A 115,343-nucleotide genomic window follows, 5' to 3' on the forward strand; every position below is an offset into this window, starting at 1 on the left:
AAAATGTCTTAATTTCTTTATCTGATGGAAAGACAGTTGTGGTCGCTCCAAGTTCTGCACCCATATTTGCGATAACGTGACGATCCATGGCAGTAAGATTTTCTAGACCGGGACCGTAAAACTCAAGAATTTTTCCTACACCACCTTTTACATCATAACGACGCAGAAGTTCAAGGATAACATCTTTGGCACTGACCCAATCAGGCAGTTCGCCTGTTAATTTGATGCCGAATATTTGTGGCATTGTCAGATAGATTGGCTCACCGGCTATTGCCATGGCAACATCAATACCGCCAGCACCCATTGCCAGCATTCCCATACAGCCATTGGCGGGCGTATGGCTATCTGCCCCTAGAAGCGTTTTTCCCGGTACTGCCAGTCTTTGCATGTGCACCGGGTGACTTACACCATTTCCAGGTCTGCTGAAATACAGACCAAAACGCTTCGCGGCGCTTTCTAAGAAGAGATGGTCATCCGGATTTTTACTGTCCACCTGTATTAAATTATGATCGACATATTGGGCGGAAGCTTCTGTCTTGGCATAATCCAGCCCCATTGCTTCCAACTCCAGCATGACCATCGTTCCGGTAGCATCCTGTGTTAATGTTTGGTCAATCTTTAAACTGATTTCATTACCGGGAGTCATCTGTCCTGATACAAGATGATCCTTTATTAATTTTTGTGCAACATTTAAACCCATCGTTAATTGCCTCCTTTCTTATTAGTTTACCTCAGAAGTACTTGGTTAAAACGGCTTTTGTTACAAATTATTTATTTCTCTATCAGGAAACTTTTATGAGTTTTATACACTGAATATGCTTCTTCGCTACAGTATGGCAGCTTACTAGGCCTTGAAAACTTGGCTAAACGCCCAAGCTTTTATGGCGGCCTAGCCTGTACTTATGCAGTTAGAAAGTTTTATGCTTTCTTAACTGTGAAAAAAGCGGGCAATCTTCTTGGAGAAAAGATTGCCCGCTTTTTATTATTGGTAGAAAATTACTCTGCTTTGTGTGCTTCAATTTCAACATGGATTTTAATATCATCACCAACAAGTACGCCGCCTGTTTCTACTGGGGCATTCCAAGTCAGACCGAATTCTTTACGGCTGATTGTAGTATCACCACTAAAGCCGGCAACCGTATTACCGCTCATTGGGTCTTTGCTTTGCCCTTCAAATACGACGTCAACTGTAACTGGTTTTGTGGTGCCACGCATTGTCAGATCCCCTGTAACGTCATAATTGTTACCTGATTTTTTCTTGATATCAGTCGCAACAAAAGTAATCTTCGGATGATTTTCGACATCAAAGAAGTCTTCACCGCGCAGGTGTTCATCACGGCCTTCTTGGCGAGTATCAATACTGCTTGTATCAATTGTCACTTCAACTTTTGAATCCGTTAAATCTTCTACATCTGCTTCAACAACTGCTTCAAAATCATTGAACGTACCTTTTACTTTTGAAATCATCATATGCTTTACTGTAAAACCAATTTCACTGTGTGCTGTGTCTACATTCCAAGTTGTTTTTGCCATTTAAAAATCCCTCCATAAGATAGTATGTAACACGTTGGTTACTTTCTGTTACCTAGTATAGAATCATAAATACATAATGTCAAGAGAAATAGTGGGAAATCTCCTAATCTAAGTTTACCCTCTATTATTCACGTTAAACATATAAAAACAAAGTAGTTAATAAAACGATGGAAATATTCTTATTTTTCGTTATAATTATACAGGATAGGATGAAATATGTGTTGCTATATATTCAGGGGGTCGGTTTGATGCAGGAAATGTATAACCCAAGATGGGATTTGGATGGAATCTTCGATGGTGGAAGTGAATCTGCAGAATTTCATCAGTATGTAAGGAATATAGAAGCTGAAATGAAACATCTCTCGGTAAGGGTTACCAATTATTTGCCTAAAGAGGAAGAAGTAAATCCACAGGAATTGATTAAAATTATAAAACAGCTTGAAAGTACATTGAAAAAGCTGCGTGAAGCGTCTGCATTTGTCAGCTGTTTACATGCAGAAAGTGTGAAAGATGAGAAGGCAAATATACTGATAGTTCAGCGCAGTGCATTAAAAGCTGAAATGGATACAATCCGCACAACTCTAAATCAAAAACTCGTTTCGATTGATGATACAGCGTGGGAGGCATTACTAAGCCAACCAGGTCTGAAGGAAATTGCTTTTGTTTTAAATGAAAATAGGGAAAAAGCTAAAGGATTGTTGCCAGTGGAAGAAGAAGTACTGCTCAATGATTTGGCAGTGGATGGCTATCATGCCTGGAATCAGATGTATGGTACCATTGTAGGGAATATGACAGTGGAACTGGAAGAGGATGGTGAGATTAATTCCTATTCTGTCGGCCAGGCATCTAATAAATTAAGTCATCCGGATCGTTCTGTACGCAAATATGTATTTGAACAGTTGGATAAGGCATGGAATGGAAAAGCCGATTTATTTGGAAAAACGCTTAATCACTTGGCGGGTTTTCGACTTCAAATATACAAGCACCGCAATTGGGAGAGTGTTTTAAAGGAGCCACTTGCTATAAATCGAATGAAGCGGGAAACATTGGATGCGATGTGGAATGCAATTACGAACAATAAAAAGAACTTTGTGAAATATCTGGATAAGAAAGCGGAACTGTTAGGATTGGATAAATTGAGCATGTATGACATTGGGGCACCAATATCATCTTCTGTAAAGACGTCGAGTTACTCGAAGGGTGCAGCTTTTATTATTGAACAATTTCGTGCATTCAGTCCCAAAATGGCTGCGTTTGCTCAAATGGCTTTTGATAACCGCTGGATTGAAGCAGAAGACAGAACAGGGAAACGGCCGGGAGGATTTTGCACAAGTTTTCCTGACAGTGAACAAACACGTATTTTTATGACTTATTCAGGGACCTCCTCAAATATTGCAACACTTGCTCATGAATTGGGACATGCTTATCACCAGCATGTCATGAATGATGTCCATGAATTAAATCAAGGTTATGCTATGAACGTGGCGGAAACAGCCTCTACATTTGCTGAAATGATTGTTGCCGACGCGTCTGTAAAGCGTGCAAGAAACAAAGAGGAAAAAAAGGTACTGCTAGAAGACAAAATCAAACGCAGTGTGGCATTTTTTATGAATATTCATTCACGGTTTATTTTTGAAAATAATTTTTATGAAGAACGAAAAACGGGGCATGGTTTCGGTTAAGCGTCTGAATGCGTTAATGGTTGAAGCACAGAAAGAAGCGTATCATGGAGCATTGGAAGAGTATGACCCCAATTTTTGGTCATCCAAACTGCATTTCCATATAACAGGTGTCCCATTCTATAATTTCCCTTATACATTCGGTTACCTGTTCAGTTTGGGAATCTATGCATATGCGAAAAAACAGGATGGTAGTTTTGAAGATGATTATATTGCCTTATTGCTTGATACAGGACGTATGACAGTGGAAGATTTGGCTCACAAACATCTGAATGTTGATTTAACCAAACCATACTTCTGGGAAAATGCAATTGGTTTATGTGTGGAAGATGTTGAGGAATTCCTGGCATTATAGAGTTTTTGTACAGGCGGTACACTGTTTCTTCTTTCTATATTTGTTAAACAAGCTTGTTGTCATCATCTGATAAATGAGATACAATACATGTAATAAAAAAAGTGAAATAAAGCCTACAGGGGGAGCCATTTGGCTGAGAGTGAACTTATTGTTCTTACCCTTCGAACCTGTTAGTTAATACTAGCGTAGGGATGGTGGTTTTTTGATGGAATAAAAAGTAATGTGAGCGGATTCCCCATCAGGAAGTCTTCCCCTTGGCATTGCTTTTTTTGTTTGTTTAGATAGCATAAAATTTTTAAGACTTGGTGGAATGTCAAGTTTATTTATGTGCTTTAAAAAGGGGAGGTAGTTGACTTGAGTTCAAGAAAAATATTGTTTTTAATCGAGGTGGCCATATTTTCAGCATTGGCATTACTTTTGGATATTATCCCAGGTTTATCGTTTAAGATTTGGGCAATGGGGGGTTCGGTTTCTTTCGCAATGATTCCAATCTTTATCGTGGCATTCCGCTGGGGACTAAAAGGTGGTTTGCTTTCCGGTTTTTTATGGGGGATACTCCAGGTTGCAGTTGGTACAGGGTATATTTTGCATCCTGTTCAAGGGTTGATTGATTATGGACTTGCGTTTACTGTACTTGGACTTTCCGGTATTTTTGCGAATCAAATTCAAGAGGCAGTGAAGGGTGGCAGAACAAAAGCTTATCTTTCGTATATTACAGGTGGTGTTTTGCTTGGGACCACGTTGCGCTTCACTGCACATTATATTGCCGGAATCGTATTTTTTGGATCAGCAGTTGAGGGGCAGCCAGCTTGGTTATACTCCTTATTATACAATACCTCCTACATGTTTCCGTCATTTATTTTGTGTACTTTAATCGTGTTCTTCCTATTCCATAAACAGCCAAGAACATTGTTAAATGCAGCGTAGGTAATTGCCTATCCGCTCACGATAAGGTAACCTCTTAATTAAAGGGGTTACCTTTTTAAAAAAATTCTCTAAGTGGGAAAAAATATAGGATTCTACACGTAAATAATTTCTGGTAACTGGTACCCAGAATTTAGGGGAGGGAGTCATATGCGAGAACTGATTGGAACATGCGATTCTTGCGGAAAAAATATTTATTGTGAGGATGGTTTTTTCGATGGAGAACAAATAAGTGGAAAACTTCTATGTAATGAGTGCTTTGCTGAAGAGCAAAAAAATTAGAAGGACAACCTCTGCGCATCAAGGTTGTCCAAAATTTATACTACAGTAAATAGCTATTTACATTTTCATTACTGGTTACAATTAAAAATATTTTACCTTCATCCATGTCTTCTTCGTAGTCATTAGCTTCAGCCTCAGTAAATCCTATTTCTTCAAGCTTTGTACGTAACTCATCACCTTTGCTGCTGAATATATTACCAACTGCTTCCATGAAATCCATTTCTTTAAATCCTACTGTATTTGCATCTGAACCGTCAGCTACACGTTCTGTTCTGTCATTATCATGTGACATTATATAAATATCCTCTTTATTTATGCCTTTATCTTTCAGTATGCTTACGTCTGTTTTTAATTTTTCATCATTGGAATATTCTTGGATGAATGGTTTCAAATTATCTCCTCCTTTGTAATGCTTAAATCTGATACCCATTTTTCACAAGAAACTAAACATCTTTATGTAAAATTTGTTCACACTCAAGTATAGAAGTAGCGTTTTTCTCTCAAAAGCATAGGCTATATAACCATTCTTATGGAGAGGAAGGTTTAATATGGAATTGGGTGTTTCCCATTGGTTATATGGTTTGTTTACGCTCATTATTATAGTTACAATGATTTTTAGAAAGGGTGTCGTACTACCGACACTTTTTGGAACATTTGTGATCGCCTGGGTATATAAAGGAAGTTTAATTGATGGATTCACCGCCATTTTTAATGCAAACCTTGTTGCTGCCCAAGAGCTTTTTAATATCTTTTTAATCATTACGTTCATGTTGGCACTTCTACATTCTTTACGTGATTTGGGTGCAGATCAGAAAATGATTCAGCCGATTCAGAAAATGATGGTGAATGGGCATGTTTCTTATTTTGTGCTGGTCGGTGTAACCTATGTAATTTCCCTTTTCTTTTGGCCGACACCCGCTGTTCCATTAATCTGTGCATTACTTGTCCCAGCAGCAGTAAGAGCAGGATTGCCAGTAATGACAGCAGCTGTTGCAATCGCGTTAGCCGGCCAGGGGATGGCGCTTTCCTCCGACTATATCGTGCAGGTGGCTCCTAATTTATCAGCTGCCTCGGCTGGTCTTGACACAGGAGCTGTTGCTGATCAAGCATTGATACTGTCTGTAGTAGCCGGTGTTATAGCGATTGGCTCAGCTTATCTGATTTATCGAAAATCGATTCGTTCGAAAGATGATGTATTAAATGAAACCGAATTACAAACATTACAAACAGAGGAAAACTCGACAAATAAAGCACAAACAAAGAATCTCTCCACCTGGAGTAAGGTTTTCGCTATACTCGTACCACTATCACTGCTTGCTGTAGTTATTTTCATGTTACACAGTAAACTCTTTTCAGGCAGCAGCGGTCTTGTTGGTGGCGATGGAGCGGCATTTGTCGGAGGGGTAGCAGTAATATTACTATTGCTGTCTACTGTGGCTTTTGGTAAACACCATGCCCTGGACTACATTAGTAACCATATTACAGATGGGTTTGTCTTCGCTTTCAAAGCGATGGGACCGGTCATACCAATTGCGGGATTCTTCTTTCTGGGAAGCCCTGATTTTTCCGGCAGTATTTTAGGGGTAGAAGAAAGTGCACCAGCCTTATTATTTGACCTCGTGCATTCTGCCCAAGGATATTTGCCACAAAGTGCGATTTTGGCAGGGTTTAGTATATTAATTATAGGTATCATAACAGGCCTGGATGGATCCGGATTTTCAGGATTACCGCTTACCGGCGCCCTCGCAGCCTCCTTGGAAAATGGTACAATTGATGCAGCAACATTGGCGGCAATCGGTCAGATGGGTTCAATCTGGACTGGTGGAGGGACTATTGTAGCATGGTCTTCTTTGATTGCGATAGCTGGATTTTGTGGAGTTTCAGTAATGGAGCTGGTGCGGAAAAATTTCATTCCTGTCATGCTTGGATTGTTCATTTCCACGACCGTTGCGGTGCTTCTATTATAATCCTGTAAACCGCTTTTATTGGTTATTGATCCACCCTTTTGTTAAACTTTAGACTAATTATCGTTGTAAACAATCTAGGAGGGAAATCATGTCAAACAGTACGAAAGATATTGTCCATCATTCCTTACAAGCATTGCTGGATGATGAAACTTTCTTACCAGATTTAAAGGATGAAACAAGAGAAAAGGCTTTTGCTTCACTGGTTTCCATTCTTTCGACCCCTAATCATGTCCATAAATCATTTTTACGGGTTACGCTGGAAAATGAGAGGGTTGTTAGAGTACCTGCTTTTCGGGTGCAGCATAATAATATATTAGGTCCATATAAAGGCGGGATTCGATTTCACGAAACTGTAGAAGAATCCGAAGTCAGTAATCTTGCTTCCTTAATGACATTAAAAAATGCGCTGCATGAAGTTCCTTTTGGCGGAGGAAAAGGTGGAGTTGTAATTAATCCAAGGGAATACGAAACGAAGGAACTTTATCTAATCTGTAAAAAGTATGTACAGTATTTCAGTGAGATTCTTGGTCCGGAAAAGGATATCCCCGCACCGGATGTAGGAACCAGTGCCCGTGAGATGGACTGGATGATGGGTGAATATAAGAGTATTCATCCAGGGATGAAATACCGCAGCAGTTTTACCGGGAAAAGTGTAGTAAATGGAGGTTCGCTTGGAAGGAGAAAAGCAACTGGAAAAGGTGTTTATTTTACCTTTCGTTATTTAATGCATAACTTTATAAAAGAAAATAAGCACTGGCTGGAGGAACGCGAAAATATTTTCGCGAAGACAGCATTGGCAAATAAGGAAAATACCTTTACCGTTGCCATTCAAGGGTTTGGTAATGTTGGTTCTGTCGCAGCAATGGAAGCATATAAATGTGATTATCTAAATAATAAAGTTCTCTCTGTAAGTGATAAGAATGTAACACTTTATAATTCAGATGGAATTGATATACCTGATTTGCTTAAATTTACAGCTGAGAACAACAATGACTTACCGGTTAATGAAGAAGAGCTTGAAGCTGCCAATATTAAGGCAACTATTATGGATCGCGATGAGGTTTTAAGCCTCGATGTTGATGTTTTGGTTTTAGCTGCATTAGGTGGGCAGGTTCATAAAGACAATATGACAGATATAAAGGCAAATATTATCGTAGAAGCTGCGAATGCTCCCTTAACAAAAGCTGCCGATGACTATCTAAGTAATAAAGGAGTCATCATAATACCTGATATTTTAGCGAATGCCGGCGGGGTAATCGTATCTTATCTGGAATGGCTCCAGGGCAGAGAAACGCAATTTTTGGATGAAGAGCAAGTTTATCAAAAACTTCACGATAAAATGCAAAAAACCTTTGACACGGTTTTTCCCCAGTTCTTTGGTGATAATTTCCCTCTTCGGCAAAACTGTTATATTCATGCGGTAATGAAATTATCAACCATACTTTTCCGTCAAGGTAAACTATATTAATGATGTAAAAGAGCTGTTTCAATCGACAGCTCTTTTCTTATGGTTTATAGAGATTCCAAATAGTTTACAATTATTAAATTATTGATAAAATATAGTTAGTTGTACTAAAAAATAGCGCTTTCACATAGCGTTAATTAGGATGGATGGGAGGAGGAAAAGCGCGATTTCATCACAAAACCAACCGATATAAAATGGGGGAGGGTGAAAAATGTCAGGTATTTTAGTTGCACTTATTGGATTGATTATTTTTGCATTAGGTTATCATTATTATTCTAAGTTTGTAGCAGAGAAGATTTTTCGACTGGATCCCAACTATGTAACGCCTGCGCATAAATACAAGGATGGAGTGGATTTTGTACCGACGAATAAATTTGTACTCTGGGGTCATCACTTTACATCAGTTGCTGGTGCAGCTCCGATTCTTGGTCCGGCTATAGCTGTATATTGGGGCTGGTTGCCTGCATTCCTGTGGGTCGTATTAGGAACAGTTTTTGCAGCGGGTGTACATGATTTTGGTACGCTGGCCTTGTCTGTCCGGAATAAAGGACAATCAATCGGTACAATTGCTGACAAATTGATTGGACAACGAGGGAAAATCTTGTTTTTATTCATTATACTTATTCTTGTTTTAATGGTAAACGCAGTATTTGCCTGGGTCATCGCAAACTTATTTATTACGTATCCAGCAAGTGTAGTTCCAGTATTTATCCAAATACCACTTGCCATTTGGATAGGATACGCTGTTTACAAACGACATATAAAAATGCTTGTACCGTCGTTGATTGCGCTTGCCATTATGTATTTCGTTGCAGTTTTAGCGAGCCGAATGGAATTTTTGCAAATTGATCTGGTTCAATATATGGGAGGAGAAGGCGGTACAGGGTTATTTGGTCTCGGTGCTGTTTCTACTGCATTTCTGATTTGGATTGTTATTTTAATGGTTTATGTTTATATTGCTTCAACACTACCGGTATGGAAGCTGTTGCAACCGAGAGACTTTATTAATTCGCATCAGCTAGTGGTCGGGCTTGGAATTTTATATTTGGGTTTATTGTTTACAAATCCTGAAATAACAGCACCGGTAACTAATCCGGATGCTGAGACTTCCTGGTTACCACTGTTATTTATAACGGTAGCTTGTGGTGCCATCTCGGGTTTTCATGGACTTGTTTCTTCAGGAACGTCTTCCAAGCAGCTAAATAATGAAACAGATGCACGTTTCGTAGGTTACTTCGGTGCCGTTGGGGAAGGGATACTTGCACTTTTCTATTCTGGCTGTTGCTACATTATTTGCAAATACTAGTGACTTTACAGCAGCTTACTCCAGCTTTACAGAGGCAAATGCAATTGGTCTTGGTAACTTTGTAGAAGGGGCAGCAGTACTTGCCGAGGGACTGGCGATACCTGTAGATATAGCGACGACCATCGTTTCAATCATTGTTGTCAGCTTTGCGGCAACGACATTGGATACTGCTGTACGTTTAATGCGCTATATCATTGCTGAGTTGGGAACGGAATATAATGTACCGGCTTTAACAAAGACTCACGTTGCTACAACCGTTGCAGTTGTATCAAGTGCTGCATTGGTATTAATACCTGAAGGTCCGACCGGCTTTGGCTCGGGTGGATATCTGATCTGGCCGTTGTTCGGGACTTCGAATCAGTTACTTGCCGGAATCAGTTTATTATTAATTTCGCTTTGGCTGAAGCGGTTGGGAAGAAATTACGTGATAACATTGATTCCAATGATTTTTTTAATGTTTATGACATTATACGCCTTAGGGCAACAGGTTATATTAGAGTGGTCATGGTGGGGCAATGATTCAAACACATTACTGTTTGTTCTAGGTGCAATTAACTTTGTTTTTGCCCTTTGGATTGCTTTAACTGCAATCTCAGCAATGAGAGGAAAATTCGATCAACCGATGGATAGGGATTAATTTAATATAATAGGGAAGAGGTCAATACATGATGATCTCTTCTTTATTTAAAGAGCAGATAGGGAAGTGTGAAACTTTCCTATTACATAAGCGCAATAAAGTGTTTCGCTATAAAAGGCTTTGACAAAAGCTAAGCAAGTTTTCTAGTAATACTGGAGGTGTAATTCGTGCTCGAAAATGTGAAAAAGTTAATTAAATACTATGAAGAAGTATTAAGTATGCCTCACCGCCAGGAAATTGCCAGAGAACTCAGGGATGAAGATGATTTATTTCTGCTACTCTTATATTCCGAGATGATTGGAATACCAAATCCGGTTTACTACTATACACTTGAACTGTATCCGTATATGATTGAACAATTCCATGATTGGCATCTACGGATGGGGATGGAAAAGTCACCATTGACTGGAATTCGCTGCTGCTAGCAAGGGAAGGGATATGAAACGATGGAAGTATTAGAGAAAAAAATTGTCTTTGTCGGTGGAAAGGGTGGCGTGGGAAAGTCGACTTCCGCAGCTGCAATTGCTTGGAATTCAGCCAGGGAAGGTCATAAAACACTGCTTATATCCACAGATCCTGCACATAACTTGGGAGACATCTTCAGTCAATCGATTGGAGGCACCACTACAAATGTTTCAGAAAAACTTTATGCACTGGAAATAGATCCAGATATAGAGACAGATAAATATATAAGAAGTGTAAAAGAAAATATTAAGGGTACAGTACATGCAAGTATGATGGAAGAGGTTCACCGGCAGCTGGATACAGCAAAAGCCTCACCTGGAGCTGATGAAGCTGCATTATTTGATAAATTGATTTCCATTATATTAGAGGAAAGAGAGAATTTTGATAAGCTTGTATTTGACACAGCACCGACAGGCCATACGATTCGGTTACTGTCATTGCCGGAATTAATGGGTGTATGGATCGAAGGTTTATTACAAAAAAGAAAAAAAACGAATGAAAATTACACCGCACTCTTAAATGATGGGGAGCCGGTTGAGGACCCGATTTATGATGTGCTTAGGGAGAGGCAGGAGCGTTTTTCAAAAGCGAGAGAAGTTTTACTGGACGGGAATGAGACTGGTTTTATATTCGTTTTGAATCCGGAACGGCTTCCCATCCTGGAAACGAAAAAAGCGGTTGAATTACTTGATAAATACCACTTACATGTGAAAACATTGATTGTAAATAAGGTTTTACCAGATCATGCAGATGGCTTATTTTTAAAACAGCGACGGGAACATGAGAAAGAATATTTATCACTGATTGAAGATACATTTACACAACAGGAACTAATCTACGTACCCTTATTCTCACATGATATAACAAACAAACAGCAATTGGAAAAATTCAGTACGTATTACAGGAAAGGATGACTGGAATGGAAGCATTTGTATATGAACATGGTGCATTAAAATTAAAAAATATGGAGGAACCAGAGACTGGTAAGGGGGAAGTAGTTGTTTCGCTAAAAACAGCTGGTTTAAACCGGAGAGATCTCAGTCTGTCAAAGCGAATAGATGATACAGCTGATGCTTTAATCCTTGGTTCTGATGGTGCCGGAGTAGTTGAATCAGTTGGTGAAGGTGTGACTGACTTTAAGAAAGGCGATGAAGTGATCATCAATCCTTCTCTTCGCTGGAATAACAATACCGATGCACCACCAAAGGGATTTGACATACTCGGAATGCCGGATCACGGCACGTTTGCTAAAAAAATTGTTCTATCTTCTGAACAGGTAGAGAAAAAGCCTGAACATCTCTCGTGGGAGGAGGCAGGTGTTCTGGCTTTAGCTGGATTAACTGGGTTTCGAGCACTGTTTACAAAAGGTCAGGTAAAAGAAGGTGACACTGTATTTATTCCGGGAGCTGGGAGTGGTGTTGCAACTTATTTGATTCAATTCGCAAAAAATGTGGGAGCAAAAGTCATTGTATCATCCAGGAGTGAAGAGAAATTGAATCAGGCAAGGAATTTAGGTGCAGACATTCTTTTGCACAACGATAGGGATTGGGTGAAAGAACTGGAAAATGAGACGGTTGATTTAGTAATCGACAGTGTAGGAAGAGCCACATTTAACCGCTCGTTGGATGTATTGAAAAAAGGTGGAAAAATTGTGGTTTTTGGAGCAACTACAGAGGATAACGTTGATTTTAATCTGCGCAGATTTTTCTATGGGCAGTATCAGCTGATTGGAACAACAATGGGGAGCAGGCAGGAACTGAAGGCGATGCTGGACCATGTTGATAATTATAAGATGCATCCTGTCGTTGATCGTACCTACTCATTGGGCGAGGCTCAAGAAGCTTTCAATTATTTAGCAGGGGGAAAGCAGTTTGGAAAAGTTGCCTTAAAAATAGGTGACTAGGGATAGCCCATAAGAGTCTGACATCCTCGTTTAACTGCAATATACAGTGCAAAAAATTATTCGCCATTAGATATAGTAGTTGAGGGGAGCTGACCCTTTATTTTGGGTCAGGTCCTTTTTATTTCCCTAAGTTAAATAGGGATATATCATATCAATTGCTTTTTGTAGTTTAGCACTATTTTTTTCATACATTTGTTTTGCTTCTTTATTTTCAGTCTCCAGTGCAAACATCTCCAGATCCGCTTGCGATTTTTTCATGGTAGCAAGGAGAAGTGGTATTTCTGATGGATTTGGAACAGCAATTTTATCGTCGTATAAATCAACGTACAATTGTCCGTTTGAATCTGCCTGACCTAAAAATACATTTTCTATACTTATATTCATTTTGTCCAGTTCGGTTTCCAGCCACTTTGTATTTAAATTCAAATTTGCCAATGGTTCCAGTAAAACATTACCGTCCATGACTACGGTTTGGGGTTCTTTTTGTGGTGCAAGTTTTAATCCAAGGTCTTTCGCTGTTAAGGGGCGATTTTCCCTTTTCGGTAAAACACTTAATGTTCCTGACGGTTCCAATAAGGCAAATTCAACGTCCGAAGCCAGAAATACATTATTATCCCGAAGTTTTTCAAGCAGATCATCGGTAGAATAGCCCTCTTTTTTTAAATTATCCTCCATTATTTTTCCGTCCTGTATAAATACAGTACTTTTCCCTTGTGTGAAATTACGAAAGGATTTACTTTTTAAGGAAATGTATTCAACTCCAAAAGGTATGAGAAACCAAATGGACATTGCAATTAATGCATGAAGTATATTGCTGTTGGGATCCATTGTATGTATTGCAACAACACCCCCCAGAACGATACCGGAAATATATTCAAAAATGTTCAATTTAGACAGTTGTTTTGAACCAAGCCATTTTGTTAATAAAAATAATATTACTAACAATGTAATTGATTTTATAATAACAATAACCCATTCCGGCATTCGGATCATTCCCTTTCAAACAAATTAATATTGTGGTTCTTCTTTCGAAAGTTCAATTACTTTTTTTTGCATATCATTTTTTATATCAGCGATAAGCTGGCCTGCGTTGTCAAATGCATTTTTTGTCTCTTTTTCCTGTGTTTTATTAGCCAATATTCCTAATGTTGCTTCCATACTTTTTATGGAAGCGTAACAGCTTTTAACTTGTGAACCTACTGTCATATGCTTTTAAACACTCCTAACCTTTTGGTTTGAAAAAGATGGCTCCAATTACTCCGAAAATAATAGCAGCAGAAATACCTGCACTGGTTACCTCAAACATACCGGTTACTACACCGATGATTCCATGCTTTTCTGCTTCTGCCATTGCTCCATGGACCAGGGAGTTACCAAAGCTTGTAATCGGCACAGTTGCCCCGGCTCCGGCAAAATCAATGAGGGGTTCATATAGACCAAACCCGTCCAATATTGCTCCGGAGACAACAAGAGCACTTAATGTATGTGCAGGGCTTAATTTAAAGACATCGAACATAATCTGGCCGATGACACAAATAAGACCACCTATAACAAATGCCCAAAAGAATATCATAATTCATCACTTCCTGATTCTATAGAAACTGCATGTGCGATACATGGAATCGGATCTTTTTGCTGGATACTCAGTGGAGAATGCAGCGATCCAGTGGCTACAACCAGTATTCGCTTTAAATCCCCTTTTTTCATGAGATTTAAAAAATGTCCGTATGTTACAATAGCTGAACATGCTGATCCACTTGCGCCAGCGAGCACAGGCTGTCCTTCCCGGTAAATTGTAAGACCACAATCGACATATTTATCAGCAGGTAATTCCATACCTCTTTCCACAAGTAGATCTAAGGAAACTTCTCTGCCTATATGGCCAAGATCACCAGTGATAATCAGGTCATAAAACGAAGGATCGACATTCCTTTCTTTGAAATGTGTTTCAATTGTATCAACTGCAGCTGCAGCCATTGCACCACCCATATTAAAAGGATCCGTAATTCCCATGTCCACAACCTTACCGATTGTAGCAGAGGTAATCACTGGTCCAACTCCCTCTTTGGCAACCAATGCACAGCCGGCCCCGGTGACTGTCCATTGCGCCGTGGGCGGCTTTTGACCACCATATTCTGTCGGGTAACGGAATTGTTTCTCGGCCGCAGCATTATGACTGGAAGTTCCACTTAATATATAATTGGCACCATTCCCGTTAATGATAAATGAAGATAATGCCAGACTCTCCATAGAAGTTGCACAGGCACTGAACAACCCAAAATAGGGGAGATTCATTGTTTTTGCAGCTGAATTGGACGGAGTAATTTGATTAATTAAATCACCGCTTATAAAGAACTCCACCTGTTCCTTTTCTATCATGCTTTTTTTAACTGCAATCTGACAAGCTTCCTCCATCATTAGTTGTTGCGATTTTTCAAAGGAATCTTGTTTAAGCCACATGTCATCATGGAGTAAATCAAAATCATTTGGTATATTACCATTCGCTTCAAAGGGACCTCCCACTGTGCCTGTCGATACGATGACCGGCTTATTCTCAAATGTCCATGTACGGTGTCCTACAAGCATTATAAACCACCCCATTGAATTAATATCGTTTTTATAAGTGCAATGACAAAAGCGGAGAATACTCCATATACAATAACCGGGCCTGCTAATTTCAGCATATTACTGCCTACACCTAAAATAAATCCTTCTGTACGATATTCGATAGCCGAAGAAATAACAGCATTACCAAATCCGGTAACAGGTACAGCTGAGCCAGCCCCCGAGAATTGACCAATCCGGTCATAAACACCAAAACCGGTTAACAGCATGGTAATAAAAATCAATGTTGCAACAGTGGGATTGGCTACAGTCTGCTCTGTAAAATGGAAAAAATAAATATAAAATGTAGAAATAATCTGGCCGATAAAACAGATAAATCCACCTACGAGAAAAGCTTTTATGCAGTTTTTGAATAGGGGACGTTTCACTTCACGCTGTTGCTGAAATGCTTGATATTCCTGTGCCTCTGGTGGTAAATTTTTCTTTTTTTGATCTGCCATTGCGTTTCACTCTTTTCTTTAGGTCTGTTCTTTCGATAATGTTATAACTTTTTTTAATTCTTTCTCCAGCTCTTTTTTGGAAAGCTTGCCGGACTCAATTTCTTTTTCGATACGATCGAGTTCAAGTATTATTTTTTTATCTGTTGAAAATTCAACCTTCATATCTGGAAATGATTCTTTCATTTCCTTCGTTCGCTGTTCTCTAAGTTGCGCTAACCTAAATCGTTTATTATGTTCAATTTCCATAGCAATCACAAGATGCTTGTCTGTGTTGACTGCTTTGACAGATGTAATGTCCTCATGTTTACTTAGAATTTCCTTTGCTTGATTGGAAGGATTTTGATTAGTTGTATTGGTTGAGGAAATTTTTATTAGATCAATGTCAGTATCTTTCTGTGTGTTCTGCGTTGAATCTGTCGTACATCCAACCAACAAAAATACAATATTTATAAGTAGAATTGCTTTTATCGTTTTCATCATGCTCACCCGTTTCTCTACTATGAGATAGAAGAGAGGCTGGCAGGCGCCAACCTCTTATTCCCTGTACAGTTAAGAAAGTAAAAACTTTATTACTGCATAAGTTCAGGCTAAGGCTTTTGCCATAAAGGCCTGTGAAGGACCAAGTTTTTTAAAACCCCTTATATTGAGGTTCTTCCTGTTCCATTTGCTGAATTCTTGGTTCCACACTTTGTAAAATTGCCATTGTTTGTTGCGCGGCATTTTCATACATTTGTTTTGCCTGTTTATTTTCTGTCTGCAATGCAAATTGTTCAAAACTTGCCTGTGCACTTTTAAGTCCTGCGACAGTTTGTTTTACCTGACTTCCTACAGTCATATTGTTACCTCCTCCTGAAAGACTTCACTACATATAATTTGAAGATGGTCGTGTAAATATACATGTGACTTTTCTTTTTGCAGGAGGATTTAGGTGAAATTCTTAGTAACACGTATGTAACAGAAAAGAACTATTTGTTTACTACAATAAAAAAACAGTACCATTTGTATGTACTGTTCAACATAAACATTTTATTTTGTTATAATTCGCAAGGTGTTATTAGTTATATTTCTTTCACCTTCTTCCTGCCATTTGTAAATAAGTTCTTCCGTCGGTTCTGTTACGGCAGGGATGTCTATAGAAATACTTTCATTGTCTATCCATTCGAAGGTAAGTATAGGCCATGTATAATGCAAAATATTATCATCATTCATTTCATTATTTAAGGATAACGTAGTCCAACTTTTTATATCTATAACGACGATGTTTGTTAAGGGAAGGGGAGACGCCTTTTGTCGGTCAAATCGAAAGCTCAGTTTATTGTTATCTGGTGACGCCCGCATATCGGTATATTTTGCCATATCTGCTAATAAATAAGATTGCTTATCACTGGATGGATTGAGTAACAAATAGGAGCATAACTCACTTACACAAGAAAACTCCAGCAGATAAATACTTTCCCCTTGTGTATGAACACGTTCTAATTTCATTTGATCAATTGCTTCATCAGCGTCATATATGACAGCAAGGTACTCTTTTAATATTGGAACCATCTCCAAATTTATCCTCACAAGTTCATCCGCTACAGGAAAATCAATGTATCCTTTTGTTTCCTCTTCGGTGGTCTCTTCGATTAATTCCGGTTTACCACTATGATGATTAGAGGAAGTTTCCTGTTTTATAATAGCTGGTTCATTTTTGGAACACGCTGATAATAAAAGAATAAAAATAGCAATAAAAATAAAATTTCGCATAAAACCACACATCCCCTATTCTAATTTGAATGAGTTAATATTTAGGAATATATCTAATTACACTAGCGTTGCATAAATATAGTTGTAATTTTCAGTTATATGTTTTTTTCTAACAGAGCCAAAAAACTAAATACCCAACTAAAGGTGGCCCATCCATTTTTTAAAAATTTACAATTAGGCTAAAGTGACAGCGATGTTTTCTTTATTAAGAAGCACCCTTCCCTTCAATTTTCAAAACCCAGATATAAGCTGGTTTCCATAAGGATGCTTTTAGAAAACGGCTGATTTGTAAAATCGTTCGTTTACTTTTCGTATTGGTTTGAGCAAGTACATTTAAACAATAAACAATAAGTGCGATAAACACTTGATTGTGAATCGCGGCTTCACTTTGACCGTAGAACTTTTTGATATTTAGGTGCTGTTTAATCCATTTGAAAAACAGTTCGATTGTCCAGCGTGATTTGTACATTTCCGAGATTTCCTCTGCGCTCAAATCAAAACGGTTTGTAAATAATTGGAGTACATTTCCTTTTGAATCTTCAACATTTAGAAGGCGAAAGTAATTCTCAGTACGATTTTGTGTCGTACCAATTAACACCATTTGATCCGATAAAACAGCTGAACCATCCGGTAGTTTAAAGTCGTCAACTACCCGTATCACAGCATTTTTTCGAAGCCTAGTAAGGAAAAAGTAACCATCATATGTCATCTGATCGAAGCGCTCATAATCCAAATAGCCTCGGTCAAAAACATACATGCATTCTTTATCATCGACCAGAACTTCAAGCTGATTACGATCATGTTCTTTTGCGTTCGTTAAAACAACTTTTTCCGGATACGATATCCCATTTTCCATAAATACAAGGCGAAGATGTAGCTTTACACCAGCTTTTGTTTTCCGGAATTCAGCCCACCTATGGTTCGTTAAATTAAGTGGAAGCGTGCTTGAATCAATGATTTTCAGTGGCATTGCAAGCTTGGAATAATGCGTTTTCTCATGAATTTGCGTCACTAAATCAAGAAAAATTCGTTGAAATAGATCTGGATTGATACCATTTAACCGACGCGAAAGCTGAGAAACACTGATAGAATCAAGGTCGATTTCCTTCTGAAGCTGATCGTCGAAAAGAGAATCGGTTAATGCGTGTAAACTTTCGACCTCTTGTAGCTGAGAAAAAAGTAGTAATTTTAGAAATGACTCTGTCGTTAATTTTTTTGTATAGTAATCTAATTTCATCGTTTTCACATTTTCTTCAACTAATTGAATATTAATTGGTGAAAACCATTGCCCAAACGAGGTTTTTCGTGTAATCTTATCCATGAGTTTTGTCCTTTATTAGTGGATTTGGACGGGTTACCACCTGACTATATCCATTATAAAGGACTTTTTCTTTGCACAACAGTAAATTAGTGAATATTATGAGTCTTTTTAATTTTTGTTTTAAATTAATGCAACGCTAGTGATCTAATTATACAATAATATTCGTCGGTTAACAGGTGTATATTTAGAAAACTTGGTTTATCACCAAGTTTAACTGTAAGCCTTCATTCACAGAAGGAGTCGCATAGTCTATAACCTTTTTCAATCTAACAAAAAAGCATCACCGAGCTGGTGATGTCTGTATCATCTGTATCCTTTTAGTATGTTTATCGAGGCTAAACCAAATTCTTTCTAAAACTTTATGTTTGAAGCTACTGACTAATTTATATTGTGATTGCTTTATCGCTGGTAACTTTATGATTCACCCGAAGTTCAGCATGCATTGCCTGATTGTGAAGTAATGAAGCAATATTATTGTAGCCTTCTTGCACATTTTCTCCATCAATAATCATAACGATTGGATTTCGCTTGGCTGTAATAAAGAAAAAAGATAATAGCTTTGGTAAATTACCGGCATCCGCAATTACATTTTCACAATAAAAATACACATTTAAATTACTTTTAAAAGTATACTGATATAATGCAATAATTTCCTCAATAGTGATATCGTTCAAATCAATTTTATAGGATGATATCTCCTGCAATGTATCAAACATAACTGAACGTAATAACTTTATTAATAAAATACCAAAAAGCGGTAAATTTTGTTACAATCTAGTTATTCTAAGAGGATAATGAAAATTATATAGGAGGAGCGATTGATTTTATGAAAACATTTAAACTAAAAGCTCTGGAAATTATGGAACATAGAGAAGACGATATTATCCAAAATAATATCCCTTTACTGGATGGTCTGATTATAAATCGGGAAGATGAACAGAATCAATGGCTCATCGAAGCATACGTGGAGCATTCATACAAAGATTTCTTTTCACAGTTGAAAGAAGAAAACGATGAAATTATGGTTCAGGTCAAAATAACCAAAAAAAGTAATGAACCAGCTACTTTCATAACTACAGTATTAGGGGTTAATGAAATAGGGGATAACTTGAATGTGTTATTGATAGGAACAATTGTTGACAGACACAAAAGCAAAATAGAACAAATGTTATCATCTCTAATTGAAAAGGGTTATCAGGGAGAAGAGTTATTAAAAAAATTTAAGGAAGCAAATTAGAAATGCTGATTTTCTTGTCTAACTTGTTTAGCAGTTCAGATTTAGATAAGGTAAGTTTTCTAATCAGATTCCATTGAACTAATAGTAGGTAGAAGAGGAGTTACATGTATGTATTATGGGCAGCAACATCCATTATTAAGATGGATAAATAAACTATCTCCATTTAAAGTATTGTTGATTTTTTATTTTTTAGCCGTACTTTTGTCAACGCTGCTTATGACATTACCTGTTGTTTATCAGGATGGAGTGGATATAGCGTTTATCGATATATTATTTACTGCGGTAAGTGCGCTCAGTGTGACCGGATTAAGCACGATAACCATTGCTGATACACTTAGTACTACAGGTATTATTATCTTAGCGCTTATTATGCAGTTGGGAGCAGTTGGTGTAATGGCCATTGGCACATTTATATGGCTGCTGTTGGGAAAGAAAATCGGTTTGAAAGAACGCCGACTAATCATGACAGATCAAAACCAGTCGTCTTTTGAAGGAATGGTACGTTTAATCAAACAAATTATTTATGTGCTATTAACGATTGAAGTCACTGGTTTTCTCGTTTTAGGGACTTATTTCTTGCAGTATTTCCCTACCGCTGGAGAAGCTTATTTACATGGTTTTTTTGGCGCCATTAGTGCTGTTAGTAATGGTGGCTTTGATATCACTGGTCAATCACTTGTCCCGTTCAGTGGTGACTATTTTGTGCAATTTGTTAACATGATTCTTATTATTTTTGGGGCTATTGGTTTTCCTGTTTTAATTGAAGTCAAAGAGTATATTTTCACGAGTCCTGCACGTAAACATAAAAACACGAAACGTTTTAGTCTCTTCACAAAAGTAACTACGAGCACTTTTCTAATTTTAATTATTGGTGGTGCTGTGTTCATCTACCTGTTGGATATAGGGAATTTTTTCAGTGGGAAATCCTGGCATGAATCTTTGTTTTATTCCTTGTTTCAATCGGTTACAACAAGAAGCGGTGGACTGTCAACAATGGATGTAAGTCAACTAACAGAGGAAAACCATCTATTTATGTCTTTATTAATGTTTATCGGTGCATCACCCAGCAGCGCAGGAGGAGGTATCCGCACAACTACATTTGCCCTTGTTGTCATTTTTATAATTACTTATGCAAGAGGAAGAAATAGTATACGTGTATTTAACCGGGAAGTACACGAAGAAGACTTAATGAAGGCTGTCACAGTTATATTAATGGCAATGATTCTCGTGTTTATCTCCATATTGCTTATATCGATTGTTGAGCCATATTCATTAACAGAAATTCTGTTTGAAGTGACTTCAGCATTCGGAACAGTGGGGCTCTCACTAGGTGTAACAAGTGAATTGACTGTGTTCAGCAAAATTATTCTTATGTTTCTGATGTTTGTTGGAAGGGTAGGAATCATTACCTTATTGTTTGTATTTAAAACAAATAAGAAAAACGGAAAATACCATTACCCAAAAGAAAAAATGATTATTGGATAATTTCACACTAGAAAGTTTTATGATATCTAAAAAAATAATAGCTTGTGCTATTAGTGAAATAGCACAAGCTTACTATTAACAGTAAAAAGCTGCGCCAACAATGATTAAAAGAATAAAAAGCACCACAATCAGCGCAAATGAATTTCCGTTTCCATAACCGCCAACCTGATTGCCACAGCCGTAACCGCCATAACCACCAAATCCGCCGAAGCTATTGTTATAACCCATTTGAATCCACCTCCCAGATCGTACAGTTATACTATATGTCTTTTCATCAAATTTGTATGGACGTTTTGCCTATATAACTTAACTTTTGCCAAGTTTTACGGTGAAAGTTTTAGCCCGAACTGATGCAGTAGGATAGCTTTATGCTTTCTTAACTCCCAAAAATCCCAGCCACTATATTCTTTGTGGCTGGGATTTTTAATGCCGTTAACTTGTTTGCTTACGTTCATTCTTCCGTACTTATATTTAATATTTTCAATTGATCGTTTTCGTATCCGATTATAAATTCATTTTCATAGGATTGCTGAATGGTGTCATCTTCATTTTGTAAATTACTTTCAATCTCAACCTCTGAAGTGATTCGAATTTGATTGGAATCCGTGACACTGCTTTTGAGGTTTGAGTAACTTAAAGCAACAATCTGAATATATTTATCACGAAATTCGGAATAGGTCATTTCCGATTGCAGGGAGCTCCCTAAAAGTGTGTATGCATTTACGTAATCCCTTATCGAAATGCTTTCCAGGAAATAATCAACTAAGTATTCTGCGTCTTCCTTAAATTTTTCGGGACGATTTGTATTTATCATATCATCTGTCCCTGCAAAATCCAGTTCTTTATTTTGTGCCTCGTTTGACCATTGTTTAATCTGATCAATAACTTCTACAATCGGGATGCTAAATCCAATTGTTCCATCTTGTGTTCCTACTGAATTAATGCCAATAACCTTACCTGTTTGCCTGCTAATTAAAGGGCCGCCACTATTGCCATGTGTGATGGGAGCTGATATCTGATAAGTATTCGAATAGGAATAACCGTCCAGGGAAAAATTCCGAGCATTACCTGAAATAATACCAAGTGTTACTGTGTTTTGAAATCCATGCGGGCTTCCGAGTGCAATCACTTCATCACCTATTTCAGCCAATTCCTTTTCTTCAAGAGAGGAGAAGCTTTGCCCCGCAAGTTGTGGGACGCGTATAACAGCAATATCAGTAGATTCACTTGCCCCAACGACTGCAGCCGGATAAATCTGTGCATCGGATGTCCTTACATAAATAACATCCGCATCATTTATCACATGTGCATTTGTTACAATATCGCCATGTTCATTATAGAGAAAACCTGAGCCAGTCACTGTACTGTTTTCATTCTGTCCTTCTATTTGGATCACATTTTTTTCAGCTTCATATATAATTGATTTTAGGTCAGGCGCTCCAGTATCTGTATTTAACTGGTTTATTATCGGATTGTTTACAGAGACTTCTTTTGTTGTCCAATGATTGTATAAAACGATAAAGGCTATTATTCCAGTAATCAAAATTAAAATACTAATGATGATTGGAGGGTATCGTTTTTCCTGCATCGATATTCACCTCTTTTCTGCAATGAAGAAAACATCTTATTCATTTGTGTACCACGTTATCTTATTTACTTCGACATCTAAATTATTGCTTTGTTCACCAATGTCAAAATGTGTGAATTCAAATTTCCCGCTTTCGCCGGGGTAAAGTCTGTCAGGGAAGACAAATACTTTATTTGACAAAGTCTCTGTACCATTTTCATTCAAAATAGAATATTCAATTTGTATAGAATGAATGGGAACAGTCGCAACACTTTCAACTTCACCTTTTACGGCAAAATTCCCTTGTTCATCTTTATCAATGGTTGCTGAAACAATTTCTATCGCATCTGTTTCGTTTAATTGCTGTTCTTTGGCAGCGGTGTTGATTGCCTGTTCGATTCGTTGCTGCCGGGCTGTTTCAAAAGCTGTTTTTTCTTTTTCAATGGTGGTTTTTAAACTTTGAAGTTTTTCAGAGTCCGGTGCATATTTTAAACCATCTTCGACAAGTATTTGAGCATCATTAAACTGTTTGTTATTTAATTGCTCACTGGCTTCTGAAAAAGAAAATTCTATTATTTGATTCCGGATATTCGATGTAATGTTTTTAGCTTCTTTATTATTAATATCATCTGCTTCCCATAAAAGTATTTTTAATTCATCTATATCTGGTTCTTTTTCCAGTATATTATTTAATTGTGAAATTTGGATTGTTTCGCGTTTCTGTACGATGGAATCAATTAGTTGATTGACTGCCGTACCATTATAATTATTTAAGTTATTTTCAGCTTCATTAACCAATGACAGAGCTTGTTGAAAATCCTGTTTCTCCAGTAATTTATCTGTTTTATCCAAGGCTGTCTGAATCTGAAGCGCCTCATCCGCAAAGCCTAAAGAGGTTTCGGCCTGATCAAAATTATCCTTTTTGTTAAGTGCTTCGGCAAACAGATCTTTCGCTGCAACAAAGTCTTCCTTCATTAAAAGATGTTCACCCTGAGCATATAATTCCTTAGCCTGTGCGGTCTGGTTTTGTAAGATTAAATAATAGATTCCTGTTGAAATTATAGTTAAAACAAACACAGCCAATGGCAAAAGCCAAATTTTATTAAATTGTTTTTTCCCTTGGGAGCGTGTATTTATATCTTCTGGTAATTGCCTACCACATTTTACACAATAGTGTTCATCATTTTTTACACCTGTTCCACAATAAGGACAATGTAGCATTTCTTCACCTGCTTTATACGTTGGTGTTGTTCGTACATATTTTATCATATTTTACTTTATTTAGGATGGGGAAATTGTTATTATAGAGGGGAGATGTTTTACGTTTATCCGTTTGTTCGCAGTTAAGAAAGTATAAAACATTTATACTGCATAAGTGTGGGCTTTGACTTTTGCCATAAGGCTTGGCAAAAGCCAAGTTTTCTAAGATGCAACTGTCCAGATCATTTGAAAGGGGAGCATAGAAATGTGGGAGATTGCTTTTGGTGCAATTTGCTTTTTAATTTTAGCACTGAACATAGGGTATTGTCTTTTTGATAATGAAGCTTAATAACATGAGAAGAGAGCCGGAGATTCCCGGCCCTCTTTATTTTGTTCTTGCCCACTCACTGAATGGGTAAATGATTAATTCAGATTTACCTATGATTGTATCTTCTTCAATAAATCCAAGACCGTTTCTGCTGTCCTTACTTACAGAACGATTGTCGCCCATTACGTAATAGCTGTCTTGGGGTATTTCAATAGGGCCAAAGTTACCGGATTGTCGCAGATATCCTTCATCTAAAAACGTCTGTTCATACTTTTCTCCATTTATGTACAACTCACTTCCATTTACCGCAATGGTTTCCCCAGGCAGGCCGATGACGCGTTTTACATAGTTTTTTGAAGGACGCTCAATGATGACAACATCCCCGCGCTCAGGCTCATCCAATAAATAAACAATTTTATTAAATATTACTCGCTCACCGTTTTCAAGCGTTGGTTCCATACTTTCTCCTTCGACGATTGAAGTCGCAAATACAAATGATCTTAAAATAAATGCAATAAGTAATGCGATGAGAATAGCTTTTCCCCATTCAATCCACTCATTTTTCCTTTTTGATACTGTCAAATGAGACATCCTTTCCAAATATTCATTCCACTTTTATAGTAGCACAGCGTATATAAGTATACGAGTATAAACTTCTCTTATTTGGCACAATTGATTCAAAAAAAGCAGTTTAATAAAATTTGTTTGAATTGATTTAACTGTGCTACATTTAAATAGATTAGTAGAAGGAGGTAACCAGTAAATCCATGTATGCTATGAATGACTTGCTAAGGCAAATAGAATTTTTGCGTGATAAAATGACACAATCAGCGATGAAAAAAGGATTTACAAATTTTGAATCCATTGAAATAAGTCAGGAACTGGATCGGTTACTAAATCAGTATGAACTTATCCGTACAAAGGAAAGTCAAAAGTAATCAAATTTGATTAACGCTGATGAAAAAAATGTTTTTCCATTTTTTATTGCCAGGAATCAATAGCGAAGTTTTGTTTTCTGATATAACATTCAAATAATAAAAAAATAAAAAAGTAATAAAATGTTCAAACAATTTAAGTTTGCTGCAGTTAAAAAAGGGTATAATAAAGTTAGGACATAAAAGGAGTGTATCACATGAGACCAAAGTCACTAAACTTTGAACAACTTGTTCAACAAAATAAACAGGAGTTACTCGATGATGAAAAGAGAATCAATCAAATTGAATTGCGATTGAAAAAAAAGCAAGAAGCTTTAGCAAAAGAAAAACAGGATTGACACATATGTCATCCTGTTTTTTTGCGTTGTAATATTTTTTCAGGTGTTCCAAATATCTGGATTATAATAACAGCACCAATTATCAATGCCATTCCTATCATTTGGATAAATGTAAAGTCTTCTTGAAATATAAATATACCTACGAATGTTGCAACAACCGGTTCAACTGTGGTTAAAATGGAAGCTTTTGACGCTTCAGTTTGCTGTAATCCATAGGTATAGATAATATAGGCAAATGCAGTTGGTAAAAATCCTAATCCAAATACAAAGAAAAGAACGGCAGGATCAGTAAACAAATGAGCTTTCTCCACATATGGAAAAAATGGCAGCAATACAATGGCCGCCACAACAAATGTAAATGTTGTGATACTTAAACTTGTATACTTTTTTAACGCGAATTTACTAAAGATACTATACAATGCATAGCCGATCCCAGAACCTAATCCGAATAATATACTACTGAACTGAATGGTTTGCAGGTCTAACGGTATAAGTCCAATTACTAGAAATGTACCTACTAATGTAATGAATAAAGCAATAATTTTAATTCTGGTAAGTGGTTCTTTGAATAGAAAAAATGACATTATTGATACAAATGCCGGTGCTGTATATAGTAATGCGGTTGCAATAGGAATTGTGGATAATTCTATTGCTGTAAATAGGCAATAATTAAAAAAGATAATGCTTAAGATGCCGGTGCCCAAAAAGTATTTAATATCTATTGGTTTATGTAATTTAAGTTTCTTCCTTGAGAAAATAAGTAAATAGAATACTAAAAGAATTGCAGAAGACCATGCCCTTAGAGTAACAACTTCCATAGGTGTGAAGCCAAATGCATATAGATTCTTCACATACCAGCCAATCGTCCCCCAAAGGGCTGCTCCAATTATGATATAGATAAACGCTTTGTTCACCGTACCATTCCTCCCCCTGAAGATAGCATTTAGAATGATTATAACAAATCCATAATGATAATATCATAGTAATCATGTATATTTGGAGAAATAAAGGTTGAAACTGTATTCATGTACAAATGAATGAGTGGGGGGGAGGATTGTTTTATGTTTATATTAAACGGGATTTTTTTATCACGATTCCTACCTTCTGTGATAGAAGAAAAACATGTCTATATTGTTATGGCAGTTATTGGAATGCTAATCAGTTTTTCGATTATACGGCCAGTTATTCATTGGTTTGTAATAATGAAATTCACAAAATTACTAAGTTATTTGATAATCAGTTTGCTAATATTAACAGGATTTTTTGTTGTCATTTTAATGGCAGGGGATAGAGTTCAATCACATTTGCACCTTCTGAAAGGCATCTTACAAGCCCTGGCGTTTTTTGGCATTATACTTATAATTTCAATTAGCTACGGGCGATTAATGAAGAAGGTATATTAGAAAAGCCAGGATAGTCCAAGCAATTCAGTGGTAAGGAGTAGTGGGTCATCATATATAGCGGGTATGTCTAACTGCAATTAAAAAGCGTATAGCTTTAGCTATACGCTTTTGTTGCATTTCAATATTCAGTTTTTCCATCTAAGTTAGTACGCATATTCTCTAACCACTCATAAACAGGGTGAAAATATTCATCAGGTTGTTTTAAACTGGCAGGTGCAGCTTCCATTACCATTTCTTTTTCAGCCTCTGACAACATTTCAAATTTATCCTTTAAATTATGTGTTTGATCTGCATAGCGCTCCAGTTCATGCATGAAAGATTTGAGTTCAATCATTTTGCTTCCTCCTTTTAGTAATCTATTACCTTACTAAAGGCGTTTTGAAACATGGAACGTATGGAAATATATAAATTCATCAATAGTGCCGATGAGATTTGGTAGGAGGCCATTCCATTTTCCCCAATGAAGAAGGGGTGAAATAGGATGAAGCATATTTTCGTCTCGGTTTGTGTGGTTGCTTTTTCGGTTTCCAATCAATATAACGATAGACAATTTTTTTGGCTTGTGATAACGACATCTTTGTTTGGGGGTTACGGTAATTCTGATCAAGTGTACCCAAATGTTCAAGCTCCTTGAAGTCATCTTTTGATGGAGGGACATGAAAATAATAATTATCCACTTTCACAAGCAGAGTGGAGTGCTGGTTACTGAATTTGGGATGATCGGAGAAGTGGAGACCTACTTTTTCAGCTTTTTTTTCCTTGAGTAAACGGTTTATTGCTTCTTTTTTTATGAAATATAAATGCTTGGGCTCCGGTGCTGTTTTTGCATGACGATTAATTGTAAATAAAGCTCTGGCAAGGTCACTGATGAGAGTGTTTTTTTCCATTTTTTACCTCCTTTCCATGCTTACAGTATATCTTGTATATATCGTATCGTAAAGGTTGTCCCTGTGCAAGGGAAAAATAAAATGGTTATCTATGCAAAAAAGAACAGAAATATCAGTGTTTCTGTTCTTTCCGGTTATTGCCAATTATCCCATTTTTTATCCAGTATTCCCACATCTTTCAGAATACTTATAAATAACGAATCCCTCACACCTTTCATGGCTTCCTCGGTACAAGCGCCCTCAGGTGGGTAATCCAATTCTCCAGCATCTTCCAATGTAGCATCTTCCAGCCAGTTTGTCGGATTTGACTGTTCAAAACATGTTGGTGCTATGTATGTGCTTTTTGAATGTTCGAGAACAATCCTGGTATCTGCAGAAGGTTGTGTTTCTTTAGGAATTAAAAAACTGGCAACCAGTATCGCGGCGAATAATATAATTAATGTGAACCAAATTTTCTTCATCATAGAACCCCTTATTTTAATAACTTACTACTTACATCACAGTATTTAAGTCTTCAATCATTATGTCGATTGAATCTGAATCAACACCATCATATTGTTTAATCACTTTACCCTCAGGATTTACAAGGAAAAAGCTGGTGCCGTGTGTGACCTGATCTGATCCTGATTGTGCTTCAACAACAAGCTGCCGAAATGATGTAATCGATAATTCTTTGATGGTTTCAAAGTCATAACCCGTCAGGAAAGACCAGTTACTTAAATCAGCCTGATAGCTGTTGGCATATTCCTTTAGAACTTCCGGAGTGTCATAGGAAGGGTCTACACTGAAAGAAACCAGTTGCGCATTAATATTTTCTTCTTTCATTCTCGATTGCAACTCCGTCATATTTGATGTCATTGGTAGACAGACTGTCGTACAGTTTGTAAAAATAAAGTCTGCGACCCACCATTCTCCTTCAAGGTCATTAAGACTTAATGTTTCATTGTCTTGCGTTGTAAATTCAAAGTCTGCTACTTCCTCTGACATATTTGTTTCAATATCTTCACTGCAGCCAACAAGGAAAAAGGCCAGACCGAATAATAACAGATGCAATTGCTTCATTCTTTTAGACATCCTTTCTACAATTGAGCATGATTAAGCATATTATAACACTAGAATAAATTAATAAAATGAACTATCTATGACAATTTAATTGGCATCTCATAAAGAAAGAATAATTACTTACTTTTTAATGTAAAGACATGTATTTCAGGCCTGCACAAAAAGCGGTAGGGAAGACGGGTTGTACCAATCCCTCGTGTAACATAGAGCGAGAACTTATCATCATTGAACGTATACCTGCCATCTACATATTTTTCAGCATATGCTGGTGTGTAAAGATGTCCAATAAACGGGAAACGGACCTGACCACCATGACTGTGTCCTGATAATTGGATGTCGACAGGGAAATTAGCAACTGTATCCGCGATATCCGGTTCATGTGCCAGTAAAACGGTAAAAAGGTCGGGGTTTACATTTTTTAAAGTTTCATTTAAATCCGGCTTACCAAGCATAACATCGTCAATCCCTGCCAGGGCGATTCGATCATTGTCTTTTTCGATAATGGAATGGCTATTTTGCAATAGATTAAATCCGGCCTGGTTCATTACTTCCAAAACCTTTTCCGTCCCATAACCCCCATGATCATGGTTACCATAAATCCAATATTTCCCGTGTTTTGCATTTAAGGATTGTAAAGCCTGAACCAGTTCATTGTTCCAATTATAACGATGTGGTTTATCAACAAGATCTCCTGTAAATACAATTAAATCAGGGTTACGTTCGTTAATTGAGTTTACCAGTTTATTGAATTGTTCAAGGGAATAATGAAATCCGATATGTGTATCGGAGAATTGTATAATTTTAAAATCATTAAATACTGGTGTAATTGTATCAGATGTAATATTGTTTTCATTTATGTGAAGCATAAACGGCTCCAGTTCCCGTGCATAATAATAGGTGCCACCGCCTAAGCCCAAAAATGTCAGCAAGCCTCCAATTGTTTTTTTTAAGAATGAGCGTCTCGTAATTTTAGTCAAACCTTTCATCACCTTATAAAATCAGATAGAGAAATTATAGCATGAATGTGGAAGATGATATGAGTAATAAATAAAAATCATAATTGTCTGTCAAATTTTTGACGCGATGTGAAATAAACAATATAATATAATTATAAAAAACATAGGGTGGGAGTACCGTAAATGAGAAAAGAAGGGAACGAAAATGAAAGACGGCTCCCGTAATGTTCCTTGCTGTTTGCTTGCTGCATATGAAAGCCATCAATCATTAATAGAGGAATTACTGTTTTTTTCATGACAATCGTTTAAGCGGATCTGTAAGAATATAATCAATAATCCAGCCATTCTAATGGCAAGGGTTACAACCTTCATGCACAGGTGTGTTTAACCCTTCTATTTGGATAGTGCAATGGGAGATTTGAAAGTTTGCTTCAAGAAGCTGATTTGCTTTTTTTAACAATTGATCTCTATCTGTCGAATTGGTGACAACGATATGACAGCTTAGTGTTGGGAATTCAGAGGTTATTGACCATACGTGTAAGTCATGAATATCCTCCACTCCGTCTAAGGTTAAAAGGTCTTTCTTAACTTTATCAACACTGATCCCTTCAGGTTTACCTTCCATCAATATATTGATCGCGTCTTTTGTAATTCGTAATCCTGAGATTATAATAAGAAATGCAACAATGATACTTGCTATGGGGTCTGCAATATTCCAATTAAAGAGCAGTATCAGCACACCGGCAATAATTGCACCGACAGATCCCAATAAGTCTCCCATTACGTGCAGCAATGCGCTTTTGATATTTAAGTTTTCCTTTGAGTCACCGCGGATTAACATCATTGCTACTACAATATTAACGATGAGTCCAATAAGGGCAATAGCCATCATGCCGGAACTAACCTCGGGAGGATTCGCAAATCGATGAACAGCTTCATAGAAGATGTACAGGGATATAAAAATTAAAGTTAGCCCGTTTATAAAAGCAGCTATTATTTCAAAACGTCTGTAACCGAATGTTTTTTTATGCGTTGCTTGTTTTTCTCCAATTTTAAATGCAACTAGACTCAGCCCGAGAGCGGCAGCATCACTGAGCATATGACCTGCATCTGAAAGCAATGCCAGACTATTTGTCAGTAAACCACCAATTGCTTCCACAATCATAAATGAAAAGATAAGAATGAAACTCCAGAAAAGAACACGGGTGTTGCTGGTTGTATGATGATGTGAATGATCATGATGACCCATAAATTATCCTCCTAATCTGTATGTTTTGCATGTTCTATTGCTTGTTCAAGCAAATTCATCACATGATAATCATCAGGTGAATAAAAATACATTGTTTTTTCACGTCTATTTTTGACTAAACGCAGCTGTTTTAAATATTTCAGCTGATGTGAAATCGTCGACTGCTTCATCTCTAACTGGAATGCTATTTCACTTACAGAACATTCCTTGTGAAAAAGCAGATGCAGAATTTTTATCCGTGTAGGATCTGACAATGCTTTAAAAGCTTGTGAAACATTTTCGATTAAATTTTCATCAATTGGATGATATGTCAACATGTTCACTCCTATCTTATATGATCATATGTTCATATTATAATGTTAGTTCCTGATTATTTCAATCGAAGCGTTTCTATAGTGTTTCTTCATAATATGTATGGTAAAATAAAAGATGGTGTAAGGTCCAAATTAGAAATTACTGGAAGTCTATTATTATGACTGAGTAAAAAAGGGGTTTACTAAAATGAGTATCACGGAGAACAATCAAATAACGGATATAACCGTAGAAGATTTGATGATTTCCTCAGAAAAAGTTGCACATGTCCAAGTAAATAATCCTCTAGAGCATGCCTTGCTTGTGTTAATCAAATCAGGTTACGCAGCTGTCCCGGTTTTGGATAATGCCTACAAATTAGTGGGGACAATAGGGAAAACGGTCATTTTGAATCAAATTTTAGGACTGAAGCATATTGAATTTGAAAAACTCTCTGATATGCGTGTGGTTGAAGTAATGAATGATGACATACCTTGTTTGACCAAAGAAACCAGTTTCATGAATGGACTAAACGCTGTCATTAACCATGCGTTTGTCTGTGTTACGGATGAAGAAGGCTACTTTGAAGGAATCTTAACGAGAAGAGCAATTTTAAAAGAATTAAAAAAGGATATATATATATCTAAATACAATTGATTAACGATGCGACACTCGCCCTTGCAGATATATAATAGCAAGGGTATTGAAATGGACAATACGAGCTTAACCAGGGATATGATAGTTGCAGCAAGCAATTTTATAATTCAGCTGCAATTTTCTGCCTGCCATTGCTGGAAGGTGCAGTTGTAACTACCGGTAAGTAGTGTGTGTTATGGCTTGAAAGAGATTCAGCTTATGGGTTACGTTTCTGACAATTGACTACTCCCAGGGAAGATGCTAATGAAATCAATCTCTGTTTTTAATACCCTAGCAAAATAAGTGCCGTATTTCTGTATATCTTTTTACATCATTGCAGAAACTATATATGTAAATTTCCATGTATAGAGGAGGCAATAGTCATGGCTAGAATTGGAGTAGAAGAAACATTAACTGATGTAAAAGAAGCACTGATGGAGATGGGACATGAAGTAGTCGATCTGCGTTCAGCAGACGACACAGCATACTGTGACTGCTGTATTATATCCGGGCAGGATAAGGATGTTATGGGTATGTCTACTACGAGTATAGCAGGGCCGGTTGTTAATGCACAGGGTTTTTCAGCAGATGAGGTCTGTCAAATGGTAAATAATAAAATAACCTGAGAATAAAAGGTCAGGTCTCGCCTTGAGGGGCAGACGCTGGAGCTGGACGTGGCATATATTAACAGGGAATTGATATGCCGCCAAAATTATATATTTTCTTAACTGATAAAATGGGCTTTCGATATGGGAGCCTTTTTTATTTATTTTTATTTCATCATTTTTCAAGAAACCTTTCGCTGGAATTGAATATTATAAAGGAGCTGATTCAAATTAGTGATATAGGGGGGCTTTGATATGAGATTAAAAACTCAAATGCCTGAGCTAGACGGAGCAACAAATTGGCTTAACGGTAAAGGAATAATGCGAAATGATCTCATAGGCAACAAACCAACATTAATACATTTTTGGTCGATAAGCTGTGATTTATGTAAAAAAGCAATGCCCAAACTAAATAAACTGAGGGATGAAAATAGAGATAGACTGAATGTAATTGCGGTTCATATGCCTCGTTCTGAAAAAGATAAGGAACTTGATGAAATAAGTAGCCTTGCAACAAAAATCGGTATACTTGAACCGATTTTTGTGGATAATGAGAATCGGCTGTCCAGTGTATTCAAAAATCGGTATGTTCCTGCTTACTATTTGTTCGATAGAGATGGCGAATTGAGATATATGCAAGATGGAAGTGGCAGAACACAGCTGCTTCAAAAGCGTGTCGTACGCATGCTGGATAGGATAAATTAATGATTAAACTGTCGATATGCTCTTGCTATGCAGCAAGGGCATTTTTTATTCTCTTCCCAAAAGAAAATATTTTTAAAAAATTGCGGAAAATATATGGAAATTTATTTCGATACCCGTTATATTAGTAATTACGGAAATAAACATCCGGGGGAGGGAAATGGTATGGATACGTTTAAAAAATTAAAGAATTTTTATTGGCCTTTCAGGAAATATTTCTTCTGGTCATTGTTCTTTTTATTATTTGTGACAGGGATTACGGTCATATATCCAATTGTATTACAACAAACGATTGACAATGTAGTACTCTCAGATCAATATACATTGATTCCGTATATTGCAGTGATATTTTTCGTGTTAATGGCTATTAAAGGTATCAGTACTTTTTTTTATCAATATTTAGGTGATCTATTCGGAATTACTACGGTTTATAAGCTCCGTGATAAGCTGTATGAAAAGCTGCAAGTCTTATCATTTAAGTATTACGACAATGCGAAAACCGGCGATATTATGTCACGACTAACGGCAGACGTGGAAGGATTCCGTTTTTTTCTTTCTGTAGGTTTCGCGGAGATGATTCATATCACATTGTTAATTTTATTCAGCTTGGGTATCATGTTTTATTTTTCTATACCACTAGCGTTGGTAACGATGGCTGCCATGCCATTCTTAGCTATCGTTGTATTCCAATTTGATAGACGGGTACACCCGGCATTCCGGACGATTCGAAAGTCGTTTGGAAAATTAAACACCAGGGTTCAGGAAAATATCAGCGGAATGAACACGGTAAAGTCGTTATCCAGAGAAGCGTTTGAAATTGGCAGGTTTTCCCTGAGTAATGATAATTATCGTCAAAACTACCTGGCCACTTCTAAAATTTGGTCGAAGTATTTTCCGTTAATGGAATTTATAGGAAATACTTGTGTAGTCGCACTGCTAGCTTTTGGAGGATATTTAGTAATTGACGGAAATCTGTCTTTAGGGGAATTAGTAGCATTCTTTAGTTTAGTATGGTATATCCTGGGACCTCTGATGAATATAGGATTTGTCATCAATCAATTTTCACAGGCAAAAGCTTCCGGAGAACGATTACTTGAGATTTTAGAAGCAAAAGAAGATATTATTGAACAGGAAAATGCAATTGAAGAAGCAATTAAGGGGCATGTTACGTTTAACAATGTTACCTTGACATATATGAAGGATGATGATTCGGCCTTAAAGAACATCAGCTTCAACGCACCACCTGGAAAAACGATCGGGTTAATCGGCGCAACGGGGTCAGGAAAAACAAGTATTACTCAGTTGATTACACGTTTTTATGAGCCGGAACATGGTGAAGTACTCGTAGATGGAAGACCGGTGTCTGATTATAAATTAAAGATTCTACGTAAATATATTGGTTTTGTATTACAGGAACCTTTTTTATTTTCAACTTCCATCAGGGATAACATCGCATTTGGAAGTCCGGATATGTCCGATGAACAAATTATTGATGCAGCAAAACGGGCACAAGCCCATGATTTTATTATGAGTATGCCAAAAGGGTATGATACTTTGCTTGGAGAACGGGGGATGGGTCTCTCTGGTGGCCAAAAACAGCGAATTGCAATTGCTCGCTCTATTTGTATCAACCCAAGTATTTTGGTACTTGATGATGCTACATCAGCCGTGGATATGGAAACAGAATTTCGTATTCAAGAAGCACTAAAAGAAGTAATGAAGAACAGAACGACTTTCATTATAGCTCACCGCATCTCTTCACTAAAACACGCTGATGAAATATTGGTATTAGAAAAGGGGGAGGTTGCTGAACGTGGGACGCATGATGAGTTATTAAGAAAGAACGGTCCATATACACGTATATATAATATCCAATATCAGGATAGAGAAGCCATTATGAATACAGTAACGTAAAAGAAAGGAGGAAGCTTTCCTTATGGCCTATCAGAAAAAAGAAGATGAGAAAAAACGACATCTCGGGCGGTTTCACTACACCGTTGATCAGGCAATAGAAAAACCTTTTAATTGGAAGCAATTGACCCGATTGCTTATATACTTGAAGCCTTATTCAAAGACATATCTGCCGGCAGCGATTATTGCAATGCTAATTTCAACTGCAGTACGATTAATTGTACCAATTCTTGTTGGTAAAGTTGCAATAGACGTTGCAATCGCTAATGAAGATCCAACCTTACTAACATACCTTGTTTTAGGCATTGGTTTTTTATATTTATTAAGTTATCTGGGTAATGTCTACCGCATCAAATGGGTGAATATTCTCGGGCAAAATGTAATTTACGATATCCGTCAGCATTTGTTTTCCCATGTTCAGCGTCTGTCACATCGTTTTTTTGATACGCGTTCAGCTGGTTCTATTTTAGTACGGATAATGAATGATATAAACTCATTACAGGAACTATTTACAAATGGGATTATTAATCTGTTGATGGACACAGTCATGCTTATAGGTATTCTCGTAATCTTATTTGTATTAAGCCCTGAACTTGCTTTGGCGATCATGATTGTACTGCCTGTCATGTTCTTTATCTCGACAAATCTCAGAAGGAAAATCCGTCGCACATGGCAGAATGTGCGTATTCATCAATCACGTTTAAACTCACATCTAAATGAAGGTTTACAGGGTATTCGCATTACGCAATCATTCACGCAGGAAAAGGAAAACGCAGAGTTTTTTCATGAATTAAATAAAGGATTTTTTGAGGCATATCGGATGGCAACAAAGAAAAGCGCCATGTTTCGTCCACTTGTAGAAATGAGTAATGCTATAGGAACGATTATACTTATTGCCTACGGGGCGTTTCTAATATTAAATGGCAGTATACAAATCGGAACATTTGTCTCATTCGCCTTTTTCCTTGGGATGTTCTGGGAACCCATTTCTCGTCTTGGACAAATGTATAATCAACTACTGATGGCGATGGCTTCTTCAGAACGTATATTTGAATATCTGGATGAACAGCCAAATGTTCAAGAGAAAAAAGATGCGTATGTCTATACGGATATGAAAGGGAATATAGAATTCGATAACGTTCAATTTTCCTATAATGAAGACCGGGTTGCTTTACAAGAAATTTCGTTGGATATTAAAAAGGGTCAGACGGTTGCACTTGTTGGTCATACAGGCAGTGGAAAGTCAACAATTGCCAATTTAATCAGTCGTTTTTATGATCCGACAAAAGGATCTGTGAAAATTGATGGCTATGATTTGCGGGATGTACAGCTTAATACACTAAGACACCAAATTAGTGTTGTCTTACAGGACACGTTTATATTTTCCGGTACAATCATGGAAAATATCCGCTTTGGACAGCCGAATGCAACGGATAAAGAAGTCATCAATGCAGCGAAAGTTGTTGGTGCAGATGAATTTATCAGAAGATTGGCAGACAGTTACGAAACGGAAGTAGAAGAACGTGGCAATATATTATCAGCTGGGGAAAGGCAATTATTATCATTTGCCAGAGCACTCCTTGCGAACCCAAAAATAATTATTCTGGACGAAGCAACTGCGAGTATCGATACAGAATCAGAAGTGAGAATACAGCAAGCATTGCAAAAGCTGTTGAAGGGGAGGACCTCTATTATTATCGCGCACCGCCTATCAACAATTAGAGAGGCTGATAATATTTTCGTTTTAGAAAATGGAAGAATATTAGAAAATGGCAGTCATGATGAATTAATGAAACAGCAAGGGAAATATTTTGGGTTAGTGAAATCACAGTTTCAAATGCTTGATGCCATATAATAAGAATGTTTAGAGCAACTTATGATCAAGTAGGTTGCTCTTTTTTAAATTCTGATTTACTGAAGTATTAATGATTCAATGTGACCGTCCATTTTTATATGCTCACTATATAGATCTAGAGCAAAGGAATCAGGAGGATTAGCTTAGATTGTTACTACAGGCAAAAAAACCCATTGGGTCGTTTGCATTCGTTCGCTTATAATGTATGATAATCATAGTTAATAAAGCTGAGTGATGGAGGTAAGATTATGAAACAAGACTTTGCAGTGATTGGACTAGGCAGATTTGGCGGGAGTATATGTAAGGAGTTAAGTGAGGAAGGTATGCAGGTGTTGGCAATTGATAATGATGAGGACAAGGTAAATGAGTTTAAAAATATTGCTTCTCATGCAGTTATTGCCGATTCAACAGATGAACCATCCCTAAAAGAAATTGGCATTAAAAATATTGATCATGTCATTGTAGCCATTGGGGAAAATATCCAGGCAAGTATACTGACCACTGTGATTTTAACAGATTTGGGTATCAAAAAGATAACTGTAAAAGCTCAGAATGACTACCATGAGAAAATTTTGAATAAAATTGGGGTAGATCAGGTGGTCCACCCGGAAAGAGATATGGGCAGGAGGATTGCACACCATATCATCTCAAATAATATTTTGGATTATCTGGAACTATCTGATGATTATAGTATTGTAGAGGTGAAGGCTGGGAGAAAGATGGCCGGTAATTCACTGGTTGAGCTTGACATCCGGGCAAATTATGGATGTAATGTGGTTGCTATCAAAGAAGGAGAAAATATTAATGTTTCTCCTAGTGCCACTGATGTGTTGAGGGAGGATGATGTTTTAATCGTGATTGGTGCTGATAAGGATATATCCAGATTTGAAAGACATCTTGTTATAGAAGATTAAAAAGTGCTATGGCAGGGAGAGAACCCTGCCATAGCACTTTTTTTGCAGATATAAAAGTATATTTATACTTCCATAATAATCGGAAGTACCATCGGTCTGCGTTTTGTTTTTTCATAAAGGAATGGTGCAATTGTGTCGGTAATTTCATTTTTTATTTCAGACCATTGTGTTGTTCTTCGTTCCATGACTTTTTCCAGATGAGAAGATACAAGCTTCTGTGCTTCATTTATTAAATCCTCTGATTCCCTCATATATACAAAACCACGTGAGATAATATCAGGTCCAGAAGCAATTCTGAATTCTTTCATATCAATGCTTACCACAACAATAACTAAGCCTTCTTCAGATAAAATACGGCGATCACGTAGAACAATATTACCTATATCACCAATACCACTGCCGTCTACATAGACGGAGCCTGAAGGAATTTTACCTGTTATCCCTGCGCTATCTTTTCCTAACGCAAGAACATCTCCGTTATCCATAACAAATGAATCTACAGGGTCTACGTCACACATTTCTGAGAGCTTAATATGCTCTTTCAGCATACGGTATTCCCCGTGAATAGGCATGAAATACTTTGGTTTAATAAGGCGAAGCATTAATTTCTGTTCTTCCTGACTACCGTGACCGGATGTATGAATATTACTCAGTTTTCCATGAATAACATCTGCTCCGGCACGATATAATTTATTAATTGTTCTGCCGACACTTACTGTATTCCCAGGGATTGGGGAGGAAGAGAATACAACAGTGTCACCTGGTATGATTTGTATTTGTCTGTGTGTACCATTGGCTATACGGGATAGGGCAGCCATCGCTTCACCTTGAGATCCTGTACAAAGGATAGTTACCTCATGTGCAGGGAAACGATTTATCTGATTGGACTCAATAAATGTCTCTTTGGGTGCCTGAATATAGCCCAGTTCCTGGCCAAGTTTGATTGCTGATTCCATACTACGGCCAAAGACAGCAACTTTGCGATTATATTTCACAGCAGCTTCTATTACTTGCTGTAAACGGTAGATATTTGACGCAAAAGTAGCAAAGATTAGTCTTCCATCGACTCGGCTGAAAATATCATTGATGCTTTCGCCAACAACTTTTTCTGACATTGTAAAGCCAGGAACCTCACTGTTCGTACTGTCTGAAAGCAGGCAAAGCACGCCTTCTTTACCGATTTCAGCCATTTTTGTTAAATTAGCGGGTTCTCCAACTGGTGTGAAATCAAACTTATAATCACCGGTATGAACAATATTACCAGGAGGAGTTTTAACAACAATCCCAAATGAATCAGGTATACTGTGGGTGGTACGGAAAAAGCTTACGGAAGTTTTACGGAATTTAATAATATCATCTTCTTGAATTGTATTTAATTTGGCATTTCTTAATAAACCATGCTCATCTAATTTATTTTTTATTAATCCAATTGCGAGTTTTCCAGCATAAATCGGGATATTTATTTCACGAAGTAGAAAAGGAATACCTCCAATATGATCTTCGTGACCATGCGTTATAAATAATCCTTTGATTTTATCCTGGTTTTGCACAAGGTAGGTGTAATCAGGTATTACATAATCAATTCCGAGTAATTCATCTTCGGGAAATTTTATCCCGGCATCAATGAGAATAATTTCATCCTGGAATTGGATACCATACGTATTTTTTCCGATTTCTCCTAAACCGCCAAGTGCAAAGACGGCCGTCTGATCATTTTTTACAAATTTCATAGGCCTAGACGTTCTCCACTGTAAAATCTTCGGATTGTTTCTCGTAATTTAGATGTGCTTCATCTAATGCATGGATATATTCGATGTTATATTCTTTGTCATTCAATTTCTTGCGTACCTCGCGTTCGGATTCTGCTTCAACGAACATACTTTTCGTGCGTTCGCGAACAGGGATTTCGTTGGGTAATTCTTGAAATAATACTTTATAAATCATTTCATCTCTCCTTGTCTCTCTTTATATACAGTTTTTGTAATTGTTTAAATAAGCTATGCTCTCGGGAGCAAAACTGTTGTTTGATGTTATTTATATTCCGCTCTGAATACTTTTTTCCGTTTAAAGCTTTTCGTAATCATGTGTATACATGGCACCCTGATTGTTGTGATTGGTCCAATCAATGGTAGTCTTTTTTATACGTTGTAGGTACACGTCCTTGGCCTAAAAAGTCTTTCCAGCGTTTCCTTAGCTTTTCTTTTAGGCGTTTTAACATGTGGATACACATCTCCTTCCTGAAAGTTTAAGAAAAGCAACAAAAACGTTCTACCGATCCAATCCCTCTTATTTATAGTATAGTACGAGTCGAGGAATTTTGAAACAAAAATCCTTTATTTGTTAAAAAATATTATTTATTAACGTCGCTTTCTATATATTGTTTATATTTTTTACAAAGAAGGAAAACTTATACATGGAGTGTTCAACTAGAAAAAATTGGTTTGTTTGTTAAATGGGAAAGACATTTTTCTTTATATTAGAAAACATGGATTTTCGCCAAAGGTCAAAGCATTCACTTATGAAGTAAGTTTTATACGTTTGCAAATAAAAACAACAGCCTTTTAAAGTAGCTGTTGTTGGGATATTTATTCAATTGGTTTGGCGTTTTCAGGTGCTGAAAATGGGTTATCTTCATTAATATGATCATAAAACATTATGCCATTCAGATGATCTATTTCATGCTGGAAAACGACAGATGGATAACCTTTTAATCGTAATTTTATTGGATTTCCATCCAGATCAGTAGCTTTGATAGTAACCCGGGCGTGCCTGGGTACAAAACCTTCGACGTTCCGGTCCACCGAGAGGCACCCTTCACCGTTAGCTAAATAGGATTTTCCGACAGAATGACTGATGATTTTTGGATTTACTAATCCATGGCTATATAAATTACCGTCAGCATCTTCAAAGTGTATAGCTATCAATCGTTTATTTATCCCTAATTGTGGTGCTGCCAGTCCCACACCGGCTCTTAGTTTATACTTCTGTGCAATTTCCTCATCCTGGCTGTTTTTTAGAAACATAATCATATCTTCAAGCAATTGTTTTTCCTGATCGTTTATTGGAAGTTCTACTTCTTTTGCAACTTCCGTTAAAGATGGATGCCCTTCACGGACGATATCCTTCATTGTTATCATTTTCTATCACTCCTTCAAATCAGTGCATCTAATATATTACCATAACATATTCATATAAATCATAAATTTGCTATAGTAAGCCCCGAAAATTTTAGAGAATAGTTTATGCTTATTTTGTGTTATACTAAAAAATAAATAGTACAACTGAGATACAAAGGGGGACAAATTGAGTATGTTATGGAGAAAAGGACTCTTCTTTCTTATGATAGGATTTTTTTTAATTTTAGCCGCATGTAATAGCGAATCAGCTGAAATGCAAATACATAATCATTTAGAAGAAGCAGTTGAATTAGAGGAAGGTTTTGAACAGCAGCAAAGTGAAATAACTGAATTGGAAAGGCAGGAACAGGAATTATACAGTCAGATTGCTGATCTGGGAATGGATGAATTCGAGCAAATACAAGAAATTTCTCAGCAGGCGATTGAAGTGATTGATCAAAGAGCTGATAAGATTGAGTTGGAAAAGGAAAGTATTGAAGCTTCAAAGGAAGAATTTAATAAAACTGAGGGTCTGATTGAGGATCTGGAAGATGAAGAAATAAAAGCAAAAGCAGAGAACATGTATGAAATAATGAATAACCGATACGGTTCCTATAACGATTTGTATGCGGCATATACAAGTTCATTAGAATTGGAAAAAGAGCTTTATACTATGCTGCAGGAGGAAGGGCTTGAACAGGAGACCTTGACGGACCACATAAAGATTATTAATGACAGTTATCAGCAGATACTTGATGCTAATGAGCAATTTAATAATGAAACCGTTGAGTATAATGCATTAAAGCAAGAATTTTATGACGCAGCGGAAATAAATGTAGAATATGAAGAGAATTCAACCAGTGACACGGAATCGGAGGATGCATAATATTCACGTGAGTGAAGGTTGAAAAAAGAAGTGGGGCTATATCATTTTTGATATAGCTCTTTTATTATCTTTTTTTGTACGACAAGTAATAATACAGATTGAATATCTAAGTATAACAGATTGAAAGGGAGATAATAAAATGAAACTTTTAATGTAAATTAATTATATAAACAAAGGGATTGACTAAATATATAATTATACGCTATTATCAAATTAGATAAAAATTGTACTAGTTAATTCCGGGCAAATTATGTAACAGTTTTAAAAAGAATTTCGTTAAGTGATTAAGAAAAAACGAAACAGGGTAATGGAGCTAAAGGAAACAATGTACACATTTTTTTCTGATTTGGGCATGCTAGAAATGAAAATACTAAATTCTATATAAGGAAAGGAAGAGGTGAACTATTTTGAAACACGTACTTGAGAGTGTTGAAAGTCAGTTCGAAATGTTCCAGATTCTTAATGAGGATGGAAAGATTGTCAATAAAGATGATATGCCAGATTTATCGGATGAGGAATTGAAAGAGCTTATGCGCAGAATGGTTTACACCCGTATATTGGACCAGCGCTCGATAGCTCTAAATCGCCAGGGACGTTTAGGTTTTTATGCACCGACGGCCGGACAGGAAGCATCGCAATTGGGAAGTCAATTTGCGTTGGAAGAAGATGATTTTATTCTACCGGGATATCGTGACGTCCCTCAGCTTATTTGGCAAGGTCTTCCACTATATCAAGCATTTTTGTTCTCTAAAGGGCATTATCACGGAAACCAGATGCCTGAGGGATTAAAAGCATTAAGTCCTCAAATTATTATCGGTGCCCAATATGTACAGGCTGCTGGTGTAGCTTTAGGATTCAAAAAGCGCGATCAAAAAAATGTTGCAATAACATACACAGGTGACGGTGGTACATCACAAGGGGATTTCTATGAAGGAATGAACTTTGCAGGGGCATATGGAGCTCCGGCTATTTTCTTTGTTCAAAATAACTACTTCGCAATTTCTGTTCCTGTTGAAAAACAAACAGCTGCAAAAACACTAGCTCAGAAGTCAGTGGCAGCTGGTATTGAAGGAATTCAAGTAGACGGCATGGACGTACTTGCAGTATATGCTGTAACTAAAAATGCCCGTGACCGTGCGATTGACGGGAAAGGCCCAATGCTTATTGAAACATTAACATATCGCTATGGTCCACACACGATGTCCGGAGATGATCCAACGCGCTATCGTACAGACGAACTGGATTCAGAATGGGAAAAGAAAGATCCGATTGTTCGCTTCCGTAAATATCTGGAGGAAAATAATTTATGGTCTGAAGAAGAAGAGAACAAAGTGATTGAAGAAGCAAAAGATGATATTAAAAAAGCAATCAAAAAAGCTGACGAATATCCAAAGCAAAAGGTAACCGACCTTATCTCAAATATGCATGAAGAACTTCCAGTGAATCTTCAAGAACAAATGGAAGAATATAAAGAAAAGGAGTCGAAGTAGATCATGGCACAAATGACAATGATCCAAGCAATCACTGATGCATTACGCACAGAATTAAAAAATGATGAAAACGTGCTGGTATTTGGTGAAGACGTTGGTCAAAACGGTGGAGTATTCCGTGCAACGGAAGGGTTGCAGGATGAATTCGGGGAAGACCGTGTATTTGATACACCACTTGCGGAATCCGGAATTGGCGGTTTGGCTCTTGGTTTAGGTCTTCAAGGATTTCGTCCGGTACCGGAAATTCAGTTCTTCGGCTTCGTTTTTGAAACAATGGACGAAATTAGTGGACAAATGGCCCGTATGCGTTATCGTACAGGCGGAACTCATCATTCTCCGGTTACAATACGAGCACCTTTCGGCGGTGGTGTGCATACACCTGAGCTTCATGCTGATTCACTTGAAGGGTTAATTGCACAACAACCTGGAATCAGAGTGGTTATCCCTTCTACACCATATGATGCAAAAGGGTTATTGATTTCAGCTATTCGTGATAATGATCCAGTACTGTTCTTAGAGCATATGAAGCTTTATCGTTCATTCCGTGGTGAAGTTCCGGAAGATGAATATACAGTTGATCTAGGAAAAGCGGATGTAAAACGTGAAGGAAAAGATGTAACGCTAATTGCTTATGGAGCAATGGTTCATGCATCATTAAAAGCGGCAGAGGAGCTTGAAAAAGACGGCGTAGATGCAGAGGTAATTGACCTGCGTACAGTATCACCAATTGATATTGATACAATCATCGAATCTGTTAAGAAAACAAATCATGTAGTTGTAGTACAAGAGGCACAACGACAGGCGGGTATCGCAGCAAGTATCGTTGCAGAGATTCAGGAAAGAGCAATCTTACATCTTGAAGCTCCAGTTCTAAGAGTTACTGCTCCGGATACGGTTTATGCATTTTCTGAAGCTGAAGAAGTATGGCTACCAAATTATAACGACATTATAGAAAAAGTAAACACAGTAATGAATTACTAAAATGATAGGAGGTAGTGAATATGGCGTTTGATTTTAAATTACCAGACATTGGTGAAGGTATTCATGAAGGTGAGATAGTTAAGTGGTTCGTAAAAGAAGGAGATACAGTTGCAGAAGATGACGTTTTATGTGAAGTTCAAAACGACAAATCTGTTGTTGAAATACCTTCGCCGGTGGATGGTACGGTTAAAAAAATTTCCGTTGACGAAGGTTCCGTTGCGGTCGTTGGAGATACGCTCATAACATTTGATGCAGAAGGCTATGAATCAGATGACGAAGAGGAACCAGAAGAAGAAAAAGCTGAAGAAAATAAAGAAGACAGCAAGAAGGAAAGTAAAGACGAAAAAAGCAAGGAAGAAAAAACAGCCGATGATGTTGCTGAATCGAATAATAATCGTGTTATCGCAATGCCATCTGTACGAAAATATGCACGTGATAATGATGTTAAAATCGGTGAAGTAACTGGTTCTGGAAAAAATGGTCGTGTCTTAAAAGAAGATATTGACAGTTTCTTGAGTGGTGACCAAAAAGAAGCGGAAGTTTCCAAAGAAACGGAAGAAACTACAAAATCCACTGCTCCGGCAGCGGCGAAAGCAGAGTATCCTGAAACCCGCGAGAAAATGTCTGGCATCCGCAAGTCCATTGCAAATGCTATGGTTAATTCAAAAACAAAAGCTCCACATGTTACATTAATGGACGAAGTAGATGTAACAGAGCTTGTGGCACACCGTAAGAAATTTAAAGCAGTTGCAGCGGAACAGGAAATCAAATTAACCTATTTACCTTACGTTGCTAAAGCATTAGTCTCAGCATCGAAAAAATATCCAATTATCAATGCCATGGTTGATGACGATACAGATGAGATTGTGTATAAAGAGTACTATAATATTGGTATTGCTGCAGATACTGACAGGGGTCTGCTGGTACCAGTGGTTAAAGACGCAGATCGCAAGTCAATCTTTGGCGTTTCACAGGAAATCAATGAATTGGCAGAAAAAGCTAGAAGTGGTAAACTATCAGCAGACGAGATGAAAGGTGCTTCCAACACCATTACTAACATCGGATCAGCTGGTGGCCAGTGGTTTACACCGGTTCTTAATTATCCGGAAGCTGTAATCCTGGGAATCGGACGTATTGCTGAAAAACCAATTGTACGTGATGGGGAAGTAGTCATTGCACCTGTACTCGCAGTATCATTCAGCTTTGATCATCGTATCGTTGATGGAGCTACAGCACAATTAGCTTTAAATCAAATAAAACGATTATTAAGCGATCCACAATTAATTATGATGGAGGCGTAAATTATGGTAGTAGGAGATTTTCCAACAGAGGTAGACACACTAGTAGTAGGCGCTGGACCAGGCGGATATGTAGCTGCAATCAGGGCAGCGCAATTAGGACAGAAAGTTACAATTGTTGATAAAGGGGCACTTGGTGGTGTATGTCTGAATGTAGGATGTATTCCATCTAAAGCATTGATTGAAGCAGGACATAAGGCTGCAGATGCCCAAGGCCATGAAGAATTAGGAATTAAAACAGATAATGTAACGGTTGACTTTTCAAAAGTCCAGGAATGGAAGAGCGGTGTTGTTAATAAACTAACATCAGGGGTAGAAAGTTTATTAAAAGGAAATAAAGTAGATATTTTAAAAGGTGAAGTATACTTTGTAGATAAAAATACTGCAAAAGTGATGGATGAAAAAAATTCCCAAACATACAAGTTTAATAATTGTATTGTTGCAACTGGTTCTTCACCGATTGAAATCCCTAGCTTTAAATTCTCTGATCGTGTATTGGATTCCACTGGTGCACTGAATCTTAAAGAGATCCCTAAGAAACTGGTAGTTATCGGTGGCGGATACGTCGGTACGGAACTTGGTTCAGCATACGCCAATTTTGGAACCGAAGTTGTCATTCTGGAAGGTGCCAAAGATATTCTTGGTGGCTTTGAAAAACAAATGACACAGCTTGTTAAAAAGCGTTTGAAAAAGAAAAACGTTAGCATCGTAACTGAAGCAATGGCTAAAGGTGTAGAAGAATCTGAAGATGGCGTGAAGGTTTCCTATGAATCAAATGGTAAAGAGGAGACAGTAGAAGCTGATTATGTATTGGTAACTGTCGGCCGCCGTCCGAACACCGAAGAAATCGGTCTTGAACAAGCCGGCGTGGAGATGGATGATAAAGGCTTGATTAAAGTCGATAAGCAAGGTTGTACAAACGTTGATACAATTTATGCGATAGGAGACATTGTAGCAGGTCTCCCGCTTGCTCATAAAGCATCTTATGAAGGTAAAGTAGCTGCAGAAGCAATCAGTGGTGAAAAATCTGAAATAGATTACATTGGTATGCCAGCTGTTGCATTTACAGATCCTGAGCTTGCATCTGTCGGTTATACAGAAAGTGAAGCAAAAGAAGCTGGTTATGACGTAAAAGCTGCTAAATTCCCATTTGCGGCAAATGGACGTGCTTTATCATTGAATAACAGTGATGGCTTCCTTAAACTGATTACCCGTAAAGATGATGGCTTAGTCATTGGCGCACAAATTGCCGGACCAAATGCCAGTGATATGATTTCGGAGGTTGGATTAGCTATTGAAGCAGGCATGACCGCTGAGGATATTGCCTTAACTGTACATGCGCATCCAACATTAGGTGAAATTACAATGGAAGCTGCAGAGGTAGCTTTAGGAACCCCAATCCATAGTATGTAATAATTTTTAAAAAAACTCCCCAGTGGTAGGCACTACCTGGGGAGTTTTTTTACGTCTGCGAATAAGAAGTGTTTCCTTAACAATGAGTTTGCAGAGAGTCTTTGATCATTTAAGAAAAGCTAACTGGATCTCAATTGTGGTCAATCAAACCTAGAGACGTTTTTACTTTCCTGCGCTTTCTAGAGGTCAGATTAAGAAGGTAGGACTGGAAAGAATGACAAATTTTTCGGTTTCGCTTGGTTATTGAACCTAATCGAGTAGCAGAACGTTATCACACCCTAGCTTGAACAAAAGCTCAGGAAGCGTGATTACCCTAAGGCATGAGGAAGTTCGCAGTTTTTGACCTGAGGGGGGGAGACGCTGGAGCTGACGAGGCGTTTACTGATAAGGAATGGGTATGTTGTCAAATATTTATAAATTCTTATCTATTTAAAAAACTGTCCGGGATTAGAGTTAGCGGCTCTTTTACCGGACAGTTTTGTGTTTATGATTCTTTTTCGTTTTCTTCTGTTTCTTCCTTCTCTGCATCAGGAAGTGTTTTCTCAAATCCTTCTCGCATTCTCCTTAGTTCTTTCCGCTGAAGTTCGCGGAACTTCGGATCATGTTCGCGCTGTTTGTTTTCCATCATCAAAATGCCATGTTCGCTTTTCAGTGCTTTTATGAGAGAAATGCACATAAAGACCATTAAAATCGCAAACGGGAATGCTGCAATAAGCATGGCCATTTCAAGTGCCTTCAGCCCACCGGACCACAACAGAACCGCAGCAGTTCCGGCAAGGATGACCCCCCAGACAAGCTTTACGCCTGCGCCTGGATTTAACTTGCCTCCTGTTGTCAGCATGCCGAGCACAAATGTACCGGAATCGGCAGAGGTAACGAAGAAGGATGTAATCAAGAGCACTGCGACACCGATGACAACAGCTGCCATAGGTTGTGACTCAAGAAATGCAAATAACGCTACTTCATTTCCCACTTCATTCATTAACTGGTGGATAATGCCACCTTCAGCTGCATTCATTTCCAATCCGGCAATTCCAAAGACAGAAAACCAGAAGGCACTGAATATTACCGGTATAGCAGTTACGCCGAGGACAAATTCGCGAATTGTCCTTCCTCTGGAAACCCGTGCAATAAAGGTTCCAACAAATGGCGACCAGCCGATCCACCAAGCCCAGTAAAAGAGTGTCCATGCATTAAGGAAGTCTCTTTCACCGGTAAATGTATTCATGCCCAACGTCATGCTCGGAAGGTTTTGCAAATAATTACCCATGGTTGTTGTAAATGACTCCATCATTTGTACAGAAGATCCAAGAATAAATACAAAGGCCATCAATGCAATGGCAAGAACGATATTTGCCCAACTCAGGTACCGGATACCCCGGTTAATGCCTGTAGATGCAGAAAGCATAAATAATACTGTGATAACTAAAATGACAATTAGATTGGTTATCAATGTATTTTCAATACCTTCAAAGGTATAGCTTAAACCGGCTGTAATCTGTGTCGCGCCAAGCCCGAGAGATGTTGCAATACCAAATACAGTAGCAAAAACGGCCAGTGTATCAATGGCAATACCCAAACCGCCCTTAGATCGCTCGCCAATCAGTGGTGCAAATGCAGAACTGATCAAAGCAGGAGCACGGTGGCGGAATTTAAAATAAGCCAATGTCAATGCAAGCACCGCGTATGTAGCCCATGGATGGAATCCCCAATGGAATAAGGTGTATTGCATGGACTCTTCCGCAGCAGCTACCGTTTCAGGTTCAGCAGACGGAGGTGAATAATAATGTGTTAAAGGTTCCGTCACGCCGTAGAATACGAGACCGACCCCCATACCGGCGGTGAACAGAAACGCAAACCAGGTAAAATAACTATATTCCGGCTCGTCATCCGGCTTACCAAGTTTGATTTTTGCATATGGCCCGAAGATCAAAAACAATGCTAGCAAAACGAACCCTGTAGTAACCAACAAGTAAAACCAGCCAAATGTATTCGAAATAAAACCATCAATCAGGCCTAATACATAATCTACATTTGCAGGGAAAAAAGCTCCCCAAATGATAAATACGGATACTATAGCAATAGATAACCAAAAAACAGATGTAATCGATTTGGATTTAATAATAAGACCTCCCTACAATTTTATGTCAAACCCTTGCAGTATAACATAAGTAGACAACATGTCAATTTTTTTGACATTGACAAACATGAAATTTGTCTTTACGGCATTATAAAGGCTTCTCTCAGAATAGCTTTTAAAATAGTATCAAATTTGGACCACCCCTCAATTATTATAATTCTGCATCGTCAGCTATTACGTAACTCTACTCTTTTTCTTATACCATTATTCTTGGAGCGGGCAGACTGTACGTTGATTGGTAAGTGTGGTTATTTTTTACCCCCGGCACGATTTTATTCCTGTTTTCTTTCATTAAGGTTTCCTTACACTTAAATACGGCAGGGATGCAAAAATAATGGTGCCACAACAATACATACGATGGGCAACGTTTCAGCATTTTTCGATGCAAGGTACGTTAAGTTTGCCCTAGTGGGAAAATTATAACCACTATGTCTGAATTACCCGATACAAGAAGAACTAAACCCCCTCTGAGGGAGTGGGTTAAGATATGATTTACTTTAAATACTCTTAATTTATGGCCTAAATAGGTGTGTCGGCATAAATTGACTAATTATTTATTTGCCTTATAATGAGCGGAGGAATATATTTACAAGAAGGGGAAAACTTAAATGAAAAAAGGCCTATTTTATCTCACTATTGCACTATTATTTATTTTGGTTGCATGCAATAACACGGAGGAAACATCGACGAGTGAAACAGACTCTTCTTCCACTGGAGAAAATGAAGAAACAGAGGACAGTAATTCAAAAGGAAATAAGGAAGAAAAGGCTGGAACGGAAGAAAATAAGGAAGAAGTAGAGACAGATGAAGAAGAAATAGAAGAGCAGGAAGCTATATACAAGATTTCTACGGATACATGGTCTGTTGTACCAATTAATGAAGAAACAAATGAAGATGTAGTCCTTTTAACGGTAGATGATGCACCTGACACCCATGCAGTAGAAATGGCAGAAACTTTAAAAGACCTTGATGCAAATGCAATTTTCTTTGTGAATGGACATTTTTTGGACACACCTGAAGAAGAAGAGATGTTAAAGGAAATTCATGACATGGGCTTTGTAATTGGTAACCATACATATAGTCATGTGACATTGCCTGAGGTTTCAGAAAGCGAACAAAAGGAAGAAATTATAAGCCTTAACGATCGTGTGGAAGAAATCATTGGAGAACGACCATCCTTTTTCCGGGCTCCCCACGGCGCGAATACAGATTATGCTATACAGGTTGCAGAAGATGAAGGCATGACAGTGATGAACTGGACATATGGTTATGATTATTTTGAACCTTACATGGATGCTGAAAAACTGGCAACAGCTATGATTTCGGGTGAGGCTCCGGAAGTGGACGTACCCTATTCATTACTTAAACCAGGTGCAAACCTGTTAATGCATGACAGGGAGTGGACAGCCGAGGCTCTGGGGGATATTGTAACAGGGTTACGGGATAAGGGTTTTGAGATGGTTGATCCAAAATTAATTAAAACTCCATAAAAGAATTATTAATTATAAAATAGCTTCCCAATGATTGGGAAGCTATTTTATGTATATTTCAACAATGGAAATAACACATTTTTTAAAATATTATACTAAATAGGGTTGAAAAATTAAATGTGTCATACTATAATGACATTAAGATAACATAATTAATCAAAAAGGAGTTGGGCCACGTGGGAACAATCGTTTGCCAGGATTGTCAGGAAGTTATTGATACATTTGAAGAAGAAAAAGTAACTACACTTTATGGGTCATGTCCTACTTGTAACGGCAAATAAATATAACTTTGTATAGGAGTTGCATAATGATTGCAGCTCTTTTTATTTGCATGTAAAGCACAAAATATTACGATATCATTTATTATGAAATCATTCATGTTCAGAGTTGTTAAATTAAGACGTTAGCTGAATGAACATAATAGTGATAAGATAACAATATCATTACATAAATGGGGGAATAAATGGTGACTTGGAGAACGAAGGTAACAGAACTGTTAGATATTGAATATCCAATTATTCAGGGAGGACTTGCACACTTGGCTTATGCTGATTTAGCTGCAGCAGTTTCCAATGCCGGCGGATTAGGACAGATTACTGCAATGAGCTTGCCAGATACAGGGAGTCTGCGAGAAGAAATCAAACGAGTAAAGGAGCTTACATCGAAACCTTTTGGAATAAATTATGCAATTGGGCAGCATGGCCGCCCGTTTGAAGATATGGTACAGGTGGCGATTGAGGAAAATGTTCCAGTTATTTCCGTTACAGGAGGTAATCCAAAAGGTGTATTAGATATGGTTGAAGGACATAACATTAAAAAGCTTATACTGGTTGCTTCACGAAGACAAGCACAAAAAGCTGAAGAGTTGGGTGCAGATGCTGTGATGGTAGTTGGCCAGGAAGGAGGGGGACATCTCGGACGCAGTGACACGGGAACACTTGTCTTAACACCACAGGTAGTTGATCATGTGTCCATACCAGTTATCGCTTCCGGAGGAATTGTGGATGGACGGAGTATGATGGCTGGATTTGCCCTTGGTGCAGAAGGTATAGAAATGGGAACTAGATTTATCGCAACAACTGAATGTATGGATGCTCACAAAAAATATAAAGAGGCCATTTTGGATGCAGATGAAAATGCAACGGTAGTTATCAAGCGATCTATTGGTGCTCCTGCAAGAGCATTAAACAATCAATGGACAAAGCAAATTCTTGAAGTAGAAAAAATGGAGCAGGGCTATGAGTCATTAAAAGATTATATAAGCGGTCAGGCAAATAAAAACTACATCATTGAAGGAGATGAAACAAAAGGATTTGGCTGGGCAGGTCAGGGTGCTGCAAGAATTAATGATATACCGACTGTGGAAGAGTTAATCCAAACGATAATAGGAGAAGCAGAAACGATAAAGAAAAAATGGACGAAAGAGATGGGGTGAATGTATGGATTATCATTATCCAATTGATGAAACATGGACAAAAGAAGAGATCATTCATGTTGTTAATTTTTTCAATTTAATTGAACAAGCATATGAGAATCAGGCGAACCGTAAAGACTTATTAGCTCTATATCGCAAATTGAAGGAAATTGTTCCATCCAAAAGCGAAGAAAAAACACTATTTGCCGAATTTGAAACAGCTTCCGGGTATTCTAGTTACAAAGCGGTTAAGAAAGCAAGGGAAATAAAAGATAATACCATCTCCATGAAATAAGGCAGTGTCCGCTGACGGAACATTGCCTTATTCAATTTTATTTAGAACGTAATGCTTTTTGATAAAAGGGAATCAATCTGTCGTATGTTTCTTTAACTGTTTCAATAAACTTATTGCCGTCTTCAAGTAGGGGATCGCCTTCAGTTATATGTCTTCCAATTAAAAATTCACATTTCTTGACATCACGAAAACGTTCCACATCTTTTAATTGCAATTCCTCCAGTTTTATGGATCCTTTTTTCATATGATCCAGTGAGATAACAAAATTATCAGGAAGCTGCTTCATTTCATCAAAGCTGTTAATGAAAGTTTCAGCGATCTTTTTTTTATGATCCAGCTCATAAATGAGAGCAAGCCAAATAAATACGTGATCATCAAACAAACCAATTTGAAAATGTGGGTGTTTTTTGTATCCACGTTTGTTATCGGCTATTGCTAACCAGGTGTCATTAGGTGGATTTACCGTTCTTCTTGCGTGTTTGGCGATGTGTAAATAAACTTCATTACCTAACTGTGCAGATAAATAATCAACCAATTCCGTTCCTATCTCCTGGAATTTAGGCTGAATTCGAGTTTGAATTGCTTCCATTCTCCCTTCCAAACCAGTTATTGAAAATGTATCAAAATCTTTTTTTGTAAAACCTTTAAATGTCATTTTATTCATCCTTTCCATAAATGAGCATCCTTGTTTGTAATAATTATTATTAATTATTAATGAAATCAAGTCAAGGAATACTTCCAAATATGTTTAGAAACTAGAAAGTTTGGGGAATGTTAATAAATAAATAATTGATTTTCAGAAAATTATTGAACCAAATTGCAAAAATATCATAAACATATTAAAAAGTAATCTGAGAGGGTGTGGAAAGTTTGAAATATGTAATGGAGGCATTGAGACGAAAAGAAGCGGAAGAAAAGCTGCCAGTTATACGTATGGAAATTGATTATGAACTTGTAACACTATATGATGCCCTGAAAGCTAATGATAATGTAAAAATCATAAAAGCAAAAGAGCGATTGAACCAACTAAGATTACAACTGCTTGAGATTGAAAGTGAATAAAAAAATAAGTTGATCTTCCCGATGTGCAGAGAGAAAATAGCACATTGGGATTTTATTTTAGCAGTGATGTATAAAACTATCTTACTGCATAAGTTTGGGCTATGGCCTTACCGCCATAAAAGCTTGGCAAAAAAAGGTTTTTAATCGTAATTTCAATCCGTCTACAATGACGATATCCTTCCAATCTGGTAATATGATGGTGGAAAGAAAAATTGTGGAGGAAGATATATGAATACACAGTATCGTGAGGATGTATACAATCAGGCAAAAGAATGGGTTTTAAAAGCAGGTACAAACATTCGAAAAAAAATAAACAATCCACTTAAAATTAATACAAAATCAAATGCAAATGATCTTGTAACAGCAATGGATAAAGAAACGGAGTATTTTTTTACAACAAATATAAAAAATAAATATTCTGACCATTATATTTTGAGTGAAGAGGGGTATGGTGACGATTTAACTTCGTTGGATGGTACTGTCTGGATTATTGATCCGATAGATGGAACAATGAATTTCGTACATCAGAAAAGGAATTTCGCCATTTCTTTAGCTGTATACCATGATGGTATTGGTGAAATAGGGATTATTTATGATGTAATGGCTGATGTTTTATATGAAGCGAAAAGAAATGATGGTGCGTTTAAAAATGGGAAAAGGCTAGCTCCTTTAGAAAAAGATAAAAAATTTGAGGAAGCTATATTTGGGTTGAATCATTTCTGGCTTTGTGAAAACCGTTTAATAGAAGAACAGTGGATGCAGCAATTTGTTAAAAGAATCCGTGGTACAAGAACATATGGATCTGCCGCTCTGGAATTTGTATATGTTGCAGAAGGTATCATTGATGGTTATTTATCAATGAGTCTTGCCCCATGGGATGTAGCAGCTGGGATGGTCATTGTAAATGAGGTAGAGGGTGTAACCACTGATATCGATGGAAACCAGCTTGATATGCTTAACAAGAGCTCCATTCTAACTTGTAATGAAAGTATTCAAAAAGAGCTTCTTAATGAATATATTAAAAAAGGAAGAAAGTGACCCGCGGGAGTCACTTTCTTTTACGTTTTAAGGATATACCGTACCCCATTAGGGCAAAGCCTAATGCAATGAACAGAATGATAAAGCCGATATTGCGGAATGCTATTGCGACTCCAACTGCCATAAACATTGAGATGACAAGGATAGCCAGCATAAGCATAGGAAAATTAATATTTTTCATCTAAACACCTCTAATATGTATAATTAGTATACTGTATAGTAAGTTTATACAACCTTCCACTAATAGATAGTTTATCATTTTAAAAGTGCTTTAGTATAGGATTAAATTTAATATTAAGCTTAAGCTAGCATCATTTTAAAAGATTTAGTATGATGGTACATGGGTTTTTAATCTAAAATAGATAATGATGGATACAACATTTACAATGGGGGAGACAGATGGAAAACGAGGATTTCACTTTTCTTTTTGATATAATCTTAGAAAACTTTGGTACCGATAATATTTTCTGGGTTTTTTATGTACTTAATTTTATATTTGCTGCCATAGCCTATCAATTAGGATTTGCGAGGAAGTTATCTTCAATTAAAACAGTATTTGTTTATATTGTTCTAGCTATTGGTACATACATCATAACAATATTCAGTATCTTCAACTTACCGATTACCGAAAGTCTGATTGTTGTAGCAATTATCCTGGCTATTTATCGGTTCAGGATGTATAAGCAAAGGAAATCGAATTAAAAAACGCCTGAATAGGCGTTTTTTTAATTATATTAAATCCTTTTTCTTCTTCTTTTTCTCATATAATTTAAAGTTTCCCGTTGCGTGACGTTGGTTGGTTTTATATTCAATTCGTTCGTAACATGATTGACATAAGAACATATGGATTCTTCGGTTTCTTAATCGTTTAGCTTCCGGAGAATCGTCCTCCAATGTTTGTACATTATCACATATAGCGCATTTTACTTGCATATTTTCACCTCAAGATTATTGCTTCTTTAAACATGTTAATAGTATAACATAGGGGAGATTTGTATAAAAGAAGGGCCATTTTACGTTTTATATAAAAATACACGGGTATATTATATAATAAAGTTAAATGAAAGGGCGATTCGATGAAGAAACGTTATATTTTATCAACTGTTGGAGCGGCTGGTGTAACAGCGGCAGGTTATTTTCTAAAAGATAGGCAAAACCGAGACAGAGTTATTCAAAAGATTAATGATGTAAAAGAAAAGGTTATAAGTTACAATAATGAAACAAATTCCACATTTGAAAATGCTGGCGTTCCAGATCAATCAGAAAATAAGGAACTTTCCCAGTTGGAGAATGCCAAAATGGTTTCTGAAGGTTCCCAGTTTGGTGTTCAATATTACAATGAAGAGAAGAATGAAAATACAAGTGACAACCAGCAACAATAAAAAACTATCCTGTTTGCGGAACTTTTGATGCATGGGATATGAAAAAAGGTGAATTTCGGATAAACCGGCATTCACCTTTTGTTAGTAGCTAAGAAAGAAAATTTATTACTGTATAAGTGCTGACTAAGGGCTTTTCGCCACAAGCGTTTGGCGAAAAGCCACGTTTTCTAATATTAAGAGAAATATTCGTTTCTACTCCAGCGTATAAAATTTATCTAGACTGGCTTTTTTCTTACTCCTGCTTGTTTTTATGATAAGACTGTTCATCTTCCACGTCTTGCAATTTCTTTTCATCTTCTTCAGGTAAAACTTCTTTATTTTGATCAGGTTCTTGAGGCTGTTCATTGCTAATTGGAAAATCAGGCATATATCTGCCAACAATCGCAGCAAGTTCATCCACGATTCCTTGTACAGGATGCCCCTGACTAATTTTGTTACCCATGCCACGTATTCTTTCTGTCACATCAGCATCTGCTACCACGACTGCTGTTTTTCCATAGGGGTCATGATAAAGTGTTTCCAATACGGAATATTTGATTGTACCTACTCTTGAGCGATCAAGATCTTTGTCTACGTCAATACCAACAACTACATAAGGACCAGCAACTACAGCAGCAGCATCATCTACATCCGGAACATCACTTGCTATGTTAGCTAAATGATCGGCGATATCAGTGTTCTCCAATTCCTGCAGCTCCTGAGGGTCAGAATTTTCTACCTGCAGTATTTTATTGTTTTCTTCATTCTGTGCCAGAGGCTCCTCTGCGTCCTCTTGTTGGCAGCCTATTACAAATAATAAGATTGACAATGAAAATATACCTATTCGTATCTTCATTAAAACATTCCTCCTAACAGTTGTCCGTTAACGTTATTTTGGTTGGAATGGAATAAATTATACGAAGAAACATATGAATGACCACAAAGCTTTAGGGTCAGTACTGTATGTCGCATGAATCATTGTTTTGCTATGTATAAATCAAAAGCTGTAACAGAAGGCTGTTACAGCTTTTGAACATTAATTAATAATTATTTTAGTGACATACTTGATCGGATTGTCTTTATTAGAGCCATCTTTATAGTACAAATGTACCGGGCCATCTTCTTTTAATGGTTTCCCATCTATTGCAAATAGGAAATAGCAATTTTTTAGCTGATCCAGGGACAGCTTTTCCTCGCCATCATTTGTTACTACTGAAGCATATTTGGCATCTGAATTGATTTCAGCATTATCTACAAAGTCCTGTATTGGCATAACATAGGAATTTGTTAATATTTCCTTTCCTTCAAGTCGTGAAATACTTTTATTTACTGGGGGCTTAATATTTTGCTGATAAACTTCCCGGCTAAATCTTTCAGATGCTTTTTCCAGTTCATCCGTCGTACTTTCCTCGTGCTTTTTATCCTTGAACGCATCGTCGAGCAATATTTTTCTGTCATCAAAAATCCAGACAGTGGGGTCTAATGTAATGGAATAGGCAACATTTCCGGTTATTGGTACGATCATTTGACTTTCACTCCTTCATATATTTCTTTAATTAGAATAGCAGACTGGAAAAGATATTTCATTAGTAATGAATTAAATATTATGAAAAAAGTTTATTAATTCATTTGCAATTTCTTGTTTCTAACGATAATATAGTTATAGAAAGATGTCTTTTTATTGGAGGGGATATATATGATGCCTGAGGTGACTATAACTCATCGTGAAAAAGCCCATGCCCTTCTTAAGGCTGATGCTGATAAAATCCTGCGACTGATAGAAGTTCAAATTGAAAACTTAACAATGCCGCAATGCCCTGTATACGAAGATGTATTGGATACACAAATGTTTGGGCTCTCCAGAGAAATAGATTTTGCTGTTCGTTTGAACCTAATCAGTGAGGATGAAGGTAAAGCAATTATGGAAAATTTAGAGAAGAAGCTCAATATACTGCATGAAGCAGCACAAAAATCTGTGTAACATTTATTTGTTCATGATTTGGCGTAAATTATGAAGCGAAAACTTTGCCAACATGTTAATCGGCAAGGTTTTTTTGTTTACTACGATCATTACTTAGAGGGGTAGAGTCCCGTTAGCGGTGAAAGGTGAATTTTCATACATTTCATGAAATATAACACATTAATGAAACAATGTGTTATACTATTGAAAATAATAAAGTCATCTTTACACCCATTACATATAATTTTGGGGAGACGTAAGATGATACAGAAAATAAAAGATTATGACTTTACATTGATTATTACACCTCTCGTTCTGACAGCTTTTGGGTTAGTCATGATCTATAGCGCCAGTATGGTCATTGCTGTTGTAGAAGGGAGTGAAAGTACGCATTACCTAATCAGACAGTCGATATGGTTCAGCATTGGCATGGTGGTGTTTGTGTTCTGCAGCATTTTTCCATATAGATATTATCAAAAATTGATGAAAATTATAATTGTTGGTGTAATTTTATTATTGGTAGGTGTGCTGTTTTTTGGAACAACTATAAATAATGCAAAATCATGGTTCGTAATAGGCCCCCTTAGCCTGCAACCGGCTGAATTTGCTAAATTAGCGCTAATCATGTATTTAGCTTCTGTATATTCAAAAAAACAGAGCTATATTGATAAATTTAGTACAGGGGTCTTGCCGCCTTTAATTATGACGGGGATCATTTTGGCACTCGTCGTCATGCAGCCGGATATAGGGACCGCTGCGATTATATTACTGATTGCCAGTACTGTAATTTTTAGTTCAGGAGTTCGATTTAAACACTTATTTATTCTAATATTTATCGGGTTGGCTATTATGGCTATTGCCATACCGAATATGCTTACAGATACGCGGATTGAAAGGTTCACAGGTGCGTACGGTCCTTTTGAAGCTCCGGATTCAAGTGGTTACCAGTTAATCCAATCTTACTTGGCTATTGGAACGGGAGGACTTACTGGGGAAGGGCTTGGTCAAAGTGTACAAAAACTTGGCTATCTGATGGAAGCTCATACAGATTTTATTATGGCAATTATTGCGGAAGAATTGGGCTTTTTGGGTGTTGCTATTGTGATTGGTTTGCTTGCTGTAATTGTACTTAGAGGAATATTTATTTCCAGAAAATGTAAAGACAGTTTTGGTGCACTGCTCGCAATAGGTATCTCTTCCATGGTCGGGATACAGGCATTTATCAATTTAGGGGCAATAAGCGGGATTCTCCCTATTACTGGTGTTCCTCTTCCATTTGTCAGTTATGGAGGTTCATCTCTACTTGTTTTGATGGCTTCGATGGGGATATTAAATAATGTAGCAATGACAGTAAACAAAGAAGAAAAACCTGTTACTACAGAAAAATCTGAGATAAATCGTTCGATTAATAGAGGAGGAAAAACATGGATGAATTACAACAAATAAACAAAGTATTGGTTGCCAATCGCGGGGAAATTGCTATTAGGGTTTTCCGTGCATGTACAGAGATGAATATTCGTACAGTTGCTGTATATTCTAAGGAGGATAATAAATCCTATCACCGCTTCAAGGCGGACGAGGCATATTTAATTGGGGAAGGAAAAAAACCAATTGATGCCTACTTGGATATTGAAGGTATAATTGATCTGGCAAAAAGTGTGGGTGTCGATGCAATACATCCGGGATATGGATTTTTATCGGAAAATATTGAATTTGCCAGACGTTGTGAAGAAGAAGGTATTATTTTTATCGGCCCAACCAGTGACCATTTAAATATGTTTGGGGATAAGGTGAAAGCGAGAACCCAGGCTATCAATGCAGGGATTCCTGTTATACCGGGTAGTGATGGAGCTATCTCCTCCGTTGAAGAAGCGGATGCATTTGCTAAAGAGCATGGTTATCCTATTATTATAAAAGCATCACTCGGCGGCGGTGGAAGAGGGATGAGAATAGTCCGAAGTGAAGCGGAATTATCTGAATCTTATGACCGAGCTAAATCTGAAGCGAAAGCAGCATTCGGTGATGATGAAGTTTATTTGGAAAAACTAATAGAAAATCCAAAGCATATTGAAGTACAGATTATCGGTGATGAAAAAGGGAATGTAGTTCATCTTCACGAAAGAGATTGTTCTATACAGCGAAGACATCAAAAGCTGGTGGAAGTTGCTCCCAGCCTTTCTTTGACAAGTTCACTCCGCGAGGAAATATGTAAAGCCGCTGTAGATTTAATGAAAAACGTAGATTATAAAAATGCGGGAACAGTAGAATTTTTAGTGACAGATGATGAATTTTATTTCATTGAAGTAAACCCTAGAGTACAAGTTGAGCATACGATAACAGAAATGATAACCGGTATAGATATTGTCCAGACACAGATTAAAGTAGCTCAAGGGCTGGAATTGCACGGTGAATCAGTTAGTATTCCGAATCAGGATGAAATTAATGTCAGTGGTTATGCAATTCAATCAAGGGTGACTACAGAAGATCCTTTAAATAATTTTATGCCGGACACAGGAAAAATCATTGCTTATCGAACGGGTGGCGGTTTTGGAGTACGTCTGGATGCGGGTAATGGGTTTCAGGGTGCGGTAATTTCACCACATTATGATTCACTGCTTGTAAAAGTTTCTACATGGGCTTTGACATTTGAACAGGCTGCAAATAAAATGTCGCGTAACTTGAAAGAGTTTAGAATTCGGGGTATTAAAACCAATATACCTTTTTTAGAAAATGTTTTGCAGCATGAAATGTTTTTAAACGCACAATATAATACGAATTTCGTTGATGAAACCCCTGAGTTATTTGTTTTTCCAAAACGTAAAGACCGTGGAACAAAAATGCTTTCGTATATTGCGCATACAACAGTAAATGGTGGAGAAGGTATGCCTCCAAAAGAAAAGCCTGACTTTTCTGGATTAATTATTCCTAAAGTGGATCATTCAGCTGAAATGCCTAAAGGTACCAAACAAATACTGGAAGAACAAGGTCCTGAAGGTGTAGCAAAATGGTTGAAGGAACAAAAAGAAGTAAAACTGACCGATACAACTTTCCGGGATGCACACCAGTCATTGCTTGCTACTAGAATTAGATCAAAAGATCTTGAACAGATAGCTGAACCAACAGCTCGTTTGCTGCCAAACCTATTCTCTGTTGAGATGTGGGGTGGAGCGACATTTGATGTAGCTTACCGATTTTTAAAAGAGGATCCATGGGACAGACTCCTGCATTTACGCAAACAAATGCCTAATGTGCTCTTACAAATGTTATTACGGGCAAGTAATGCAGTGGGATACAAAAACTATCCGGATAATCTAATTAATCAGTTTGTAGAAAAAAGTGCAAATGCAGGGATTGACGTTTTCCGTATCTTTGACAGCTTAAATTGGTTGGAAGGCATGCAGCTTGCTATCGAGACGGTGAGAGAGAATAATAAAATTGCCGAAGCCTCTATGTGTTATACGGGAAATATATTGGATACAGGCCGTTCTAAGTATGACCTTTCTTATTATATAAATCTAGCAAAGGAACTGGAGAACTCAGGTGCTCACATTCTGGGAATTAAAGATATGGCAGGATTGTTAAAGCCTGAGGCAGCCTACCAGTTAATAGCTAGCTTGAAAGAAACAGTAGATTTGCCTGTTCACCTTCACACGCATGATACTAGCGGAAACGGGATTCATACGTACGCCCGTGCTATAGATGCAGGAGTTGACGCAGTAGATGTAGCTGCAGGGCCAATGGCTGGTTTAACATCACAGCCTAGTGCGCAGACACTCTTTCATGCTCTAGAAGGCACTGAGCGGCAACCAAGCATAGATGTAAAGTCATATGAGAAGCTCTCCTATTACTGGGAAGGTATTAGAGAGTACTATCAGGATTTTGAAAGCGGAATGAATGCACCACATTCAGAAATATATATGCATGAAATGCCTGGCGGACAATACAGTAATTTAAAACAGCAAGCAAAAGCAGTTGGTCTTGAGGACCGCTGGAATGAAGTGAAATCAATGTTCCGTCAAGTAAATGATATGTTCGGTGATGTTGTCAAAGTTACACCGTCGTCGAAAGTAGTTGGTGACATGGCGTTATTTATGGTTCAAAATAACCTGGCGGAAAAAGATATTTATGAGCGAGGAGAATCGATTGATTTCCCTGAATCTGTAATAGAGTTTGCTCAAGGGTATCTTGGGCAACCATATCAAGGTTTTCCACAAGAATTGCAACAGATTATTTTAAAGGGAAGAGAAGCTATAAATGTAAGGCCAGGTGAATTACTTGAACCAATTGATTTTGGCTCTTTAAGAGAATCACTATTTAATAATCTTGGACGCCAAGTTACCAGTTTTGATCTAATCACATATGCTCTTTATCCAAAAGTGTTTATGGATTATAATCAGTTTTATGAAACATATGGTAATATGGCTGTACTAGATACACCTACATTCTTCTATGGAATGAAGCTTGGCGAGGAAATCGAAGTTGAGATTGAACAAGGAAAAACACTTATTGTTAAATTAGTATCGATATCAGAGCCGATGGATGATGGTACACGTGTAGTCTATTTTGAGCTTAACGGGCAACGACGTGAAATTACCGTAAAAGATGAAAGTGTACAGTCTCTATTAGAAACAAAACCAAAAGTAGAAAAAGGTAATGAGAAACAAATTGGTGCAACAATGCCTGGTACTGTACTGGAAGTTAATTGTACAAAAGGGGACCAGGTCAGTAAAGGTGATTACTTATTAATTACTGAGGCGATGAAAATGGAAACAACCGTTCAGGCACCTTTTTCTGGGGTTATAAAAAACATCCATGTTAATACAGGAGAAACAATAGCAGTTGATGATTTATTGATCGAATTTGAATAAATAAGGAATGAATAAAAAAACAGGTAGTGGTGTAAAATCCACTACCTGTTTTTATTCATTTTTTCATATTTGGCACTTCTTGAAGAAAGCAAGATGAAATAACTTAACATACCAAAATAACAGGAGATGATGAATGCATGGAGTAAAGCAATCCCCAGGTTCAGCATAGTGAAAATGATTAGTGCACCTGATAACACCTGTAAAGATATTAGTGAAAACGTGATGATCCAACCCCAATACATTATTTTGCTATGATGATAGTTTTTCATGATTTTGATGAAAAGTACAAGGGTCCATATAAACAGAAGACCTGCTGCAAGGCGATGTCCCATTTGGATCCATTGCTCCAGACTGTAAGCAGAAAATGCGAATGGAGAAGCATTATTGCAGAATGGCCAATCCCTACAAACCAAATTGGCTTCCGTGTGACGGACTAATGCCCCTGTATAGACAACGATAAATGCATAGATTGTCAATGCGTAAATTTCGATTCTGTGTTTTTTTTGTATAATCAAGGATCTGGCATCGAACTTTTTGTCAATTTCAAATATAAGTAGCATCAGTAAAAAAATTGACGCAAACGAGACTAAAGAAATTCCGAAATGGGCAGCCAAAACAAAATCAGATTGACTCCACATTACTGCTGCAGCACCGATTAATGCCTGAGCCATTAAAAAGAATACAGATAAGAAAGCTAAAAACTTTACTTCACGGATATGCCCGATATTTTTCCATGCCAGAATAGCCAATAATAGAACAACAATGCCCATACCACCTGATACTAAACGATGGCTTAATTCTATGACCAGCTCCGGAGTTATCTCACTTGGCATAAATTGTCCATGGCATAATGGCCAACTGTCACCACAACCATCTCCGGAATCCGTTTTTGTTACGAGCGCTCCACCAATCAGGACAAATACCATTCCTAATGTAGCGGTGACGGAGAGCCACTTTAATGTTTTAATCATGTTATATCCTCACTTTTTATTTTTTGGCAGTTAGTAGAATGAAACTTTACTTTTGCATCACTATGAATAAGACCTTGAGTTAAGGCAGTTTTTCTAATAATTTAACCTTAGAAATTTCACACGATAGATTAATAATAATATTTTTCCCTTGTAGAAAGCAATGGAATAGCTACAAAAAATTACAAATGACACACAATTGTTATACTCTCATATTTAATTATCCTTTTTAGCGACAAATATAGAAAAACGCTTGCATTTTCCAACTTAGTCTGCTAGAAATAATATAGGCTATATGCTATACTTACTTGTATTCTGGGAAATACGATGTACTTGCAATGGGTTTTATTCTTTTCTGTTTTTAAGTCGTTTTTTACATATTTACTGATTTTATGGGACTTGAACAATGTGAAGAATGTTATATAATTAATTAGAATGTAAAACAATTCCATGGTACAATTAAATCGATGATCAGTATACAGGCAAGTATATTATTTTCAGTAGGATGTATACTCGATACTACTATGCTTGCTTAATTGGCGGGAGTTGAAGGGGGGATAATATAGATGAGCAACGTGGAGACATCTTCTTCACATATGATTGAAAAGGATGTTGTCTCTAAAGAAAACAAAACCGCACTAATCTCTGATTTAAAAGCCCTATTTAAAATAGGTATCGTAAATTCCAATTTAATAACTGCCTTCGCTGGATTTTGGCTGGCATTGTATTTTACGAATTCTTCCTTGTCTGCAGAGTGGGATGTTTTTTTGTTGACAATGACGGGAGTAGCGTTAGTTATAGCTGGAGGATGTGTGCTGAATAATTGGTATGATGTCGATATTGATCCGGTTATGTCGAGGACAAAAACCCGTCCAACTGTTACCGGTAAATTGACGCTTAATACAGTCCTATTAATGGGAATTGCAACAACCATATTAGGCTTAATTTTGCTGTTTTTTACTACGGTCCAAGCGGCAATGCTCGCTTTCTTTGGCTGGTTTACCTATGTTGTGCTGTATACGATGTGGACAAAGAGGAAATATACTCTTAACACCATAATTGGAAGTTTTTCTGGGGCGATGCCTCCATTAATTGGATGGACGGCAATTGATCCATCTTTTCATGTGGTGCCATTTGTTCTGTTTTTAATTATGTTTATATGGCAGACTCCGCATTTTCTTGCGTTAGCAATGAAAAAAGTAGACGATTACAAGAAAGCGAAAATACCAATGCTCCCAGTTGTACATGGCTTTGAATTTACAAAAAGGCAAATTGTTGTATATATTGCCTGTTTGCTGCCATTACCCTTCTTATTATCATCGCTGGGAATAACTTTTGTAATAATTGCTACATTACTTAATCTGGGTTGGTTGTTTATTGGTATGAGAGGATTTTTTATGAAAGATGATCTGAAATGGGCGAATATGGTTTTTATTTATTCATTGAATTACCTAACCATTCTATTTTTAATGATGGTCATTGTTACGTTACCTATTTTTAATTGAAAATTTGTCCTTAATTAATATCAAATATAAGGAATCCACAAAGAGAAAGAGAGGTATGAATACATGAAAGGTTGGATGGGAAAATTTAAAGCATTCTTTTCAGTGAGCATAATAGCCCTGCTGTTAGCTGGTTGTGGAAAAGAAAACTTAACATCTTTTATACCAAAGGGATATGGTGCTGAATCCTCTTTGAACTTAATAATTATTTCCACAGCAGTAATGGCTTTTGTGTTTCTAATTGTTATGATTGTTTATGTGATTGCTATTATGCGCTTTCGTAGGAAGAAAGGACAGGAAGATTACATACCGAAACAGGTGGAAGGAAATAAAACACTGGAGACTGTATGGACAATTATTCCAATTTTTTTAGTACTTATCATCGCTGTACCGACTGTTACGGCAACATTTGATTTAGCGGATGAATCTGCAGCAGAGGATGCTTTGAATATCGAAGTTACAGGCAGTCAGTACTGGTGGCATTTTAATTATGAAGGTCAGGAAATTCAAACCAGTCAGGATATGTATATTCCTGTCGGGGAAAAAGTTTATTTAAACATGATATCTTCTGACGTGATCCATTCATTTTGGGTACCGGCAATTTCCGGTAAAATGGATGTTAACCCTGAGAATGTAAACACAATGTATATTGAAGCAAATGAGGAAGGTGTATATTGGGGGAAATGTGCAGAGCTTTGTGGACCGGCACACTCACTGATGGATTTTAAAGTGATTGCAGTCAGTCAGGAAGAATTTGACCAATGGGTTTCTGATATGCAAAACGTAGATCCGGATGAGGAACCACAAGATGCTGTCGCCCAGGATGGTAAAGCACTGTTTGAGGAAAATAGTTGTGTAGCTTGTCATGCTATAGGTTCTTCTCCTGCACAAGTTGGGCCAAACCTGACCAGCTTTGGTGACCGTTCAACAGTGGCAGGTATCCTTGAACCAACGAAGGAAAACTTGGTTGACTGGCTTATGGACCCTGAATCAATTAAACCAGGCAACTTAATGACTGGTAATTATCCTGAACTTTCCGAAGAGGAAGCGAGTAGTATTGCGGAATATTTAATGCAATTACAGCCTTCTGAGGTAACACCTGAAAGTGCAGGTAATTAATATTTTAAGATAGAAAAATTGGAATGGAAGATGTAAAAGGGAGGTTTATGATTTGAGTATAGCAGCTACTCAAAAGAGGGGTTTTGCCGCTGTTTTATGGGATTACCTTACTACTGTTGACCATAAAAAAATTGGTATATTATATATAATCGGTGGTGGGCTCTTCTTCATACTCGGCGGTATAGAAGCCTTGATTATACGTATTCAGCTTATCGTACCTGAAAATGATTTTATCAGTGCTGGTCTTTATAATGAAATGATTACCATGCACGGAACTACAATGATATTCCTGGCTGCCATGCCGATATTATTAGGTTTAATGAACGTAATCATGCCCCTTCAAATCGGGGCTCGTGATGTGGCTTTTCCATTTCTGAACTCACTTGGTTTTTGGTTGTTCTTCCTTGGTGGAGTTCTTCTAAACTGTAGTTGGTTTTTAGGAGGAGCACCTGATGCAGGATGGACATCCTATGCTCCATTATCGATCCAGTCCCCCGGACATGGAGTTGATTTCTACGTAATGGGGTTACAATTATCTGGTGCAGGTACTTTAATAGGGGGGATTAACTTCCTCGTTACAATCGTAACAATGCGTGCACCTGGTATGACATATATGCGTATGCCATTATTCTCATGGACAACGTTTATATCAAGTGTATTAATTTTATTTGCTTTTCCAGCATTAACAGTAGGATTATTCCTACTAATGTTTGATCGTATGTTTGGTTCAGCATTTTTTGATGTTGCGCTTGGTGGTAATGCCATCATCTGGCAGCATTTATTCTGGATTTTTGGGCATCCAGAAGTGTATATTCTGATATTGCCTGCATTTGGTGTCTTCAGTGAAATTTTTCCAACATTCTCGAAGAAACGTTTGTTTGGTTATACGGCAATGGTGTTTGCAACGATACTAATTGCATTCCTAGGGTTTATGGTTTGGGCACACCATATGTTTACTGTTGGTCTGGGACCAGCTGCCAATGCGATCTTTGCGATAGCAACAATGGCAATTGCAGTACCTACAGGGATTAAAATATTTAACTGGCTTGCTACAATGTGGGGTGGAAGCATTACAATCAACTCTGCTATGCTTTGGACATTAGCGTTCATTCCTTCCTTTACAATCGGTGGAATGACTGGTGTTATGCTTGCTTCAACTGTAGCTGACTACCAATATCATGACACGTATTTTGTTATTGCGCATTTCCACTACGTAATTGTTGGTGGAACAGTATTTGGGATCTTAGCCGGGCTTCATTACTGGTGGCCTAAAATGTTTGGTAGAATTCTGAATGAAGCAATGGGTAAAATTGCTTTTTGGCTTTTCTTTATAGGGTTCCATCTGACTTTCTTTATACAGCACTTCTTGGGACTAATGGGAATGCCTCGTCGTTATTGGGTCTTCCTGGAAAACCAGGGATTAGATACTGGTAACCTAATTAGTACAATTGGCGCTTTCTTAATGGGGGTTGGTGGGTTAATATTCGTTATTAACATCATCTACACAACTGTTAAAGGAGAAAAGGCTCCAGCTGACCCATGGGATGGCCGTACACTAGAATGGGCTATTTCTTCACCGCCAAAGCATTATAACTTTAAACAATTGCCATTGGTCCGTGGATTGGATCCATTATGGATAGAAAAAATGGATGGTAATGGCAAGATGACACCTGCTGAACCGGTAGATGAAATTCATATGCCAAACGGATCCATTTTACCGTTTCTTATGACGGTCGGATTCTTTATTGCCAGCTTTGGATTTATCTATCAAACAGACAATAAGTTATGGTTAATTGCACTTTACGCAGGAATGGCAATTGCTCTTGGCTGCATGTTAACCCGTTCATTGAAAGACGATCATGGCCATCATATTACAAAAGAAGAACTAGAAAGGGAGGCTGAATGACATGAGTCACGATCACTCCTTAAACCCTGAAACAATGCCGCAGGAGCCAGAGAAAGCTACCCTGGAAGGGAAAAATAAATTTCTTGGCCTATGGTTTTTCCTCGGTGGTGAAACAGTTCTTTTTGCTTCACTTTTTGGAACATATATTGCTTTGAGAAATTCAACAGCTGAAGGTCCGAGTTCACAAGATTTATTTGGCCTTGAATTAGTTTTTCTTATGACAATGTTGTTGTTAACCAGTTCTTTGACTAGTGTTTATGCGATGTATCATATGAAAAACAATGATTTCAAAAAGATGCAGCTATGGCTGGGAATTACTGCTTTATTGGGTATTGGCTTCCTTGCATGTGAAATTTATGAGTTCGCGCACTATATTATAGATTACGGATTCACTTTCCGTTCATCAGCTTTTGGTTCAGCTTTTTATACATTAGTCGGTTTTCACGGCGGACACGTAGTGTTTGGCCTCAGCTGGCTGATTTCATTAATGGTTCGTAATGCTAAAAGAGGATTGAATTTATACAACGCACCTAAATATAATACATTTAGCTTGTACTGGCATTTTATTGATGTTGTTTGGGTGTTTATCTTCACAGTTGTATACTTAATGGGGATGGTGAGTTAATTTATGACAGAGAATATGAATACCGATAAAATTAATTCGTTCCATAAGCACAAAAAGAAAGAAGAAATGAAAAAACAAGTAATTTCATTTGCATTAATGATAGGCTTTACGATTATCGCATTTGCCCTCGTTGCAGCAGAAGTGATGGAAAGTATGTTTCTTATTCCCGTACTGCTTGTATTGGCAATTGTCCAAGTAGGGTTTCAGTTTTATTATTTTATGCACATGAAAGATAAAAATCATGAAATGCCAGCAGTGATGATTTATGGTGGTTTATGGGCAGCTTTATTGACATTGGCTGCACTTGGGATTATTACTTGGTGGTAATTTGAGAGAAAAAGGTCGGGAGAGAACCCGATCTTTTTTTCTGGTTTTCATTAATAAGTGGCTGTGCTAAAATCGTCATATTATTAGTATGTAACTGGTTTAAATATACGTTATAATATTAGTTACAAGTCTATTTGGAGTGAAAAGTTATGTGGTTAGAGTTACAGATATTTGGGTTCCGTGCATTATGGAGTCCGTACTTTTTTATTTATATCGTGTTGCTGGGTTTGCTTTATTTTTTAATTACGGTCAAGTATCGACATAAATTCGGCGGTACAGAAAAACCAAGTTTGAAACAGCAGATGTTTTTTTATACTGCATTATTATTAATTTATATTGTAAAGGGCTCTCCAATTGATTTATTGTCCCATATCATGTTAACGGCCCATATGATTCAGATGGCTGTTTATTTATTAATTTCTCCTATCTTAATTATAAAAGGAATCCCAGTATGGCTTTGGGAAAAAGTGCTTTATACACCAATTATTAGACCGGTAGTTATGTTTTTTACTAAACCAGTGATTTCCTTATTGCTGTTTAATGCTCTTTTTTCTATTTATCATATTCCTGTTGTCTTTGATTTTTCAAAGTCCTCACCGATGGCACATACATCGATTCATTTTATTTTATTGATTGCCGCATTTATTATGTGGCTTCCAGTATTAACTCCAATTAAAGAACTGGATAAGATGCCTTCATTGATTAAGATCTTGTACATTTTTGCGAATGGCGTATTAATAACCCCTGCTTGTGTACTAATTATTTTTTCAAGCGAACCAATGTATGCGGCATACAGTCAGAGTGGGGCCTGGCTGACTGCGTTAAGTTTATGTGTGCCTGGGGATGTACTACAGGGAATAAGTATTCCTTTATCAGGACCCGAGGTGTTTTCACCAATGAGCACTTTACTTGATCAGCAATTAGGTGGAATTATTATGAAAGTTATTCAGGAAATTGCGTATGGAATTATTTTAGTCAATGTGTTCTTAAAATGGTTTTCAAAGGACAGTATGAAAGTAGATCCATTACCTTCTGAATCGAATTAAGCAGAAAAAGAAGAGTGAATTCAATTATAAAAACAACTTAGGAAAAATTTCTAAACCACGTTTTATTTAGAAAGGAATCGTGAGCAATGCCTTTTTTACAGACAATCAGTACCTTTTTTATTGTACTTAGTGCCGTCTTGATTGCATTTGGGTGGCGTTTTATCAGCAAGGGGAATGCTAGAGCACATAAAAAAACAATGATAGCCGCAGCTATTAGTGCGCTTTTGTTTTTTATCATCTATATGTCACGTACTATTTTTATCGGGAATACAAGCTTTGGAGGACCGCAGGAACTTGAAATTTATTATACAATTTTCTTAGTTTTCCATATTATCTTAGCAACAACAGGTGCAGTATTTGGTGTTATTTCACTAACTCTGGCATTTAAACGCAACATCGTAAAACATAGAAAACTTGGCCCATATACAAGTATTATATGGTTCTTTACAGCAATAACAGGTGTGATGGTTTATTTGTTTCTGTATATTCTTTTCGACAATGGGGAGACAACAAGCTTGTTAAAAGCAATTTTTGGAGGATAAAAAAGGGTGAGTTTTTCTCACCCTTTTTTATATGAAGTTTGTATAAAATATTGCAATATAGATTTTTACAAAGTCAACCAAATCCAATTCCTGCGTTTAGGATAAGAAATACTTCCCAGAAAAAAACACTACACACAGAAAAAGTCATTTCATTTTATAGGGAACTGTGATGTTCAATGACGCTTAAGTGTTCCATTAGTTCTTGTTTATATCTTTATATTCCATTTTATAATCCCAGCTTCTCTGGCCGAATTAAATGCAATCACAATCAGTGGACCAAGAATAAAACCTAATATCCCCAGAAGTTGAAGTCCCAGGAACATTGCAATAAGTGTAGCGAGTGGTGAGAGGCCAATATGCTGTCCCATTACTTTAGGTTCAACAGTCCTTCTTATAGCAAGTAGGATTATTGCCAGTACCGCCAGCTGGACCCCCATTCCCATATCACCGGATAATAATAAAAACAATGCCCATGGCCCCAGTATGGCAATAGAACCAATAATTGGGATTAAGTCTATAATCCAGACTATTATCGACATGATTAACGCGACTTCAGGTACAATCAGGTATAGACTGATTAAGGTTACCGCAAGAATAATTAAGCTTACAAGAAATTGGGCTTTAAAGAAACCGACAAAAACACTTTTAAGTCTTGTATTCATAAAAGATACACGTTCAGCAGTTTCTCTTGTCAGCAGATCATACATTTTTGATTTTAGAATCGGTAATTCGAGCATGAATAAAAATAAGGCAATCAAATAGACGATAAGGCTAACCAAATACTGAGGGACCTTTGCGAAAATCTGGGCAATATTGTCGATTGTGATGATTTCTTTTGCAGTATTACTGAGTGATATTAAACTATCTTCTATCCCAGCTAAAACTTGATTGACAAATTCCGGGGGTAAATTATCCATATATTGCTGTAACTGATTATCCCATTCTGTATATGTATCGTTTAGCTGATTGATATATACCGGAACATCTTCTACTAAATTCACAACCTGTGTTACCGCTTTGGAAATTGTAAATGTACCAGCCACACCAATAAAGAGTATGAATAGAAGAAATACAATAATCACGGAAAATTTCCGGTTTAGTTTTCCTTTTTTCTGTATGAGTCTCACTAGTGGATTAAGTATAAGAGCTGTAAGAAACGCAACAATTAACGGAACAGATACGGGTAAGATGAAAATTATGATTAATAATAGAAGTACTGTCAGAAAAATGAATGTCCAATGCCGCTTTGATATAGATCGAAACAAGTTGATACATTGCCTCCTTGTAAATGAAAAGAATTAATTAGTATAGTTATAGCATTTATTACCAGATTTGAACAGTCAAACACTATGTATTATGTAATTTTTTATTTCAGAACAAAAAACCAACTGTCCTTTCTCAGTTAATGGAACAGTTGGTACGGTTTTATTTTTTGTATTGAGCAATTTCTTCCGCTAATTTTGTTACAAGATTTTTTGAGCGTTCTACAAGGTTTTCAGGGAAGTTCTCCCCCTCACCATATTCTACACCATGGGGATAATAATGTTTTCCTAGCAGTGGTGTCATAAGCTTGATGATAGCATTACCGCGGTCTACATCACCTTCTACTGCGTAACCCTGTACACGAATATAGTATGTAATATTTTTCTCATTTGAATTGATTTTATAATCGTACGTTACCCTTTCGTAATCCCATTGACCAGCGCGAATAAAAGCATGTTTTCCAGTAATGTGATCCAACGGTTTTATGTCTAGAATAACATCTTCTATTCCAGTGTTTTCTAATCTCATTTTATCCACCTCACATATTTGTCCTCACTAACTTATAATAGTACGAAATTGTCTAACTTGCAATCGAAATGGACAATATTCTATTACATGGTTGGTTTTAATATCATATTACTTTTGGAAAAAATAGGGTAAATAGTATGTATAATTATATAAAGCATATATTTGAATAAATAAATATAAAAAGGAGCTAATTACATGCGTTTCATTCGAAATTTATTGATTTTAACACTTCTTGCCTTTGGCAGTTTTTACGTATTGGAACAAAATAACATGTCACCTGAAGAAGCTATAGATAATATAAGTAATGTAGTAAAAAAGAAGAAAAGCGAATTGGAAACGAAGGTTGCACCGGAAAAAGAACAGATCAACATGCCATTAGAAGGCAGTTTATTTCAATGGATTGGCAAGTCACCAGAAGAGCTGATACAGACGATGGGGGAACCTCAAAGAAAAGATAGAAGTGCTTATGGATACACGTGGTGGGTTTATACAGACCAAACCAGCCAGTATATTCAGTTTGGTATGGAAGATAATGAGATTATTACAATTTATGCAACCGGGAATGAACTGAAAACCGAACCACTACAAATTGGACAATCCTATGATTCTGTTTCACAGCAGTTATCATTTACCGATGAAGTAGAATATAGCCAAAGCTTGTCATCCTATACATTTAATTTGAAAATGGAAGATATGGAAACTCGTCCGCTGGCAAAACTTACAGAAGATATTTTCCTTCAAGCTTATTTTGATACATTTACAAATAAATTATCATCTATTCGGATTTTGACAGGTGAAACACTACTTAAACACCGACCATATGATTTAGAATATCGGGGAAGCTTACCGAATGATCCGCATTTAACAGATAATGAATGGAGTGAGGTAGAGGATGGGGTGGAGCAACAAGTTTTTGACATTACGAATGTTATGAGGAACCAACATGGAAAAGCGATTTTGAACTGGCAGGAAACAGTAAGCGAAGTTGCCTACGGTCATAGTAAAGATATGGCGGAAAATAATTACTTCTCTCATTACGGCTTAAATGGAGAGGGGTTAAAGGAAAGATTATCCGTCGTGGATGTATTATATACTGCAGCTGGAGAAAATATAGCTGCACAATATGTTGACGCGCCTGCCGCAATGGAAGGCTGGTTGAATAGTGAAGGCCATCGTGAAGCATTGTTAGAAGATGAATATACTCATTTAGGAGTTGGGGTATATCGTCTCTATTACACTCAAAACTTTTTGGAGAAACCATAGAACTAAATACACTCACGCTCATTTCCTTCATGGCATAAATTATAAGTACAGGTGACTATGCTGAAGAGGTGAAAAAAATGAGTGAGGATAAATTGCATCCTACAGTTATAAATTTTAAGCAGTTTATAAATAAACACCCGGCATTACGTGAGGAAATCAGAAAAAGCGGAAGGTCCTGGCAGGAGTATTATGAAAAGTGGGTATTATTGGGAGAAGAAGATGCTTTTTGGGATGGATATAAAGAAAAAGATACAAAAGAACAAGACGACTCGCTGAAAGGGAATAATACCGAATTATTCGGACAACTGATTAAACTTACTGAAAAAATGGATATCAATAAAATACAAAATCAGGTCAGCCAATTAAACAACACAATTACAACAATACAAGAAGCTATTCAACAATTCCAGGAAAGTAAAAAAGTGCAGTCAACTTCTAAAGACCCATTTAACTGGTTCCGGGATTAAGGAGGAGGAAGCGTGGATTCATTTACTTATAACTTTTTATATAACAACCCTAAATTAGCTGATTTTGTTCGGTATAATCCTATGTGGTACCGCTATTTGTCCCGGGATCCTGGAAGAATAGAAGAATTGGAAAAAGAAGCAAAGAAATTTTATGGCAAAACATTTCCGCAACAAGTTGAAAATTTTAATAAACAAGCTCAGATGATCGGTATGTTAATTCAATTTGCAGGTGCAATGAAAGATTAGTTATCTTACTATTTTCATAATGATTCTAAAGTGATATGATATTGATGGGGGTGTAATAATGATAGCAACAATGGAATATGTAGATATACTGGATCGTTCCGAGGAATTGGGAAAAATGGTACTTGATTCAGACGTGATGGCAGCCTACAATAATTCCCAAACAGCACTGAACGAAGATGAAGAGGCCCAAAAGCTGATAAAAGCTTTTGCTGATATAAAGAGTCATTATGAAGATGTACAAAGGTTTGGTAGATACCATCCGGATTATAATAAAATTATGAAACAGGTTCGTTCGACCAAACGTGATATGGACATGAATGAAAAAGTGGCTGCTTTTAAAATTGCCGAACGAAATTTGCAAAAATTATTGGATGAAATTAGCCAATATGTTGCTTTAAGCACAAGTGAGCAAATTAAAGCACCTAAAGATGGCGCTGCTATGACTGACAGTGGTTGTGGCTGTGGTAGTGGTGGTGGATGCGGCTGTGCATCTTAACACATTATATATATTCGTATCTTGTAACAAAAATGTTAGCGGGGATAAGTAATGAAAACAAATCGACAGGGAATTATCGTTTGGTTTCAGCATTTAAAGAATATAAAGCAAATCAAACGATATGGACATTTAATTTATACATCCAAAAAGTTAAAATACGCAGTCATTTATGTTGATCAGTCAGAACGGGAGGAAATAGAGTTTAAACTAAAGAAATTTTCATTCGTTTCGAAAGTGGAAAGTTCCTATAAACCATTTATACAGACAGACTTTGAAAACAAAAAACCCGATAAGGCGAAACAATATGATTATAAAATGGGCATATAAAAGTTCCTGCAGATATTGAAACAAGTATCTGCAGTTTTTTTTGCTTCCAAGTCAAGGACATAGAAGGTATATGGTTTGCAGTTACTTGTAAACTTAAAAATATTATCGGGGGATCACGGGCATAATGCCTGGTTGAATGTATCGGCGGGGTGAGTAATCGCAGTCCCAAGTCTTTTTGATGGGATGAGTAATCGCAATCCCAATCTTTTAGAAAACAGCCTTCTGGTTAAATTAGCTATTTTCATTGAAGATGGTGACGGTATGCTACACGCCGCCATGTTGGTTTCTTAACTGAAAAAAAATAAACCTGCAGAAATAATCTGCAGGTCCCTTTTTAAAACACAAAAAGGCAAAGGGAGAGGAGAAACCGGAAGAAGAACTTATGGGGAAGTTTAAGTCTTCTCCGAGTTTTGAAACAACCAAGCTATCGATTAGCTGTTTCATTATGTTATTATGGACAATGATAAAATTTATATACGCTTACAAACTCACTTTTTCTTTTTACTATCATTTATTTCACTTTTTATGGTAGCATTATGTCGAATACTTGAATAAAAACTCTGAACTGGACAAGGTTACTCTTCAGTCAGTGCATCCGTTTTATAATTTCCAAGCTGGAGCAACGAGGTGAATTTATGCGTGTTATCGCGGGAGAGTATAAGGGAAGGCAATTAAAAGCTGTTCCAGGCAACTCTACAAGACCTACAACCGATAAAGTCAAAGAGGCTGTATTTCAACGTATGGGACCTTTCTTCCAAGGGGGTCTTGTGTTGGATTTGTTTGCCGGAAGTGGTTCATTAGGCTTCGAAGCAATGAGCAGAGGGATGGAACATGCGATTTTTGTTGATAAACACCCGAAAGCAATACATACTATTAATGAAAACATAAAAACCTTGAAATTGGAAGATAAGGCAGAAGTGTTCCGTGCGGATGCATTTCGTGCAATTCATGCCGCTGCTAAAAGAAACCTGAAATTTGAATTGATTTTAATCGATCCCCCGTATAAAAAAGTGATTTATGAAAAACTGATCGATGAGATTGTCCAGCTTCAATTAATGGAACAGGGTGGAATTATTTATTGTGAGCATGATGTTTCTGAAACACTTCCCATACAGCACATTGATTTTTCATTGATCAAACAGGAAAATTATGGTGATACAACCGGTATAACTATTTACAAAAAGAAATAGAAGGGAGCTCTTTTCAATGAGCAAAAAGGCAATTTGTCCGGGAAGTTTTGACCCGATTACAAACGGACACCTGGATATTATTCAACGAGGCATAAAAGTTTTTGGTGAAATAGTAGTGGTAGTGTTCAACAACCAATCGAAAACCCCCTTATTTACAGTCGAAGAAAGAATTGAGCTTATTAAAGAAGCTACAAAGGATTTACCTAATGTTTCTGTAGACTCATCTGATCATTTACTAATGGATTATGCAAAAGAAAATAATGCGGATGCTATAATACGTGGATTACGCGCCATTAGTGATTTTGAGTTTGAGATGCAAAACACCTCTATGAATAGGAAGCTGAATGAGGAAATTGAAACCTTTTTTATGATGACCGATAATCAATATTCATTCTTAAGTTCAAGCATTGTCAAAGAAGTAGCTAAGTATAATGCAGATGTTTCCGATCTGGTTCCGACTGTAATCGAAAAGGCCTTAAAGGAAAAATATAAATAAAGAAAGAGATGTTGCAATCAATCATGCAACATCTTTTTTAATTCTTTTAAACAATATAAGTACAGCAACCCCTAAAAAGAAGATTGTAACTAACGGACCTGTTTGATTCATGGTTTCAAATAATCTTAACCAATTATCTTGAGTCCCCATCTGTGCTACTGATAAAATTTCCATATCAAAAACCCGTTTATCGAGATATAGGGGCTTATACAAAAATAAAGTCAGTATACTTGCTATGAATCCATGCAGTAATCTTGCGAAAAAATAGGGGGAAAACCTGATGTCTGTCCCAGATAGAATACTGGCTACCTGAGCTTGTACCGAAAAACCATTGAAACCTAAGATAAAACTAACAAGGATAGCTTTTGGCAATAGCGACTCCGTGGTTAATTGAGATATCATCTGTGCACCTATTGTGATTTCAAACAGCCCCGATAATAAAGGTAAGGCCATTTCAGCCGGAAAGGCAAGGATACTTAGTATCAGTTTGAAAACTGCGGCAATGATAGAAGATACACCAACTAGAAAAAGTAACTTAGTGAGAACAGAAAAAAGAATGATGAAACCACCAACCATTACCAATGTTTGAATAGAATTCAGAACGGCATCACTGACTACTTCACCAAATGGGCGCTTATCATTCATTCGTGTCCGATGCATTTCCATGAATGCGTTGGTGAAGGATGGTTTATGATTTTTTACATGCTTGTCTTTTTTTACAGTATCTTCATTCTTTCTGTAAAACCTCATACAAATTCCAACAATTGCATTACTTGCATAATGGCAGATAGCCAATAAAATTCCTAATGCAGCATCATGGAAAAATCCGATTGACACAGCAACAAAAATAAATAACGGGCTCGAAGCGTTTGTAAAAGAAACAAGCCTTTCAGCTTCAATTTGTGAAAGTTGTTTATCTTCACGTAACCTTGCAGTAATTTTTGCACCGGTAGGATAGCCGCTTACCATTCCCATAATCCAGCCAAAGCTGCCTGCACCAGGAACGTTAAAGAGTGGTCGCATGATTGGTTCAAATAGTACGCCGATAAATTTAACAACACCAAATCCGATCAATAATTCTGCTGCGATAAAAAATGGCAGTAATGATGGAAAAACAACTTCCCACCAAATGTTCAGCCCTCGAATACTTGCTTCAAATGTATCGTTCGGAAAGCTTATCAATGCAATTGTAATGAAACTTGCAACACTGGATAAAAGTATCGTTTTAAGTATTTGCTTCAATATATAGCCCCCTATGATAGAGCCTTTGTTCTGTACAACTTTTAATGATAGTAGTAGAATAAATGGAGCTTATTTGTATTTTTAGCAGAGAAGAAAGTACAAGACTTTCTTCTGTATACTTGCAACTAAGTTTCACTGCTAAGGTTTATTGATAAGCTGATTTTTCTAATACATTTCTTTATCAATATACGCATCGATAACAGCAATTTATGCCTTATATTAATATAATTAAGTGTATTATTTTTAAACGTTTCATGTATAGATATACTAAGGACTTCATTTTTTAGTTGAAAAATATAAAAGTTTTCTTAATGCATAAGTGAAAACTATGGTTTGACGAAAGCTAAGTTTTTTTAGGCATACTGCCATGTATTTTTCTTTTATTTTTTGTTTTTATATTTGGAAGGGGATTTAGGATGAAATTTACTAAAAAGCATATTATAACTTTGATAGTAGTAGTCATTGTTGCTTATTTTCTCTCAGTGTACAGACTTGATTACTATATTCAAAGACCAGGGGGCGCTGATCCATTAAATCCCATTGTCGAAGTGGTGGATAGTTTTGATAGTGAGGGTGATATGCATCTTGTAACGGTCAGCGGAAGTCAAGCTACGCCAATCCAATACATTTTTGCAACAATTTTACCACACCATCAAATTTTGCCCCTTCATCAGGTTCGTCCTGAAGGTGTCTCGGAAGATGAGTATATGAAAGCACAGCTACAAATGATGGAAAGCTCCCAAGAGGCATCAACGGTCGTTGCCTATAAAGCGGCTAACGAAGGTATCACAATTGAATATAACGGAGTATATGTTGTATCAGTCGTGGAAGGAATGCCGGCAGAAGACAAACTTGAAATCGGTGATCGTATTATTGGGGTAGATGGAAATGATATCGATGAAGGGGACGACTTAATCAGCTATGTAGAAAATAAAGAGGAAGGGGACACCATTTCACTTGAAGTTGTACGGCAAGATGAAAATATAACGAAAGAAATAAGTTTGGAAAGTTTTAGTGAACTGGAAAATAAAATAGGAATAGGAATTAGCCTGGTAACTGACCGTAATGTTAACGTTGATCCTGAAATAAAATTTACCAGTGGAAGGATTGGCGGGCCTAGTGCGGGGTTGATGTTTTCACTGGAAATATATGATCAACTAACGGAAACAGATCTTACAAAAGGCTATCAAATTGCCGGAACAGGAGAAGTTGACTATGCGGGAAATGTTTATCGTATAGGCGGGATTGATAAAAAGGTTGTAGCTTCGGACCAGGAAGGGATTGATATATTCTTTGCCCCGAATGAAAATGGAGCAGCGAATTCGAATTATGAGATAGCTGTAGAAACCGCTGAAGAAATTGATTCAGATATGAAGATTGTACCTGTGGATACTTTTAGTGATGCTTTAAACTATCTACAGCAAATAGAGCCAAATAGTTAAATAAAAAAGACCTTCGAATTGTACGAGGGTCTTTCATTCTATTCGAATAGGCGGCTGTATCTCTTGTTTACGAAGTTTGTTCTTCTGTTTAGGTGGAAGGATACTATAGTATGCGTTACTCGCCTTCTCTTCCAGTGCCAGCATGGGATGAATGTTTTTACTGAGTTTCGTAATCATTGGAATGTTCAACTGTTTTCTGAATTTGTTTATATAGGTTTGTCCCATTTTCGACATGCCCAATATTCTTATATATGGAACAGAATTGATTTCCCGCAAGTTTTGCATATCGAATTTGGTTGTGTTTGTTAATATATGGGCGAATAGTCGTTGAAGTCTTGTCCAGGTGTAGCGTTTTGTTTTAATTGCTTCAATCCATTCATACATTGACCCAACTTTATCTGCCATTTTTTTGATGCGATACTCAAGACCTTCATCCATACCTTCAATTTCTGCAAGTTCTTCAATTGACATTGTCATTACACGGTAATGGATAAGCTGGAAATAATTTTCCCATGTATGCCATGTAGATGCTGTTTGTTTATATTGAATCAGCTGTCTATAAGTTTCCGCAGGTAGTGCTTTTGCAATTTCCGGTGTTAATTCGTTACTGGCAAACAATTCCTTCCGAATACTTGTAGCGCTGGCGATTGTACTGCTTATATGCTGATCATGGTAGCCGCTCTTTGTTCGCTGTATCGTAAAGGGGGTGATCGGAAGCTCTTTTTCAAGGATGTTTTTAACATAGCTGAATCCGAGAATGTTGTTTGGTTTTGTCAAATCCATTGCATCAGTTGATAACCCGATATGTTTGTAGGCGTGTCTACTTGCTTCGGGAAAAGATACGCCTTGCTCAAGATGCTTTTTTAACACTTCCTGATATACAAACTCTTTTTCTTTAAAAACTTTGTAACTTGTAATAAAATCAGTTATATTACCCGATTCACTGCCAAAACAGATATCGGAAACCCCAACTTCATTTAGTGTATGTACAGCACCTTTAGCGAAGAGGTCACTGCTTTGAACAGAAAAAGTATACGGTAATTCCAAAACCAAATCAATTCCAGACAACAAAGCAGCTTTTGTGCGATGAAATTTATCAATAACAGCAGGTTCTCCCCTTTGAAGGAAGGAACCACTCATCACCGCAATCATACAATCTGCATCTGACATTTTCTTTGATTCCTGAAGATGATAAAGATGGCCATTATGAAATGGATTATATTCAACAATAAGTCCGCATGCTTTCATATGAACAGCTCCTGCATGAATGATGGTAATAATTGTATCAAAAAAACATCCGGTATGCACGATATACTGATAAAAGATGATTAGTGACAGTAGGGACGGGAACACTGTTAATAACTTTAAAAAAACTGTAAAGAAAATATGTTGACAAATAACTACTTTTCTTTTAAAATTACTCTTGTTGCCTTGAGGTGATAGTTATGAAAATTGCATTAGGTCAAATTAGAAAAAATGCTTATAATGAGCCTTATTCCTTTGATGAAAAGGTAGATGTCTCCGAGCTTGAATCGATGAATAATGATATACGAGAAATAAACTCAGTTCAGGTTAGTGGGAAATGTACCCTTCACGGGGAGCAAATTATTTTTTCATTTACAATTAGTGGGGAAATGATTTTACCTTGCGCACGTACATTAGTGGATGTACCGTACCCATTTAAAATTAGGGCGGACGAAGTATTTACTACATCGCCTTACTATGGTGAAGCAGAAGAGGAAAGTGAAATACATCCAATAGACGGGGAAGTACTTGACTTAACTCCGTATATAAAGGAAAATATTTTATTAGAGGTTCCTTTTCGAGTTTTTTCTGATGGAACAAGCGACCAGAAAGAGGCTCCTTCAAAAGGACAAGGTTGGGAATTTATTTCTGAAGAAAAAAATGAAAAGACAATCGATCCGCGCATGAAAAAATTGGAGTCTTTTTTTGAAAATAACAAGAAAGAAAAATAAGAATATCCGTTCAAGTTTTGCTTTCGTTATTATATGAAGGAGGTGTAGGTCATGGCAGTACCTAAAAGAAGAACTTCTAAAAAAGTTAAAAATCAACGTCGTACTCATAAAAAATTACATGTACCTGGCATGGTAGAATGTTCAAATTGTGGTGAATTAGCAAAACCACACCATGTATGTAAATCATGTGGACATTATGATGGCAAAGAAGTAGTAAGCAAATAATAAAATATTAAAATTTGCAAAAAGAAACAGATCACTAATGGAAGTGATCTGTTTCTTTTTTAGCAGTTTTGAAAATATCAATCTTTTATTCTTTCTACATAAATTCAGGCTAAGGAAAATGCCTGGAATATCTCACATATATAAACATTGAGGAGGAAACAGTTTGACTGAAATCGTAAAGTACCAAAAATTTGCAGAAGGTTATGCGGAGATTTGTTTAAATAGACCTGAAAAGCACAACGCGATATCTAAAGAAATGGCGAAAGAATTGAGGAATAGCTTGGAAAAAGCAAAAAAGGAAACTATCAAATTTTTAGTACTGACTGGTTCGGGTAATAAAATGTTCTGTGCTGGCGGGGATTTAAATTATTTACATGGAGAACTTACTCCTGATGAGGCGTTTTTTAGACTGTCTACGATGAAAGAAGTTCTCTATGAAATTGTATCGTTTCCAGTTCCTGTGATTTGTTTACTTAATGGGGATGGATTGGGAGGAGGTTGTGAAATTGCAACTGCCTGCGATATTCGAATTGCTAAGAAAACTGCCAAATTCGGGTTTGTGCAATCGAATCTTGGTATATTACCAGGTTGGGGTGGTGGAGCACTATTATATGAAAAAGTAAACCCAAGCTTTGCACTAAGATGGTTAATGGAGGCAAATATGTTTAATGCAATTGAACTTAAAGAAAATGGCTGGATTCATCATCTTGTGTGTGATGAAAATTGGAATCATCGTGAAGCAATACTAACACCTTATATTACGAAATCATATAGTCAAATGAAAATTCTGAAAAGACAATACCTTAATAAGTTATCAGGAACTAAATTATCTTCTATAATGTGTGACGAAGTTCGTAGCAGTGCTGGCTTATGGGATTCAAAAGAACATAAAGATGCTGTTTTGAAGTTTCAATCGCGGGAGAGATTTTAATAAGTTTTATTTTAAATGTTAAGATATTTATTCTATCATTCCTATTTTTTGCATACATTGATAGCAAACATATAAGGAGGGATGGTATGAATGCCACACGTCAGGATGCATGGACGAATGATGAAGATGCTATTTTAGCTGAAACAGTGTTGCACTATATTCGTGATGGAAAGACACAGCTTGAGGCGTTTAAGGAGGTAGCAAAGCAATTATCGCGTACTTCAGCAGCCTGCGGGTTCCGTTGGAATGCAACAATCCGAAAAGAATATAATGATGCAATCCAGATGGCAAAAGAAGATAGAAAGCACGGTGGGAAGAGGGATATAAGGGATGGTGGGGAGTATAATAATAAAGAGAGAAATACGATAGAAACTGCCATATTATTATTGGAAAAGATGAAATCTGATTTTCCGGAAGAAAATAGTGTGATGCTTAAAGAGCAGGAAAGAATAATGAGAGATTTGGAAAAAGAAAATGAAGGGTTAAAACACCAGCTCCAACGTTATGATCATGCTTGGGAAGAAATGGGTAAACTATGGAGATGGGTGAAAAGCAATTCTCAAGATTGATATGAAATAAGACATGAATGGCTAATCATCATTCATGTCTTATTAAATAAAATGGTTATCGAACTTTTTAATTTGAAATCAACTGGTTCATAGAAGTCGTTGACCTAATTTTTTTCTTGTTCGGCAACACCTTCCGGGAGCCAGATTAAAGGATTCTCCCCCAAATCCCTTTCCATGTCATAATGGGCTTTTTGAAAACCCACTTTTTCCCAGAAACCATGCGAGTTAATGCGCGGATTTGTTTTAATGGGTAATTTGTAACCCTTAGCAAAATTGACCAGTTTTTTTCCATATCCCTCACCTTGGTAATCTGGTAAAACCTCTAATTTCCACAGTGTCAAATAGTCCTGTGGCGGTTCAAAATAGGCGTCATATTTCGCTGGGACTCTGTATAAACTCATTCTTGCTATCAGGTTGTTGCCAAAATAGATACCGTAAAATGGTGATTCGCTTTCATTCTCCACAAAATTATCCTGCAAATCTTCAGCCATGGACAATTCCTGATTCCCATATTCTTTGAAGTGCTTAAATTTCTCCAATGTTTTATAATTAATCAATAGTTTTTCAACTTTTACATCCTGCATAGAAATTTCCCCCTTATCTGTCAGAATTATTTTGGATTTTGCATACCCTAATTATAATACAAAAGTATATATATTGAAATAAAAGAAATGCTGAAACAATGCAAAAATGAAAAAGCATATCAAAAATTTATTATTCTCTGGTACAATAAATAAAAAGTGAGGCGAGAAGAGTGAATATTGGTGTTATTGGTGGAGGTTCTATTGGTTTACTATTAGGTAGTTACCTTTCTGCTGAACATAGAATAACGATTTATGTCAGAAGAAAAGAGCATGAAGAAACAATTAATAAACACGGACTGGTTATTCCAGGGAACAGCAATGTTTCACCTGTGGAAGCAAGACTTATCTCTGAAATGAAAAAAGAAGATTGTATATTCATCTGTGTGAAACAAGAACAGCTTACCTCAACACTTCCGGAAATATCCAAGTTAAATGCAGATACACCGCTAATCTTTCTACAAAATGGAATGGGTCATACAGAACGTATGAAGAAAAGCTCACAACCTATTATGCTCGGTGTTGTGGAGCACGGTGCATTTCGAATGAATGATCATACAGTTGTGCATACAGGAAAGGGAAGCATAAAGCTGGCAGGATTTAACATTCAGGAACGGATGGTTAAGACATTTGCAGATAAATTAACACAACCAGTTTTTCCGGTTTACAGTGTTGATGATTGGTCAGCTTTATTAGCCGAAAAGCTGATCGTAAATGCTGTCATAAATCCACTGACTGCTTTATTTAATGTACGAAACGGGGATATATTACAGAATATATATATTAATAATCTGGCAAAAGAATTATGCAATGAGGCAAGTCATATTCTTGGTTTTGAGATGGAGGAACAATGGAAACGTGTGGAGAAGATTGCCCAAAATACAAAAAATAATATTTCCTCAATGCTTAAAGATATTCAAGAGAACAGAAAAACTGAAATAGAATCCATGTCTGGCTACTTAATTAAACATGCAGACGAGACAACTCCAATTACATCGTTTGTCTATACATGCATTAAGGCTTTGGAAGTGAAGAAGGGGATTTCGTGAAGTCATGATTGATTTTATAATATATTTTATTGCGCTTTTAATAACAGTACCTGTAATTCCAACATTACTTGTCTATTTAGTTTCATTTAGAATTAATGGACATCCTTGGAAGTCTTTGCACCGTGCTGTTAATTGGACGACATGTTTTTATATTATTGCTGTTATTTTGTTGATATCTATTATATTTGACCTGCAGTCTACAGGAGTTATTCTAGTATTACTGTTATTTCTGGTGGCGCTAATCATATTTATACAATGGAAAACAAGAACGGAAATTGTTTTTACAAAGGCATTGAGAATGGTTTGGCGGCTCTCTTTTCTGGTTTTTATATTTATATATGTCTGTCTGTTGATGATTGGTATACTCCAGCAGCTTTTATCATCTTAAGATATTCGTGAAACAGAATCCATGAAATACAGAACAGAATTATGTACAATACATAGTGGATATTATGAAAAGAAGGAGCATGGAATCAATGCAGAGCCACCCTCTAAAGTTACGTAATAAAAATGATCTAATTAATGATTACCGATTAAATAAAGAAAAAATTCACCGTTTTTTTGATTACAACCCACGTGGGAATTATAAACAAAGGGTCAGTGATCTGAATACACGTCATTTTGATCGTGAAGGATTGGCAAATATATTACATACGATTAATGAACAATGGGATGCTCCTGAATCAACCGTCTGTAATCTTGAACGTTTGAAAGAAGAGAATAGTGTAGTTGTTATTGGTGGTCAGCAAGCTGGTATAATGACAGGTCCATTATATTCCATTAATAAAATTATATCGATTATTCAGTTTGCTAAACAACAGGAAACGGAATTAAATATTCCTGTTATACCTGTCTTTTGGATTGCTGGAGAAGACCATGATTTTGATGAAATCAATCATCTATTTCTTCCGGAAGAATCAAAAATAAAGAAACATAAAATCCCTCAACGTGTATTAGAGAAGCGTTCCGTTTCCCAGATAGAGGTCGATAAATCAATTAGTAGTGACTGGATAAAACGCTTGTTTGAACATTTAACTGAAACACAATATACAAAAGATTTATATGAAACAATCAATAATTGCCTGGATAAATCGACAACCTATGTAGACTTCTTTGCGAGGCTGGTTTTTCAGCTATTTAAAGATGAAGGATTAATATTAATTGATTCGGGAGATCAAAAAATAAGGCATTTTGAAAGCAGTCACTTTGTCCAATTAATTGAACAGCAGCCCGAGATAAGCAAAGGGGTCTATGAAGCCTATATCCAATTACAGCAGGCGGGTTATTCTGTATCACTTGACCTGGAAGCTGACGATGCACATTTGTTTTACCACAAAGACAATGAACGAATATTGCTTTTTCGGAATGAAGCCGGTGATTGGATTGGAAAACAAAATGAAATCAGGTTTACGACGGACGAGTTAATTGCTGTTGCCAAGAACCAGCCTGAATTATTAAGTAATAATGTAGTAACACGTCCTTTAATGCAGGAAATGCTTTTTCCAACTTTAGCATTTATTGGCGGGGCTGGAGAAGTAAGCTATTGGTCGGTATTAAAACCTGCATTTAGAACACTTCAAATGAATGTACCACCAGTTCTGCCGCGTCTCTCATTTACGTTTGTTGAAAGGAAAGTAGATAAGGCTTTAAGGAAATTTGAAATCGACATCGACCACGCTGTCAATCAAGGGGTTGAACAGCAAAAGCAAAGCTGGCTTGCATCGAAAAGTGACCCCCCAATTGAACAAACAGCAAATGACATTAAACGTAAGATAGACAGCGTGCATAAACCATTGAGGGAAATTGCAAAGGGAGTACGTTCCGATTTAGGTGATTTATCAGAAAAAAATTTAAAACACCTATATTACGATATTGAATTTTTACAGGATAGTATTATGAAGGCAATTGAAGAAAAGTATAAATTGGAATTGAGTGAGTTTGACCTGATAAATAATGCTCTACATCCTCAAGGTAATCTGCAGGAGCGCGTGTGGAATCCATTGCCTTTAATTAATGAATATGGTATCGGATTTATCAAAAATATTCTGGAGGAACCGTACTTGTTCGAAAATGAACATTACGTTGTTTATATTTGACCCCCACCATCCCCCACAAATTGAATAAAGTGATTAAAAAAGCCGTCTTTTCATTGAAAAGACGGCTTTTTAATATCGCACAATTAATAGGTTGAATAAGGATTATTATGCTATGCTAAATTTTTTTTGGGAATCGGTGGTGAATAGTGGGGGAATGTGGTAATATAAATAATAAGAAAGTGGGGCGGACTATATGTTCATGGGTGAATTCCAACACAACATTGATACCAAGGGCAGAATTATTGTCCCTTCCAAGTTCCGTGAAGAACTGGGAGAAAGCTTTGTTGTAACCCGTGGATTAGATAAATGTCTGTTTGCCTATCCAATGGAAGAATGGAAATTACTAGAAGAAAAATTAAAAAAACTCCCACTGACGAAAAAAGACGCTAGAGCATTTACGCGTTTTTTCTTTTCTGGAGCAGTAGAATGCGAAGTGGATAAACAGGGGAGAATAAACATTCCACAACCACTTAGGAATTATGCTGTACTGGATAAAGAGTGTGTTGTGATAGGTGTATCGAATCGAATTGAATTTTGGGCAAGCGAGAATTGGGAGGATTATTTCAATGACTCGGAAGAATCTTTTTCAGAGATTGCCGAAAATCTAATGGATTTTGATATTTAATTTTAGTGGATACTGAAAATCACAAAGTGGGTGTAAGAATGTTTGAGCATTATAGTGTATTGAAAGCTGAAACAATTAAAGGGCTGCAAATTAAAGCAAACGGAACATATGTTGATTGCACAGTCGGAGGCGGAGGCCATTCGGAGCAAATCGCATCACAATTGGATGAAGACGGATTGTTAGTGGCTTTCGATCAGGATATGGAGGCTTTAGAAGCAGCCAAAGAAAAATTGGAAAATTATCAAGATCGAATTATTTTTATTCACTCGAATTTTCGTGGTCTTAAAGAAGAATTGGATAATCATCAAATAAATCATGTAGATGGTATTTTATTTGATTTAGGTGTTTCTTCTCCTCAACTGGACAGGGGAGGAAGAGGTTTCAGTTATCAACATGATGCTGATTTGGACATGCGCATGAATCAAACGCAGGAATTGACTGCCTTCGAAATTGTAAATACCTGGTCTTATAATGATTTGGTATCCATTTTTTTTAAATATGGAGAAGAAAAATTTTCAAAACAAATAGCGAGAAAAATAGAAGCGTACAGAAAAATAAAAGAAATTGATACAACGCATCAATTAGTAGAAATTATTAAGGATGGTATACCGGCACCTGCTCGCAGAAAAGGAGGCCATCCGGCAAAACGGATTTTTCAAGCTTTGCGAATTGCGGTAAATGATGAATTGGAAGCATTTAATGATGCACTTCACCAAGCGGCTGAGGCAGTAAGTGTGAATGGGAGGATTGTTGTAATCACCTTCCATTCACTGGAAGATAGACTATGTAAGCAGGCATTTAAGAAATGGAGTACAGATAAGGAAACACCAAGGAATTTACCTATCGTCCCGAAAGAAAATGAAGCTCCATTTAAATTAATAAACAGAAAACCCATTATGGCAAATGATCAGGAATTAGAGGCAAACCGCAGATCAAGATCGGCAAAATTACGTATTATTGAAAAAATAAAAGGATGGAAAGAAGAATTTACCTATGGGGAAGGGTGGAAAAAATGATGATTGCAAATCACGCTAGAAGCTGGCAACAGGAAGGGCCACAGCAAACACCGCAAAGGGAACAGAAAGTGAATGTGAAAGTTCACAAGCAGGGGTGGATAACGAGAGGAGAAAAAGTGTTATACTCTTTAGTAGGTGCCTGCCTGATTGCAGGAGGGGTGTTTATCGTTTCCTATTCTTCATCCACTGATACGTTAAACAGAGAACTTCAATCACTTGAACAAACCGTACAGAATCAGCAAATCACTAATGAAGGTCTTTTATTTGAGGTGAAAGAACTAAGCAGGCCGGAGCGGATAACATCAATCGCAAAAGAGAATGGATTAAAAGTACAGGATGCGGAAGTGAAGCAGGCACAAGGGTTCAACAACTAAGCAAGGGGAACGAATTATAATGAGAAAGAATAAAACAACCCACTTCATGGCAGGTATATTAATAATCGCTTTCGTTGCTTTATTTTTGATATTGACAGGGAGATTTTTATATATCCAGGCAACTGGTGAAATAAACGGTATTTCACTACAGGAGTGGGCCGAGGAAAAACGGACATCATCCTATACATTAAGTGCCTCACGAGGGCAAATTTATGACGAAAATGGGATGACATTGGCGTATGATAGACCAACTTTTAAAGTGTATGCCATTATTGATGAAACTTATTCCGAAAAATCCGAGGAGCCTTTGCATGTAGAAGACCCTCAAAAAACTGCTGAAGCACTGGCCCCTTTATTGGATGTGGAAGAAAGTTATATTCAAGAACGCTTGAGGGACGGAATGGAAGAAGGGAAGTTTCAGGTGGAGTTCGGCAACGCAGGGGAAGAACTATCACAGCAAAAGAAAGAAGAAGTTGAAGAATTGGATATACCGGGTATTAATTTTAAAGAAGAATCCTTACGTTATTACCCTAACGGTATGTTTGCTTCCCATATAATTGGCTTCGCAAGGGAAGCGGATGTTGAAACAGAGGATGGCACGAGCAGGGAAATTAAAGGAATAACAGGTATGGAACAAGAAATGAATGATTATCTGAAAGGAAACGACGGGTATATTTCCTATCAGCGTGATAGATATAATAATAAACTGCTTGATCCGAAAGAAGTAGTTCGAGAACCTGAAGATGGTGATGATGTCTATTTAACAATTGATCAAAAAATACAAACGCTTTTGGAAGATACTTTATCACAGGTGGATGAGGTATATAATCCAGAGCGTATAACGGCAACTGTCATGGATCCGAAAACAGGGGAAATTGTAGCAATGAGTTCAAGACCCAGTTACAATCCTAACAATCCGTCAAATGTAGAAAACTGGTACAATGACGCGGTCTCAATGCCAGTAGAGCCCGGTTCCACAGTAAAGATGTTTACGTGGGCTGCGGCTATCGAAGAAGGCGTATATAATGGTGATGAAGAATTTAAGTCTGGAACTTACAGCCCAAATGAAAAAATCGATCCTATTCCTGATCATAATAATGGGGAAGGCTGGGGGATGATTTCCTACGATGAAGGGTTTGAGCGGTCATCAAACGTTGCAGCAGCTAAATTACTCTGGGAAAAGATAGGGGCCGATACATACCTGGAGTATTTACAGGCATTTGATCTGGATAAAGAGACCGGTATTGATTTACCAAATGAAGTGGCTGGGCAAATATTATATAATTGGCCGCTGGAAAAAATAACAACCGCATTCGGTCAAGGATCAACAATGACCCCGATTCAACAGATGAAAGCTGCAACAGCCATTGTCAATGACGGCAAAATGCTGCAACCATATGTTGTTAAGAAAATAGTTGATTCATCAACAGGCGATGTGATTAAAGAGAAATCTCCTAACGTGGTTGGTGAGCCTATTTCTGAAGAAACATCCGACCAGGTATTAAGCCTTTTAGAATTAGTTGTCAACGGGGAAAATGGAACAGGTAAAAAATACAGGCTGGATGATTACACGATTGGAGGAAAGACAGGTACTGCACAAATTCCTAATCCGAACGGCGGAGGGTACTTATCAGGCCGGGAAAATAATATTTTTTCTTTTCTTGGGATGGCACCAATGGAAGACCCGCAGTTAATGATGTATGTATCCGTTCAGCAGCCTGAACTTAAATTTGATCAATTTGGTTCAGACCCAGTATCTTTTATATTCAACAATGTAATGGAGAACAGCCTGCATTATTTGAATATAGAGCCTGATAAAGGGGAGGATTCCTCTATTGAGCAAGTTGAAATCCCGAACATTTTGGAGCAAGACGCCTCTACTGTTGAAAAAACATTGACCGAATTGGGATTAACGGTTTCTGTTGTAGGCTCAGGTGAAGTAAAAGCTGCCAGCGTTGAAGAAGGGGATGTAGTACTCCCTAATGACCGGGTTATTTTAGTGGCAGATAACCCAACAATGCCAGATATCATTGGATGGTCATTACGTGATGTTCAACAACTTGCCGATTTGTTAAATTTAAGGATTGAGACTTTTGGAAATGGGTATGTTAAAACACAAAATATCGAACCAGACACCCCTCTTAACGAAAATGATTATTTAGGTGTCGAATTGTTAACACCAAATTCAGAGGGGAACACAACAGAAAATAATGAAACAGATGAAAATAACTTGCAGGATGAAGAATCAAGTGATGAGGAATAAGCCAGACTCTTAAGACAAACAGTGTTCTATTCAGTTTTTTAGCTTCATATAGTGGATACAAGCCTACCTATGAAAAGGGGATGGAAATGAAGCGTATATCCACTGTTACTGTTAAAAAACGAATAGTTACTGTTTTTCTTTTTGGTTTATTAATCTTTGGAATAATTGATTTCCGGTTGGGCTATGTGCAATTTATTATTAGTGACCAATTAATGGCAAAGGCAAATGATTTATGGACTAGGGATATTGTATTTGAACCGGAACGAGGCAATATTTTGGATGCAAATGGTGATATTCTTGCTGAAAATGTTACTGCCCCATCTATTGTTGCTGTTCCAAGACAGATACAAAACCCTCAGGAAACCGCAGAAAAGCTAGCGGAGGTTTTGAATATTCCAGTTGATGAAATTTATTCGGACATTACGAAGGATTCCTCCAGTGTCAATATTCGACCAGAGGGTATAAAGATCTCAGAGGAACAGGAAACAGCAATTCGGACACTAAATATGAATGGTGTATATCTTGCAAAAGATTCGAAACGCCATTATCCAAATGGAGATGATTTATCACATGTTCTCGGTTTTGCAGGTATAGATAATCAGGGGTTGATGGGACTTGAACTGTTTTATGATGATAAGCTGGCAGGCGAACAAGGCAGCTTGTCCTTCTATTCTGATGCAAAAGGACAAAGGCTGGATAGCCTGGCTGATGTATATTCACCACCAACAGATGGTTTGAATTTAAAAACGTCGATCGATTCAAAAGTTCAAACGATATTAGAGAGAGAACTTGACCTGGCAGTATCAAAATATAATCCCGATGGTGCATCAGCTATTGCTGTTAATCCGAAAACAGGTGGGGTGCTCGGCATGTCATCAAGACCAAATTTCAGTCCCGAAAATTATCAGGAAGTCGATTCCAATGTGTTTGATCGCAATTTACCAATATGGAGCACATATGAACCGGGGTCAACTTTTAAAATCATTACATTGGCAGCAGCATTAGAAGAGGAAGTTGTTGATCTGCAAGAAGATGATTATCATGATCATGGACATATTGATGTTGATGGTACTAAACTTCATTGTTGGAAGAGTGGTGGTCATGGCCATCAATCTTATCTTGAGGTAGTCCAAAATTCCTGTAACCCCGGGTTTGTTAATTTAGGGCAGATGCTTGGAACGGAAAAATTATTTTCATATATTGAAGATTTCGGATTTGGGAAAAAAACAGGCATTGATTTAAGAGGAGAAGGGAACGGTATATTATTTGACCCGGAAAATGTTGGTCCCGTAGAATTAGCAACCACTTCGTTTGGGCAGGGTGTATCAGTTACACCAATTCAGCAGGTAATGGCTGTTGCAGCCGCTGTAAATGGGGGATATTTATATGAACCCCAAATTGCAAAGGAATGGTTAGACCCAATAACAGGTGAAACGGTTGAGAAATATGAGCCTATTTCAAAAGAAAGGGTCATTTCAGAATCGACATCAGAAGAAATTCGCCATGCATTGGAAAGTGTTGTTGCACAAGGGACAGGCAGACCTGCATATGTTGAAGGGTACAGAGTTGGTGGGAAAACGGGAACTGCACAGAAAGTTGGTCCTGATGGCAGGTATATGGAAAATAATTATATTGTTTCTTTTATCGGTTTTGCCCCGGCTGATGATCCGGAAATTGTTGTTTATCTTGCAGTAGACAATCCAAAAAATACGGTGCAATTTGGTGGCGTGGTAGCAGCACCAATTGTTGGGACGATTATAGGAGACAGTCTGCGGGCACTAGAAGTGGAACCGAGAACTGGCGGCCTCGAAAAAGAATACCAATGGCCGGACCAGCCAAAAGTGGAAGTGCCTGATTTAATTGGCTTATCCAAAAATGAACTATCAGAATTTATGTTGAATTTATCCATTGAAACCAATGGAACGGGGGATTACATTATCGATCAGGCCCCAAGTCCCGGTACTGAGCTGGAAGAAGGTTCCCAAATCAGAATATATTTATCAGAGAAAAATAATCGTGAATCCAGATAAAATTTGCTATAATGTAAAAGGTCTATTTTTAGAAATCCAGGCGCATTGCCCACCATTAGCTGCACTCGTAAAAGTGGAGAGTATTATACTTTCCAGTTGATGAAAAATGAAGGTGGGCTTCGCCTTCTAGTGAAATGATGTTACATAGAACATAAGTAATGATATCACTTTGGATAGGATGGTTTACATGAGATTATCAGAACTGCTTTTAAGCTTGCCGTTCTATGAAACTGTATCATCTATCGATAACGTCAATATCAGAGCAATAGAAATAGACTCAAGAAAGATAAAACCAGGAGACCTTTTTGTATGCATTAACGGTTTTACAGTGGATGGCCATAATTATGTGAAGCAGGCAGTTGCAAACGGTGCTGCAGGAATAATTTCAGAAAAGCAAGTGAATGAAACAATTCCTGTAATTATAGTTTCAGATGCAAGAAGGGCATTAGCCATGCTTGCGGGGAAGTTTTATAATTATCCTACGAGCAAAATTCCCCTTATCGGAGTAACAGGAACAAATGGTAAAACGACTGTAACGTATTTACTGGAGGCAATTTTTAATCACTTTCGTAAAAAAACGGCTGTCCTTGGTACAATTGAGATGAAAATCGATGATAATATTTTCCCCATGGCGAATACGACACCAGATGCATTGTTTTTACAAAAAGCTTTCAGCGACATGGTCGATCAGAATGTAGAACAGGCAGTAATGGAAGTGTCTTCTCATGCACTGGATTTAGGAAGGGTTCATGGGTGTGATTATGATATTGCTGTCTTCACAAATCTCTCTCAGGATCATTTAGATTACCATAAAGATTTAGGCGATTATTTACGGGCAAAAAGTCTTCTGTTTGCTCAATTAGGGAATACCTATGAGAAAGATAATTTTAAGTTTGCTATTATTAATGAAGATGATCCATCAAGTAAGGTCATAAAACAGAGTACAGCACAACACATTTTAACATATGGCTGCCAAAACAAAGCACAGGTGAGAGCAGTTAATATAGAACTTACTGCTGATGGAGTATCTTTTCAATTGCAAAGTCCTGCAGGAATGATTAATATCAATAGTAAATTAATAGGGATGTTCAATGTATATAATATGCTTGCTGCAAGTACAGCAGCTATTGCGTCAAATGTCCCGTTACATGTAATTAAAACAGCGATGGAGAGCATAAATGGTGTTAATGGGAGATTTGAACCGATTGTCTGCAACCAATCCTATTCTGTCATTGTTGACTATGCCCATACACCAGATTCACTTGAAAATGTCTTACAAACAATTAAGGGTTTTGCAAAAAGGAAGGTGTACGTAGTAGTAGGCTGTGGCGGCGATCGCGATAGAACCAAACGTCCGCTTATGGCAAAAACTGCGTTAAAATATGCAGACTATGCTATATTTACATCTGACAATCCACGCACTGAAGATCCAAAAGTTATTTTAAATGACATGACAGATGGATTGATTTCATCAGATTATGAAGTAATCATTGATCGTAAAAAAGCAATAAGGCAGGCAATCGAACTGGCTGAAGATGATGATATAATATTAATTGCCGGTAAAGGGCATGAAACATATCAGCAGATTGGCTATGCTAAACATGACTTTGATGATCGGCAAATTGCCAAAGAAGCAATCGTAGCTAAGGAGAAATGATAATGCTATTTACAACAGAATGGCTATCCCGGATATTCACTGAATATAACGGGATAGCACAGGAGAAACAAACAATAAAAGAAGTGATTACAGACAGTCGGACAATGATGACTGATGCTTTATTCATACCTATCGTCGGAGAAAACTTTGATGGACATGATTTTATAGACCAGGCTATTAAAAATGGTGCTACCGCTATATTGTGGAACCGAAAAAGAGGTCCGGCCGAGTCTATACCAGCTGACATCCTTGTATTCTATGTTGATGATACGACAACTGCCTTGCAGGAACTTGCAGCTAATTACAGAAATGAAATCGACCCTATTGTAGTTGGAATAACTGGTTCCAATGGAAAAACAACAACGAAAGACCTGGTGGCTGCTATGGCGGGAGCTGTCTATCGTACGCATTATACAGATGGTAATTTCAATAATCATATCGGTCTGCCACTAACAATTTTGTCAATGAAAAGAGATACAGAAGTACTTGTATTAGAAATGGGCATGAGTGATTTTGGCGAAATCGATCTCCTTTCCCGACTTGCCAGACCTGATTATGCGATTATTACTAATATCGGAGAATCCCATATCGAGTATCTGGAATCACGTGAGGGAATAACGAAAGCTAAGCTGGAAATCACAAATGGGCTGAAAGATAATGGATGGATTATTTTCGATGGTGATGAAAAATTGTTAAAACCTGTGCATGGGTGGAAAAATAGCATTACTTGCGGATTTCATCCAAGCAATGATGCAGTCATCAACCATGTTGAAGTAGGCTATCACGAGACAAGCTTTCAGATGTCAGGTACAGCCTATACAGTCCCATTATTAGGGAAACATCATGCACTGAATGCAACATTTGCCATTAAACTTGGTGAAAAGTTAGGTATTGATCCAGAAAAGAGAAAGCAAGCATTACGTTCATTAAAACAAACGGGTATGCGATTTGAAATGATTCAAGGAAACAATGGCGTATCGATTATTAATGATGCATATAATGCTTCCCCTACCTCAATGAAAGCAGCAATTAACGTGGTCAAGCAGATGGAAGGATTTTCAGCGAAAGTACTTATTCTTGGTGATGTACTGGAATTAGGCGCACATTCTGAAGTGATGCACCGTTCAGTAGCAGAGGAAGTGGAGGAGCCAATTACTGCTTTATTTACATTCGGAGATGAGGCCAAATACATTTCAGATGCTGTCAGGGAAAATATTCCATCCATTATTTGTAGATATTTCGATTCAAAAGAAGATTTAGTTGAAGCATTACAGCCATATATGAAGAAAGATGCCTTATTTTTATTTAAAGCCTCAAGAGGTTTGAAATTTGAATCAATCATTAAAGAAATTATTCATCCATAGGATATGGACGGTTACTGTATGAGGAGGAATTGAAGTGAATATAACAGTTATATTGATGACACTTGCCATCGCATTTTTAATTGCCGTCCTTTTATCTCCAATATTTATTCCATTTTTAAGACGCTTAAAGTTTGGACAAAGCATTAGAGAAGAAGGACCAGAGTCACATATGAAAAAGACAGGGACCCCAACAATGGGAGGCCTCATGATTGTATTTAGTATTATTATTACTTCTGTGATTATGGTTGGTAAAGTCTCAACGGACGGGATTGGCTATGAACTCTGGTTATTATTGCTCGTTCTGGTCGGGTTTGGGTTGTTAGGCTTTCTTGACGATTTTATCAAAGTGGCAATGAAAAGAAATTTAGGGCTTACTTCATTGCAGAAATTAGTGGGACAGGTAGTAATCGCACTTATTTTTTATTTTATTGTTCAAATCCAGGGGTTTCCGACGTATATACAAATACCCGGAACAACGGTTCAATGGGAACTCGGTTGGGGATATGCAATATTAATTATTATTATGCTTGTTGGAGCTTCAAACGCAGTAAATTTAACAGACGGACTTGACGGGCTATTAGCTGGAACTGCTGCCATCGCCTTTGGAGCATTTGCAATATTGGCATGGTATGGCTTTGGGTCAAACGAGGTCACAATCTTTTCCTTAGCTGCAGTTGGAGCATTGCTAGGTTTCTTAGTGTTTAATGCACACCCTGCTAAAGTGTTTATGGGAGATACTGGTTCCCTGGCCTTGGGTGGAGCAATTGCTGCAATAGCCATTTTAACAAAACTGGAAATTATTTTAGTGATAATTGGAGGTGTCTTTGTTATTGAGACACTCTCTGTAATCATTCAGGTTATTTCCTTTAAAACAACGGGAAAAAGAGTATTTAAAATGAGTCCATTACATCACCATTATGAATTAATTGGCTGGTCGGAATGGCGGGTAGTTACAACGTTTTGGCTGGTTGGATTAATTTTTGCCGCACTAGGCATTTTTATTGAGGTGGGATTAGGGTGAAAAAATTAACAGATTTCCACTATTCACATGTACTTGTGCTGGGATTAGCAAAAAGTGGTACAGCAGCTGCAAAATTTTTATTGGGTAATGGCAAAAAAGTTCGAGTGAATGATATGGAAGTAAGTAAAGATGGTATTTCAACATTAAAGTCGCTGGGAGCAGAAGTAATTGTTGGCTCCCATCCGCTTTCTGTTTTGGATGACATTGAGGTGATTGTAAAGAATCCAGGGATACCATATGATAACCCGCTATTAATAGAAGCACAAAACCGAAATATTCCTATTGTTACTGAAATTGAGATTGCCGGTCAATTGGTAGAGGAAGCAATAATTGGAATAACCGGATCCAATGGCAAGACAACAACGACGACTTTGACTGCCGAAATGCTTGCTAATAGTAACTTGTCTGTGAAAGTCGCGGGCAACATAGGGATGGTTGCAACAGATGTTGCCCAAACGTTAAATAAAGACGAAAAAATGGTTCTGGAGTTATCTTCCTTTCAATTATTGGGTATTCGTACATTCAAACCCAAAATTGCTGTATTGTTAAATATATTTGAAGCACACTTGGACTACCATAAAACGCTGGAAAATTACAGACAGGCAAAATTCAATATTTTTAAAAACCAAAATACCGATGATTATCTTATTTATAATGCAGATGATCCAACTTTAGTTGAAACTGTTAAAAAAGCACCATCTCAAAAAATTCCATTTTCTATAAATCAAAAATTGAAAAATGGGATATGGGCTGATGAAGACAGTATTTACTTCAGAGGGGAAAAAATTATCAATCGTAAAGATATTGTATTGGTTGGTGACCATAACCTGGAAAACATTTTAGCTGCTATTGCTGCTGCTAAGCTGAGCGGTGCTGCAAATGAAGGTATTAGGGAAGTGTTAACTACTTTTTCCGGCGTCAAACACCGGCTGCAATTTGTAGATAAAATAAATGGTCGTTTATTTTACAATGATTCAAAGGCGACCAATATTTTAGCTACACAAAAAGCATTATCAGCATTTCAACAACCAATTATATTACTCGCAGGAGGTCTTGATCGGGGCAATGAATTCACCAATTTAAGACCATATCTTAAAAACGTGAAAGCGATGATTGTGTTTGGGGAAACGGCTGACAAACTGAGTAGTTTTGCAGAGAATGCCGGAGTCCCAACCATTATAAAAACTGGAGATGTTCAGCAGGCAACGGAAAAAGCTTTTGGTATTTCTCAGGAAAATGATGTGATTTTATTATCACCTGCTTGTGCGAGTTGGGATCAGTACCAAACATTTGAAGAAAGAGGTGACATGTTTATACAAGCTGTGCATACATTAGTGTAGGGGGCTTGTTTTATATCGTCACTATCTATACTAATACAAAATCAAAACACCCCTCTTCCAATCATAAGGATAAGGGGTGTTTTTTTGTTACAAAAAATAGCGAAACGCAAACCCGATTATATACTGTTAAGTGTTATTGGCAGTTTACTGATTATCGGAATAATCATGGTTTACAGTTCATCCTACGTATGGTCTGATTATAAATTCCAAGATTCGTTTTATTATGTAAAAAGGCAATTGTTGTTCGCCGGGGCAGGTGTGGCAGCTATGTTTATCATTATGCTAGTTCCATATACTATCTGGAAAAAGTATGCAAAAATCATTTTGTTTACTTGTTTTCTATTATTGCTGCTTGTATTAATTCCTGGTATCGGAATGGTACGCGGTGGAGCACAGAGTTGGATTGGAGTTGGAGCATTCAGTATACAGCCTTCAGAATTTATGAAGCTTGGTTTGATTGTTTTTTTATCTGCCCATTTAGCTTTAAACCAAAAATATATTACATCATTTAAGAAAGGATTTTTCCCATCCATTATTTTAGTATTTACTGCATTTGGCTTAATCATGTTGCAGCCGGACTTGGGGACAGGGATGGTTCTTGTCCTGACATGTATGATCATGATTTTTGTTGCCGGTGCGAGACTGTCCCATTTTTTTGGGTTGGCAGCACTAGGCCTTGTAGGATTTGTATTTTTGATTATTTCAGCACCGTACCGAATAAGCCGAATTACAGCCTTTCTCAATCCTTGGGAGGATCCACTTGGAGACGGATTCCAAATCATTCAGTCTTTATATGCAATCGGCCCGGGAGGATTAATGGGTGTCGGTTTGGGGGAAAGCTTACAGAAGTATTTTTATTTACCTGAACCGCAAACCGATTTTATATTTGCCATTCTGGGAGAAGAATTTGGATTCATTGGTGGAACTTTAGTCCTTGGATTATTTCTTGTATTATTCTGGCGGGGAATAAAAATAGCCTTGGAGGCACCAGATCAATTTGGTCGTTTCTTAGCTCTCGGAATTGTTTCCATGCTAATCATTCAAACCATGATTAATATAAGTGTTGTCATTGGTTTGATTCCGGTTACCGGAATCACATTACCATTTTTAAGTTATGGCGGTTCTTCATTAACTTTAACATTATGCTCAGTTGGAATATTATTAAATTTAAGCATGAATTCCAAAATATAGCATTCAAATCAGTATTTTATACAATTGGAAAAAATTTATAGGCTGTTGAGTTAAAAACCTTATAAACAATATGGTGTTCACTATATGTTAATGTATATTATGTGATATAATTCATGTATTATGAAAGAAACAGCTTCACTGGCTGTTTCTTTTGACAAATTTGTTATAAAGGAAGAAATGGAGATGAGCAAAGAAAAAATCGTTTCAATCGAGGATCGTGTTCCAAAATTGAAACAAGCCCGTAAGAAAAAGGCAAATCGACGATTAATTTTTTATCTGTCTATTTTTTTCTTTTTAATATCCATCATTGTTTATCTTCAGTCCCCATTGAGTAATGTCCACACAATCAATGTCACGGGGAATTCACTATTGGAAGATGAGGATATTATTAATCTTAGTAATCTGACGGAAGATACGAATATCTGGACGATAAATAAATCAGATGTGAGTTCTGCAGTAAGTGAAAATCCGATAGTTGAATCCGCAGAGGTTTATAGGAGGCTTCCTTGGACAGTTGAAATTCAGTTAAATGAATTCGAACGTGTGGGTTATATTAAAGAAGAAAATAATTTCCACCCCGTTTTAGGGAATGGTACGACATTAAATGAGATTGAGCAAAATTCTTTTATTGGTGATGCCCCGTTACTTTTAGGGTTTACAGATGAAGCGTACTTACATAGAATGGCAAGTGGACTACAGGAATTGCCTGATAGTATTTTGAATCTGATTTCAGAAATTCATTGGCAACCGACAGATGATAATAAAAATAATATTATGCTTTATATGAATGATGGATACATGGTAAGTGGAACAATAAGGGATTTTGCAGAGAGAATGGAAATATATCCTTCAATTGTGTCTCAACTGGAACCAGGAAGTGAAGGTATTATTCATATAGGAGTAGGAGCTTATTTTGAATCATTTAATACTGCGGATGAAGAAGAAAACCAGGAAAGTCAAATGGAAGATGACTTGGGAGAATGATATACAGCCGGAAGAACAAGCAGAAGAAATAAAAGAATAGAATTAAATTACCGATGAAAGTCATATATACCGTGCAATTTACGAAAATTATAGTATATATGGATAGAATTGGATGAAGCCTTATCTTTTAGAAGGTGAGACAAGTCTGAGCGACTGCTCACTAGTACGTGCTGTTACCCAGGGTGCCCGTTTTTCAGGTGACGGAAGCAAAATGCAGATTAGCAGCTTTAAAACTAAAAAAATGAAGGAAAATTAAAGGAAATAGTGTTTTTATATAGAATTACCTATATATATTTTCTTTTTTTCAATAAATCCTATAAAATAATAGATTAGGATTATCCATTACAATTGTGAATAAAGATAAATTATCTGTTCGTATACAGGTGGTTAAGAATCAGGAGGTGCCTTTCGTTGAACAACAGTGAAGTACTAGTAAGCCTTGATATAGGTACAACAAAAATTAAAGTGATTATCGGAGAAGTCTTAAATGATTCATTAAACATTATTGGTGTTGGAACTGCAAAATCCAATGGCATGAAAAAAGGTGCCATTGTTGATATCGATCAAACTGTACAATCTATCAGAAGTGCAGTAGAACAAGCGGAACGAATGGTTGGTATGCAGATTGACAGTGTCGTTGTTGGCATAAACGGGAATCACATACAATTACAGCCATGTCATGGTGTAGTAGCTGTGCAAAGTGAAGATCGCGAAATTAGCGATGAAGATATTACTAGAGTTATTGATGGTGCACAGGTTATTTCCATTCCACCTGAGCGCGAAATCATTGATGTTATACCTAAACAGTTTATCGTTGATGGTCTTGATGAAATAACAGACCCAAGAGGTATGATTGGTGTCCGTTTGGAAATGGAAGGAACAATTATTACTTGCTCAAAAACGGTTTTACATAATACATTAAAGTGTGTTGAACGTGCTAATTTGCAAGTAGCTGATATTTGTCTCCAGCCACTTTCAGCAGGAACTATAGCGCTGTCAAAAGATGAAATGGAAATGGGAGTTGCTCTTATCGACGTTGGTGGCGGCTGTTCTACCGTTTCTATCTTTGAAAATGACCAACTGGTATCTACAAGTGTTGTCAGCTTAGGTGGAGACAATATTACAAAGGATCTGTCCATCGGCCTAAGAACATCAACAGAAGAATCAGAAGATATCAAATTAAATTATGGACATGCTTTTTACGATACAGCACAGGAAGATGAAACTTTCGATGCTTCTATTATAGGTAGTAATACAAAACAGACTTATAATCAGCTGGAAATATCTGATATGATTGAAGCCAGAATGGAAGAGATCTATGCTTACGCAGAAAGAGAAATCCGAAAAAACGGGTACCAGGAATTACCAGGCGGGTATGTGCTGACAGGTGGTACAATGGCAATGCCAGGAGTATTAGAGTTGGCACAGGATCTGTTTCAATCGAATGTCCGTATTGCCATACCTGATTACATAGGTGTGAGAGAACCGCAATTTACTGCGGGTGTAGGAATCTTGCAATTTGCTTATCGCAATGCGAAAATACAAGGAAAAGAGTTATTTCCTTCCCTTGTAAATAATTCATATGAACAACAACCAAAACCTAAGCGTACAAAAAAACAAAAACCAAATGAATCAAAAGAAAACAACAAAAAAGAATCCAGAGTTGCTAATTTGTTTAAATATTTCTTTGATTAATCTTTAAAAATAGCATCTGGAACACTTGTAATTTTGCATATTAGGAGGAACGAAGTATGTTAGAGTTTGATACAAATATGGAGGAACTGGCAACTATTAAAGTAATCGGTGTAGGTGGTGGCGGAAATAACGCTGTTAACCGCATGATTGAGCATGGAGTTGAAGGCGTGGAGTTTATAGCCGTGAATACAGATTCTCAGGCATTAAATCTCTCAAAAGCTGAAGTGAAACTGCAAATTGGTGGCAAATTAACCCGGGGACTGGGGGCTGGTGCCAACCCTGAAGTAGGTAAAAAAGCTGCTGAAGAAAGTAAAGACCAGATTCAGGAAGTATTGCAAGGTGCGGATATGATATTTGTTACAGCTGGAATGGGCGGGGGAACAGGTACTGGAGCAGCACCGGTTATTGCTCAGATTGCCAAGGATCTCGAAGCATTGACTGTCGGTGTTGTAACAAGACCATTCTCCTTTGAAGGAAGAAGACGCTCAACACAAGCTATTTCAGGAATTGATGCATTAAAAAGTGCCGTAGATACATTGATTGTCATTCCAAATGATCGTTTATTAGAAATTGTTGATAAAAACACACCTATGCTGGAAGCATTTCGTGAAGCTGATAATGTTCTAAGACAGGGTGTACAAGGTATTTCTGATTTAATAGCAAAACCGGGGCTTATTAACGTAGATTTTGCTGACGTGAAAACGATTATGATTGATAAAGGCTCTGCGTTAATGGGTATTGGTATAGCTACTGGTGAAACACGTGCGTCAGAGGCTGCGAAAAAAGCAATTTCATCTCCTTTATTGGAAACTTCTATTGATGGTGCTCAAGGTATTTTAATGAATATTACAGGTGGTGCAAACCTGAGTCTGTATGAAGTACAGGAAGCTGCCGATTTAGTAACGTCTGCGGCCCACAATGAAGTCAATGTTATCTTTGGTTCCGTAATTAATGAAAATTTAAATGATGAGATTATTGTAACAGTAATTGCAACAGGATTTGATGAAAGCACTCAAAGACCTGATAATCCAGTGAAGCAGCAACGTCCTGTGATTAATCATAATCAGCAGGCAGCTACAACAGAAACAGAAGATATTAGGAGAGAACCTAGCCCACAACAACAACAGCAACGCCCAAAACAGGAAGAAGATACTTTGGATATACCAACATTCTTACGAAACCGCAAACGTAATCGCAGAAACTAAAAAAATATTTCGAAAAATAATTTTTTAAAGCAAATGGTGAGCTTCATAAGCTGTCATTTGCTTTTTGTTTTTTAAAAGATCCATCACAAACCGCATTACAGCAGGCTCCCGACAAACTCCCCGATAACTAGTTAAAATAAGTCCCATTACACATACAAGAAGTGACAGACTTTGCTGTTCAACTCATATATACTTCTCTTAAATCATATAATCTATGAAAATAAAGTAAATTCTTTGCGAAAGGAAGAATCTGTGTGACCATTTACCTTGATGCTGTCTGGACATTAAATTTGTTCCTGGACATGATGCTTTTAATGCTCACACAAGCTTTAGCACGAGACAGCACTGGGAAACTCAGAATTGTGTTCGGAGCATTTATCGCTTCACTTTTAGTACCAATATCCATCTATTTTCCCGATTCTTTTGTAAGCAGTACAGCAGGAAAATTTCTTTATTCTGTATTTATTATTTTTTGTGCATTTGGGTTTATAAATATCAACCGGTTACTGAAGCTTTTACTTCTATTTTATTTCACGACCTTTGCAATAGGGGGTGGTTTAATAGCCGTACATTTTCTGTTTCAAAACCCTGTCGGTATCTCTGTAAATGGCTTGGTTACCTTTAATAGTGGTTATGGCGACCCGATTAGTTGGCTTTTTGTAATTGTTGGCTTTCCATTCGCTTGGCTGTTTACTAAAAAGCGAATGGACGAGCACGCAGGAGAAAAAATTCGTTATGATCAACTATGTCAGGTAACGGTACAGATGAAAAATGAGAGTTATTCAACTGCCGGATATATTGATAGCGGAAATCAGTTGACAGATCCATTAACTAAAAAACCGGTAATTATTTGTGATGAGACATTTTTAAAGCAATGGTTTACTGAAAATGAATGGAATTTGTTAAAAGATGCTTATGAAGCGTTCGATTTAGATAACCTTCCAAAAGCATGGGAAAGTGATATTCAAATTGTACCCTATCAAGGAGTGCAAGGAAAAAGTATGTTTTTATTCGCACTAAGACCGGATAAATTAACAGTTTACTATGAAGAACAGGAAATCATTTCAGAAAAATTACTAATTGGTATTCAATTTGCTGAATTGGCGAAAGACGGTAGCTACCATTGTTTGCTTCAACCGCAAATTATAAAACTGGCAGCTGTTCATTCTGCATAAAAGAGGAGAGATGGAAGTTGAAAACATGGAAAATACGTCTACGTTTACGGTGGTATAAGCTTTTAATAAAGTTGGGTATTAAATCAGATGAAATATATTATATCGGTGGGAGTGAGGCACTGCCCCCGCCTTTATCAAAAAAAGAAGAGCAGGAATTGTTAATCTTGCTCCCTAAAGGTGATAAATCAGCACGAGCTATGCTTATTGAACGGAATTTGCGTTTAGTTGTCTACATTGCACGCAAATTTGAGAATACTGGAATTAATATTGAAGATTTGATAAGTATTGGTACGATAGGGCTCATTAAAGCAGTAAATACTTTTAATCCTGAGAAAAAAATTAAACTTGCTACCTATGCATCCAGGTGTATTGAGAATGAAATTTTAATGTATTTACGGAGGAATAATAAATTGAAGTCGGAAATATCTTTTGACGAACCATTAAATATTGATTGGGATGGAAATGAATTATTATTATCAGATGTGATGGGAACAGACGAGGATATTATTACGAAAAATTTGGAATCAAATGTTGATAAAAGCTTATTAAAAAATGCATTATCCCAATTAAATGCTCGCGAAAAACAGATTATGGAATTACGGTTTGGATTGATTGGACAAGATGCCAAAACTCAGAAGGATGTTGCGGATATGCTTGGGATTTCTCAATCTTATATTTCACGTTTGGAGAAAAAAATCATCAGGCGTTTAAAAAAAGAATTTAATAAAATGGTTTAGCCTTGTACGACTAATAATGCAGACGATTTTATCCGTTTTTCGAATGTGTCGCCCTGCATAAAAATCCTTTCAGGCGGAGATACTGTCCATGAACAGCATCACCAACTGGGAGGGTTGAGCTTAAATGACTAGACATAAGGTTGAGATATGTGGTGTTGATACATCAAAATTACCTGTTCTAAAAAACGAAGAAATGAAAAAATTATTTAAGAGAATACAGCAGGAGGACGGCGATCTGTCCGCACGTGAAGAACTGGTAAATGGTAACCTCAGACTCGTATTAAGTGTGATCCAGCGATTTAATAATCGCGGAGAGTATGTAGATGATCTATTCCAGGTCGGCTGTATCGGTTTAATGAAGTCCATTGACAACTTTGACTTATCGCATAATGTTAGATTTTCCACGTATGCTGTTCCAATGATTATTGGTGAAATCAGGCGATACTTAAGGGATAATAACCCGATTCGGGTATCAAGGTCATTGCGTGACATAGCTTATAAAGCATTACAGGTAAGGGAAAAACTTATTAACAAATCATCAAGGGAACCAACACCAATGGAAATAGCTGAAGAAATGGGAGTCCCACATTCAGATATTGTATTTGCGCTGGACGCCATTCAAGATCCCGTATCATTATTTGAACCTATTTATAATGATGGTGGAGATCCAATATTCGTGGTGGATCAAATCAGTGATGATAAGGACAAAGATTCCACTTGGACTGATAAGCTTTCTTTAAAGGAAGGAATGTACCAATTAAACGAAAGGGAAAAAATGATTTTAAATAAACGTTTTTATCAAGGGAAAACACAAATGGAAGTTGCCGACGAAATTGGGATATCACAGGCACAGGTATCCCGTTTGGAAAAAGCAGCTATCAGCCAAATGAATAAGCAAATGTTTGAGTGATAACAAAAAACACAAAGAATTGTCAGCGGGAGAATGTAAAAATTACTTTTTAATTTAATAACTATAAAAAGCAAAAGGAAAGGTCGATGATACCTTTTCCTTTTGCTTTTTTTTTTGCATTTAAGAACCTGCATGGCGGGCTAAGAGCGTGCCGCCACCATCTATAATGAAAACAGCTAATTTAATCAGAAAGCTTTTCTCTAAAAGACAAGGGACTGTGGTGACTCGTCCCATCGAAAGGCTTTGGGATTGCGATTACTCATCCCATCAAAAAGACTTGTAGCTTTTGACACAAAAGATATAAAAGACGAAGTAACTGCTATGTCGATTTCCGCTGCGGACCGTTGCTTTCCGCGGGCACGGCTTCAGCCTCTTCGCGGAAGATCACCGCTGCGGGGTCTTCAGCTCGTGCTGTTCCCGCTGGAGTCAACGGTCCGCAGCGAAAATCAACCATCTTAAAAGTGCATAACTATTACGTGATTTAAATCAACCAATAAATGCGATAAGTTGCAGTGCGCTAACCAGCGAAGGAAATACACGAAGACTCCTGCTTAGAAAGCGAAGACGCCTGAGACCCCACAGCGAGCGTTCTTTGCGAGCGAGGAGGCTCAGCGCGAGCCCGCGGAAAGCGTAGTGTATTTCCGTAGCGAGTAATCGCACCAGCCATAATTTCAAGTTACTTCGTCTTTTATATCAACTGCGACGTTAAGGAGCAACAAAATTCACCAAAAGAGCCAGCCAGAAAAAGGTATAATCTTGGTTCATGATGGTTATACTTAATAATTTTTCCCGTTCTAATAACAGTTGTTTTCTTACAAAAGTACATGTGACGAAAAGCTAAGTTTTCCAATTTTGGTGAAAGAAATCATAGACTCATGCATATATTTTAATGAAGGTGGTGTGTGTACGAATGATAAAATTATCTGAACTACAAATGAAAGAGGTTATTGTTGTGGATGATGGAAGACGTATTGGCCATATTTCCGACTTGGAAATCGATCCAGATAAAGGCAGAATTCTTGCAATCATCATTATTGTTCGAGAAAAGAAAGATGGTCTTTTCGGTAAATCTGATGAAATGATTATTCATTGGGACCAAATAGTACGAATAGGTTCTGATGTCATTCTTGTTAAAGAAACACAGGCACCTCAATTATATGCAGAACCCCATTTTAGTGAGAAAGAATAAATACAGAAAATATGATAAGATAGTAAAAGTATTTATTCAGGAGGTCATCCAATGCAGGAACCATTTACACATATCGATGAATCCTATCTACAGATAGAAAAATGGCAACAGTTGCATCCTAAACTGAAAGCAGGGTTTACAACCAGAATGGGCGGCGTAAGTCAAGCTCCCTTCAATACGTTAAATTGTGGTCTGCATGTAGCTGATCAATATGATGACGTTATTGCAAACCGTCAGTCACTGGCTCAAAAATTAAGGATACCTTTAGATCGTTGGGTAACAGGTGAGCAGATTCACCAAACAAATGTACAAATAATTACAAGCGATGATAAAGGAAAAGGGGCTGCTTCTCATCAAAGTGCCATTAAAGGGACAGACGGGTTGATTACAAATGAAGCAGGAGTATTATGTACGGCTTTTTTTGCTGACTGTGTACCTTTATTCTTTTTTGATCCGACAACAGGGTATATTGGAATTGCTCATGCAGGCTGGAGAGGGACTGTCAGCAGAATAGCAGGAAAAATGGTACAGGAACTCCAGGCTCTCCATGTAAACATGAAGGAGCTTCTCGTAGTTATTGGCCCCTGTATTACGCAACAATATTATGAGGTAAATGATTATGTAACTCGTCATATTACTTACAGGGAAAGGGAAAAAACCGTAATTGAAAAAGAGAAGAACCGCTATTTATTGGATTTAAAGCAATTAAATGTAGAAATCCTTTTACAATCAGGGGTGTTACGTAATAATATAGATATAACAAATTATTGCACGTATAATGATAATTCCTTATTCTTTTCACATCGGCGTGATAATGGCAGGTCTGGAAGAATGTTGGGTTTTCTGGGTTATTCAACATGATTATACTGGGGGAGGAGAATGAACGAATGAATGTAGCAGCAAATTACGAACTCATTCAAACTAAAATTAGACAAGCTTGCGTGAAAAGCAATCGAAATCCGGAAGAAATAAGCATTATAGGAGTTACGAAATATGTTACAATAGAACGAACAAAAGAAACAATTGATGCAGGTATTAAAAATCTTGGTGAGAATCGTCTGGAAGGTTTTTTGGAAAAATACAATCATTTTACAAATCACGCAAAATGGCACTTCATTGGAACATTGCAGTCTAGAAAAGTAAAAGAGGTTATAAATAAAGTAGACGTCATCCATTCTCTGGATCGAACCTCATTAGCAAAGGAAATCAATAAACGGGCGATAAATCGGGTAGACTGCTTTGTTCAGGTCAATGTGAGTGGAGAAGAGACAAAACATGGACTGGCACCTGAAGAGGTTATATCATTTCTTGAGAAGATTTCTGATTATGAAAATGTACGAGTTGTAGGATTAATGACAATGGCACCGCATGTAGAGGACAATATTCAGATAAGGAAAATATTTAAACAGTTGGCAGAATTAAGAGACTCAGTAAAAAACAGGAATCTTCCTCATGCCCCATGTGAATTTTTATCCATGGGTATGAGCAATGATTATGAAATTGCTATCGAAGAGGGGGCTACACATATTCGAATCGGATCTGATCTAGTGGGTTAATAAAAATTAGTGAGGTGAGATAATGAGTATTAAAAATAAAATCAAAAATTATTTTACGATGGATGATGAATATGAATACGAATATGTGGAAGAAACTCCGGAACAGGAAAGCAATTCCAATGGAAAGTCAAAAAATCAGAATGTCGTTAATTTAACAAGCATGCAACAGCCTTCCTCAAAAGTTGTTCTCTGTGAACCAAGAACGTATAATGAAGCACAGGAAATTGCAGATAATATTGTGAATCGAAGAGCTGTTGTTATAAACCTGCAGCGTGTTGAAAATCAGCAGGCAAAAAGAATTGTCGATTTTCTTAGTGGTACCGTCTATGCTGTGAACGGTGATATTCAAAAGTTGGGAGTGGAAACATTTTTATGCACTCCTGATAATGTGGATGTATCGGGCACAATAACAGATGCAGTTGTAGAAGAGGCGGATTTTGAAAAAGGATGGTAGTGAATAGATGATTCAATTATTTAATATATTAAATCTTGCTTTAACGATATACAGTTATGCGCTAATTGTATACATTTTAATGTCATGGTTTCCTGGCGCCCGTGAATCCTCTTTTGGAGAATTTTTAGGGAGAATCTGTGAACCTTATCTTGAAGTTTTTCGGAAGTTCATTCCACCACTTGGTATGATCGATTTATCACCAATTGTGGCCATTATTGTGTTACAATTTGCCAAGTTTGGCTTAGCACATTTATTTACGATGATGATCTAAAGGGTGTTCATATTGGATATTTATCAGCATTTTCGTAAAGAGGAGCAGCCTTTCATCGATCAGGTTATATCCTGGAAGGAACAAGTAGAACAATCCTTTCAGCCAAAATTGACAGATTTTCTTGATCCGAGGGAACAACAGATTATAGATATGTTAATTGGAACTCAAAATGATGAGTTGAAAATATATAATAACGGTGGGGGAACTCACGTTGAGCGAAGCCGGGTCATAGTTGCTCCTTTCTATGAAGAAATTACAACGGACAGTTTTCAAATTACATTACTTCAGGCAGATTTTGCAGACAAATTTATAACTTTAAAGCATCGTGATGTTATGGGTGCATTCTTATCTTTGGGTATCAAACGGAAGAAACTTGGAGATATTTTTATCGGTGAAGGAATCATACAAATCGTCGTAGCTGATGAAATAGCTCCATATGTTTTGACAAATCTAACATCCATTAAGAAAGCTAAAATCAAACTGGAGAAAAAGCCTTTTTCTTCTTTTATAGAGAATAAAATGCATTGGATTGAATCAGATAAGACAGTTTCATCATTGCGTCTGGATGCCCTGGTAAAAGAAATTTACAACATCTCCAGAAAAGAAGCTGCCAATTATATTACAAAACAAATGGTGAAAGTGAATTTTAAGGTGATGGATAACGGGAAAGTCCTGCTTCAGGAAGGTGATTTGCTTTCACTGCGGGGAAAAGGAAGAAGCAAGCTTGTTAAAATAAATGGTCGTACGAAAAAAGATAAGTGGAAAGTAACAACAGCTGTTTTAAAATAAAATGCATTAATCTTGCAGGAAATAGATGATTTGTGTCGAATTTATGTGAAAGACTGGAAAGATTATAATTTCCCTGAGGAGGTGGCCAATGTGCCATTAACACCATTGGATATTCATAACAAAGAATTCACCAGAAGTTTTCGTGGTTATGATGAAGATGAAGTAAATGAATTTTTGGATCAGGTCATTAAAGATTATGAAACAGCCATCAGAGACAATAAAGACTTGAAGGAAAAGGTTGAACAATTGAATGAAAGATTGGGACATTTTAATAATATTGAAGAAACATTGAATAAATCCATTTTGGTTGCCCAGGAGACAGCTGAAGAAGTGAAGGGCAGTGCAACAAAGGAATCTAAACTGATTATTAAAGAAGCAGAAAAAAATGCAGACCGGATTATTAATGAAGCATTAAATAAGTCACGACGTATCTCCATGGATGTTGAAGAACTTAAAAAACAGGCGAAGGTATTCCGGACACGTTTAAAGATGCTTGTAGAGGCCCAGTTGGAAATGATCAATACAGAGGATTGGGAAGAATTATTTGATGAAGACTTGGGTGACGAACTTGAATTAATTGAAAGTAAATCATAGACCTTGACGTTCTTTGAAATATTACATATAATTCATACAAACAACGTTTAACTAAATATACAATTACAATGATAGAGCAAGTATAGAAGTCGTTGCTGCATAGCGAGTCAGGAGATGGTGGAAGCCTGATACAGTAAAGCTTTTAGAATATCACTCTTGAGTATCCATTATGAATACCTGAAACACTAGTAGTAATGGACGGTTAATTCCCGTTACGAATATCGAGTGAATTTAAAACAGTATTTGATTTTAAATTTATAAGGGTGGTACCGCGAGTCTTCTCGTCCCTTTTGGGATTTAGAGACTCGTTTTTTATTTTTAGAAAAAATGGCTCTCGCCAAGCCATAGGTATACGCCTTAGTCTGAAATTATGAAGGAAGAAAATATTAGGAGGAAGCGTAAATGGATTATAAAGATACGTTATTAATGCCAAAAACAAAATTTCCAATGCGTGGTAATTTACCGAATAAAGAGCCGAAAAGACAGGAACATTGGGAAGAGACCAAGATATATGAAAAAGTTCAGGAAAGAACAAAGGGGAGACCACTATTTGTTCTGCACGATGGACCACCTTATGCGAATGGAGATTTGCATATTGGTCATGCTTTAAATAAAATATTAAAAGATATCATTGTACGCCATAAATCAATGACCGGTTACCATGCACCATATGTTCCAGGGTGGGATACACATGGTTTGCCGATTGAAACGGCATTGACAAAAAATAAAAAAATAAAACGAAAAGAAATGAACATTGCTGAATTCAGACAAATGTGTGCAGAATATGCAATGGGTCAAGTTGACAATCAACGGACTCAATTTAAACAGTTGGGAGTCCGCGGAGATTGGGATAATCCATATATAACGCTGACAAAGGACTATGAAGCTGCTCAGATTAAGGTATTTGGTGAAATGGCTAAAAAGGGATACATTTATAAAGGATTAAAGCCAGTTTATTGGTCCCCATCATCTGAATCAGCTTTAGCAGAGGCGGAAATAGAATATCATGATAAACGTTCACCTTCCATTTATGTAACACTTGAGGTAACAGATGGAAAAGGTTTACTTGAGGGCGGAGAGAAGTTCATTGTATGGACGACAACTCCATGGACAATTCCAGCCAACCTCGGTATAAGTCTCCATCCGGATTTGGAATATGTGGTAGTTGAAGTAAATCAAGAAAAATATGTAGTAGCTCAAGCATTACTGGAATCCGTTTCTGAGGAATTGGAATGGGAGAACCCACAAACCGTAAAATCTTTTAAAGGACAGGAAGCAGATAAAATTGTTACGAGACATCCGTTTTATGATCGTGACTCACTCGTAATGCTAGGTACACATGTAACAACAGATGCGGGTACAGGATGTGTTCATACGGCTCCCGGGCACGGGGAAGATGACTTTGTTGTAGCCAAGTCATACGGTATAGAACCGCTCTCCCCTGTTGATGATAAGGGTGTATTTACGAATGAAGCACCAGGATTTGAAGGGTTATTTTATGATAAAGCCAACAAAAATATAACGGAAAAATTAGAAGAAGTAGGGGCTCTGCTCAAACTTACATTTATTACCCACTCCTATCCACATGATTGGCGTACTAAGAAACCAACCATTTTCCGTGCAACTTCTCAATGGTTTGCATCCATTAAAGATTTCCGTCAGGATATTTTGAATGAAATCAACCGTATTAAATGGTACCCGGCATGGGGAGAAACAAGGCTCCATAACATGGTACGTGATCGTGAAGATTGGTGTATTTCCAGGCAGCGTACATGGGGCGTTCCAATTCCAGTGTTTTATGGAGAAGATAATACTCCAATTATTACGGATGAAACAATTGCACATGTGTCTAAACTTTTTGAAGAGCATGGATCGAATGTTTGGTTTGAGCGAGAAGCTAAAGACTTGTTGCCTGAAGGATTTACTTCAGAACATAGCCCGAATGGAAAGTTCACAAAAGAAACAGATATTATGGATGTGTGGTTTGATTCAGGTTCATCCCATGAAGCGGTACTATTGAACAGGGAAGGCCATAGACGCCCGGCTGATGTTTATTTAGAAGGCAGTGACCAATACCGTGGATGGTTCAATTCATCTATTTCTACTGCTGTAGCAGTTACGGGGAAATCTCCATATGAAAATATTATTAGCCACGGCTTTGCATTAGATGGTAACGGCCGAAAAATGAGTAAATCATTAGGCAATGTTATTGTACCATCGAAGGTTCAAAAACAATTAGGGGCTGATATTTTACGGCTGTGGGTATCTTCTGTTGATTATCAGGCAGATGTCCGTATCTCACAGGATATATTAAAACAAACATCAGAGGCTTACCGAAAAATTAGAAATACATTCCGTTTCATGCTTGCAAATCTGGCTGATTTTGATCCGGATACAGATCAAGTTCCTGAGCAGGAATTGGAGGAAGTAGATCGTTACATGCTTCATCGCCTTCAGCAAGTGGTAAGTGATGTACGCGCAAGTTATGATGCGTTTGAGTACGCTCCAATTTTTCACCAAATTCATAACTTTTGTGCGGTTGATTTAAGTTCGTTCTATTTGGATTTTGCTAAAGATGTTCTATACATTGAAGCAAAAGACAATAAACGCCGCCGCAGCATTCAAACCGGGTATTATGAAATTTTGATAACTTTGGTTAAGCTTTTAGCACCAATCATCCCACATACAGCGGATGAGATATGGGAATACATTCCTGGTATTGAAGAAGAAAGTGTGCAGTTAACTGACATACCGGAACCAAGAAAGATTGCTGGTATCGAAAATACAGAAGTTAAGTGGAATCACTTTATGAAGCTTCGGGATGATGTATTAAAAGCCCTGGAAGAAGCAAGAAATGAAAAAGTTATAGGTAAATCACTGGAAGCAAAAGTTACATTGGTTCCAAAGGATGAAGAAACAAAAGATGTGTTACATGCTTTTGAACATTTACATCAGTTTCTAATCGTATCTGAAGCTGAGGTCACTGAAAGTAATCAAGAAGCAAAAGCGTATAAATATGTTGACGTGGCGGTAGAAAAACATCCTGGAGAAAAATGTGAGCGTTGCTGGGTAGCATCAGAAACAGTTGGGGAAGATAACGATCATCCTGAATTGTGTACACGTTGTGCAGCTGTTGTGAAAGAGCACTATTCGGCATAATAGTTATTAAAAAATGCCCTTCTAATATTATAAGAGGGGTATTTTTTAATTGAAAATTAACCGTGTAAAGTATAAGATAAATAAGACTTAGAAATGAAATCGGAGGAAAAGGGATGTATGTGTACTATATAATTGCACTAATCATTATTGCAATAGATCAGCTGAGTAAATGGTTTGTTGTAAAAACAATGGAGCTCGGTGAACAGATCACAGTTATTGAAAACTTCTTTTATCTCACATCACACCGGAATGCAGGCGCTGCCTGGGGAATATTACAGGGACAGATGCTGTTTTTCTA

General features: G+C 37.1%; 120 protein-coding genes, 3 pseudogenes, 1 riboswitch and 1 other annotated feature (2 of these 125 running past the window's edge). Of the genes and pseudogenes, 83 read left to right on the forward strand and 40 right to left on the reverse strand.

What is annotated here, in order from left to right:
• Together ACZ427_RS06220 and ACZ427_RS06225 are read right to left on the reverse strand one after the other, a co-directional pair.
• Positions 1-700: the start of an aconitate hydratase gene (locus ACZ427_RS06220; RefSeq protein WP_461179258.1), read on the reverse strand. The gene continues 1,247 nt to the left of window position 1, outside the view; the window shows 700 of its 1,947 coding nt (coding positions 1-700); it begins with the start codon at positions 698-700; its stop codon lies beyond the left edge, outside the window.
• Between the two features lie 296 nt (positions 701-996).
• A complete protein-coding gene (locus ACZ427_RS06225) occupies positions 997-1,533 on the reverse strand; it encodes a YceI family protein (protein ID WP_461179257.1) in 537 nt (178 codons plus the stop codon).
• A 248-nt stretch (positions 1,534-1,781) separates the two neighbouring features.
• Here ACZ427_RS06225 and ACZ427_RS06230 point away from each other — a divergent pair.
• From ACZ427_RS06230 to ACZ427_RS06240, 3 genes and pseudogenes are all read left to right on the forward strand, one after another.
• Positions 1,782-3,567 (forward strand): annotated as a pseudogene (locus ACZ427_RS06230) (M3 family oligoendopeptidase).
• Between the two features lie 108 nt (positions 3,568-3,675).
• Positions 3,676-3,776, forward strand: a riboswitch (TPP riboswitch).
• 145 nt (positions 3,777-3,921) lie between these two features.
• Positions 3,922-4,494, forward strand: coding sequence for an energy-coupled thiamine transporter ThiT (gene thiT, locus ACZ427_RS06235; protein ID WP_461179256.1), 573 nt, complete (start codon positions 3,922-3,924; stop codon positions 4,492-4,494).
• 147 nt (positions 4,495-4,641) lie between these two features.
• Positions 4,642-4,773 (forward strand): hypothetical protein, encoded by a 132-nt coding sequence (locus ACZ427_RS06240; protein ID WP_461179255.1) that lies wholly within the window; start codon positions 4,642-4,644, stop codon positions 4,771-4,773.
• 40 nt (positions 4,774-4,813) lie between these two features.
• Here the strand turns inward: ACZ427_RS06240 and ACZ427_RS06245 are convergent, their stop codons facing one another.
• Positions 4,814-5,164, reverse strand: coding sequence for a YflT domain-containing protein (locus tag ACZ427_RS06245; RefSeq protein ID WP_461179254.1), 351 nt, complete (start codon positions 5,162-5,164; stop codon positions 4,814-4,816).
• A gap of 157 nt (positions 5,165-5,321) precedes the next feature.
• Here ACZ427_RS06245 and ACZ427_RS06250 point away from each other — a divergent pair, with 157 nt between their 5' ends.
• From ACZ427_RS06250 to ACZ427_RS06275, 6 genes and pseudogenes are all read left to right on the forward strand, one after another.
• The gene (locus tag ACZ427_RS06250; protein ID WP_461179253.1) at positions 5,322-6,740 is read left to right on the forward strand and encodes a hypothetical protein; all 1,419 of its coding nucleotides are present in this window, start codon (positions 5,322-5,324) and stop codon (positions 6,738-6,740) included.
• Between the two features lie 88 nt (positions 6,741-6,828).
• Positions 6,829-8,208 carry a Glu/Leu/Phe/Val family dehydrogenase gene (locus ACZ427_RS06255; RefSeq protein ID WP_461179252.1) on the forward strand — a complete coding sequence of 460 codons (1,380 nt, stop codon included), beginning with the start codon at positions 6,829-6,831 and terminating at the stop codon, positions 8,206-8,208.
• A gap of 208 nt (positions 8,209-8,416) precedes the next feature.
• A pseudogene (locus ACZ427_RS06260) lies at positions 8,417-10,148 on the forward strand (carbon starvation CstA family protein).
• 167 nt (positions 10,149-10,315) lie between these two features.
• Positions 10,316-10,573, forward strand: coding sequence for a cory-CC-star protein (locus ACZ427_RS06265; protein ID WP_461179251.1), 258 nt, complete (start codon positions 10,316-10,318; stop codon positions 10,571-10,573).
• 21 nt (positions 10,574-10,594) lie between these two features.
• A complete protein-coding gene (locus tag ACZ427_RS06270; protein ID WP_461179250.1) occupies positions 10,595-11,527 on the forward strand; it encodes an ArsA family ATPase in 933 nt (310 codons plus the stop codon).
• Positions 11,528-11,532: 5 nt separating this feature from the next.
• Positions 11,533-12,516 (forward strand): zinc-binding dehydrogenase, encoded by a 984-nt coding sequence (locus ACZ427_RS06275; protein ID WP_461179249.1) that lies wholly within the window; start codon positions 11,533-11,535, stop codon positions 12,514-12,516.
• Between the two features lie 126 nt (positions 12,517-12,642).
• On the opposite strand, the gene ACZ427_RS06280 is transcribed toward ACZ427_RS06275, so the two are convergent.
• The 10 genes from ACZ427_RS06280 to ACZ427_RS06325 form a co-directional block, all read right to left on the reverse strand.
• Entirely contained in the window at positions 12,643-13,500 is an 858-nt protein-coding gene (locus tag ACZ427_RS06280) for a DUF421 domain-containing protein (RefSeq protein WP_461179248.1), read from the reverse strand.
• 24 nt (positions 13,501-13,524) lie between these two features.
• Positions 13,525-13,722, reverse strand: coding sequence for a DUF1657 domain-containing protein (locus ACZ427_RS06285; protein ID WP_461179247.1), 198 nt, complete (start codon positions 13,720-13,722; stop codon positions 13,525-13,527).
• Between the two features lie 16 nt (positions 13,723-13,738).
• Positions 13,739-14,089: a stage V sporulation protein AE gene (spoVAE, locus tag ACZ427_RS06290; protein WP_461179246.1), complete on the reverse strand. Its 351-nt coding sequence runs from the start codon at positions 14,087-14,089 to the stop codon at positions 13,739-13,741.
• The gene (spoVAD, locus tag ACZ427_RS06295; RefSeq protein WP_461179245.1) at positions 14,086-15,102 is read right to left on the reverse strand and encodes a stage V sporulation protein AD; all 1,017 of its coding nucleotides are present in this window, start codon (positions 15,100-15,102) and stop codon (positions 14,086-14,088) included. Before spoVAD ends, spoVAE begins: the two co-directional genes overlap by 4 nt.
• Positions 15,102-15,581, reverse strand: coding sequence for a stage V sporulation protein AC (gene spoVAC / locus ACZ427_RS06300; protein ID WP_461179244.1), 480 nt, complete (start codon positions 15,579-15,581; stop codon positions 15,102-15,104). Before spoVAC ends, spoVAD begins: the two co-directional genes overlap by 1 nt.
• An 18-nt stretch (positions 15,582-15,599) precedes the next feature.
• Positions 15,600-16,067 (reverse strand): YhcN/YlaJ family sporulation lipoprotein, encoded by a 468-nt coding sequence (locus ACZ427_RS06305; RefSeq protein ID WP_464883543.1) that lies wholly within the window; start codon positions 16,065-16,067, stop codon positions 15,600-15,602.
• Positions 16,068-16,209: 142 nt separating this feature from the next.
• The gene (locus tag ACZ427_RS06310) at positions 16,210-16,416 is read right to left on the reverse strand and encodes a DUF1657 domain-containing protein (protein ID WP_461179242.1); all 207 of its coding nucleotides are present in this window, start codon (positions 16,414-16,416) and stop codon (positions 16,210-16,212) included.
• A 191-nt stretch (positions 16,417-16,607) separates the two neighbouring features.
• The gene (locus ACZ427_RS06315) at positions 16,608-17,330 is read right to left on the reverse strand and encodes a hypothetical protein (RefSeq protein ID WP_461179241.1); all 723 of its coding nucleotides are present in this window, start codon (positions 17,328-17,330) and stop codon (positions 16,608-16,610) included.
• 205 nt (positions 17,331-17,535) lie between these two features.
• Positions 17,536-18,651 (reverse strand): IS4 family transposase, encoded by a 1,116-nt coding sequence (locus ACZ427_RS06320; protein ID WP_464883430.1) that lies wholly within the window; start codon positions 18,649-18,651, stop codon positions 17,536-17,538.
• A gap of 383 nt (positions 18,652-19,034) precedes the next feature.
• Positions 19,035-19,367, reverse strand: a complete 333-nt coding sequence (locus ACZ427_RS06325) for a hypothetical protein (RefSeq protein ID WP_461179816.1) — start codon at positions 19,365-19,367, stop codon at positions 19,035-19,037.
• A 110-nt stretch (positions 19,368-19,477) separates the two neighbouring features.
• Here ACZ427_RS06325 and ACZ427_RS06330 point away from each other — a divergent pair, with 110 nt between their 5' ends.
• Both ACZ427_RS06330 and ACZ427_RS06335 read left to right on the forward strand, forming a co-directional pair.
• On the forward strand, positions 19,478-19,888 hold the full coding sequence (locus ACZ427_RS06330) for a YwpF-like family protein (RefSeq protein WP_461179815.1): 411 nt from the start codon (positions 19,478-19,480) through the stop codon (positions 19,886-19,888).
• 108 nt (positions 19,889-19,996) lie between these two features.
• Positions 19,997-21,373 (forward strand): TrkH family potassium uptake protein, encoded by a 1,377-nt coding sequence (locus tag ACZ427_RS06335; protein ID WP_461179814.1) that lies wholly within the window; start codon positions 19,997-19,999, stop codon positions 21,371-21,373.
• Positions 21,374-21,448: 75 nt separating this feature from the next.
• On the opposite strand, the gene ACZ427_RS06340 is transcribed toward ACZ427_RS06335, so the two are convergent.
• The 4 genes from ACZ427_RS06340 to lepB form a co-directional block, all read right to left on the reverse strand.
• Complete coding sequence (locus ACZ427_RS06340) at positions 21,449-21,505, reverse strand: YjcZ family sporulation protein (RefSeq protein ID WP_101844851.1); 57 nt, start codon at positions 21,503-21,505, stop codon at positions 21,449-21,451.
• Between the two features lie 319 nt (positions 21,506-21,824).
• Positions 21,825-22,961, reverse strand: coding sequence for a S1C family serine protease (locus tag ACZ427_RS06345; protein ID WP_461179813.1), 1,137 nt, complete (start codon positions 22,959-22,961; stop codon positions 21,825-21,827).
• A gap of 36 nt (positions 22,962-22,997) precedes the next feature.
• Positions 22,998-24,209: a zinc ribbon domain-containing protein gene (locus tag ACZ427_RS06350; protein ID WP_461179812.1), complete on the reverse strand. Its 1,212-nt coding sequence runs from the start codon at positions 24,207-24,209 to the stop codon at positions 22,998-23,000.
• A 316-nt stretch (positions 24,210-24,525) separates the two neighbouring features.
• Positions 24,526-25,059 carry a signal peptidase I gene (gene lepB / locus ACZ427_RS06355; RefSeq protein WP_461179811.1) on the reverse strand — a complete coding sequence of 178 codons (534 nt, stop codon included), beginning with the start codon at positions 25,057-25,059 and terminating at the stop codon, positions 24,526-24,528.
• Positions 25,060-25,235: 176 nt separating this feature from the next.
• Here lepB and ACZ427_RS06360 point away from each other — a divergent pair, with 176 nt between their 5' ends.
• Both ACZ427_RS06360 and ACZ427_RS06365 read left to right on the forward strand, forming a co-directional pair.
• Complete coding sequence (locus ACZ427_RS06360) at positions 25,236-25,406, forward strand: Spo0E family sporulation regulatory protein-aspartic acid phosphatase (RefSeq protein WP_464883544.1); 171 nt, start codon at positions 25,236-25,238, stop codon at positions 25,404-25,406.
• 194 nt (positions 25,407-25,600) lie between these two features.
• Positions 25,601-25,741 carry an FbpB family small basic protein gene (locus ACZ427_RS06365; protein ID WP_461179809.1) on the forward strand — a complete coding sequence of 47 codons (141 nt, stop codon included), beginning with the start codon at positions 25,601-25,603 and terminating at the stop codon, positions 25,739-25,741.
• A gap of 8 nt (positions 25,742-25,749) precedes the next feature.
• On the opposite strand, the gene ACZ427_RS06370 is transcribed toward ACZ427_RS06365, so the two are convergent.
• From ACZ427_RS06370 to ACZ427_RS06405, 8 genes are all read right to left on the reverse strand, one after another.
• Positions 25,750-26,655 carry a DMT family transporter gene (locus tag ACZ427_RS06370; protein ID WP_461179808.1) on the reverse strand — a complete coding sequence of 302 codons (906 nt, stop codon included), beginning with the start codon at positions 26,653-26,655 and terminating at the stop codon, positions 25,750-25,752.
• A gap of 607 nt (positions 26,656-27,262) precedes the next feature.
• The gene (locus ACZ427_RS06375) at positions 27,263-27,478 is read right to left on the reverse strand and encodes a hypothetical protein (protein WP_461179806.1); all 216 of its coding nucleotides are present in this window, start codon (positions 27,476-27,478) and stop codon (positions 27,263-27,265) included.
• Between the two features lie 79 nt (positions 27,479-27,557).
• Positions 27,558-28,031: a YkyB family protein gene (locus tag ACZ427_RS06380; protein ID WP_461179805.1), complete on the reverse strand. Its 474-nt coding sequence runs from the start codon at positions 28,029-28,031 to the stop codon at positions 27,558-27,560.
• A gap of 134 nt (positions 28,032-28,165) precedes the next feature.
• Positions 28,166-28,495, reverse strand: coding sequence for a hypothetical protein (locus tag ACZ427_RS06385; RefSeq protein WP_464883545.1), 330 nt, complete (start codon positions 28,493-28,495; stop codon positions 28,166-28,168).
• 28 nt (positions 28,496-28,523) lie between these two features.
• Positions 28,524-29,093 carry an SCO family protein gene (locus tag ACZ427_RS06390; protein WP_461179803.1) on the reverse strand — a complete coding sequence of 190 codons (570 nt, stop codon included), beginning with the start codon at positions 29,091-29,093 and terminating at the stop codon, positions 28,524-28,526.
• A gap of 116 nt (positions 29,094-29,209) precedes the next feature.
• On the reverse strand, positions 29,210-30,061 hold the full coding sequence (locus ACZ427_RS06395; protein WP_461179832.1) for a metallophosphoesterase: 852 nt from the start codon (positions 30,059-30,061) through the stop codon (positions 29,210-29,212).
• Between the two features lie 334 nt (positions 30,062-30,395).
• Positions 30,396-31,298 carry a cation diffusion facilitator family transporter gene (locus tag ACZ427_RS06400; RefSeq protein ID WP_461179802.1) on the reverse strand — a complete coding sequence of 301 codons (903 nt, stop codon included), beginning with the start codon at positions 31,296-31,298 and terminating at the stop codon, positions 30,396-30,398.
• An 11-nt stretch (positions 31,299-31,309) separates the two neighbouring features.
• Positions 31,310-31,615, reverse strand: a complete 306-nt coding sequence (locus ACZ427_RS06405; RefSeq protein ID WP_461179801.1) for an ArsR/SmtB family transcription factor — start codon at positions 31,613-31,615, stop codon at positions 31,310-31,312.
• A gap of 184 nt (positions 31,616-31,799) precedes the next feature.
• Between ACZ427_RS06405 and cbpB the strand changes: the two genes are divergently transcribed.
• The 6 genes from cbpB to ACZ427_RS06435 all read left to right on the forward strand — a co-directional run bounded on the left by cbpB (position 31,800) and on the right by ACZ427_RS06435 (position 38,212).
• Entirely contained in the window at positions 31,800-32,246 is a 447-nt protein-coding gene (gene cbpB, locus ACZ427_RS06410) for a cyclic-di-AMP-binding protein CbpB (RefSeq protein WP_461179800.1), read from the forward strand.
• Positions 32,247-32,608: 362 nt separating this feature from the next.
• Positions 32,609-32,851 (forward strand): YkuS family protein, encoded by a 243-nt coding sequence (locus tag ACZ427_RS06415; protein ID WP_461179799.1) that lies wholly within the window; start codon positions 32,609-32,611, stop codon positions 32,849-32,851.
• Between the two features lie 234 nt (positions 32,852-33,085).
• Complete coding sequence (locus ACZ427_RS06420; protein WP_461179798.1) at positions 33,086-33,535, forward strand: TlpA family protein disulfide reductase; 450 nt, start codon at positions 33,086-33,088, stop codon at positions 33,533-33,535.
• Positions 33,536-33,697: 162 nt separating this feature from the next.
• The gene (locus ACZ427_RS06425; protein WP_461179797.1) at positions 33,698-35,446 is read left to right on the forward strand and encodes an ABC transporter ATP-binding protein; all 1,749 of its coding nucleotides are present in this window, start codon (positions 33,698-33,700) and stop codon (positions 35,444-35,446) included.
• 22 nt (positions 35,447-35,468) lie between these two features.
• A complete protein-coding gene (locus ACZ427_RS06430) occupies positions 35,469-37,298 on the forward strand; it encodes an ABC transporter ATP-binding protein (RefSeq protein ID WP_461179796.1) in 1,830 nt (609 codons plus the stop codon).
• A gap of 248 nt (positions 37,299-37,546) precedes the next feature.
• Complete coding sequence (locus ACZ427_RS06435) at positions 37,547-38,212, forward strand: potassium channel family protein (protein ID WP_461179795.1); 666 nt, start codon at positions 37,547-37,549, stop codon at positions 38,210-38,212.
• A gap of 62 nt (positions 38,213-38,274) precedes the next feature.
• Here the strand turns inward: ACZ427_RS06435 and rnjA are convergent, their stop codons facing one another.
• From rnjA to def, 3 genes are all read right to left on the reverse strand, one after another.
• Positions 38,275-39,942 (reverse strand): ribonuclease J1, encoded by a 1,668-nt coding sequence (gene rnjA / locus ACZ427_RS06440; protein WP_461179794.1) that lies wholly within the window; start codon positions 39,940-39,942, stop codon positions 38,275-38,277.
• A gap of 4 nt (positions 39,943-39,946) precedes the next feature.
• On the reverse strand, positions 39,947-40,156 hold the full coding sequence (locus tag ACZ427_RS06445) for a DNA-dependent RNA polymerase subunit epsilon (protein ID WP_461179793.1): 210 nt from the start codon (positions 40,154-40,156) through the stop codon (positions 39,947-39,949).
• A 641-nt stretch (positions 40,157-40,797) separates the two neighbouring features.
• Positions 40,798-41,349, reverse strand: coding sequence for a peptide deformylase (gene def / locus ACZ427_RS06450; protein WP_461179792.1), 552 nt, complete (start codon positions 41,347-41,349; stop codon positions 40,798-40,800).
• A 172-nt stretch (positions 41,350-41,521) separates the two neighbouring features.
• Between def and ACZ427_RS06455 the strand changes: the two genes are divergently transcribed.
• The 6 genes and pseudogenes from ACZ427_RS06455 to lpdA all read left to right on the forward strand — a co-directional run bounded on the left by ACZ427_RS06455 (position 41,522) and on the right by lpdA (position 47,396).
• Positions 41,522-42,214, forward strand: coding sequence for a YkyA family protein (locus ACZ427_RS06455; RefSeq protein ID WP_461179831.1), 693 nt, complete (start codon positions 41,522-41,524; stop codon positions 42,212-42,214).
• 407 nt (positions 42,215-42,621) lie between these two features.
• Positions 42,622-43,704, forward strand: a complete 1,083-nt coding sequence (pdhA, locus tag ACZ427_RS06460; protein ID WP_461179791.1) for a pyruvate dehydrogenase (acetyl-transferring) E1 component subunit alpha — start codon at positions 42,622-42,624, stop codon at positions 43,702-43,704.
• Positions 43,705-43,707: 3 nt separating this feature from the next.
• Positions 43,708-44,685, forward strand: coding sequence for an alpha-ketoacid dehydrogenase subunit beta (locus tag ACZ427_RS06465; RefSeq protein ID WP_461179790.1), 978 nt, complete (start codon positions 43,708-43,710; stop codon positions 44,683-44,685).
• 20 nt (positions 44,686-44,705) lie between these two features.
• Positions 44,706-44,870, forward strand: a pseudogene (locus ACZ427_RS06470) (biotin/lipoyl-containing protein); the annotation flags it as partial.
• Positions 44,871-45,092: 222 nt separating this feature from the next.
• The gene (locus ACZ427_RS06475) at positions 45,093-45,986 is read left to right on the forward strand and encodes a dihydrolipoamide acetyltransferase family protein (protein ID WP_461179830.1); all 894 of its coding nucleotides are present in this window, start codon (positions 45,093-45,095) and stop codon (positions 45,984-45,986) included.
• Positions 45,987-45,989: 3 nt separating this feature from the next.
• Positions 45,990-47,396: a dihydrolipoyl dehydrogenase gene (gene lpdA / locus ACZ427_RS06480; RefSeq protein WP_461179789.1), complete on the forward strand. Its 1,407-nt coding sequence runs from the start codon at positions 45,990-45,992 to the stop codon at positions 47,394-47,396.
• 484 nt (positions 47,397-47,880) lie between these two features.
• On the opposite strand, the gene ACZ427_RS06485 is transcribed toward lpdA, so the two are convergent.
• The gene (locus ACZ427_RS06485; RefSeq protein ID WP_464883579.1) at positions 47,881-49,479 is read right to left on the reverse strand and encodes a BCCT family transporter; all 1,599 of its coding nucleotides are present in this window, start codon (positions 49,477-49,479) and stop codon (positions 47,881-47,883) included.
• A gap of 665 nt (positions 49,480-50,144) precedes the next feature.
• Between ACZ427_RS06485 and ACZ427_RS06490 the strand changes: the two genes are divergently transcribed.
• From ACZ427_RS06490 to ACZ427_RS06505, 4 genes are all read left to right on the forward strand, one after another.
• Positions 50,145-51,026: a polysaccharide deacetylase family protein gene (locus tag ACZ427_RS06490; RefSeq protein ID WP_461179788.1), complete on the forward strand. Its 882-nt coding sequence runs from the start codon at positions 50,145-50,147 to the stop codon at positions 51,024-51,026.
• Positions 51,027-51,202: 176 nt separating this feature from the next.
• Positions 51,203-51,307 (forward strand): GapA-binding peptide SR1P, encoded by a 105-nt coding sequence (locus ACZ427_RS06495; protein ID WP_461179787.1) that lies wholly within the window; start codon positions 51,203-51,205, stop codon positions 51,305-51,307.
• A 182-nt stretch (positions 51,308-51,489) separates the two neighbouring features.
• Complete coding sequence (locus tag ACZ427_RS06500) at positions 51,490-52,461, forward strand: NAD(P)H-dependent flavin oxidoreductase (protein ID WP_461179786.1); 972 nt, start codon at positions 51,490-51,492, stop codon at positions 52,459-52,461.
• Positions 52,462-52,465: 4 nt separating this feature from the next.
• Positions 52,466-52,735 (forward strand): UPF0223 family protein, encoded by a 270-nt coding sequence (locus tag ACZ427_RS06505; protein ID WP_461179785.1) that lies wholly within the window; start codon positions 52,466-52,468, stop codon positions 52,733-52,735.
• A 37-nt stretch (positions 52,736-52,772) separates the two neighbouring features.
• On the opposite strand, the gene ACZ427_RS06510 is transcribed toward ACZ427_RS06505, so the two are convergent.
• Positions 52,773-53,390, reverse strand: coding sequence for a YktB family protein (locus ACZ427_RS06510; protein WP_461179828.1), 618 nt, complete (start codon positions 53,388-53,390; stop codon positions 52,773-52,775).
• Positions 53,391-53,605: 215 nt separating this feature from the next.
• On the opposite strand from ACZ427_RS06510, the gene ACZ427_RS06515 reads away from it, so the two are divergent.
• Both ACZ427_RS06515 and ACZ427_RS06520 read left to right on the forward strand, forming a co-directional pair.
• Positions 53,606-53,797: a hypothetical protein gene (locus ACZ427_RS06515; protein ID WP_461179784.1), complete on the forward strand. Its 192-nt coding sequence runs from the start codon at positions 53,606-53,608 to the stop codon at positions 53,795-53,797.
• 228 nt (positions 53,798-54,025) lie between these two features.
• Entirely contained in the window at positions 54,026-54,835 is an 810-nt protein-coding gene (locus ACZ427_RS06520; RefSeq protein WP_461179783.1) for an inositol monophosphatase family protein, read from the forward strand.
• Positions 54,836-54,845: 10 nt separating this feature from the next.
• On the opposite strand, the gene ACZ427_RS06525 is transcribed toward ACZ427_RS06520, so the two are convergent.
• Positions 54,846-55,016, reverse strand: coding sequence for a DUF5325 family protein (locus ACZ427_RS06525; RefSeq protein ID WP_461179782.1), 171 nt, complete (start codon positions 55,014-55,016; stop codon positions 54,846-54,848).
• A gap of 218 nt (positions 55,017-55,234) precedes the next feature.
• Between ACZ427_RS06525 and ACZ427_RS06530 the strand changes: the two genes are divergently transcribed.
• Complete coding sequence (locus ACZ427_RS06530) at positions 55,235-55,537, forward strand: YlaH-like family protein (RefSeq protein WP_461179781.1); 303 nt, start codon at positions 55,235-55,237, stop codon at positions 55,535-55,537.
• Between the two features lie 27 nt (positions 55,538-55,564).
• Here ACZ427_RS06530 and ACZ427_RS06535 read toward each other — a convergent pair whose 3' ends face one another.
• The gene (locus tag ACZ427_RS06535) at positions 55,565-55,768 is read right to left on the reverse strand and encodes a YlaI family protein (RefSeq protein ID WP_461179780.1); all 204 of its coding nucleotides are present in this window, start codon (positions 55,766-55,768) and stop codon (positions 55,565-55,567) included.
• Positions 55,769-55,911: 143 nt separating this feature from the next.
• Between ACZ427_RS06535 and ACZ427_RS06540 the strand changes: the two genes are divergently transcribed.
• A complete protein-coding gene (locus ACZ427_RS06540; protein WP_461179779.1) occupies positions 55,912-56,217 on the forward strand; it encodes a hypothetical protein in 306 nt (101 codons plus the stop codon).
• A 232-nt stretch (positions 56,218-56,449) separates the two neighbouring features.
• On the opposite strand, the gene ACZ427_RS06545 is transcribed toward ACZ427_RS06540, so the two are convergent.
• Together ACZ427_RS06545 and ACZ427_RS06550 are read right to left on the reverse strand one after the other, a co-directional pair.
• The gene (locus ACZ427_RS06545) at positions 56,450-57,052 is read right to left on the reverse strand and encodes a YhcN/YlaJ family sporulation lipoprotein (protein ID WP_461179778.1); all 603 of its coding nucleotides are present in this window, start codon (positions 57,050-57,052) and stop codon (positions 56,450-56,452) included.
• A gap of 180 nt (positions 57,053-57,232) precedes the next feature.
• On the reverse strand, positions 57,233-57,721 hold the full coding sequence (locus tag ACZ427_RS06550; RefSeq protein WP_461179777.1) for a hypothetical protein: 489 nt from the start codon (positions 57,719-57,721) through the stop codon (positions 57,233-57,235).
• A gap of 174 nt (positions 57,722-57,895) precedes the next feature.
• On the opposite strand from ACZ427_RS06550, the gene ACZ427_RS06555 reads away from it, so the two are divergent.
• The 3 genes from ACZ427_RS06555 (at position 57,896) to pyc (ending at position 63,024) form a co-directional block, all read left to right on the forward strand.
• On the forward strand, positions 57,896-58,177 hold the full coding sequence (locus tag ACZ427_RS06555) for a YlaN family protein (protein WP_461179827.1): 282 nt from the start codon (positions 57,896-57,898) through the stop codon (positions 58,175-58,177).
• 240 nt (positions 58,178-58,417) lie between these two features.
• Positions 58,418-59,602: a putative lipid II flippase FtsW gene (gene ftsW, locus ACZ427_RS06560; protein ID WP_461179776.1), complete on the forward strand. Its 1,185-nt coding sequence runs from the start codon at positions 58,418-58,420 to the stop codon at positions 59,600-59,602.
• Positions 59,581-63,024 carry a pyruvate carboxylase gene (pyc, locus tag ACZ427_RS06565; protein WP_461179775.1) on the forward strand — a complete coding sequence of 1,148 codons (3,444 nt, stop codon included), beginning with the start codon at positions 59,581-59,583 and terminating at the stop codon, positions 63,022-63,024. The genes ftsW and pyc overlap by 22 nt, the downstream gene beginning before the upstream one ends.
• A gap of 41 nt (positions 63,025-63,065) precedes the next feature.
• On the opposite strand, the gene ACZ427_RS06570 is transcribed toward pyc, so the two are convergent.
• A complete protein-coding gene (locus ACZ427_RS06570) occupies positions 63,066-63,995 on the reverse strand; it encodes a COX15/CtaA family protein (RefSeq protein WP_461179774.1) in 930 nt (309 codons plus the stop codon).
• Between the two features lie 563 nt (positions 63,996-64,558).
• Between ACZ427_RS06570 and cyoE the strand changes: the two genes are divergently transcribed.
• The 7 genes from cyoE (at position 64,559) to ACZ427_RS06605 (ending at position 71,059) form a co-directional block, all read left to right on the forward strand.
• Positions 64,559-65,497 carry a heme o synthase gene (cyoE, locus tag ACZ427_RS06575; RefSeq protein WP_461179773.1) on the forward strand — a complete coding sequence of 313 codons (939 nt, stop codon included), beginning with the start codon at positions 64,559-64,561 and terminating at the stop codon, positions 65,495-65,497.
• Between the two features lie 63 nt (positions 65,498-65,560).
• The gene (gene coxB / locus ACZ427_RS06580; protein WP_461179772.1) at positions 65,561-66,613 is read left to right on the forward strand and encodes a cytochrome c oxidase subunit II; all 1,053 of its coding nucleotides are present in this window, start codon (positions 65,561-65,563) and stop codon (positions 66,611-66,613) included.
• A 52-nt stretch (positions 66,614-66,665) separates the two neighbouring features.
• Positions 66,666-68,519: a cytochrome c oxidase subunit I gene (gene ctaD / locus ACZ427_RS06585; protein ID WP_461179771.1), complete on the forward strand. Its 1,854-nt coding sequence runs from the start codon at positions 66,666-66,668 to the stop codon at positions 68,517-68,519.
• Position 68,520: 1 nt separating this feature from the next.
• On the forward strand, positions 68,521-69,144 hold the full coding sequence (locus tag ACZ427_RS06590) for a cytochrome (ubi)quinol oxidase subunit III (protein ID WP_461179770.1): 624 nt from the start codon (positions 68,521-68,523) through the stop codon (positions 69,142-69,144).
• A gap of 3 nt (positions 69,145-69,147) precedes the next feature.
• On the forward strand, positions 69,148-69,471 hold the full coding sequence (gene ctaF, locus ACZ427_RS06595) for a cytochrome c oxidase subunit IVB (RefSeq protein ID WP_461179769.1): 324 nt from the start codon (positions 69,148-69,150) through the stop codon (positions 69,469-69,471).
• 149 nt (positions 69,472-69,620) lie between these two features.
• On the forward strand, positions 69,621-70,517 hold the full coding sequence (gene ctaG, locus ACZ427_RS06600) for a cytochrome c oxidase assembly factor CtaG (protein WP_461179768.1): 897 nt from the start codon (positions 69,621-69,623) through the stop codon (positions 70,515-70,517).
• 86 nt (positions 70,518-70,603) lie between these two features.
• Positions 70,604-71,059: a DUF420 domain-containing protein gene (locus ACZ427_RS06605; RefSeq protein WP_461179767.1), complete on the forward strand. Its 456-nt coding sequence runs from the start codon at positions 70,604-70,606 to the stop codon at positions 71,057-71,059.
• 206 nt (positions 71,060-71,265) lie between these two features.
• Here ACZ427_RS06605 and ytvI read toward each other — a convergent pair whose 3' ends face one another.
• Positions 71,266-72,324: a sporulation integral membrane protein YtvI gene (gene ytvI, locus ACZ427_RS06610; protein WP_461179766.1), complete on the reverse strand. Its 1,059-nt coding sequence runs from the start codon at positions 72,322-72,324 to the stop codon at positions 71,266-71,268.
• 160 nt (positions 72,325-72,484) lie between these two features.
• A complete protein-coding gene (locus tag ACZ427_RS06615) occupies positions 72,485-72,850 on the reverse strand; it encodes a YugN family protein (RefSeq protein WP_461179765.1) in 366 nt (121 codons plus the stop codon).
• Positions 72,851-73,045: 195 nt separating this feature from the next.
• Between ACZ427_RS06615 and ACZ427_RS06620 the strand changes: the two genes are divergently transcribed.
• From ACZ427_RS06620 to coaD, 7 genes are all read left to right on the forward strand, one after another.
• Positions 73,046-74,113, forward strand: coding sequence for a CAP domain-containing protein (locus tag ACZ427_RS06620; RefSeq protein ID WP_461179764.1), 1,068 nt, complete (start codon positions 73,046-73,048; stop codon positions 74,111-74,113).
• A gap of 77 nt (positions 74,114-74,190) precedes the next feature.
• A complete protein-coding gene (gene ylbD, locus ACZ427_RS06625) occupies positions 74,191-74,580 on the forward strand; it encodes a YlbD family protein (protein WP_461179763.1) in 390 nt (129 codons plus the stop codon).
• Positions 74,581-74,592: 12 nt separating this feature from the next.
• Positions 74,593-74,826 (forward strand): YlbE-like family protein, encoded by a 234-nt coding sequence (locus ACZ427_RS06630; RefSeq protein WP_461179762.1) that lies wholly within the window; start codon positions 74,593-74,595, stop codon positions 74,824-74,826.
• 58 nt (positions 74,827-74,884) lie between these two features.
• Positions 74,885-75,322 (forward strand): YlbF/YmcA family competence regulator, encoded by a 438-nt coding sequence (locus ACZ427_RS06635; RefSeq protein WP_461179761.1) that lies wholly within the window; start codon positions 74,885-74,887, stop codon positions 75,320-75,322.
• 51 nt (positions 75,323-75,373) lie between these two features.
• A complete protein-coding gene (locus tag ACZ427_RS06640; RefSeq protein WP_461179760.1) occupies positions 75,374-75,649 on the forward strand; it encodes a YlbG family protein in 276 nt (91 codons plus the stop codon).
• Between the two features lie 635 nt (positions 75,650-76,284).
• Positions 76,285-76,839, forward strand: coding sequence for a 16S rRNA (guanine(966)-N(2))-methyltransferase RsmD (gene rsmD, locus ACZ427_RS06645; protein ID WP_461179759.1), 555 nt, complete (start codon positions 76,285-76,287; stop codon positions 76,837-76,839).
• Positions 76,840-76,855: 16 nt separating this feature from the next.
• The gene (gene coaD, locus ACZ427_RS06650; protein WP_461179758.1) at positions 76,856-77,335 is read left to right on the forward strand and encodes a pantetheine-phosphate adenylyltransferase; all 480 of its coding nucleotides are present in this window, start codon (positions 76,856-76,858) and stop codon (positions 77,333-77,335) included.
• A 21-nt stretch (positions 77,336-77,356) separates the two neighbouring features.
• Here the strand turns inward: coaD and ylbJ are convergent, their stop codons facing one another.
• Entirely contained in the window at positions 77,357-78,577 is a 1,221-nt protein-coding gene (ylbJ, locus tag ACZ427_RS06655; RefSeq protein ID WP_461179757.1) for a sporulation integral membrane protein YlbJ, read from the reverse strand.
• Positions 78,578-78,993: 416 nt separating this feature from the next.
• On the opposite strand from ylbJ, the gene ACZ427_RS06660 reads away from it, so the two are divergent.
• Positions 78,994-80,019, forward strand: a complete 1,026-nt coding sequence (locus tag ACZ427_RS06660; RefSeq protein WP_461179756.1) for a SepM family pheromone-processing serine protease — start codon at positions 78,994-78,996, stop codon at positions 80,017-80,019.
• A 33-nt stretch (positions 80,020-80,052) separates the two neighbouring features.
• Here ACZ427_RS06660 and ACZ427_RS06665 read toward each other — a convergent pair whose 3' ends face one another.
• Positions 80,053-81,267, reverse strand: coding sequence for a nucleotidyltransferase (locus ACZ427_RS06665; protein WP_461179755.1), 1,215 nt, complete (start codon positions 81,265-81,267; stop codon positions 80,053-80,055).
• A gap of 197 nt (positions 81,268-81,464) precedes the next feature.
• Between ACZ427_RS06665 and ACZ427_RS06670 the strand changes: the two genes are divergently transcribed.
• The 4 genes from ACZ427_RS06670 to ACZ427_RS06685 all read left to right on the forward strand — a co-directional run bounded on the left by ACZ427_RS06670 (position 81,465) and on the right by ACZ427_RS06685 (position 83,720).
• Positions 81,465-81,995 carry a YceD family protein gene (locus tag ACZ427_RS06670; protein ID WP_461179754.1) on the forward strand — a complete coding sequence of 177 codons (531 nt, stop codon included), beginning with the start codon at positions 81,465-81,467 and terminating at the stop codon, positions 81,993-81,995.
• Positions 81,996-82,046: 51 nt separating this feature from the next.
• The gene (gene rpmF, locus ACZ427_RS06675) at positions 82,047-82,220 is read left to right on the forward strand and encodes a 50S ribosomal protein L32 (RefSeq protein ID WP_461179753.1); all 174 of its coding nucleotides are present in this window, start codon (positions 82,047-82,049) and stop codon (positions 82,218-82,220) included.
• Positions 82,221-82,383: 163 nt separating this feature from the next.
• Positions 82,384-83,151: an enoyl-CoA hydratase/isomerase family protein gene (locus tag ACZ427_RS06680; RefSeq protein ID WP_461179752.1), complete on the forward strand. Its 768-nt coding sequence runs from the start codon at positions 82,384-82,386 to the stop codon at positions 83,149-83,151.
• 86 nt (positions 83,152-83,237) lie between these two features.
• A complete protein-coding gene (locus ACZ427_RS06685; RefSeq protein ID WP_461179751.1) occupies positions 83,238-83,720 on the forward strand; it encodes an RsfA family transcriptional regulator in 483 nt (160 codons plus the stop codon).
• Between the two features lie 104 nt (positions 83,721-83,824).
• On the opposite strand, the gene ACZ427_RS06690 is transcribed toward ACZ427_RS06685, so the two are convergent.
• On the reverse strand, positions 83,825-84,304 hold the full coding sequence (locus ACZ427_RS06690; protein WP_461179750.1) for an N-acetyltransferase: 480 nt from the start codon (positions 84,302-84,304) through the stop codon (positions 83,825-83,827).
• 170 nt (positions 84,305-84,474) lie between these two features.
• Between ACZ427_RS06690 and ACZ427_RS06695 the strand changes: the two genes are divergently transcribed.
• The 28 genes from ACZ427_RS06695 to lspA all read left to right on the forward strand — a co-directional run.
• On the forward strand, positions 84,475-85,350 hold the full coding sequence (locus ACZ427_RS06695; protein ID WP_461179749.1) for a 2-dehydropantoate 2-reductase: 876 nt from the start codon (positions 84,475-84,477) through the stop codon (positions 85,348-85,350).
• A 4-nt stretch (positions 85,351-85,354) separates the two neighbouring features.
• Complete coding sequence (locus ACZ427_RS06700; RefSeq protein WP_461179748.1) at positions 85,355-85,738, forward strand: DUF3397 domain-containing protein; 384 nt, start codon at positions 85,355-85,357, stop codon at positions 85,736-85,738.
• 79 nt (positions 85,739-85,817) lie between these two features.
• Positions 85,818-87,446 carry a bacillithiol biosynthesis cysteine-adding enzyme BshC gene (gene bshC, locus ACZ427_RS06705; protein ID WP_464883546.1) on the forward strand — a complete coding sequence of 543 codons (1,629 nt, stop codon included), beginning with the start codon at positions 85,818-85,820 and terminating at the stop codon, positions 87,444-87,446.
• 193 nt (positions 87,447-87,639) lie between these two features.
• Positions 87,640-88,071, forward strand: a complete 432-nt coding sequence (gene mraZ, locus ACZ427_RS06710) for a division/cell wall cluster transcriptional repressor MraZ (protein ID WP_461179746.1) — start codon at positions 87,640-87,642, stop codon at positions 88,069-88,071.
• A gap of 38 nt (positions 88,072-88,109) precedes the next feature.
• The gene (gene rsmH, locus ACZ427_RS06715) at positions 88,110-89,087 is read left to right on the forward strand and encodes a 16S rRNA (cytosine(1402)-N(4))-methyltransferase RsmH (protein WP_461179745.1); all 978 of its coding nucleotides are present in this window, start codon (positions 88,110-88,112) and stop codon (positions 89,085-89,087) included.
• A complete protein-coding gene (gene ftsL, locus ACZ427_RS06720; RefSeq protein ID WP_461179826.1) occupies positions 89,084-89,461 on the forward strand; it encodes a cell division protein FtsL in 378 nt (125 codons plus the stop codon). The genes rsmH and ftsL overlap by 4 nt, the downstream gene beginning before the upstream one ends.
• A 19-nt stretch (positions 89,462-89,480) precedes the next feature.
• Positions 89,481-91,724, forward strand: coding sequence for a penicillin-binding transpeptidase domain-containing protein (locus ACZ427_RS06725; RefSeq protein ID WP_461179744.1), 2,244 nt, complete (start codon positions 89,481-89,483; stop codon positions 91,722-91,724).
• Between the two features lie 86 nt (positions 91,725-91,810).
• Positions 91,811-93,754, forward strand: coding sequence for a stage V sporulation protein D (locus ACZ427_RS06730; RefSeq protein ID WP_461179743.1), 1,944 nt, complete (start codon positions 91,811-91,813; stop codon positions 93,752-93,754).
• 187 nt (positions 93,755-93,941) lie between these two features.
• A complete protein-coding gene (locus tag ACZ427_RS06735) occupies positions 93,942-95,411 on the forward strand; it encodes a UDP-N-acetylmuramoyl-L-alanyl-D-glutamate--2,6-diaminopimelate ligase (protein ID WP_461179742.1) in 1,470 nt (489 codons plus the stop codon).
• A gap of 2 nt (positions 95,412-95,413) precedes the next feature.
• Complete coding sequence (locus ACZ427_RS06740) at positions 95,414-96,775, forward strand: UDP-N-acetylmuramoyl-tripeptide--D-alanyl-D-alanine ligase (protein ID WP_461179741.1); 1,362 nt, start codon at positions 95,414-95,416, stop codon at positions 96,773-96,775.
• 55 nt (positions 96,776-96,830) lie between these two features.
• Complete coding sequence (gene mraY / locus ACZ427_RS06745) at positions 96,831-97,796, forward strand: phospho-N-acetylmuramoyl-pentapeptide-transferase (protein WP_461179825.1); 966 nt, start codon at positions 96,831-96,833, stop codon at positions 97,794-97,796.
• Positions 97,793-99,136, forward strand: a complete 1,344-nt coding sequence (gene murD, locus ACZ427_RS06750) for a UDP-N-acetylmuramoyl-L-alanine--D-glutamate ligase (RefSeq protein ID WP_461179740.1) — start codon at positions 97,793-97,795, stop codon at positions 99,134-99,136. Before mraY ends, murD begins: the two co-directional genes overlap by 4 nt.
• An 84-nt stretch (positions 99,137-99,220) precedes the next feature.
• Positions 99,221-100,327 carry a stage V sporulation protein E gene (spoVE, locus tag ACZ427_RS06755; RefSeq protein WP_461179739.1) on the forward strand — a complete coding sequence of 369 codons (1,107 nt, stop codon included), beginning with the start codon at positions 99,221-99,223 and terminating at the stop codon, positions 100,325-100,327.
• A 120-nt stretch (positions 100,328-100,447) separates the two neighbouring features.
• Positions 100,448-101,311: a cell division protein FtsQ/DivIB gene (locus ACZ427_RS06760; RefSeq protein ID WP_461179738.1), complete on the forward strand. Its 864-nt coding sequence runs from the start codon at positions 100,448-100,450 to the stop codon at positions 101,309-101,311.
• A 411-nt stretch (positions 101,312-101,722) separates the two neighbouring features.
• On the forward strand, positions 101,723-103,006 hold the full coding sequence (gene ftsA, locus ACZ427_RS06765; RefSeq protein WP_461179737.1) for a cell division protein FtsA: 1,284 nt from the start codon (positions 101,723-101,725) through the stop codon (positions 103,004-103,006).
• Between the two features lie 56 nt (positions 103,007-103,062).
• Positions 103,063-104,211, forward strand: coding sequence for a cell division protein FtsZ (gene ftsZ / locus ACZ427_RS06770; protein ID WP_461179736.1), 1,149 nt, complete (start codon positions 103,063-103,065; stop codon positions 104,209-104,211).
• 254 nt (positions 104,212-104,465) lie between these two features.
• Positions 104,466-105,386, forward strand: coding sequence for a sigma-E processing peptidase SpoIIGA (spoIIGA, locus tag ACZ427_RS06775; RefSeq protein ID WP_461179735.1), 921 nt, complete (start codon positions 104,466-104,468; stop codon positions 105,384-105,386).
• A gap of 17 nt (positions 105,387-105,403) precedes the next feature.
• A complete protein-coding gene (gene sigE / locus ACZ427_RS06780; RefSeq protein ID WP_461179734.1) occupies positions 105,404-106,123 on the forward strand; it encodes an RNA polymerase sporulation sigma factor SigE in 720 nt (239 codons plus the stop codon).
• 124 nt (positions 106,124-106,247) lie between these two features.
• Positions 106,248-107,033, forward strand: a complete 786-nt coding sequence (sigG, locus tag ACZ427_RS06785) for an RNA polymerase sporulation sigma factor SigG (protein ID WP_461179733.1) — start codon at positions 106,248-106,250, stop codon at positions 107,031-107,033.
• 910 nt (positions 107,034-107,943) lie between these two features.
• The gene (locus ACZ427_RS06790) at positions 107,944-108,222 is read left to right on the forward strand and encodes a YlmC/YmxH family sporulation protein (RefSeq protein WP_461179732.1); all 279 of its coding nucleotides are present in this window, start codon (positions 107,944-107,946) and stop codon (positions 108,220-108,222) included.
• A 51-nt stretch (positions 108,223-108,273) separates the two neighbouring features.
• Complete coding sequence (pgeF, locus tag ACZ427_RS06795) at positions 108,274-109,083, forward strand: peptidoglycan editing factor PgeF (protein ID WP_461179731.1); 810 nt, start codon at positions 108,274-108,276, stop codon at positions 109,081-109,083.
• Positions 109,084-109,109: 26 nt separating this feature from the next.
• The gene (locus ACZ427_RS06800; RefSeq protein ID WP_461179730.1) at positions 109,110-109,778 is read left to right on the forward strand and encodes a YggS family pyridoxal phosphate-dependent enzyme; all 669 of its coding nucleotides are present in this window, start codon (positions 109,110-109,112) and stop codon (positions 109,776-109,778) included.
• 22 nt (positions 109,779-109,800) lie between these two features.
• Positions 109,801-110,232 (forward strand): cell division protein SepF, encoded by a 432-nt coding sequence (locus ACZ427_RS06805; RefSeq protein ID WP_461179729.1) that lies wholly within the window; start codon positions 109,801-109,803, stop codon positions 110,230-110,232.
• 7 nt (positions 110,233-110,239) lie between these two features.
• Positions 110,240-110,503, forward strand: a complete 264-nt coding sequence (locus ACZ427_RS06810) for a YggT family protein (protein ID WP_461179728.1) — start codon at positions 110,240-110,242, stop codon at positions 110,501-110,503.
• A 3-nt stretch (positions 110,504-110,506) separates the two neighbouring features.
• Positions 110,507-111,292, forward strand: a complete 786-nt coding sequence (locus ACZ427_RS06815; RefSeq protein ID WP_464883547.1) for a YlmH family RNA-binding protein — start codon at positions 110,507-110,509, stop codon at positions 111,290-111,292.
• 90 nt (positions 111,293-111,382) lie between these two features.
• On the forward strand, positions 111,383-111,886 hold the full coding sequence (locus tag ACZ427_RS06820; RefSeq protein WP_461179824.1) for a DivIVA domain-containing protein: 504 nt from the start codon (positions 111,383-111,385) through the stop codon (positions 111,884-111,886).
• A 59-nt stretch (positions 111,887-111,945) separates the two neighbouring features.
• Positions 111,946-112,178 (forward strand) — a binding site (T-box leader).
• 110 nt (positions 112,179-112,288) lie between these two features.
• Complete coding sequence (gene ileS, locus ACZ427_RS06825) at positions 112,289-115,045, forward strand: isoleucine--tRNA ligase (protein WP_461179726.1); 2,757 nt, start codon at positions 112,289-112,291, stop codon at positions 115,043-115,045.
• 113 nt (positions 115,046-115,158) lie between these two features.
• Positions 115,159-115,343 carry the 5' portion of a signal peptidase II gene (gene lspA, locus ACZ427_RS06830; RefSeq protein ID WP_461179725.1) on the forward strand. 286 nt of this gene lie beyond the right edge of the window, so 185 of the gene's 471 nt are visible here — the first part of the coding sequence; the start codon lies at positions 115,159-115,161; its stop codon lies off the right edge, out of view.

It is taken from the genome of Virgibacillus ainsalahensis, assembly GCF_055380755.1.

Bases quoted from the DNA above. Each gene is read 5' to 3' on its own strand.
- ACZ427_RS06225 (WP_461179257.1), bottom strand. From the start codon at position 1,533: ATGGCAAAAACAACTTGGAATGTAGACACAGCACACAGTGAAATTGGT.
- ACZ427_RS06240 (WP_461179255.1), top strand. From the start codon at position 4,642: ATGCGAGAACTGATTGGAACATGCGATTCTTGCGGAAAAAATATTTAT.
- ACZ427_RS06250 (WP_461179253.1), top strand. From the start codon at position 5,322: ATGGAATTGGGTGTTTCCCATTGGTTATATGGTTTGTTTACGCTCATT.
- ACZ427_RS06255 (WP_461179252.1), top strand. From the start codon at position 6,829: ATGTCAAACAGTACGAAAGATATTGTCCATCATTCCTTACAAGCATTG.
- ACZ427_RS06270 (WP_461179250.1), top strand. From the start codon at position 10,595: ATGGAAGTATTAGAGAAAAAAATTGTCTTTGTCGGTGGAAAGGGTGGC.
- ACZ427_RS06275 (WP_461179249.1), top strand. From the start codon at position 11,533: ATGGAAGCATTTGTATATGAACATGGTGCATTAAAATTAAAAAATATG.
- ACZ427_RS06280 (WP_461179248.1), bottom strand. From the start codon at position 13,500: ATGCCGGAATGGGTTATTGTTATTATAAAATCAATTACATTGTTAGTA.
- ACZ427_RS06285 (WP_461179247.1), bottom strand. From the start codon at position 13,722: ATGACAGTAGGTTCACAAGTTAAAAGCTGTTACGCTTCCATAAAAAGT.
- spoVAE (WP_461179246.1), bottom strand. From the start codon at position 14,089: ATGATATTCTTTTGGGCATTTGTTATAGGTGGTCTTATTTGTGTCATC.
- spoVAD (WP_461179245.1), bottom strand. From the start codon at position 15,102: ATGCTTGTAGGACACCGTACATGGACATTTGAGAATAAGCCGGTCATC.
- spoVAC (WP_461179244.1), bottom strand. From the start codon at position 15,581: ATGGCAGATCAAAAAAAGAAAAATTTACCACCAGAGGCACAGGAATAT.
- ACZ427_RS06310 (WP_461179242.1), bottom strand. From the start codon at position 16,416: ATGACTGTAGGAAGTCAGGTAAAACAAACTGTCGCAGGACTTAAAAGT.
- ACZ427_RS06315 (WP_461179241.1), bottom strand. From the start codon at position 17,330: ATGCGAAATTTTATTTTTATTGCTATTTTTATTCTTTTATTATCAGCG.
- ACZ427_RS06320 (WP_464883430.1), bottom strand. From the start codon at position 18,651: ATGGATAAGATTACACGAAAAACCTCGTTTGGGCAATGGTTTTCACCA.
- ACZ427_RS06325 (WP_461179816.1), bottom strand. From the start codon at position 19,367: ATGTTTGATACATTGCAGGAGATATCATCCTATAAAATTGATTTGAAC.
- ACZ427_RS06330 (WP_461179815.1), top strand. From the start codon at position 19,478: ATGAAAACATTTAAACTAAAAGCTCTGGAAATTATGGAACATAGAGAA.
- ACZ427_RS06335 (WP_461179814.1), top strand. From the start codon at position 19,997: ATGTATTATGGGCAGCAACATCCATTATTAAGATGGATAAATAAACTA.
- ACZ427_RS06345 (WP_461179813.1), bottom strand. From the start codon at position 22,961: ATGCAGGAAAAACGATACCCTCCAATCATCATTAGTATTTTAATTTTG.
- ACZ427_RS06350 (WP_461179812.1), bottom strand. From the start codon at position 24,209: ATGATAAAATATGTACGAACAACACCAACGTATAAAGCAGGTGAAGAA.
- lepB (WP_461179811.1), bottom strand. From the start codon at position 25,059: ATGTCTCATTTGACAGTATCAAAAAGGAAAAATGAGTGGATTGAATGG.
- ACZ427_RS06360 (WP_464883544.1), top strand. From the start codon at position 25,236: ATGTATGCTATGAATGACTTGCTAAGGCAAATAGAATTTTTGCGTGAT.
- ACZ427_RS06365 (WP_461179809.1), top strand. From the start codon at position 25,601: ATGAGACCAAAGTCACTAAACTTTGAACAACTTGTTCAACAAAATAAA.
- ACZ427_RS06375 (WP_461179806.1), bottom strand. From the start codon at position 27,478: ATGATTGAACTCAAATCTTTCATGCATGAACTGGAGCGCTATGCAGAT.
- ACZ427_RS06380 (WP_461179805.1), bottom strand. From the start codon at position 28,031: ATGGAAAAAAACACTCTCATCAGTGACCTTGCCAGAGCTTTATTTACA.
- ACZ427_RS06385 (WP_464883545.1), bottom strand. From the start codon at position 28,495: ATGATGAAGAAAATTTGGTTCACATTAATTATATTATTCGCCGCGATA.
- ACZ427_RS06390 (WP_461179803.1), bottom strand. From the start codon at position 29,093: ATGAAGCAATTGCATCTGTTATTATTCGGTCTGGCCTTTTTCCTTGTT.
- ACZ427_RS06400 (WP_461179802.1), bottom strand. From the start codon at position 31,298: ATGGGTCATCATGATCATTCACATCATCATACAACCAGCAACACCCGT.
- ACZ427_RS06405 (WP_461179801.1), bottom strand. From the start codon at position 31,615: ATGTTGACATATCATCCAATTGATGAAAATTTAATCGAAAATGTTTCA.
- cbpB (WP_461179800.1), top strand. From the start codon at position 31,800: ATGAGTATCACGGAGAACAATCAAATAACGGATATAACCGTAGAAGAT.
- ACZ427_RS06415 (WP_461179799.1), top strand. From the start codon at position 32,609: ATGGCTAGAATTGGAGTAGAAGAAACATTAACTGATGTAAAAGAAGCA.
- ACZ427_RS06420 (WP_461179798.1), top strand. From the start codon at position 33,086: ATGAGATTAAAAACTCAAATGCCTGAGCTAGACGGAGCAACAAATTGG.
- ACZ427_RS06425 (WP_461179797.1), top strand. From the start codon at position 33,698: ATGGATACGTTTAAAAAATTAAAGAATTTTTATTGGCCTTTCAGGAAA.
- ACZ427_RS06430 (WP_461179796.1), top strand. From the start codon at position 35,469: ATGGCCTATCAGAAAAAAGAAGATGAGAAAAAACGACATCTCGGGCGG.
- ACZ427_RS06435 (WP_461179795.1), top strand. From the start codon at position 37,547: ATGAAACAAGACTTTGCAGTGATTGGACTAGGCAGATTTGGCGGGAGT.
- rnjA (WP_461179794.1), bottom strand. From the start codon at position 39,942: ATGAAATTTGTAAAAAATGATCAGACGGCCGTCTTTGCACTTGGCGGT.
- ACZ427_RS06445 (WP_461179793.1), bottom strand. From the start codon at position 40,156: ATGATTTATAAAGTATTATTTCAAGAATTACCCAACGAAATCCCTGTT.
- def (WP_461179792.1), bottom strand. From the start codon at position 41,349: ATGATAACAATGAAGGATATCGTCCGTGAAGGGCATCCATCTTTAACG.
- ACZ427_RS06455 (WP_461179831.1), top strand. From the start codon at position 41,522: ATGTTATGGAGAAAAGGACTCTTCTTTCTTATGATAGGATTTTTTTTA.
- ACZ427_RS06465 (WP_461179790.1), top strand. From the start codon at position 43,708: ATGGCACAAATGACAATGATCCAAGCAATCACTGATGCATTACGCACA.
- ACZ427_RS06475 (WP_461179830.1), top strand. From the start codon at position 45,093: ATGCCATCTGTACGAAAATATGCACGTGATAATGATGTTAAAATCGGT.
- lpdA (WP_461179789.1), top strand. From the start codon at position 45,990: ATGGTAGTAGGAGATTTTCCAACAGAGGTAGACACACTAGTAGTAGGC.
- ACZ427_RS06490 (WP_461179788.1), top strand. From the start codon at position 50,145: ATGAAAAAAGGCCTATTTTATCTCACTATTGCACTATTATTTATTTTG.
- ACZ427_RS06500 (WP_461179786.1), top strand. From the start codon at position 51,490: ATGGTGACTTGGAGAACGAAGGTAACAGAACTGTTAGATATTGAATAT.
- ACZ427_RS06505 (WP_461179785.1), top strand. From the start codon at position 52,466: ATGGATTATCATTATCCAATTGATGAAACATGGACAAAAGAAGAGATC.
- ACZ427_RS06510 (WP_461179828.1), bottom strand. From the start codon at position 53,390: ATGACATTTAAAGGTTTTACAAAAAAAGATTTTGATACATTTTCAATA.
- ACZ427_RS06520 (WP_461179783.1), top strand. From the start codon at position 54,026: ATGAATACACAGTATCGTGAGGATGTATACAATCAGGCAAAAGAATGG.
- ACZ427_RS06525 (WP_461179782.1), bottom strand. From the start codon at position 55,016: ATGAAAAATATTAATTTTCCTATGCTTATGCTGGCTATCCTTGTCATC.
- ACZ427_RS06530 (WP_461179781.1), top strand. From the start codon at position 55,235: ATGGAAAACGAGGATTTCACTTTTCTTTTTGATATAATCTTAGAAAAC.
- ACZ427_RS06535 (WP_461179780.1), bottom strand. From the start codon at position 55,768: ATGCAAGTAAAATGCGCTATATGTGATAATGTACAAACATTGGAGGAC.
- ACZ427_RS06540 (WP_461179779.1), top strand. From the start codon at position 55,912: ATGAAGAAACGTTATATTTTATCAACTGTTGGAGCGGCTGGTGTAACA.
- ACZ427_RS06545 (WP_461179778.1), bottom strand. From the start codon at position 57,052: ATGAAGATACGAATAGGTATATTTTCATTGTCAATCTTATTATTTGTA.
- ACZ427_RS06550 (WP_461179777.1), bottom strand. From the start codon at position 57,721: ATGATCGTACCAATAACCGGAAATGTTGCCTATTCCATTACATTAGAC.
- ACZ427_RS06555 (WP_461179827.1), top strand. From the start codon at position 57,896: ATGCCTGAGGTGACTATAACTCATCGTGAAAAAGCCCATGCCCTTCTT.
- ftsW (WP_461179776.1), top strand. From the start codon at position 58,418: ATGATACAGAAAATAAAAGATTATGACTTTACATTGATTATTACACCT.
- pyc (WP_461179775.1), top strand. From the start codon at position 59,581: ATGGATGAATTACAACAAATAAACAAAGTATTGGTTGCCAATCGCGGG.
- ACZ427_RS06570 (WP_461179774.1), bottom strand. From the start codon at position 63,995: ATGATTAAAACATTAAAGTGGCTCTCCGTCACCGCTACATTAGGAATG.
- cyoE (WP_461179773.1), top strand. From the start codon at position 64,559: ATGAGCAACGTGGAGACATCTTCTTCACATATGATTGAAAAGGATGTT.
- coxB (WP_461179772.1), top strand. From the start codon at position 65,561: ATGAAAGGTTGGATGGGAAAATTTAAAGCATTCTTTTCAGTGAGCATA.
- ACZ427_RS06590 (WP_461179770.1), top strand. From the start codon at position 68,521: ATGAGTCACGATCACTCCTTAAACCCTGAAACAATGCCGCAGGAGCCA.
- ctaF (WP_461179769.1), top strand. From the start codon at position 69,148: ATGACAGAGAATATGAATACCGATAAAATTAATTCGTTCCATAAGCAC.
- ctaG (WP_461179768.1), top strand. From the start codon at position 69,621: ATGTGGTTAGAGTTACAGATATTTGGGTTCCGTGCATTATGGAGTCCG.
- ACZ427_RS06605 (WP_461179767.1), top strand. From the start codon at position 70,604: ATGCCTTTTTTACAGACAATCAGTACCTTTTTTATTGTACTTAGTGCC.
- ACZ427_RS06615 (WP_461179765.1), bottom strand. From the start codon at position 72,850: ATGAGATTAGAAAACACTGGAATAGAAGATGTTATTCTAGACATAAAA.
- ACZ427_RS06620 (WP_461179764.1), top strand. From the start codon at position 73,046: ATGCGTTTCATTCGAAATTTATTGATTTTAACACTTCTTGCCTTTGGC.
- ylbD (WP_461179763.1), top strand. From the start codon at position 74,191: ATGAGTGAGGATAAATTGCATCCTACAGTTATAAATTTTAAGCAGTTT.
- ACZ427_RS06635 (WP_461179761.1), top strand. From the start codon at position 74,885: ATGATAGCAACAATGGAATATGTAGATATACTGGATCGTTCCGAGGAA.
- ACZ427_RS06640 (WP_461179760.1), top strand. From the start codon at position 75,374: ATGAAAACAAATCGACAGGGAATTATCGTTTGGTTTCAGCATTTAAAG.
- rsmD (WP_461179759.1), top strand. From the start codon at position 76,285: ATGCGTGTTATCGCGGGAGAGTATAAGGGAAGGCAATTAAAAGCTGTT.
- coaD (WP_461179758.1), top strand. From the start codon at position 76,856: ATGAGCAAAAAGGCAATTTGTCCGGGAAGTTTTGACCCGATTACAAAC.
- ACZ427_RS06660 (WP_461179756.1), top strand. From the start codon at position 78,994: ATGAAATTTACTAAAAAGCATATTATAACTTTGATAGTAGTAGTCATT.
- ACZ427_RS06665 (WP_461179755.1), bottom strand. From the start codon at position 81,267: ATGAAAGCATGCGGACTTATTGTTGAATATAATCCATTTCATAATGGC.
- ACZ427_RS06670 (WP_461179754.1), top strand. From the start codon at position 81,465: ATGAAAATTGCATTAGGTCAAATTAGAAAAAATGCTTATAATGAGCCT.
- rpmF (WP_461179753.1), top strand. From the start codon at position 82,047: ATGGCAGTACCTAAAAGAAGAACTTCTAAAAAAGTTAAAAATCAACGT.
- ACZ427_RS06685 (WP_461179751.1), top strand. From the start codon at position 83,238: ATGAATGCCACACGTCAGGATGCATGGACGAATGATGAAGATGCTATT.
- ACZ427_RS06690 (WP_461179750.1), bottom strand. From the start codon at position 84,304: ATGCAGGATGTAAAAGTTGAAAAACTATTGATTAATTATAAAACATTG.
- ACZ427_RS06700 (WP_461179748.1), top strand. From the start codon at position 85,355: ATGATTGATTTTATAATATATTTTATTGCGCTTTTAATAACAGTACCT.
- bshC (WP_464883546.1), top strand. From the start codon at position 85,818: ATGGAATCAATGCAGAGCCACCCTCTAAAGTTACGTAATAAAAATGAT.
- mraZ (WP_461179746.1), top strand. From the start codon at position 87,640: ATGTTCATGGGTGAATTCCAACACAACATTGATACCAAGGGCAGAATT.
- rsmH (WP_461179745.1), top strand. From the start codon at position 88,110: ATGTTTGAGCATTATAGTGTATTGAAAGCTGAAACAATTAAAGGGCTG.
- ftsL (WP_461179826.1), top strand. From the start codon at position 89,084: ATGATGATTGCAAATCACGCTAGAAGCTGGCAACAGGAAGGGCCACAG.
- ACZ427_RS06725 (WP_461179744.1), top strand. From the start codon at position 89,481: ATGAGAAAGAATAAAACAACCCACTTCATGGCAGGTATATTAATAATC.
- ACZ427_RS06730 (WP_461179743.1), top strand. From the start codon at position 91,811: ATGAAGCGTATATCCACTGTTACTGTTAAAAAACGAATAGTTACTGTT.
- ACZ427_RS06735 (WP_461179742.1), top strand. From the start codon at position 93,942: ATGAGATTATCAGAACTGCTTTTAAGCTTGCCGTTCTATGAAACTGTA.
- ACZ427_RS06740 (WP_461179741.1), top strand. From the start codon at position 95,414: ATGCTATTTACAACAGAATGGCTATCCCGGATATTCACTGAATATAAC.
- mraY (WP_461179825.1), top strand. From the start codon at position 96,831: ATGACACTTGCCATCGCATTTTTAATTGCCGTCCTTTTATCTCCAATA.
- ACZ427_RS06760 (WP_461179738.1), top strand. From the start codon at position 100,448: ATGAAAGAAACAGCTTCACTGGCTGTTTCTTTTGACAAATTTGTTATA.
- ftsZ (WP_461179736.1), top strand. From the start codon at position 103,063: ATGTTAGAGTTTGATACAAATATGGAGGAACTGGCAACTATTAAAGTA.
- sigG (WP_461179733.1), top strand. From the start codon at position 106,248: ATGACTAGACATAAGGTTGAGATATGTGGTGTTGATACATCAAAATTA.
- ACZ427_RS06790 (WP_461179732.1), top strand. From the start codon at position 107,944: ATGATAAAATTATCTGAACTACAAATGAAAGAGGTTATTGTTGTGGAT.
- pgeF (WP_461179731.1), top strand. From the start codon at position 108,274: ATGCAGGAACCATTTACACATATCGATGAATCCTATCTACAGATAGAA.
- ACZ427_RS06800 (WP_461179730.1), top strand. From the start codon at position 109,110: ATGAATGTAGCAGCAAATTACGAACTCATTCAAACTAAAATTAGACAA.
- ACZ427_RS06805 (WP_461179729.1), top strand. From the start codon at position 109,801: ATGAGTATTAAAAATAAAATCAAAAATTATTTTACGATGGATGATGAA.
- ACZ427_RS06810 (WP_461179728.1), top strand. From the start codon at position 110,240: ATGATTCAATTATTTAATATATTAAATCTTGCTTTAACGATATACAGT.
- ileS (WP_461179726.1), top strand. From the start codon at position 112,289: ATGGATTATAAAGATACGTTATTAATGCCAAAAACAAAATTTCCAATG.